At 70.4% G+C, this 111,162-nt stretch carries 113 protein-coding genes, 2 tRNA genes, 1 other RNA gene and 3 pseudogenes (2 of these 119 running past the window's edge); 55 read left to right on the top strand and 64 right to left on the bottom strand.

Annotation, left to right across the window (positions count from 1 at the left end):
• The 7 genes from tmk to G5T42_RS11065 all read right to left on the bottom strand — a co-directional run.
• Positions 1–70, bottom strand: partial view of a dTMP kinase gene (tmk, locus tag G5T42_RS11095; RefSeq protein WP_165128521.1) — the start only. The gene continues 635 nt to the left of window position 1, outside the view; the window shows 70 of its 705 coding nt (coding positions 1–70); it begins with the start codon at positions 68–70; its stop codon lies off the left edge, out of view.
• Positions 67–2,790 carry a type I DNA topoisomerase gene (gene topA, locus G5T42_RS11090; RefSeq protein ID WP_165128519.1) on the bottom strand — a complete coding sequence of 908 codons (2,724 nt, stop codon included), beginning with the start codon at positions 2,788–2,790 and terminating at the stop codon, positions 67–69. Before topA ends, tmk begins: the two co-directional genes overlap by 4 nt.
• A gap of 133 nt (positions 2,791–2,923) precedes the next feature.
• Complete coding sequence (locus G5T42_RS11085; protein ID WP_165128517.1) at positions 2,924–3,241, bottom strand: Rv3654c family TadE-like protein; 318 nt, start codon at positions 3,239–3,241, stop codon at positions 2,924–2,926.
• Positions 3,241–3,579 (bottom strand): TadE family type IV pilus minor pilin, encoded by a 339-nt coding sequence (locus tag G5T42_RS11080; RefSeq protein ID WP_165128515.1) that lies wholly within the window; start codon positions 3,577–3,579, stop codon positions 3,241–3,243. The genes G5T42_RS11085 and G5T42_RS11080 overlap by 1 nt, the downstream gene beginning before the upstream one ends.
• Positions 3,576–3,770, bottom strand: a complete 195-nt coding sequence (locus tag G5T42_RS11075) for a DUF4244 domain-containing protein (RefSeq protein ID WP_165128513.1) — start codon at positions 3,768–3,770, stop codon at positions 3,576–3,578. Before G5T42_RS11075 ends, G5T42_RS11080 begins: the two co-directional genes overlap by 4 nt.
• Positions 3,771–3,841: 71 nt before the next feature.
• A complete protein-coding gene (locus tag G5T42_RS11070) occupies positions 3,842–4,732 on the bottom strand; it encodes a type II secretion system F family protein (protein WP_165128511.1) in 891 nt (296 codons plus the stop codon).
• Complete coding sequence (locus G5T42_RS11065; RefSeq protein WP_165128509.1) at positions 4,729–5,871, bottom strand: TadA family conjugal transfer-associated ATPase; 1,143 nt, start codon at positions 5,869–5,871, stop codon at positions 4,729–4,731. The genes G5T42_RS11070 and G5T42_RS11065 overlap by 4 nt, the downstream gene beginning before the upstream one ends.
• A gap of 420 nt (positions 5,872–6,291) precedes the next feature.
• Between G5T42_RS11065 and acs the strand changes: the two genes are divergently transcribed.
• Positions 6,292–8,262, top strand: a complete 1,971-nt coding sequence (acs, locus tag G5T42_RS11060) for an acetate--CoA ligase (RefSeq protein ID WP_165128507.1) — start codon at positions 6,292–6,294, stop codon at positions 8,260–8,262.
• Between the two features lie 82 nt (positions 8,263–8,344).
• Here acs and G5T42_RS11055 read toward each other — a convergent pair whose 3' ends face one another.
• The gene (locus G5T42_RS11055; protein WP_165130202.1) at positions 8,345–8,812 is read right to left on the bottom strand and encodes a RidA family protein; all 468 of its coding nucleotides are present in this window, start codon (positions 8,810–8,812) and stop codon (positions 8,345–8,347) included.
• 5 nt (positions 8,813–8,817) lie between these two features.
• A complete protein-coding gene (locus G5T42_RS11050) occupies positions 8,818–9,030 on the bottom strand; it encodes a hypothetical protein (RefSeq protein ID WP_165128505.1) in 213 nt (70 codons plus the stop codon).
• A gap of 122 nt (positions 9,031–9,152) precedes the next feature.
• On the opposite strand from G5T42_RS11050, the gene G5T42_RS11045 reads away from it, so the two are divergent.
• The 4 genes and pseudogenes from G5T42_RS11045 to G5T42_RS11030 all read left to right on the top strand — a co-directional run bounded on the left by G5T42_RS11045 (position 9,153) and on the right by G5T42_RS11030 (position 13,652).
• Positions 9,153–11,741: a transglycosylase domain-containing protein gene (locus tag G5T42_RS11045; RefSeq protein WP_165128503.1), complete on the top strand. Its 2,589-nt coding sequence runs from the start codon at positions 9,153–9,155 to the stop codon at positions 11,739–11,741.
• Positions 11,738–12,680, top strand: a pseudogene (locus G5T42_RS11040) (metallophosphoesterase). Before G5T42_RS11045 ends, G5T42_RS11040 begins: the two are co-directional and overlap by 4 nt.
• Positions 12,681–12,737: 57 nt before the next feature.
• Positions 12,738–12,811: transfer RNA gene (locus G5T42_RS11035), tRNA-Pro, on the top strand.
• Between the two features lie 61 nt (positions 12,812–12,872).
• Positions 12,873–13,652 (top strand): HAD-IIB family hydrolase, encoded by a 780-nt coding sequence (locus G5T42_RS11030; protein ID WP_165128501.1) that lies wholly within the window; start codon positions 12,873–12,875, stop codon positions 13,650–13,652.
• A 119-nt stretch (positions 13,653–13,771) separates the two neighbouring features.
• Here the strand turns inward: G5T42_RS11030 and G5T42_RS11025 are convergent, their stop codons facing one another.
• Together G5T42_RS11025 and G5T42_RS11020 are read right to left on the bottom strand one after the other, a co-directional pair.
• On the bottom strand, positions 13,772–15,052 hold the full coding sequence (locus tag G5T42_RS11025) for an alpha-hydroxy acid oxidase (protein ID WP_165128499.1): 1,281 nt from the start codon (positions 15,050–15,052) through the stop codon (positions 13,772–13,774).
• A gap of 14 nt (positions 15,053–15,066) precedes the next feature.
• Positions 15,067–15,767: pseudogene (locus tag G5T42_RS11020) on the bottom strand (FCD domain-containing protein).
• Positions 15,768–15,898: 131 nt separating this feature from the next.
• On the opposite strand from G5T42_RS11020, the gene G5T42_RS11015 reads away from it, so the two are divergent.
• Positions 15,899–16,741, top strand: coding sequence for a DUF1295 domain-containing protein (locus G5T42_RS11015; protein ID WP_165128497.1), 843 nt, complete (start codon positions 15,899–15,901; stop codon positions 16,739–16,741).
• A gap of 6 nt (positions 16,742–16,747) precedes the next feature.
• On the opposite strand, the gene G5T42_RS11010 is transcribed toward G5T42_RS11015, so the two are convergent.
• From G5T42_RS11010 to G5T42_RS10990, 5 genes are all read right to left on the bottom strand, one after another.
• Entirely contained in the window at positions 16,748–17,395 is a 648-nt protein-coding gene (locus G5T42_RS11010) for a thymidine kinase (protein ID WP_165128495.1), read from the bottom strand.
• Positions 17,396–17,465: 70 nt separating this feature from the next.
• Entirely contained in the window at positions 17,466–19,454 is a 1,989-nt protein-coding gene (locus G5T42_RS11005; protein WP_165128493.1) for a DUF2207 domain-containing protein, read from the bottom strand.
• Between the two features lie 69 nt (positions 19,455–19,523).
• The gene (gene mqo / locus G5T42_RS11000; RefSeq protein WP_241246068.1) at positions 19,524–20,954 is read right to left on the bottom strand and encodes a malate dehydrogenase (quinone); all 1,431 of its coding nucleotides are present in this window, start codon (positions 20,952–20,954) and stop codon (positions 19,524–19,526) included.
• A 136-nt stretch (positions 20,955–21,090) separates the two neighbouring features.
• The gene (locus G5T42_RS10995; RefSeq protein ID WP_165128489.1) at positions 21,091–22,167 is read right to left on the bottom strand and encodes an aspartate-semialdehyde dehydrogenase; all 1,077 of its coding nucleotides are present in this window, start codon (positions 22,165–22,167) and stop codon (positions 21,091–21,093) included.
• A gap of 106 nt (positions 22,168–22,273) precedes the next feature.
• Positions 22,274–23,044 carry an NRDE family protein gene (locus tag G5T42_RS10990; protein ID WP_165128487.1) on the bottom strand — a complete coding sequence of 257 codons (771 nt, stop codon included), beginning with the start codon at positions 23,042–23,044 and terminating at the stop codon, positions 22,274–22,276.
• A 93-nt stretch (positions 23,045–23,137) separates the two neighbouring features.
• Here G5T42_RS10990 and coaBC point away from each other — a divergent pair, with 93 nt between their 5' ends.
• Entirely contained in the window at positions 23,138–24,349 is a 1,212-nt protein-coding gene (coaBC, locus tag G5T42_RS10985; protein WP_165128485.1) for a bifunctional phosphopantothenoylcysteine decarboxylase/phosphopantothenate--cysteine ligase CoaBC, read from the top strand.
• Here coaBC and G5T42_RS10980 read toward each other — a convergent pair.
• From G5T42_RS10980 to pta, 8 genes are all read right to left on the bottom strand, one after another.
• Positions 24,346–25,632 (bottom strand): aspartate kinase, encoded by a 1,287-nt coding sequence (locus G5T42_RS10980; RefSeq protein WP_165128483.1) that lies wholly within the window; start codon positions 25,630–25,632, stop codon positions 24,346–24,348. The genes coaBC and G5T42_RS10980 overlap by 4 nt on opposite strands.
• Positions 25,633–25,822: 190 nt before the next feature.
• Positions 25,823–26,776 carry a DMT family transporter gene (locus G5T42_RS10975; protein ID WP_241245784.1) on the bottom strand — a complete coding sequence of 318 codons (954 nt, stop codon included), beginning with the start codon at positions 26,774–26,776 and terminating at the stop codon, positions 25,823–25,825.
• Positions 26,773–27,366 (bottom strand): recombination mediator RecR, encoded by a 594-nt coding sequence (recR, locus tag G5T42_RS10970; protein ID WP_165128481.1) that lies wholly within the window; start codon positions 27,364–27,366, stop codon positions 26,773–26,775. Before recR ends, G5T42_RS10975 begins: the two co-directional genes overlap by 4 nt.
• Positions 27,367–27,369: 3 nt before the next feature.
• Positions 27,370–29,625: a DNA polymerase III subunit gamma and tau gene (locus G5T42_RS10965; RefSeq protein WP_165128479.1), complete on the bottom strand. Its 2,256-nt coding sequence runs from the start codon at positions 29,623–29,625 to the stop codon at positions 27,370–27,372.
• 82 nt (positions 29,626–29,707) lie between these two features.
• Positions 29,708–32,260 carry a glycoside hydrolase family 65 protein gene (locus G5T42_RS10960; RefSeq protein ID WP_165128477.1) on the bottom strand — a complete coding sequence of 851 codons (2,553 nt, stop codon included), beginning with the start codon at positions 32,258–32,260 and terminating at the stop codon, positions 29,708–29,710.
• Positions 32,257–32,988, bottom strand: coding sequence for a beta-phosphoglucomutase family hydrolase (locus G5T42_RS10955; protein WP_206535627.1), 732 nt, complete (start codon positions 32,986–32,988; stop codon positions 32,257–32,259). The genes G5T42_RS10960 and G5T42_RS10955 overlap by 4 nt, the downstream gene beginning before the upstream one ends.
• Positions 32,989–33,145: 157 nt before the next feature.
• Positions 33,146–34,372: an acetate kinase gene (locus G5T42_RS10950; protein ID WP_165128475.1), complete on the bottom strand. Its 1,227-nt coding sequence runs from the start codon at positions 34,370–34,372 to the stop codon at positions 33,146–33,148.
• A 143-nt stretch (positions 34,373–34,515) separates the two neighbouring features.
• Positions 34,516–36,663 carry a phosphate acetyltransferase gene (gene pta, locus G5T42_RS10945; protein ID WP_165128473.1) on the bottom strand — a complete coding sequence of 716 codons (2,148 nt, stop codon included), beginning with the start codon at positions 36,661–36,663 and terminating at the stop codon, positions 34,516–34,518.
• Between the two features lie 105 nt (positions 36,664–36,768).
• Here pta and G5T42_RS10940 point away from each other — a divergent pair, with 105 nt between their 5' ends.
• Complete coding sequence (locus G5T42_RS10940; protein ID WP_165128471.1) at positions 36,769–37,431, top strand: NUDIX domain-containing protein; 663 nt, start codon at positions 36,769–36,771, stop codon at positions 37,429–37,431.
• Positions 37,428–37,892: a VanZ family protein gene (locus G5T42_RS10935; protein WP_165128469.1), complete on the top strand. Its 465-nt coding sequence runs from the start codon at positions 37,428–37,430 to the stop codon at positions 37,890–37,892. Before G5T42_RS10940 ends, G5T42_RS10935 begins: the two co-directional genes overlap by 4 nt.
• Here G5T42_RS10935 and ffs read toward each other — a convergent pair.
• Positions 37,887–37,983: signal recognition particle sRNA small type (ffs, locus tag G5T42_RS10930), an RNA gene on the bottom strand. The genes G5T42_RS10935 and ffs overlap by 6 nt on opposite strands.
• 191 nt (positions 37,984–38,174) lie before the next feature.
• Between ffs and G5T42_RS10925 the strand changes: the two genes are divergently transcribed.
• The 5 genes and pseudogenes from G5T42_RS10925 to G5T42_RS10910 all read left to right on the top strand — a co-directional run bounded on the left by G5T42_RS10925 (position 38,175) and on the right by G5T42_RS10910 (position 42,904).
• Entirely contained in the window at positions 38,175–39,143 is a 969-nt protein-coding gene (locus G5T42_RS10925; protein WP_165130199.1) for an AAA family ATPase, read from the top strand.
• A gap of 8 nt (positions 39,144–39,151) precedes the next feature.
• Positions 39,152–40,399, top strand: coding sequence for a DUF58 domain-containing protein (locus G5T42_RS10920; RefSeq protein WP_165128467.1), 1,248 nt, complete (start codon positions 39,152–39,154; stop codon positions 40,397–40,399).
• Positions 40,386–41,156 (top strand): annotated as a pseudogene (locus G5T42_RS17915) (transglutaminaseTgpA domain-containing protein); the annotation flags it as partial. The gene G5T42_RS10920 and the pseudogene G5T42_RS17915, both read left to right, overlap by 14 nt.
• Positions 41,157–41,223: 67 nt before the next feature.
• On the top strand, positions 41,224–42,747 hold the full coding sequence (locus tag G5T42_RS10915; RefSeq protein ID WP_165128465.1) for a DUF3488 and transglutaminase-like domain-containing protein: 1,524 nt from the start codon (positions 41,224–41,226) through the stop codon (positions 42,745–42,747).
• 72 nt (positions 42,748–42,819) lie between these two features.
• Positions 42,820–42,904, top strand: a tRNA-Ser gene (locus tag G5T42_RS10910).
• 95 nt (positions 42,905–42,999) lie between these two features.
• Here the strand turns inward: G5T42_RS10910 and G5T42_RS10905 are convergent.
• Positions 43,000–43,875, bottom strand: coding sequence for a histidine kinase (locus tag G5T42_RS10905; RefSeq protein ID WP_165128463.1), 876 nt, complete (start codon positions 43,873–43,875; stop codon positions 43,000–43,002).
• Positions 43,876–44,154: 279 nt separating this feature from the next.
• Positions 44,155–44,925, bottom strand: coding sequence for a response regulator transcription factor (locus G5T42_RS10900; RefSeq protein WP_241245783.1), 771 nt, complete (start codon positions 44,923–44,925; stop codon positions 44,155–44,157).
• 135 nt (positions 44,926–45,060) lie between these two features.
• Between G5T42_RS10900 and G5T42_RS10895 the strand changes: the two genes are divergently transcribed.
• Together G5T42_RS10895 and G5T42_RS10890 are read left to right on the top strand one after the other, a co-directional pair.
• Positions 45,061–45,900: an alpha/beta hydrolase gene (locus tag G5T42_RS10895; protein ID WP_165128461.1), complete on the top strand. Its 840-nt coding sequence runs from the start codon at positions 45,061–45,063 to the stop codon at positions 45,898–45,900.
• 23 nt (positions 45,901–45,923) lie between these two features.
• On the top strand, positions 45,924–46,850 hold the full coding sequence (locus G5T42_RS10890) for an alpha/beta hydrolase (protein WP_165128459.1): 927 nt from the start codon (positions 45,924–45,926) through the stop codon (positions 46,848–46,850).
• Positions 46,851–46,915: 65 nt separating this feature from the next.
• Here G5T42_RS10890 and G5T42_RS10885 read toward each other — a convergent pair whose 3' ends face one another.
• The 4 genes from G5T42_RS10885 to G5T42_RS10870 all read right to left on the bottom strand — a co-directional run bounded on the left by G5T42_RS10885 (position 46,916) and on the right by G5T42_RS10870 (position 50,610).
• Positions 46,916–47,281, bottom strand: a complete 366-nt coding sequence (locus tag G5T42_RS10885) for a cupin domain-containing protein (protein WP_165128457.1) — start codon at positions 47,279–47,281, stop codon at positions 46,916–46,918.
• Positions 47,282–47,436: 155 nt separating this feature from the next.
• On the bottom strand, positions 47,437–48,672 hold the full coding sequence (locus G5T42_RS10880) for an amidohydrolase (protein WP_165128455.1): 1,236 nt from the start codon (positions 48,670–48,672) through the stop codon (positions 47,437–47,439).
• Positions 48,673–48,775: 103 nt separating this feature from the next.
• Positions 48,776–49,507 carry an alpha/beta hydrolase gene (locus tag G5T42_RS10875; RefSeq protein ID WP_165128453.1) on the bottom strand — a complete coding sequence of 244 codons (732 nt, stop codon included), beginning with the start codon at positions 49,505–49,507 and terminating at the stop codon, positions 48,776–48,778.
• 119 nt (positions 49,508–49,626) lie between these two features.
• A complete protein-coding gene (locus G5T42_RS10870; protein ID WP_165128451.1) occupies positions 49,627–50,610 on the bottom strand; it encodes a WYL domain-containing protein in 984 nt (327 codons plus the stop codon).
• 55 nt (positions 50,611–50,665) lie between these two features.
• On the opposite strand from G5T42_RS10870, the gene G5T42_RS10865 reads away from it, so the two are divergent.
• The 4 genes from G5T42_RS10865 (at position 50,666) to G5T42_RS10850 (ending at position 54,559) form a co-directional block, all read left to right on the top strand.
• A complete protein-coding gene (locus tag G5T42_RS10865) occupies positions 50,666–51,805 on the top strand; it encodes an epoxide hydrolase family protein (RefSeq protein ID WP_165128449.1) in 1,140 nt (379 codons plus the stop codon).
• Positions 51,806–51,829: 24 nt separating this feature from the next.
• Entirely contained in the window at positions 51,830–52,777 is a 948-nt protein-coding gene (locus G5T42_RS10860; RefSeq protein ID WP_241245782.1) for an RNA polymerase subunit sigma-70, read from the top strand.
• A 67-nt stretch (positions 52,778–52,844) separates the two neighbouring features.
• Entirely contained in the window at positions 52,845–53,411 is a 567-nt protein-coding gene (locus tag G5T42_RS10855; RefSeq protein ID WP_165128447.1) for a dihydrofolate reductase family protein, read from the top strand.
• Between the two features lie 179 nt (positions 53,412–53,590).
• Positions 53,591–54,559: an LLM class F420-dependent oxidoreductase gene (locus tag G5T42_RS10850; RefSeq protein ID WP_165128445.1), complete on the top strand. Its 969-nt coding sequence runs from the start codon at positions 53,591–53,593 to the stop codon at positions 54,557–54,559.
• 12 nt (positions 54,560–54,571) lie between these two features.
• Here the strand turns inward: G5T42_RS10850 and G5T42_RS10845 are convergent, their stop codons facing one another.
• Positions 54,572–55,291: a CoA pyrophosphatase gene (locus G5T42_RS10845; RefSeq protein ID WP_165128443.1), complete on the bottom strand. Its 720-nt coding sequence runs from the start codon at positions 55,289–55,291 to the stop codon at positions 54,572–54,574.
• Between the two features lie 162 nt (positions 55,292–55,453).
• Here G5T42_RS10845 and G5T42_RS10840 point away from each other — a divergent pair, with 162 nt between their 5' ends.
• From G5T42_RS10840 to G5T42_RS10830, 3 genes are all read left to right on the top strand, one after another.
• The gene (locus tag G5T42_RS10840; protein ID WP_165128441.1) at positions 55,454–56,032 is read left to right on the top strand and encodes a DNA starvation/stationary phase protection protein; all 579 of its coding nucleotides are present in this window, start codon (positions 55,454–55,456) and stop codon (positions 56,030–56,032) included.
• A gap of 383 nt (positions 56,033–56,415) precedes the next feature.
• Complete coding sequence (locus G5T42_RS10835; RefSeq protein ID WP_241246066.1) at positions 56,416–57,321, top strand: lytic transglycosylase domain-containing protein; 906 nt, start codon at positions 56,416–56,418, stop codon at positions 57,319–57,321.
• Positions 57,322–57,533: 212 nt separating this feature from the next.
• Positions 57,534–58,709, top strand: a complete 1,176-nt coding sequence (locus tag G5T42_RS10830) for an aminotransferase class I/II-fold pyridoxal phosphate-dependent enzyme (protein WP_165128437.1) — start codon at positions 57,534–57,536, stop codon at positions 58,707–58,709.
• Here G5T42_RS10830 and G5T42_RS10825 read toward each other — a convergent pair whose 3' ends face one another.
• Positions 58,710–59,132, bottom strand: a complete 423-nt coding sequence (locus G5T42_RS10825; protein ID WP_165128435.1) for a hypothetical protein — start codon at positions 59,130–59,132, stop codon at positions 58,710–58,712. It abuts the gene before it with no gap.
• A gap of 186 nt (positions 59,133–59,318) precedes the next feature.
• Between G5T42_RS10825 and G5T42_RS10820 the strand changes: the two genes are divergently transcribed.
• The 4 genes from G5T42_RS10820 to msrA all read left to right on the top strand — a co-directional run bounded on the left by G5T42_RS10820 (position 59,319) and on the right by msrA (position 62,749).
• Complete coding sequence (locus G5T42_RS10820; RefSeq protein ID WP_165128434.1) at positions 59,319–61,172, top strand: serine/threonine-protein kinase; 1,854 nt, start codon at positions 59,319–59,321, stop codon at positions 61,170–61,172.
• A 63-nt stretch (positions 61,173–61,235) separates the two neighbouring features.
• Positions 61,236–61,595, top strand: a complete 360-nt coding sequence (locus G5T42_RS10815) for a cupin domain-containing protein (RefSeq protein WP_165128433.1) — start codon at positions 61,236–61,238, stop codon at positions 61,593–61,595.
• 105 nt (positions 61,596–61,700) lie between these two features.
• Positions 61,701–62,192 (top strand): peptide-methionine (R)-S-oxide reductase MsrB, encoded by a 492-nt coding sequence (gene msrB / locus G5T42_RS10810; protein WP_165128432.1) that lies wholly within the window; start codon positions 61,701–61,703, stop codon positions 62,190–62,192.
• A complete protein-coding gene (msrA, locus tag G5T42_RS10805) occupies positions 62,189–62,749 on the top strand; it encodes a peptide-methionine (S)-S-oxide reductase MsrA (protein WP_165128431.1) in 561 nt (186 codons plus the stop codon). Before msrB ends, msrA begins: the two co-directional genes overlap by 4 nt.
• Before the next feature lie 75 nt (positions 62,750–62,824).
• On the opposite strand, the gene G5T42_RS10800 is transcribed toward msrA, so the two are convergent.
• Positions 62,825–63,325, bottom strand: coding sequence for a DUF427 domain-containing protein (locus tag G5T42_RS10800; protein WP_165128430.1), 501 nt, complete (start codon positions 63,323–63,325; stop codon positions 62,825–62,827).
• A 113-nt stretch (positions 63,326–63,438) separates the two neighbouring features.
• On the opposite strand from G5T42_RS10800, the gene G5T42_RS10795 reads away from it, so the two are divergent.
• A complete protein-coding gene (locus G5T42_RS10795; protein WP_165128429.1) occupies positions 63,439–64,041 on the top strand; it encodes an NAD(P)H-dependent oxidoreductase in 603 nt (200 codons plus the stop codon).
• Between the two features lie 43 nt (positions 64,042–64,084).
• Here the strand turns inward: G5T42_RS10795 and G5T42_RS10790 are convergent, their stop codons facing one another.
• The gene (locus tag G5T42_RS10790; RefSeq protein WP_165128428.1) at positions 64,085–65,509 is read right to left on the bottom strand and encodes an NAD(P)/FAD-dependent oxidoreductase; all 1,425 of its coding nucleotides are present in this window, start codon (positions 65,507–65,509) and stop codon (positions 64,085–64,087) included.
• A 163-nt stretch (positions 65,510–65,672) separates the two neighbouring features.
• Here G5T42_RS10790 and G5T42_RS10785 point away from each other — a divergent pair, with 163 nt between their 5' ends.
• From G5T42_RS10785 to G5T42_RS10765, 5 genes are all read left to right on the top strand, one after another.
• Positions 65,673–66,497 carry an ATP-binding cassette domain-containing protein gene (locus G5T42_RS10785; RefSeq protein ID WP_165128427.1) on the top strand — a complete coding sequence of 275 codons (825 nt, stop codon included), beginning with the start codon at positions 65,673–65,675 and terminating at the stop codon, positions 66,495–66,497.
• The gene (locus G5T42_RS10780) at positions 66,494–67,168 is read left to right on the top strand and encodes an ABC transporter permease (RefSeq protein ID WP_165128426.1); all 675 of its coding nucleotides are present in this window, start codon (positions 66,494–66,496) and stop codon (positions 67,166–67,168) included. The genes G5T42_RS10785 and G5T42_RS10780 overlap by 4 nt, the downstream gene beginning before the upstream one ends.
• Positions 67,165–67,896 (top strand): ABC transporter permease, encoded by a 732-nt coding sequence (locus G5T42_RS10775; protein ID WP_165128425.1) that lies wholly within the window; start codon positions 67,165–67,167, stop codon positions 67,894–67,896. Before G5T42_RS10780 ends, G5T42_RS10775 begins: the two co-directional genes overlap by 4 nt.
• 24 nt (positions 67,897–67,920) lie before the next feature.
• A complete protein-coding gene (locus tag G5T42_RS10770) occupies positions 67,921–68,835 on the top strand; it encodes an ABC transporter substrate-binding protein (RefSeq protein ID WP_165128424.1) in 915 nt (304 codons plus the stop codon).
• Between the two features lie 292 nt (positions 68,836–69,127).
• Positions 69,128–69,619, top strand: coding sequence for an FBP domain-containing protein (locus tag G5T42_RS10765; RefSeq protein WP_165128423.1), 492 nt, complete (start codon positions 69,128–69,130; stop codon positions 69,617–69,619).
• Positions 69,620–69,897: 278 nt separating this feature from the next.
• On the opposite strand, the gene G5T42_RS10760 is transcribed toward G5T42_RS10765, so the two are convergent.
• Together G5T42_RS10760 and G5T42_RS10755 are read right to left on the bottom strand one after the other, a co-directional pair.
• Entirely contained in the window at positions 69,898–70,227 is a 330-nt protein-coding gene (locus G5T42_RS10760) for a hypothetical protein (RefSeq protein WP_165128422.1), read from the bottom strand.
• Positions 70,227–70,697: a M15 family metallopeptidase gene (locus tag G5T42_RS10755; RefSeq protein ID WP_241245781.1), complete on the bottom strand. Its 471-nt coding sequence runs from the start codon at positions 70,695–70,697 to the stop codon at positions 70,227–70,229. The genes G5T42_RS10760 and G5T42_RS10755 overlap by 1 nt, the downstream gene beginning before the upstream one ends.
• Positions 70,698–70,897: 200 nt before the next feature.
• On the opposite strand from G5T42_RS10755, the gene G5T42_RS10750 reads away from it, so the two are divergent.
• On the top strand, positions 70,898–71,590 hold the full coding sequence (locus tag G5T42_RS10750; protein ID WP_165128421.1) for a response regulator transcription factor: 693 nt from the start codon (positions 70,898–70,900) through the stop codon (positions 71,588–71,590).
• A complete protein-coding gene (locus G5T42_RS10745; protein ID WP_165128420.1) occupies positions 71,562–72,725 on the top strand; it encodes a HAMP domain-containing sensor histidine kinase in 1,164 nt (387 codons plus the stop codon). The genes G5T42_RS10750 and G5T42_RS10745 overlap by 29 nt, the downstream gene beginning before the upstream one ends.
• On the opposite strand, the gene G5T42_RS10740 is transcribed toward G5T42_RS10745, so the two are convergent.
• Positions 72,706–73,185: a VanZ family protein gene (locus G5T42_RS10740; protein WP_165128419.1), complete on the bottom strand. Its 480-nt coding sequence runs from the start codon at positions 73,183–73,185 to the stop codon at positions 72,706–72,708. The genes G5T42_RS10745 and G5T42_RS10740 overlap by 20 nt on opposite strands.
• 98 nt (positions 73,186–73,283) lie before the next feature.
• Between G5T42_RS10740 and G5T42_RS17725 the strand changes: the two genes are divergently transcribed.
• On the top strand, positions 73,284–73,859 hold the full coding sequence (locus G5T42_RS17725; protein WP_241245780.1) for a DUF2510 domain-containing protein: 576 nt from the start codon (positions 73,284–73,286) through the stop codon (positions 73,857–73,859).
• Positions 73,860–73,884: 25 nt separating this feature from the next.
• Here G5T42_RS17725 and G5T42_RS10730 read toward each other — a convergent pair whose 3' ends face one another.
• Complete coding sequence (locus tag G5T42_RS10730; RefSeq protein ID WP_165128418.1) at positions 73,885–75,087, bottom strand: FAD-dependent oxidoreductase; 1,203 nt, start codon at positions 75,085–75,087, stop codon at positions 73,885–73,887.
• A gap of 129 nt (positions 75,088–75,216) precedes the next feature.
• Entirely contained in the window at positions 75,217–75,867 is a 651-nt protein-coding gene (locus G5T42_RS10725) for a DUF1345 domain-containing protein (RefSeq protein ID WP_165128416.1), read from the bottom strand.
• A 225-nt stretch (positions 75,868–76,092) separates the two neighbouring features.
• Here G5T42_RS10725 and G5T42_RS10720 point away from each other — a divergent pair, with 225 nt between their 5' ends.
• On the top strand, positions 76,093–76,425 hold the full coding sequence (locus tag G5T42_RS10720; RefSeq protein ID WP_165128414.1) for a DUF2834 domain-containing protein: 333 nt from the start codon (positions 76,093–76,095) through the stop codon (positions 76,423–76,425).
• Between the two features lie 9 nt (positions 76,426–76,434).
• Here G5T42_RS10720 and G5T42_RS10715 read toward each other — a convergent pair whose 3' ends face one another.
• From G5T42_RS10715 to G5T42_RS10695, 5 genes are all read right to left on the bottom strand, one after another.
• On the bottom strand, positions 76,435–77,151 hold the full coding sequence (locus G5T42_RS10715; RefSeq protein ID WP_165128412.1) for an SDR family NAD(P)-dependent oxidoreductase: 717 nt from the start codon (positions 77,149–77,151) through the stop codon (positions 76,435–76,437).
• A 123-nt stretch (positions 77,152–77,274) separates the two neighbouring features.
• Positions 77,275–78,966, bottom strand: coding sequence for an AarF/UbiB family protein (locus G5T42_RS10710; RefSeq protein WP_165128410.1), 1,692 nt, complete (start codon positions 78,964–78,966; stop codon positions 77,275–77,277).
• Between the two features lie 36 nt (positions 78,967–79,002).
• Positions 79,003–79,590: a PadR family transcriptional regulator gene (locus G5T42_RS10705; protein ID WP_165128408.1), complete on the bottom strand. Its 588-nt coding sequence runs from the start codon at positions 79,588–79,590 to the stop codon at positions 79,003–79,005.
• 194 nt (positions 79,591–79,784) lie between these two features.
• Entirely contained in the window at positions 79,785–80,351 is a 567-nt protein-coding gene (locus tag G5T42_RS10700; protein ID WP_165128406.1) for a dihydrofolate reductase family protein, read from the bottom strand.
• Positions 80,348–80,962 (bottom strand): dihydrofolate reductase family protein, encoded by a 615-nt coding sequence (locus tag G5T42_RS10695; protein WP_165128404.1) that lies wholly within the window; start codon positions 80,960–80,962, stop codon positions 80,348–80,350. Before G5T42_RS10695 ends, G5T42_RS10700 begins: the two co-directional genes overlap by 4 nt.
• An 80-nt stretch (positions 80,963–81,042) precedes the next feature.
• Here G5T42_RS10695 and G5T42_RS10690 point away from each other — a divergent pair, with 80 nt between their 5' ends.
• Positions 81,043–81,597, top strand: a complete 555-nt coding sequence (locus G5T42_RS10690; protein ID WP_165128402.1) for a helix-turn-helix domain-containing protein — start codon at positions 81,043–81,045, stop codon at positions 81,595–81,597.
• Positions 81,598–81,624: 27 nt separating this feature from the next.
• Here the strand turns inward: G5T42_RS10690 and G5T42_RS10685 are convergent, their stop codons facing one another.
• From G5T42_RS10685 to G5T42_RS17720, 3 genes are all read right to left on the bottom strand, one after another.
• Positions 81,625–82,137: an ACT domain-containing protein gene (locus tag G5T42_RS10685; protein ID WP_165128400.1), complete on the bottom strand. Its 513-nt coding sequence runs from the start codon at positions 82,135–82,137 to the stop codon at positions 81,625–81,627.
• Complete coding sequence (locus tag G5T42_RS10680; RefSeq protein WP_165128398.1) at positions 82,134–82,607, bottom strand: SRPBCC family protein; 474 nt, start codon at positions 82,605–82,607, stop codon at positions 82,134–82,136. Before G5T42_RS10680 ends, G5T42_RS10685 begins: the two co-directional genes overlap by 4 nt.
• A gap of 141 nt (positions 82,608–82,748) precedes the next feature.
• On the bottom strand, positions 82,749–82,934 hold the full coding sequence (locus tag G5T42_RS17720; RefSeq protein ID WP_241246093.1) for a hypothetical protein: 186 nt from the start codon (positions 82,932–82,934) through the stop codon (positions 82,749–82,751).
• A 45-nt stretch (positions 82,935–82,979) separates the two neighbouring features.
• Between G5T42_RS17720 and G5T42_RS10675 the strand changes: the two genes are divergently transcribed.
• Positions 82,980–84,308 (top strand): DUF222 domain-containing protein, encoded by a 1,329-nt coding sequence (locus tag G5T42_RS10675; protein ID WP_347103780.1) that lies wholly within the window; start codon positions 82,980–82,982, stop codon positions 84,306–84,308.
• 147 nt (positions 84,309–84,455) lie between these two features.
• Here the strand turns inward: G5T42_RS10675 and G5T42_RS10670 are convergent, their stop codons facing one another.
• Positions 84,456–86,483: an SGNH hydrolase domain-containing protein gene (locus G5T42_RS10670; RefSeq protein WP_165128394.1), complete on the bottom strand. Its 2,028-nt coding sequence runs from the start codon at positions 86,481–86,483 to the stop codon at positions 84,456–84,458.
• A gap of 155 nt (positions 86,484–86,638) precedes the next feature.
• Here G5T42_RS10670 and G5T42_RS10665 point away from each other — a divergent pair, with 155 nt between their 5' ends.
• The 5 genes from G5T42_RS10665 (at position 86,639) to G5T42_RS10640 (ending at position 91,423) form a co-directional block, all read left to right on the top strand.
• Complete coding sequence (locus G5T42_RS10665) at positions 86,639–88,216, top strand: MFS transporter (protein WP_241245779.1); 1,578 nt, start codon at positions 86,639–86,641, stop codon at positions 88,214–88,216.
• A gap of 101 nt (positions 88,217–88,317) precedes the next feature.
• A complete protein-coding gene (gene yidC / locus G5T42_RS10655) occupies positions 88,318–89,073 on the top strand; it encodes a membrane protein insertase YidC (RefSeq protein ID WP_165130195.1) in 756 nt (251 codons plus the stop codon).
• Between the two features lie 102 nt (positions 89,074–89,175).
• Positions 89,176–89,979, top strand: coding sequence for a glycosyltransferase family 2 protein (locus tag G5T42_RS10650; RefSeq protein WP_165128390.1), 804 nt, complete (start codon positions 89,176–89,178; stop codon positions 89,977–89,979).
• On the top strand, positions 89,976–90,812 hold the full coding sequence (locus tag G5T42_RS10645) for an endonuclease/exonuclease/phosphatase family protein (RefSeq protein WP_165128388.1): 837 nt from the start codon (positions 89,976–89,978) through the stop codon (positions 90,810–90,812). The genes G5T42_RS10650 and G5T42_RS10645 overlap by 4 nt, the downstream gene beginning before the upstream one ends.
• Positions 90,809–91,423: a hypothetical protein gene (locus G5T42_RS10640; RefSeq protein WP_165128386.1), complete on the top strand. Its 615-nt coding sequence runs from the start codon at positions 90,809–90,811 to the stop codon at positions 91,421–91,423. The genes G5T42_RS10645 and G5T42_RS10640 overlap by 4 nt, the downstream gene beginning before the upstream one ends.
• On the opposite strand, the gene G5T42_RS10635 is transcribed toward G5T42_RS10640, so the two are convergent.
• Together G5T42_RS10635 and G5T42_RS10630 are read right to left on the bottom strand one after the other, a co-directional pair.
• Positions 91,412–92,791: an amidase family protein gene (locus G5T42_RS10635; protein ID WP_241245778.1), complete on the bottom strand. Its 1,380-nt coding sequence runs from the start codon at positions 92,789–92,791 to the stop codon at positions 91,412–91,414. The genes G5T42_RS10640 and G5T42_RS10635 overlap by 12 nt on opposite strands.
• Positions 92,792–92,816: 25 nt before the next feature.
• The gene (locus G5T42_RS10630; protein ID WP_165128384.1) at positions 92,817–93,314 is read right to left on the bottom strand and encodes a metallophosphoesterase family protein; all 498 of its coding nucleotides are present in this window, start codon (positions 93,312–93,314) and stop codon (positions 92,817–92,819) included.
• 279 nt (positions 93,315–93,593) lie between these two features.
• Between G5T42_RS10630 and G5T42_RS10625 the strand changes: the two genes are divergently transcribed.
• Positions 93,594–94,946 (top strand): SirB2 family protein, encoded by a 1,353-nt coding sequence (locus G5T42_RS10625; RefSeq protein WP_165128382.1) that lies wholly within the window; start codon positions 93,594–93,596, stop codon positions 94,944–94,946.
• Between the two features lie 119 nt (positions 94,947–95,065).
• Here the strand turns inward: G5T42_RS10625 and G5T42_RS10620 are convergent, their stop codons facing one another.
• From G5T42_RS10620 to G5T42_RS10600, 5 genes are all read right to left on the bottom strand, one after another.
• Complete coding sequence (locus G5T42_RS10620) at positions 95,066–96,019, bottom strand: aldo/keto reductase (protein ID WP_165128380.1); 954 nt, start codon at positions 96,017–96,019, stop codon at positions 95,066–95,068.
• 89 nt (positions 96,020–96,108) lie between these two features.
• Positions 96,109–97,209: a crosslink repair DNA glycosylase YcaQ family protein gene (locus G5T42_RS10615; protein ID WP_165128378.1), complete on the bottom strand. Its 1,101-nt coding sequence runs from the start codon at positions 97,207–97,209 to the stop codon at positions 96,109–96,111.
• The gene (gene gnd, locus G5T42_RS10610) at positions 97,206–98,300 is read right to left on the bottom strand and encodes a phosphogluconate dehydrogenase (NAD(+)-dependent, decarboxylating) (RefSeq protein ID WP_165128376.1); all 1,095 of its coding nucleotides are present in this window, start codon (positions 98,298–98,300) and stop codon (positions 97,206–97,208) included. The genes G5T42_RS10615 and gnd overlap by 4 nt, the downstream gene beginning before the upstream one ends.
• A 171-nt stretch (positions 98,301–98,471) precedes the next feature.
• Positions 98,472–99,236, bottom strand: coding sequence for a hypothetical protein (locus tag G5T42_RS10605; protein WP_165128374.1), 765 nt, complete (start codon positions 99,234–99,236; stop codon positions 98,472–98,474).
• 1 nt (position 99,237) lies between these two features.
• Entirely contained in the window at positions 99,238–99,588 is a 351-nt protein-coding gene (locus G5T42_RS10600) for a VOC family protein (RefSeq protein ID WP_241245777.1), read from the bottom strand.
• A 160-nt stretch (positions 99,589–99,748) separates the two neighbouring features.
• Here G5T42_RS10600 and G5T42_RS10595 point away from each other — a divergent pair, with 160 nt between their 5' ends.
• Entirely contained in the window at positions 99,749–99,961 is a 213-nt protein-coding gene (locus G5T42_RS10595) for a DUF2945 domain-containing protein (protein WP_165128372.1), read from the top strand.
• A 20-nt stretch (positions 99,962–99,981) separates the two neighbouring features.
• Here G5T42_RS10595 and G5T42_RS10590 read toward each other — a convergent pair whose 3' ends face one another.
• On the bottom strand, positions 99,982–100,494 hold the full coding sequence (locus G5T42_RS10590; protein ID WP_165128370.1) for a bifunctional nuclease family protein: 513 nt from the start codon (positions 100,492–100,494) through the stop codon (positions 99,982–99,984).
• A 136-nt stretch (positions 100,495–100,630) separates the two neighbouring features.
• Between G5T42_RS10590 and G5T42_RS10585 the strand changes: the two genes are divergently transcribed.
• The gene (locus tag G5T42_RS10585; protein ID WP_165128368.1) at positions 100,631–101,659 is read left to right on the top strand and encodes an LLM class flavin-dependent oxidoreductase; all 1,029 of its coding nucleotides are present in this window, start codon (positions 100,631–100,633) and stop codon (positions 101,657–101,659) included.
• Positions 101,660–101,687: 28 nt separating this feature from the next.
• On the opposite strand, the gene G5T42_RS10580 is transcribed toward G5T42_RS10585, so the two are convergent.
• A complete protein-coding gene (locus tag G5T42_RS10580) occupies positions 101,688–102,050 on the bottom strand; it encodes a DUF3054 domain-containing protein (RefSeq protein WP_165130192.1) in 363 nt (120 codons plus the stop codon).
• 169 nt (positions 102,051–102,219) lie between these two features.
• On the bottom strand, positions 102,220–102,978 hold the full coding sequence (locus G5T42_RS10575; protein WP_165128366.1) for an MBL fold metallo-hydrolase: 759 nt from the start codon (positions 102,976–102,978) through the stop codon (positions 102,220–102,222).
• Between the two features lie 139 nt (positions 102,979–103,117).
• On the opposite strand from G5T42_RS10575, the gene G5T42_RS10570 reads away from it, so the two are divergent.
• Entirely contained in the window at positions 103,118–103,507 is a 390-nt protein-coding gene (locus G5T42_RS10570) for an HNH endonuclease signature motif containing protein (RefSeq protein WP_165128364.1), read from the top strand.
• Here the strand turns inward: G5T42_RS10570 and G5T42_RS10565 are convergent.
• Together G5T42_RS10565 and G5T42_RS10560 are read right to left on the bottom strand one after the other, a co-directional pair.
• Positions 103,456–104,352, bottom strand: a complete 897-nt coding sequence (locus G5T42_RS10565) for an SDR family oxidoreductase (protein WP_165128362.1) — start codon at positions 104,350–104,352, stop codon at positions 103,456–103,458. The two genes, G5T42_RS10570 and G5T42_RS10565, sit on opposite strands and share 52 nt — an antisense overlap.
• Before the next feature lie 38 nt (positions 104,353–104,390).
• Positions 104,391–105,269, bottom strand: a complete 879-nt coding sequence (locus G5T42_RS10560; protein ID WP_165128360.1) for an SMP-30/gluconolactonase/LRE family protein — start codon at positions 105,267–105,269, stop codon at positions 104,391–104,393.
• A 175-nt stretch (positions 105,270–105,444) separates the two neighbouring features.
• Between G5T42_RS10560 and G5T42_RS10555 the strand changes: the two genes are divergently transcribed.
• The 5 genes from G5T42_RS10555 to G5T42_RS17715 are packed head-to-tail and all read left to right on the top strand — an operon-like array spanning position 105,445 to position 107,126.
• Positions 105,445–105,858, top strand: coding sequence for a CBS domain-containing protein (locus G5T42_RS10555; protein WP_165128358.1), 414 nt, complete (start codon positions 105,445–105,447; stop codon positions 105,856–105,858).
• Positions 105,855–106,187 carry a hypothetical protein gene (locus tag G5T42_RS10550; RefSeq protein WP_165128356.1) on the top strand — a complete coding sequence of 111 codons (333 nt, stop codon included), beginning with the start codon at positions 105,855–105,857 and terminating at the stop codon, positions 106,185–106,187. The genes G5T42_RS10555 and G5T42_RS10550 overlap by 4 nt, the downstream gene beginning before the upstream one ends.
• 20 nt (positions 106,188–106,207) lie before the next feature.
• Positions 106,208–106,402 carry a DUF2795 domain-containing protein gene (locus G5T42_RS10545; protein ID WP_165128354.1) on the top strand — a complete coding sequence of 65 codons (195 nt, stop codon included), beginning with the start codon at positions 106,208–106,210 and terminating at the stop codon, positions 106,400–106,402.
• A complete protein-coding gene (locus G5T42_RS10540) occupies positions 106,399–106,710 on the top strand; it encodes a DUF2188 domain-containing protein (RefSeq protein ID WP_165128352.1) in 312 nt (103 codons plus the stop codon). Before G5T42_RS10545 ends, G5T42_RS10540 begins: the two co-directional genes overlap by 4 nt.
• Before the next feature lie 44 nt (positions 106,711–106,754).
• Positions 106,755–107,126 (top strand): sugar ABC transporter ATPase, encoded by a 372-nt coding sequence (locus G5T42_RS17715; protein ID WP_241245776.1) that lies wholly within the window; start codon positions 106,755–106,757, stop codon positions 107,124–107,126.
• Between the two features lie 166 nt (positions 107,127–107,292).
• On the opposite strand, the gene G5T42_RS17910 is transcribed toward G5T42_RS17715, so the two are convergent.
• Positions 107,293–107,418, bottom strand: a complete 126-nt coding sequence (locus tag G5T42_RS17910) for a hypothetical protein (protein WP_277601750.1) — start codon at positions 107,416–107,418, stop codon at positions 107,293–107,295.
• Between the two features lie 226 nt (positions 107,419–107,644).
• Here G5T42_RS17910 and G5T42_RS10530 point away from each other — a divergent pair, with 226 nt between their 5' ends.
• Positions 107,645–108,037, top strand: a complete 393-nt coding sequence (locus G5T42_RS10530; RefSeq protein WP_241245775.1) for a hypothetical protein — start codon at positions 107,645–107,647, stop codon at positions 108,035–108,037.
• A 115-nt stretch (positions 108,038–108,152) separates the two neighbouring features.
• Here G5T42_RS10530 and fdhD read toward each other — a convergent pair whose 3' ends face one another.
• Positions 108,153–109,019, bottom strand: coding sequence for a formate dehydrogenase accessory sulfurtransferase FdhD (gene fdhD, locus G5T42_RS10525; protein WP_165128350.1), 867 nt, complete (start codon positions 109,017–109,019; stop codon positions 108,153–108,155).
• A 165-nt stretch (positions 109,020–109,184) separates the two neighbouring features.
• Complete coding sequence (moaA, locus tag G5T42_RS10520) at positions 109,185–110,243, bottom strand: GTP 3',8-cyclase MoaA (RefSeq protein WP_241246064.1); 1,059 nt, start codon at positions 110,241–110,243, stop codon at positions 109,185–109,187.
• 191 nt (positions 110,244–110,434) lie between these two features.
• Here moaA and G5T42_RS10515 point away from each other — a divergent pair, with 191 nt between their 5' ends.
• A protein-coding gene (locus tag G5T42_RS10515) for a cytochrome ubiquinol oxidase subunit I (protein ID WP_165128346.1) crosses the window boundary here: on the top strand, positions 110,435–111,162 show its 5' portion. 718 nt of this gene lie beyond the right edge of the window; the window shows 728 of its 1,446 coding nt (coding positions 1–728); it begins with the start codon at positions 110,435–110,437; its stop codon lies beyond the right edge, outside the window.

The raw sequence follows: 111,162 nt of genomic DNA, 5'->3' as shown, positions 1-111,162 counted from the left end.
CGAACGTGATGAAGAGGCCGCCCGGCGGCCGCGCGTCGCGTGGAGCCGCCGGAACCGTCGCGTCGGTCACTTCTTGGCCGGCGCCTTGCGCGTCGTCGTGGTCTTGCGCGCCGTCGTGCGCTTGGGTGCCGGGCCCTTGGCGCGCTTGTCGGCGAGCAGCTGGACCGCCCGCGCGAAGTCGACGTCGTCGACGGTCTCGCCCCGCGGGATCGTGGCGTTCGTCTCGCCGTCGGTGACGTAGGGCCCGAAGCGGCCGTCCTTCACCTTGATCGGCTTGCCGCTCGTCGGGTCGGCCTCGAACTCCTTCAGGGCGCTGGATGCGCCGCGCGCGCCGTACTTCGGCTGCGCGTACACGGCGAGCGCCTCTTCGAGGGTGATGTCGAAGATCTGCTGCTCGCTCTGGAGGGTGCGCGAGTCCGTCCCCTTCTTGAGGTACGGACCGTAACGACCGTTCTGCGCCGTGATGACGTCGCCCGACTCCGGGTCGGTCCCCACCACGCGCGGCAGCGACAGAAGCTGCAGCGCCGAGTCGAGGTCGATCGTGTCGACGGACATCGACTTGAAGAGCGAGGCGGTGCGCGGCTTGGGCGCCGGCTCCTTCTTCGCGCCGCGCTTCTTCGGCGCCTCGGCCTCGACGACTTCGCCGGTCGCCGCATCAACCGAATCGGGATCGACCGGATCGGTCTCCTGGACGTAGGGGCCGTACCGGCCGTCCTTCACGACGACGAGCTTGCCGTTCTCGGGATTCTCACCCAGCACGCGGTCGCCGGCGACGGGCGCGTCGATGAGCTCCTGCGCCTTCTCGGCGGTCAGCTCGTCGGGCGCGAGCTCCGGCGGGATGTTGACCCGACGCGGCTCCGCCTCGGGGTTCGCGGAGTCGACGACCTCGAGGTACGGGCCGTACTTGCCGAAGCGGAGGGTCGCGGCATCCGTGATCCGCGTCGCATTGAGCTCGCGGGCGTCGATCTCGCCGAGGTTCTCGACGATGTTCCGAAGACCCACCTGCGCGTCCGAGCCGAAATAGAAGTCGTGCAGCCACGCCCCGCGCTTCTGCTCGCCGCGGGCGATGGCGTCGAGGTCGTCCTCGAGGCCCGCCGTGAAGTCGTAGTCGACGAGATCGGCGAAGTGCTGCTCGAGCAGCCGCACCACGCTGAATGCGAGCCAGCTCGGCACGAGCGCCTGCCCGCGCTTGCTGACGTAGCCGCGGTCGAGGATGACGTCGATGATGCTCGCGAACGTCGAGGGACGGCCGATGCCCTTCTCCTCGAGCGCCTTCACGAGGCTCGCCTCGGTGTACCGGGGCTTGGGGCTCGTCGCGTGCCCCTTGGGCTCGACGTCCGTGAGGCGCAGGACATCGCCGACCGCCATGACGGGAAGCGACTGGTCATCGGCCTTGTCGGCATCGCCGCGCTTCTCGTCGTGTCCTTCTTCATAGGCCTCGAGGAAGCCCTTGAAGGTGTACACGGTTCCGGATGCCGAGAACTCCGCGCGCTGACCGGCGGCGTCGACCGCCAGGGTGACGGTCGTCGTCTCGTACTTGGCGTCCGACATCTGGCTCGCGACGGTCCGCTTCCAGATGAGGTCGTACATGCGCTGCTCGTCGCGGTCGAGCTCCGACGACACCGAGGACGGCGTGCGGAAGTCCTCGCCCGAGGGACGGATCGCCTCGTGCGCCTCCTGGGCGTTCTTGCTGTTGTTGCGATAGACCCGCGGGTTGAGCGGGACCGCCTTCTCGCCGTACAGCGTCACTGCTTGCGCCCGGGCAGCCTCGACCGCCTGCTTCGAGAGAGCGGTCGAGTCGGTGCGCATATAGGTGATGTACCCCTTCTCGTAGAGACGCTGCGCGACGCTCATGGCGTGCTTGGCGCTCATCGAGAGCTTGCGACCCGCCTCCTGCTGGAGGGTCGAGGTCGTGAAGGGGGCCCGGGGACTGCGGGTGCCCGGCTTGGACTCGAGATTCGTGACGGATGCCTGGGCCGCCGCGGTGACCGCGTCGGACAGCGCCCGTGCCGCCGCCTCGTCGAGGACGAGCACGGCCTTCTTCAGGACGCCGAGGTCGTCGAAGTCCGTTCCCCGCGCGAGCGGAGCGCCGTCGACGCGGACGAGGCGGGTCGTGAAGGACGCGGATGCCTCCTGCCGCTTGGTGGCGAGAGCCTCGACGTCCCAATAGGACGCCGACTTGAACGCCATGCGCTCCCGCTCCCGGTCGACGACCATGCGCGTCGCGGCGGACTGCACGCGGCCGGCGCTCAGCGTCGATCCTTCGCGGCCGCTTCCCACCTTGCGCCACAGCACGGGCGAGACATCCCAGCCGTACAGGCGGTCGAGCACCCGGCGGGTCTCCTGTGCGTCGACGAGCGCGAGGTCGAGCTCGCGCGTGTTCTCGGCGGCCGCCTTGATGGCGTCCTTCGTGATCTCGTGGAACACCATGCGCTTCACGGGGACCTTGGGCTTCAGCACCTCGAGGAGGTGCCACGCGATGGCCTCGCCCTCGCGATCCTCATCGGTCGCGAGCAGGACTTCGTCGGCTCCCTTGAGTGCGCGCTTGAGCTCGGCGACGGTCTTGGTCTTGCGATCGTTCACGACGTAATAGGGGTCGAAGTCGTTCTCGACGTCGATCGAGTACTTGCCGTACGCCTGCTTCTTGTCGTCCGGGATCTCTTTCTTGCTCGCGAGATCGCGGATGTGCCCGACCGAGCTGAGCACCTCGTAGCCGTCGCCGAGATACCCCTGGATCGACTTCATCTTCGTGGGGGACTCGACGATCACGAGCTTCTTGCCATCTGCCAACGTGAGGCGTCCTTTCTTCGAAGCACACCATACACACCGCTCCCACGGATGGACGCTGTGAGGATGCCCAGCCGGAACGAAGCGAGGGGGTGCCGGTATTCCCGGTGCTCCCGGTGATCGGGGGTCGCGAGGGTCAGGGCGGGGGCCCGGCGCGTGCCGACGCGGCCACCTCCAGACCCGCGAAGCGAACCGCCACCGTGACGGTCGCGATGAGGCCGTCGAGGTCGCATTCGACGACCTCGGCGCCCGCGAGGGACGCCACCTCTCCGGCCCGTTCGCACGGGACGCCCGAAGCCGCTCCGGAGGCCGTATCGGCCGCGGCGAGAGCCGCCGCGTCTGCGGTCCCCGCGAGGCGCTGCCCCTCCACCGCCGCCGCTCCGACGGCGCACAGGCCGACGGATGCGGCTGCGGCCGCGGCGACGACGGCGACGCTCAGGATGCTGCCCGGCATCAGAGGCCGCCCGCGAGCGCGCACGACGTCGCCGACAGCTCTACGAGCGCGATGCCGGCCGGCGCCGACGCTGTGACGCAGACGAAGTCGCCTGAACCGTGCACGGCTGCCGACGCCCCCGGCACAGCCCGGGCGACCACCGCGCCCGCGGCCGCGTCCGGCTCGCCGCGAGCGACGATCCGAGCGGCGTCGGCCGCGGCATCCTGAAGACGCACGTGCCGCGCAGCCGCGGCAAGGGCACCCGCGCAGAACACCAGGACGAGCACGACAGCGGGCAGCGCCACGGCGAACTCGGCGACGACCGATCCGCGGTCGTCACCGAGCCGCCTCCGGATCATGCGACGGTGAGGGCGCGGTGAACGAGGTCGGTCAGGATGCCGCGAACCTCGTCGGACCGCATGATGACGACCAGGAGGCCCGCGAAGGCGACGGCCGCCATCGTGGCGATGGCGTACTCCGCGGTCGCGGCTCCGGTGTCGTCGGTGAAGAGATGGGCCGAACGGCGGCGGGTGAGTCGGGGAATCGACATCTGGGTCTCCTTGGCTGGGGTGGATGGGGTGGATGGGCACGGCGGTGGGTCGCCCGTCGAGGGCGCCGAGATCAGAGCGAGATCGACATCGTGGACATGACGCTGAGGAGCATCGGAGCGACGCCGAGGAGGAGGAACGCGGGAAGCGTGCAGACCCCGAGGGGCAGCAGGAGCCGCGACGAGAGCCGCGCCGCGCGCAGGCGGCCCTCGACCCTCGCCCGGTGACGTGCGAGAGCGGCGGTCGCCTTGAGGAGCTCGACCGCGGGGACACCCGCCCGCTGAGAGAGATGCAGCACATCGTCGACCCCGGCGTCCGGCTCCCCGGCGCCCGTAGAGGCGACGACGACACGCGCTCGTTCGATGGACGCACCGCCCGACAGCGCGATCGCGAGGAGCTCGGCATCCAGACCGGGGATTCCGGGATCGGGCTGCGCCCTGCGGACGAGCACGGCCGTCCAACGGTGCGCGACAACGATCAGGAAGGCGCCGGCAGCGAGACACGCGATCCCCAGAGGGTTCGTCACGAGCGTCGCGAAGGTGTCGAATCCGAGTGCCGCGCCGAGGGCGATCGCGACGAGGGGAAGCCACGCCATGAGCCGCGCCGTTCCCGCCGGCTCGGCGAGCGTGACACGGACGTCATCAGCCGTCTCCTGAGCATCGCGCAGGGCCGACGCGATACCGCGGAGGGTATCGGCGAGCGGAGCGCCGACCGTCGTCGCGATGGTCCACGCCGCGCCGACGCTCGTCCACGCGCCGCCCTGGCGAACGATCGCGTCGGGGAGCTTCTCCCCCGCCTCGAGCGCTGCCCGGACCCGCACCGCGACGGGGTCTCCCGATTCGGCGGTGAGCGCCCAGGCGCGGGCGGGTGCGAGCCCGGCCTGCAGCAGGACGGCGAGCCGCAGCACGGTCGTCGCGACGTCCGCCGCCGTCGCCGCGGTCGCTCTCGCGCGGAGCACCTTCACGTCGCCTCCTCCATCGCGAGGCGGCCGTCGGAACCCAGGACGGGCCGGCCGATCGCGGACAGTCGCCGGATGCCATCGCGGTCACGGGACACGTGGAGCACGATCCCGATCGCGCTCACGACCTGTCGGGCGAGCGCCCGGTCGTCGAGTAAGGCGAGCGCGCCGAGCGCCTCGAGGCGCGCCGGCACCTCGTGCAGACCGTTGGCGTGCAGCGTGCCGGCCCCACCGTCGTGCCCCGTGTTCAGCGCGGCGAGAAGCTCCCGCACCTCGTCGCCCCGACACTCCCCCACGACCAGCCGATCGGGCCGCATGCGGAGCGCCTCGCGCACGAGGCGCGCGAGGCCGATCCCGCCGGCGCCCTCGAGATTCGGCTGACGCGCCTCCAGCCGCACGTGGTGCGGATGGTCGAGTCGCAGCTCTGCCACGTCCTCGATCGTGACGATGCGATCGGAAGGAGCGGCGCGCCCGAGAAGGGCGGCGAGGAGAGTCGTCTTCCCCGCCCCCGCGGCACCCGTGACGAGGAGGTTCTCGCGTTGCGCGACCGCCGCGTCGAGTCGTTCCCGCACGCCGGCGTCGAACATCCCTCGCTCACCGAGGGCATCGAGCGTCGGCGTCTGGAGCCGTGGCACACGGATGGAGATGACCGTTCCCGATGATGAGATCGGCGGCAGGACCGCATGCACGCGAATGCCTCCCTCGAGCCGCACGTCGACGCAGGGCGCGGCATCGTCCAGATGCCGCCCGCCTGCCCCGACGAGCGCGACGGCGAGTTCCCGCACGTCCTCCTCTGACGCCCGCCAGCTCGTGCTGCGCTGGGCTCCGCTCCCGCGATCGACGAAGAGGCCGTCGGCTCCGTTGACGAAGAGGTCGGTGACCTCCGGATCGTCCAGGATGTCCGCGAGCGGGTCGAGGGCGGGAGGGAGGGATGCCGAGCGCAGCGCGGGCGGGAAGTGGCGGGCGCCGGACCCCTCAGCGGATACAGCTCCACCGTCGCCCCGCGCGTCCTGCGCCGGCTGAACCGTGAACCGGTCAGCCCCGCCGCGCGGGTCGATGCCGGCGGCGATCTCCGTCGCCCCGGCACGACTCGGCGCCTGTGGGGCACTGGCTCCGCGCGGGCTGACGACGAACGGCTCGGGCATGCCACGAAGCTAGGCGCGGCGGATACGGGTGTCCGGCCGATCCGGCGCCCGCGTGCACAACCCCCGCCCGGGCCGGCCCTGTGGAGGAAGGCGCGGCCGACGCCGTCGACCTCACCCGAGAATGGGCCCGAAAACAGGGGCGGCATCCCATGGGGGGAATGGGATGCCGCCACGCGCGACACCGCAGTTCGGGGGGTGCGTCGGGTGCCGCAATGCCAGAATCGATGTTCGGCCGTGGATGAGCATACGCAACTCCACGCAACCTTCCAAACAAACCCGAACACGCCTCGGGTGATATATCGATGAGAGTTCTCACATCTTCGACCCACCCACTATCGGAGGTAGTGAGGGTCGTCAGCCGCAAGTAGATTGCTTGCGGCATCCGACCCTCCGTCACCCGCCCGCAAAGGAGCGCGCCGCATGAGCAGCCAGATCGACCACCTCCTCGACGAGACCCGCCGATTCGCGCCGCCCGACGAGTTCGCGGCCGACGCCGTCGCCACGGCGGCACTGTATGAAGAGGCCGCAGCCGATCGCGAGGCGTTCTGGGCCGACCAGGCACGCGGCATCCTCCACTGGCACAAGCCGTTCACGGAAGCGCTCGACTGGTCCAACCCGCCGTTCGCGAAGTGGTTCGCGGACGGCGAGCTGAACGTCGCGTACAACTGCCTGGACAGGCATGTCGAGGCCGGGAACGGCGACCGCGTCGCGCTGCTGTGGGAGGGCGAGCCCGGCGACGAGCGCCGCGTGACGTACGCGGAGCTCACCGACGAGGTCAAGCGCCTCGCGAACGTGCTGGAAGACCTGGGCGTCGGTGAGGGCGACCGCGTCGCGATCTACATGCCGATGATCCCCGAGGCGATCGCGGCGATGCTGGCGGTCGTCCGCATCGGAGCCATCCACTCCGTCGTTTTCGGCGGGTTCTCGGCCGACAGCCTGCGCTCGCGCATCGACGACGCCGGCGCACGAGTCGTCATCACCGCGGACGGCGGCTACCGCAAGGGGAAGGTCTCACCGCTGAAGCCGGCCGTCGACCTCGCTCTCGCCGACCGCAACGGCTCCGGAGTCCAGGAGACCGTCGAGAAGGTCCTCGTCGTCCGGCGCGGCGGCAACGACGTCGAGTGGACCGAGGGCCGTGACATCTGGTGGCACGACGTCGTTCCCCAGGCCTCGGACGAGCACGAGGCGAAGGCCTTCCCGGCCGAGAACCCGCTCTTCATCCTCTACACCTCCGGCACCACGGGGAAGCCGAAGGGCATCCTGCACACGTCGGGCGGCTATCTGACCCAGTCCGCGTTCACCAACAGGGTCGTTCACGACATCCATCCGGAGAAGGATGTGTACTGGTGCACCGCCGACATCGGGTGGATCACCGGCCACACCTACGTGACGTACGGCCCGCTCGCCAACGGGGCGACGCAGGTGCTCTACGAGGGCACCCCCGACACTCCGCATCCCGGCCGGTGGTGGGAGATCGTGCAGAAGTACGGCGTCACCGTCCTCTATACCGCGCCCACGGCCATCCGCTCCTTCATGAAGATCGGTCGCGCGATCCCGAAGCAGTTCGACCTGTCGTCGCTTCGTCTGCTCGGCTCGGTCGGCGAACCCATCAACCCCGAGGCGTGGATCTGGTACCGCAAGATCATCGGAGGAAAGACGGCGCCAATCGTCGACACGTGGTGGCAGACCGAGACGGGCGCCATCATGATCTCGGCCCTCCCGGGCGTCACCGAGACCAAGCCGGGCAGCGCGCAGGTTCCTCTCCCCGGCATCTCGGTCGATGTCGTCGATGAGGAGGGCCAGCACGTCGGGAACGGCAACGGCGGCCTGCTCGTCGTGACGGAGCCGTGGCCGAGCATGCTGCGCGGCATCTGGGGCGACCCCGAGCGCTTCAAGGAGACGTACTGGGACAAGTTCGCGAAGCAGGGCTTCTACTTCGCGGGCGACGGGGCACGCCTCGACGCCGACGGCGACGTCTGGCTGCTCGGGCGCGTGGACGACGTCATGAACGTGTCGGGTCACCGCCTGTCGACGACCGAGATCGAGTCGTCGCTCGTCGGCAACGAGGCCGTCGCCGAGGCGGCCGTTGTCGGAGCCTCCGACGAGACGACGGGCCAGGCCGTCGTCGCCTTCGTGATCATCAAGGAGAGCTACCTCAAGGAGCACTCGGCCGAGGGGCTCGCGCAGGGCCTCCGGGCATGGGTGGGCGAGCAGATCGGCCCCATCGCGCGTCCCCGCGACGTCTACATCGTGGGCGAGCTGCCCAAGACGCGCTCGGGCAAGATCATGCGCCGGCTGCTGCGCGACGTGGCCGAGGGACGCGAGGTCGGCGACACGACGACCCTCGCCGACACCGCGGTGATGTCGGTCATCAGCGCGCAGGTGAAGTGATCCGGGCGAGGACCGCCTGAGACGACGGATGCCCCGGCCGCAGCGGCCGGGGCATCCGTCTGTCCGTCGTAGGAGACGCGGATCACTCGAAGCTGAAGACGACCTCGACCTCGACCGGGCTGTCGAGCGGGAGTACGGGGACGCCGACGGCCGATCGCGCGTGGCGTCCGGCGTCACCGAAGATCTCGCCGAGCACCTCGCTCGCGCCGTTGATGACGCCCGGCTGACCGGTGAACTCGGGGACGGATGCCACGAACCCGACGACCTTGACGACGCCCGTGAGGCGGTCCACTCCCCCGACGGCCGCCGCGGCAGCGGCCACGGCGTTGAGCGCCGACTGGCGCGCGTAGCCCTTGGCGTCCCCGGCCGGAACGAGTCCGTGGCCGTCACCGACCTTTCCCGTCGCGGGAAGCGAGCCCGAGACCATCGGCAGCTGTCCGGCGGTGTAGACGAGGTCGCCGTGGGCCTTGGCGGGCACATACGCAGCGACCGGCGGAACGACCTCGGGGAGGTCGATGCCCAGCTCGGCCAGGCGGGACGAGACGCGCACCCCGCTCACGCCTCGAACTGCTTCGCGGCGACCGCGGCTGCGTCGAGTCCCGCGTTGGCACCGCCGCCGCCGACGGGACGCTTGAAGTAGGCGACCAGACCGCCCTCCGGACCCTGCACGACCTGCACGAGCTCCCAGCCCTGCTTTCCCCAGTTGTTGAGGATCGCTGCGGTGTTGTGGATGAGGAGGGGTGTGGTGAGGTACTCCCACGTGGTCATCTGCGGCTCCTGCCGGGGTCGAGGTGCGTGAACGAGGAAAGCCCTGATGACGCATGGATCGGATGCCTGAGCGCGGCGCTCCGTCAAGGGATCTGCCAGGTAATTCCCCTACGATCAACCCTATGCCTGTAAAGAATCGGACGGCTAGCGGTGTGCTCGGCGGTCTCGCCGGCCTCGTCGGCCTGAGCGCTGTCGCGGGGATCCTCGTCACCGCCACGGTCACTCCCGCCATCGCCCTGTCCGGGGCTGCGGCATCCAGCGCGATCACGATGTTCGACAATCTGCCGAGCGTCCTCGAGATCGAGAAGCTGATGCTGCCGACGACGATCTACTACAAGGATCCGGCCGGCGCCGACGTCGAGCTGACGAAGTTCTACGACCAGAACCGCTCCCCCGTGGCGTTCGACCAGATCGCGCCCGTCATGTACGACGCGATCCTGTCCAGCGAGGACAAGAACTTCTACAAGCACGGCGGGGTCGACCTCGTCGGCACTGTCAGCGCCGTGCTCGACAACGTCCGTGGCCGCGACACGCGCGGTGGATCCTCGATCAGCCAGCAGTACGTCAAGAACATCCTCGTCCAGCGCTGCGAGAGCAACGCCACGACCGACGAGGAACTGAAGAACTGCTACGTCGAGGCGACCACCGCCGTCGGCGACAAGGGCCTGCAGCGCAAGCTCCAGGAGATGCGCTACGCCATCGCCCTCGAGCAGAAATACTCGAAGAACGAGATTCTTCTCGGCTACCTCAACATCGCCGGCTTCGGCGGCACGAACTACGGAGTGGATGCCGCGGCCCGGTATTACTTCAACGTCGCCGCGAAGGATCTCACCCTGGGGCAGTCCGCCGCTCTCGCCGGCATGGTGCAGAACCCCAACGCGTACCGGATCGACAAGCCCAACGGCTCGACGACCGACAAGGACGGGAACCCGATCAACAGCGCGGCCGACGGGTATGCGCTCACGAAGGACCGCCAGCTCTACGTGCTGGACCGGTTGCTGGCCGACGGGAAGATCACCCAGGAGGCGCACGACGCCGCCGTCGCGGAGCCGATCACTCCCGTCATCACTCCCCCCAAGACTGGCTGCGCGGCGGCCGGCGAGGTGGCGTACTTCTGCCAGTACGTGAAGAACATCATCAAGACCGACCCTGCTTTCGGCGCGACGCCGGAGGAGCGGCAGAAGGCCCTCCAGCGCGGCGGACTGAAGATCTACACGACGCTGGACATGCGCGTTCAGCAGCCGGCGCAGGACATCATGACGAAGTCCGCTCCCCCTGCCATCGCCAACATGGAGTTCGGATCCGCCGCCGTCAGCGTCGAGGCGACAACCGGTCGCGTCCTGGCGATGGTCCAGAACAAGAACTTCAGCGAGGACCAGGCGCTCACCCAGGCTGATCACGCGTACACATCCCTCGTGTACGCGGCCGATCAGAAGTACGGCAGCTCGAGCGGGTTCGCCGCGGGCTCCACCTTCAAGCTCTTCACCCTCGTCGACTGGCTCGAGAAGGGCCACTCGCTCAACGAGGTGCTGAACGGCCGGGCGCGCGCCTTCAAGAAGGTCGCGAACTCGTGTGGCTCGCCGTGGGTGAACACGAAGAACGAGATCGTCAACAACTTCGGCAAGGCGCCGGGATTCGTGGGCACGCCCATGCAGTTCACTGCGGCGTCCCTGAACACGGGCTTCTTCGCCATGGCCGAGAAGCTCGACCTGTGCGACATCAAGAACGTCGCCACGAAGATGGGCGTGACTCAGGGCAACGGCGAAGAAGTCAAGATGGACAACCTCTTCTCCGTCATCGGCTCCAACGCCGTCTCCCCGCTCGCCATGGCGGGCGCCTTCGGCACAGTCGCCAACAACGGCATCTACTGCCAGCCGAAGGCGATCGACCGCGTCACCGACGCGGACGGCAACGACCTGCCGATCCCCGCCACCACGTGCACGCAGGTTCTCGATCCGAGCATCGCAGCCACCGCCGCCTACGCTCTTCAGGGCGTCATGAACGGCTCCGGCACGGGCGCCGCCTCCAACCCGCGCGACGGCACACCTGTTCTCGGCAAGACGGGAACGAACGAGGACGACCAGACGTGGATGGTGGAGTCGTCCACCAAGGTCGCCACCGCGGTGTGGGTCGGCAACACGACGGGCTTCGCCTCACTCAGCAAGCAGCGCTTCAACGGCACGCAGCTGAGCCAGATCCGGCACAAGATCGCCCCGGTCATCCAACGGGCGGCGAACTCCGTCTACGGCGGCGACCGCTTCCCGCAGCCCGACCAGAACCTGACCAAGTCGATCCTCACCGACCTTCCCAACGTCGTCGGCCTCTCGATCGACGAGGCCACGGCCAAGCTCAAGGACGCCGGCTTCGAAGTCGCGGTGGGCGACGCGATCGACTCCTCGCAGGCCGAGGGCACCGTTGCGGCGCAGAACCCGGGGGCCGGAAAGGTCGCGGGCGGAACGACCGTCACGATCAACCCGAGCAACGGCGCGGGCGTGACGGTTCCCGGCGACGTCGCGGGCAAGTCCGTCAGCGAGGCGATCAGCTACCTGAGGTCGCTCGGATTCGGCAACGTCCAGCCGGGCGCGTGTACCGAGGAGGCGGGCGTCAAGGGCAACGGCACGGCGACCGGCACCAACCCGCCGGGCGGGTCGGTGGTCAACCGCAACGCCCAGATCAACGTCGACTACAAGAGCGAGCACTGCAGCCGGTGACGACCACCGGTGGAGCACGCACCGCCCTCACCGCGCTCGGCGCGGTGGGGGCGCTCGCCGTCGGCGCGGCGGCGTGGGGCGTCGGCATCGAGCGCTATCTCTTCACGCTGCGCCGGCACGAGGTGAGCATCCTTCCCCCGGGTTCCTCGCCGATCAAGGTCCTGCACCTCTCGGACGCCCACATGGCGCCGTGGCAGCGGCGCAAGCAGCGGTGGATCGCCGGCCTCGCAGACCTGGAGCCCGACCTCATCGTCAACACGGGTGACAACCTCGGTCACGAGGAGGGCTTGCGCGGCCTGCGACGTGCGTTCGGGCCGTTGCGCGGCATCCCGGGCGTGTATGTCCACGGATCGAACGACCACACCGCTCCTGCGCCGCGCAATCCGCTCAAGTACTTCACCGGCCCGTCGAAGCACAAGGTGACTTCGGAGCCGCTGGACACCCAGGCGCTCGACGCGTTCCTGACCGAGGACCTCGGCTGGTCGGAGCTGAACAACGCCGCCACCTCGCTCGACGTCGCCGGGCTGCGCGTCGACGCTTTCGGGGTCAGCGACGCGCATCGGCACTGGGACCGGCTCGACGGGCTCCCGGACCAGATCGAGGAGGTGCGCGGAGCGAACGACGGCGACGCCGACTTCACGATCGGCGTGACCCACGCTCCCTACCGCCGCGTGCTCGACGCATTCACCGCGCTGGGCGCGGACATGATCTTCGGCGGGCACACGCACGGCGGCCAGGTGCGGATCCCGGGCGTCGGCGCGCTCGTCGCCAACTGCGACATCCCGCTGCGCCAGTCGCGCGGACTCAGCGAGTGGTCACGTGGCGGACGCACGATCCCCCCTCAACGTGAGCGCGGGACTCGGGCACTCGATCTACGCCCCCGTGCGGTTCGCGTGCTTCCCCGAGGCATCCCTCATCACCCTCCTGCCACAGGCCTGATGGGCTCTTCCCGGTTCGGAGCATGCTGCCGGATCAGGTAGGCTAGGGGGGTTGCCACGGGGTGTGGCGCAGCTTGGTAGCGCGCTTCGTTCGGGACGAAGAGGCCGCAGGTTCAAATCCTGTCACCCCGACAGCAGAGAGGCTCCACCATCATCGGTGGAGCCTTTCGCGTATCAAGAGACAGGAGCACGGATGCCGCACCCCCGCCTCGTCGCGTTCGACCTCGACGACACACTCGCCCCATCGAAGAGCCCCATCGACCCGCGCATCGGCGACCTGCTCGTCGCGCTGGCGGAGCGAGTGGAGGTCGCCATCATCTCCGGCGGCCAGCTCGCCCAGTTCACCTCCCAGGTCGTCGACAGGCTTCCGGATGTGCCCGCCGACGCGCTCGCGCACTTCCACCTGCTCCCGACGTGCGGCACGCAGTACTACCGTCTGACGCCGGACGGCATCCAGACGGTGTACGCGCACTCCCTCACCGATGACGAGAAGTCCCGCGCCCTCGCCGCGGTCGAGGAGGAGGCCCGACGACTCGGCTATTGGGAGTCCGAGACCTGGGGCGACATCCTTGAGGACAGGGGCTCCCAGATCACATTCTCGGCCCTCGGCCAGCGTGCGCCCCTCGATGCGAAGAAGGCGTGGGATCCGACGGGGAAGAAGAAGAACACCCTGCGTGCCGCGATCGCCGCGCGCATCCCGGACCTCGAGGTGCGCTCGGGCGGCTCGACGAGCGTCGACATCACCCACCGCGGCATCGACAAGGCGTACGGCATGCGCCAGCTCGCCGAGCAGACCGGCATCCCGCTCGACGACATGCTCTTCGTCGGCGACCGCCTCGACCCGGACGGCAACGACTACCCCGTTCTCGCCATGGGCGTCGAGTGCCACGCCGTCGAGGGCTGGGAGGAGACGGCCGACTTCCTCGACACGCTCATCCCGACCCTGCCAGAGCGCGCGCCCGAAGCGGCCTGACGCGCGGCCCACTGCGGCCGAGCCCACTCATCCGCGCTCGAGCCGACCTACTCGGACGGTGTCGATAGGTGGGTCGGTGCACGGATGTGTGGGTTCGGCGCCAGCGCACGGGTGCGAGGTCAGACCCGGACGCGCGGCGCGCCTCCCGCCGTCGCCTCGGCGGGCGCGCCCGCGAGAGGCAGGAGCCGGGTCAGCTGCGTCACGTGCTTCGGCTCGAGCTCTTCGAGGGACGCGACGCCGAGGAGCTTCATCGTGCGCTCGATCTCGCTCCGCAGGATCTCGATCGTGCGGTCGACACCCGCGCGCCCACCGGCCATGAGGCCGTAGAGGTACGCGCGGCCGATCAGCGTGAACTTCGCGCCGAGGGCGACGGATGCCACGATGTCGGCGCCGTTCATGATGCCGGTGTCGACCATGATCGTCGCGTCCTTGCCGACCTCGCGCACGACGTTCGGCAGGAGGTGGAACGGGATCGGCGCGCGGTCGAGCTGACGCCCGCCGTGGTTGGAGAGGACGATGCCGTCGACGCCGAGATCGATCAGCCGTTTGGAGTCCTCGACGTTCTGCACGCCCTTGATGACGATCTTGCCCGGCCACAGGTCGCGGATGACGGCGAGGTCCTCGTAGCTGATCGTCGGGTCCATCGCGGCATCCAGAAGCTCCCCGACCGTGCCGCCGGTCGTCGAGAGCGAGGCGAACTCGAGCTTGGGGGTCGTGAGGAAGTCGATCCACCACCAGGGCCGCGGGATCGCGTTGATGATCGTGCCGAGGGTGAGCTGCGGCGGAATGGAGAAGCCGTTCCGCTTGTCGCGCAGGCGGGCGCCCGCGACCGGCGTGTCGACGGTGAACATGATCGTGTCGAAGCCCGCCGCCGCAGCGCGCCGGGCCAGGCCGTACGAGATCTCGCGATCGCGCATGACGTACAGCTGGAACCAGTTGCGCCCGTTCGGGTTCGCCGCCTTGACGTCTTCGATCGACGTCGTGCCGAGCGTCGAAAGGGTGAACGGGATGCCGGCGGCCCCCGCCGCCGATGCTCCGGCGATCTCACCCTCTGTCTGCATGAGGCGCGTGAAGCCGGTCGGCGCGATGCCGAAGGGCAGGGCCGAAGGGCCACCCAGCACGGTCGTCGACATGTCGACGCTCTCGGCGGGCTGCAGGATGCTCGGGTGGAACTCCACATCCTCGAACGCCTGCCGCGCCCGTGAGAGCGAGAGCTCGCCCTCGGCAGCGCCGTCGGTGTAGTCGAAGGCGGCCTTGGGCGTCCGGCGCTTGGCGATGAGGCGGAGGTCGGCGATCGTGAGGGCGCTCGACAGGCGCCGCCGCTTGCCGTTGAGGTCGGGGACCTTGAACTTCATGAGCTCGAAGAGCTCCGACGGGACGGGCAGCTGTCGCTGGACCATGGGAATTCCTCTCGTCAGCCGCGGGTCAGGCCCGCAGCCGCGTAATAGCCGGTGATGTGGTCGTGGACGAGCGAGCGCGCGAGGTCGGACTCCCCCGCGTCGATCGCTTGGACGATGGCGCGATGCTCGTCGCGCAGGCCGTCGGCCGCGGCATCCCAGTCCTGGATGCGCGTGGCGCCTGCCTGCACGTAGGACTCGATCGCCGTGCGGAGTCCTGCCATCGAGGCGGAGACGACGGCATTGCCGGATGCCTCGGCGAGGCCGAGATGGAACTGCGCGTCGAGCGCGAGGAACTCCTCGGCGGTGAGCCCGCGGTCGTCCATCGCGGCGAGCGTCGCGCGCACGTCGGACAGGTCGTGCGAGCCGTCGGCGGCGAGTGTCGCGACGACCCACTCCTCGAGCAGCAGGCGCGTCGAGACGACGTCGGCGAGCGGGAAGCCCTGCGCGGCGACCTGCAGCCGCAGGAGAGCGGCCAGCCCGCCGCGGGGCGTCGCGATGATGATGGCGCCCGACGTGGGTCCCGAACCCGTGCCCGTGCGGATGAGACCCATGACCTCGAGCACGCGCAGCGCCTCACGGACGCTCGAGCGACCGACCCCGAGGGTCGTCGCGAGCTCGCGCTCGGGGGAAGCCGATCGCCCGCGGCGAGCCGGCCCTCGAGCAGATCGGTCTCGATCCTCTCGAGCACGACACGCCAGGCACGGGCGGGCGCGATGCCGGCTTCTGCGACCACGAGCACTCCTCGTCGATGTGGTCCGACCACACTACACCCGCGTGGTCAGACCACGCAAAGGAGGGGGCCGAGGCTCCCCGCTCACTCGCCGAGGCCGCCGTAATCTGTTGACCATGGATCCCCTCACCCTCGTCCTGATCGTCGCCGCGGTGACGTGCGCGTTCTGCTGGATCGCATCGCTCGTCACGAAGGACACCTCGTGGGTCGACCGCATCTGGTCGATCGTGCCCGTCGTCTACGTCTGGATCTTCGCGAGCGCGGCCCTCATCGAGGGCGAGAACGCGGGGCGGCTCGTCGTCATGGCGCTGCTCGTGACCGCGTGGGGTGCGCGGCTCACGTTCAACTTCGCCCGCAAGGGCGGCTACACCGGGATGGAGGACTACCGCTGGGCCATCCTCCGCGGCCGCATGAAGCGCTGGCAGTTCCAGCTCTTCAATGTGCTGTTCATCGTGCTGTACCAGAACGCCCTGCTCGTGCTGATCTCCCTGCCGGCCTACATCGCCTGGCAGAACCCGGCGCCGTTGACGGGATGGGATGCCGCGTTCGCGGCCCTCTTCGTCGCGTTCCTCGTCGGCGAGACCATCGCAGACCAGCAGCAGTGGAACTTCCACCGCGCCAAGCAGGCCGCCGGAGGGCAGCTGCACCCCGGCTTCGTCACGACGGGGCTCTTCCGCTTCAGCCGCCACCCGAACTTCTTCTTCGAGCAGGCGCAGTGGTGGGCGTTCTACGCCATCGGCGCGACGGCAGCCGTGGCATCCGGCCTCGGATTCTGGGGCGGCGCGATCAACGGGACGATCGTCGGCCCGGCTCTCCTGACGGTGCTGTTCATCGGCTCGACGATCTTCACGGAGTCGATCTCGGCCTCGAAGTATCCCGAGTACGCCGACTACCGGCGCACGACCTCGATGCTCGTGCCGCTGCCGCCCCGCCGCAGGAGCGCTGCAGCGACGGCGTAGCGCGCATCAGCCGAGCCGGCCGCCGGACTCCCGCAGGTAGTCGTCGGCGCACAGCGCCTCGTACGTCACGCGCTCGGTCGACAGCTCGTCGATCGCGACCTGGTCGCCCTCGAAGACGAACCGCCCGCCGACCAGCCGCGCGTTGAAGAGCGCCTTGCGTCCGCACCGGCAGATCGTCTTGAGCTCTTCCAGGCTGTGCGCCAGCTCCATGAGTCGCAGCGACCCCGGGAAGGCACGCGTCTGAAAGTCGGTGCGGATGCCGTAGGCGAGGACCGGAATGCCGTCGAGCACCACGATCCGGAGCAGGTCGTCCACCTGGGCGCGCGTGAGGAACTGCGCCTCGTCGATCAGAAGGCAGCCCACGTCGACGGGATGGTCGTTCGTCTCGGGCACGAGGGTTCCCGCCGCGTCGCGCACGAGGCGCCTCCGGTGCTCGGCGAAGAGTGCGCGGAGGTCGTCGTCGGGGCCGACGAGGAAGTCCACCTTGCGGGTCACCCCGAGGCGGCTGGAGATCTCGTCGGCGCCCTTCGTGTCGATCTCGGGCTTGGCGAGGAGCACGTGCTGGCCCCGCTCCTCGTAGTTGTACGCGGCCTGCAGAAGCGACGTCGACTTGCCGGAGTTCATCGCCCCGTAGCGGAAGTAGAGCTTGGCCACCCAGCGAGTCTAGGGGCGGCCCGCGGTGCGCTCCGGCGCCGGATGGACCACGGATGCCGCGACTGCCGCCTCACCGACCGCCGAAGCCGCCGCCCCCACCGCCGCCGCCGGAGAAGCCCCCTCCGCTGGATCCCCCCGACGACGACCAGCTGCTCGAGAACGACGAGCTGGACGAGCTCGATGAGGTGCCGCTGGAGGCGGGGGTGACGGCCAGACGGCCGATCGAGGACGATGCGTCGCGCAGGGACTGCGACGAGAGCGAGTCGAAGAGGGCGAGGCGGGAGGTCGTGTCGACCACCGCGGGCGTCGAAGCGCGGATGACGTCCATCCACTGGCGCTCCATGCCGAACAGCACGGCGTACGGCAGGAGCCGCTCGTACAGGTTCACCACGTCGGCCCCGAGTCGGTTCGGCGCGTCGAGATAGGAGCGCCGGCCGGATGAGACGAGGTCTGCGGACCGCGGCGACTGCGCCGCACGCAGCCGGTCCTCCTCCGCGAGCTGCAGATACTGGCGAATGCCTTCCAGATAGGTCCTGTGCTTTCCGCCCGCGAGCGTCAGCGTCGTCTTCGGCAGTCCGATGAAGGGGAGCACGACGAATGCGCCGATGGCGCTCACGATCGACAGCGTGTAGATCCAGCCGCCCAGCGCCCCGAGGTCCGAGAGGACCGACGGCACCGCGTCGACGAAGAACAGCAGGGCGATCGCGACGACGAGGCCGCCGAACTGGACGAAACCCCGGACGGCGCCGATCCAGCCGGGCGTCTTGCTGCGGTAGCCGCGGTCGACGGTCGCGTCGTCGATGCGCCGGACGTAGGTGACGGCGCGCACGGGCGGATCGCTCGCGAACTGGCCGAGATCGACGCGGTCGCCGGGCTCGGCATCCTTCCCGAACAGCGTCGTCACGATGCGTCGATCGTCGTGCTCGAGCCCCGACTCATCGCGCAGGACGACGCTGAAGTCATCGGGGTCGGCGCGGTCGCCCTTCGCCGTGATCTCGACCTTGTCCCGCACCGCGAGGTCGACGACGTGCGCAGCGAGTGCGCGCGCCGGCACGCCGAGAACTCCGGCCGAGAGGGTCGGCGACTCGTCGACGGGGGGCGTGTACTGCACGATGACCGGATCGCGGTCGGGATTGCGCCGCAGCACGGCCTTCATGACAAGGAGGAAGGCGAGACCCCCGAAGCCCGCCAGGAGCCCGAGGCCAGGAAGGATCCACTCCCACCACGGATACGGCGGCGGGGGCGGCGGGGTCGGCGCGGCGAAGGTGCGCTGCGCGAAGCCGATCGCGACCGTGACGCCCTGCTCGGGGCGCAGGCCGCCCTCCTTCGTCGTGAAGACGACAGCGGATGCCTCGGCATCCCTCCCGCTCTTCGAGAGCGCCCACGCGGCCACGTCGTCGGGCCAGGCCGCGTCGGGCTCGGGCCCCGCCAGCTTGCACTGCTGCGTCGAGCCCTCCGGTCCCCGGTAGCAGAAGGTTCGCCCGGCCATGAGGCCGTCGGCCGCGTCGCCGGCGACGTGCACGCGCCCGGTCACGGAGCCGAACGGCTGCGCGTGGTCGGTGCTCAGGACATCCCAGTAGAACTCGTCAGCACCCGTATCGGCATACCGGAGCACGACGTCGTGCATCGTGTACGAGATGACGTAGGTCTGCGCCCCGTGCACGTACGAGTCGTCGCCCGTCAGGACGTAGACGTTCTCGTCGTCCTGCTCCGTCCACCACGGGATCGGCTCGCCACCGGCTCCCGTCACATTCACGACCGCGGTGCCGAGGTCGATGCCCGACTCCGTCAGCGGCAGCCGCCGCACGATGCCCTTGTTCTGGTCGAAGTCGGGGAACCGCGCGACGATCGTCTCGGTCGTGTAGAGCTGGGACTCGCCGTCGACCGATCGCACGAGCCAGTAGTCGCCGTCCAGGGAGTCGTAGCGGAAGTCGTCGACGCCTCCGGACACCGCTGCGTCGACGGATGCCGCGACCGGCGGGACGGCGGCAGGCGCGGCCGCGAGACCGACCACGAGCACCACCGCCGAGGTCGCCCGCACGAGCGTGCCGAACCCCATCGCGCCAGCGTAGCGGCACGGCAGTCGACCCGTCAGGGCCGGGTCTGCGTGGCGCCGGCCGGTGCCGGGTCAGGCGGTGAGTGCGAGGGCCTCGGCGGTCTCGGTCAGGGTCTCTTCAGCGGCCTCCGGGCGAGGGTTGAGCGTCTCGCCGTAGCTCGGGATGAGCTCCTTGAGCGTCGGCTCCCAGTCCGCGATGCGGTCGGGGAAGCACGACTTCAGCAGCCCCAGCATGATCGAGACGGCGGTCGAGGCCCCGGGCGATGCACCGAGCAGTCCCGCGATGGTGCCGTCCTGCGACGTCACGACCTCGGTGCCGAACTGGAGCACGCCGCCCTTCTTGGGATCCTTCTTCATGACCTGGGCCCGCTGCCCGGCCTGCAGCAGCTCCCAGTCCTCGTCCTTGGCGCTCGGCATGAACTCGCGCAGGCTGTCCACCTTCTTGGCATGGTTCTTGAGCAGCTCTCCGACGAGATAGCGGATGAGGCTGGGGTTGTCCCATGCGACCTTCAGCATCGGCGCGATGTTGCCCGGGCGGACCTGCGCCACGATGTCGGTCACCTTGCCGTTCTTCAGGAACTTGGGGCTGAAGGTCGCGAACGGGCCGAACAGCAGCGAAGCCTCACCGTCGACCACGCGCGTGTCGAGGTGCGGAACCGACATCGGGGGCGCCCCGACCGACGCCTGCGAGTACACCTTGGCCTTGTGCTGAGACACGAGGGCCGGGTTGGTCGTCTTGAGCCACTGCCCCCCGATGGGGAAGACGCCGTAGCCCGAGATCTCGGGGATTCCGGAGCGCTGGAGGAGCTTGAGCGCCCAGCCGCCGGCACCGACGAACACGAACCGCGCGTTCGTATACCCCGGCGTGCGGCCGATCGTGTCGCGCCACTTGACCGTCCACGTGCCGTCCGACAGCTTCTTGAGCCTGCGCACCTCGCGGTTGGTCACGACCTGGACGCCACGCTCCTTGAGGCCGTCGAACAGCTGGTGCGTCAGCGCGCCGAAGTCGACGTCGGTGCCCGCGGGCACGCGCGTCGCCGCGAAGGGCTCGCCCTTGCGGCGCTTCTGCATGAGCAGCGGCGCCCACTTGTTGATGACCCGCGAGTCCTCGCTGTACTCGATGCCCTCGAAAAGAGGCTCCTTCTTGAGCACCTCGTAGCGCTTGCGGAGGTAGGCCACGTCCTTCTCGCCACGGACGAACGTCATGTGCGGCGCCGAGTTGATGAAGGTCTTGGGCTCGTCGAGCACGCCCTTCTCCACGAGCGAGGCCCAGAACTGCCGACTCTGCTGGAACTGCTCGTTGATCGAGATCGCCTTCGCGGGGTCGAGCTGGCCGTCGGGACCCTCGGGCATGTAGTTCAGCTCGCACAGCGCGGCATGGCCCGTCCCGGCGTTGTTCCACGCGTTGGAGCTCTCCAGCCCGACGTCGCTCAGTCGTTCGTAGACGACGATCTTCCAGTCGGGCTGCAGTTCGGAGAGGAGGGTACCCAGGGTGGCGCTCATGATGCCGCCACCGATGAGCACGACGTCTACGGTCTCGGTCACCCGTCAATTCTAGGCGCCGCTGACGGTGCCTCCTGCCCGGGGCGATGCCTCTGGGCCGCAAACTCCGCTGTTCTTGACGGAGCGGAAAGCCCGGTCAAGCGCTCACGGCCGCCGTGCGCTCCGCTGCGACGAGCTCCGCGATCTGGACCGCGTTGAGCGCGGCACCCTTGCGGAGGTTGTCGTTGGAGATGAAGAGCGCCAGGCCCTTGCCCTCCGGAGCCGACTGGTCGGCGCGGATGCGGCCCACGTAGCTCGGGTCGCTGCCGGCGGCCTGGAGCGGCGTGGGGACCTCCTCGAGACGCACGCCGGGCGCGCTGCTCAGCAGCTCGCGGGCGCGCTCCGGAGTGATCTCGCGGGCGAACTCGACGTTGATGCTCAGCGAGTGACCCGTGAAGACCGGAACCCGCACGCACGTGCCGGCGACGCGCAGGTCGGGCAGCTCGAGGATCTTGCGGCTCTCGTTGCGGAGCTTCTTCTCCTCGTCGGTCTCGTTCTGGCCGTCGTCGACGAGGTTGCCGGCGAACGGGATGACGTCGAACGCGATCGGCGCGATGTACTTCTCGGGCTGCGGGAAGTCGACCGACGAGCCGTCGTGCACGAGGCGCAGCGTGTCGCCCTGCGCGAGGACGCCCTCGACCTGGCCGAGGAGCTCCTGCGCTCCCGCGAGACCCGACCCGGAGACGGCCTGGTAGGTCGACACGATGAGCCGCTCCAGCCCTGCCGCCTGGTCCAGCACCTTGAGGACGGGCATCGCGGCCATCGTCGTGCAGTTGGGGTTCGCGATGATGCCCTTGTGCGCCTCGGCGATCGCGTGCGGGTTGACCTCGCTCACGACGAGCGGCACTTCGGGGTCCATGCGCCAGGCGCTCGAGTTGTCGATGACGATCGCACCGGCCTCCGCGAAGCGCGGCGCGTGCGCCCGGCTCCCGGTGGCGCCCGCCGAGAAGAGGGCGATGTCGATGCCCGACGGGTCGGCGGTCGCGACATCCTCGACGGTCACCGCGTGCCCGCGGAAGACCACATCGGATCCCGCCGAGCGGGCGGTCGCGAAGGCGCGCAGCTCGCGCACGGGGAAGTCGCGCTGCTCGAGGATCTCGAGCATGACGGCCCCCACCTGTCCCGTGGCGCCCACGACGGCGACGGAGAGTCCGGAATCTGAGATGCGGGTCATGGCGAACGTCCTCGAGGTAGCGCGGGGTGTAGAGGCCGATTCTACCGGCGGGGGCTGCGCGACCAGACCGTGTGACAGGTCGCCGTCCGGTCGTGCACCGTGCGATTCATGCCAGAAGCGGCCGGTTCCAGCGCCCGGGCTCGTCGAAGGCGCCGTAGGACAGCTCGACGCCGTCACTCCCGATCGTCGCGGTGCAGACGAGCAGCGAGAGCGTCGGATAGCCGTGCGGACGGTTGTCGCGGATGATCGCCTCGTCGTCGGTCGGCGCCAGATCCGCGGATGCCTCGAGCAGCTCCAGCCACGGGGCGAACCATCCCCCCGGGCGGGCCGCAGGATCGTCGAGGTCGGCGACGGCGGGGGCCGAGGCATCCGTCGCCGGCGTCGCGTGCGCCTGCGTGAACGGCGCGAGCCAGCGGGCGATGCGCGGCGTCGCGTCGTCGTCGACGTCGTCGTGCGCGATCATGTGCGTGCCCGGGGAGAGCTCCACCCGGCGGGTCTCGCTGCCGTCCCACGTCGTGACGCGGACGCGCGGCCCGTCGACCTCGACGAGGTTGAACCCGTGCGTCGGCGGGTGCTCCCCCGGCGAACGGCCCGCGACCGACTCGAGCACCAGTCCACCGCGGGACTGCGCGGCGCCGTCGGGGATCGTCTCGACGTCGGCGCGGTTGAGGAGCACCGCGAGCCGCCGATGATCGGGGTCGGCGGCGAGCCACGCGCCGTTGGCGCGGACGTCGCGCACCCCGACGACTCCGGGATACGTCTCGGGCCACCACGGTCCGATGGCGTCCCACGGCCGGGCCGGGTCCTCGTCGCGGACGGCGAGCAGACGCAGGGGCTCGTCGGCGGTCTCGGGCACGTGGACGATCACGGTGCACATGGGCGGATGTCGCTTTCTCCGCACGGTCCTCGCTCCGCCGTGCCGGCGACCCGGGCCGGGGCGCGCGTCGGCGCGGCGTGGGAGGATCGGGGAATGTTCATCGTAGTCGGCGTGACGGGTGGCATCGCCGCCTACAAGACGGTGCACCTCGTGCGGCTCCTCGTGACGGGCGGCCACGACGTGCACGTCATCCCCACGGCCGACGCGCTGAAGTTCGTCGGGCTGACGACGTGGGAGGCGATCAGCCGCAACCCCGTCACGACGTCGGTGCACGAGGACGTCTCGGAGGTGCGTCACGTCGCGCTCGGCCGCAGGGCGGAACTCGTGATCGTCGCGCCGGCGACGGCCAACACCCTCGCCGCGATGACCGCGGGGCTCGCGGACGACCTGCTGGGCACGACGCTGCTCGCGACGTCGGCGCCCGTCGTCGTCGCGCCCGCCATGCACACCGAGATGTGGCGCCACCCCGCCACGACGGCTAACGTGGAGACCCTCCGCAGCCGGGGCGTGCACATCGTCGGACCCGCCGACGGACCTCTCACGGGCGGTGACAGCGGGCCCGGACGGATGGCGGAGCCCGAGCAGATCGTCGCGTCGGCGCTCGCGATCGTGTCGGCCGACGGCGACCTGGCCGGACTCAGGGTCGCCGTCTCGACGGGTGGGACGCGCGAGCCCATCGATCCCGTCCGCTACATCGGCAACCGCTCGAGCGGGCGGCAAGGAGCCGAGGTCGCCGTCGCCGCGGCGGAGCGCGGCGCACGCGTTCGGCTCGTGGCGGCCCACGTCGACGAAGGGGCGCTCGCCGAGGCATCCGCTCACCCTCGCATCGAGATCACTCGCGTGGGGACCGCGGAGGAGCTCGGTGCCGCGATGCGCGAGGCGGCGACGGATGCCGAGGCCGTCGTCATGGTCGCGGCCGTCGCCGACTACCGCGTCGCCGAGGTGGCCGACCGCAAGCTCAGCAAAGAGGACGGGCCGCTGCAGACGCTCGCGCTCCTCCAGAACGAGGACATCCTCGCGGGGCTCGTGGCCCACCGCGCCGAGGGGCAGACGATCGTCGGCTTCGCCGCGGAGACGCCCGAGGACGACGCCGATCTGCTCGAGCGGGGGCGGCGCAAGCGCCGTCGCAAAGGCGTGGATCTGCTCGTCGTGAACAAGGTGGGCTGGAACTCGGGCTTCGAGTCGGGCGACAACCGCGTCATCGTCGTCGGGGCCGACGACGAGGTCGTCGCCGAGGCATCCGGATCCAAGCGCGAAGTCGCCGACGCCGTCTGGGACGCCGTCGTGGGGGTGCGGAGCTCCTAGCGGCCGGTGCCGGCGTACACCGTGGCCTCGGTGTCGCCGTCGAGTCCGTACGCGCTGTGCACGACGCGCGCGGCCTCGCCGAGATCGCTGCCGCGCACGACGACCGAGATGCGGATCTCGGAGGTCGAGATCATCTCGATGTTGATGCCCGCGACCGAGAGCGCCTCGAAGAGCGTCGCCGAGACGCCCGAGTGCGTGCGCATGCCCGCACCGACGACCGAGAGCTTCCCGATCTGGTCGTCGTGGACGAGGCTCTCGAAGCCGACCTGGGACTGGTCGCCCGCGAGGGCCTTGAGGGCGGTGGCGGCATCGGTCTTGGGAACCGTGAACGAGATGTCGGTGCGGCCGGTCGCGGCCACCGACACGTTCTGCACGATCATGTCGACGTTGGCGCCGGACCTCGCGACGACCTTGAAGATCTCGGCGGCCTTGCCCGGGACGTCGGGGACCCCGATGACGGTGATCTTCGCCTGGCTCAGGTCGGTGGCGACGCCGGCGACGATGGGCTCTTCCATCTCTTCTCCCTCTTGACCGTCGGGGATGCTCATCCCCTGGCCCAGCACGTAGGTCCCCACGCCCGAGCTGAACGTGGAGCGGGCGTGGATGAGCACGCCGTGACGGCGCGCGTACTCGACGGCGCGGATGTACAGCACCTTCGCCCCGTTCGCCGCGAGCTCGAGCATCTCCTCCGCCGAGACCACTCCCAGCTTGCGCGCTTTCGGCACGACGCGGGGGTCGGCCGTGAAGATGCCCTCGACGTCGCTGTAGATCTCGCAGACGTCGGCGTCGAGCGCCGCGGCCAGGGCGACGGCGGTCGTGTCCGAGCCTCCACGCCCGAGCGTCGTGATGTCGCGGGTATCGCGGTTGAAGCCCTGGAAGCCCGCCACGATGACGATCGCGCCCTCGTCGAGCGCCTCGCGGAGGCGCACCGGAGTGACGTCGACGATGCGCGCCGAGCCGTGGTCGGCGGTCGTGATCATGCCGGCCTGGCTGCCCGTGAAGGATCGCGCCTCGAACCCCATCGAGTGGATGGCCATCGCGAGGAGCGCCATCGAGATCCGCTCGCCGCTCGAGAGCAGCATGTCGAGCTCGCGCGGTGCGGGGATGGGCGAGACCTGGTTCGCGAGGTCGAGCAGCTCGTCAGTCGTGTCGCCCATCGCGCTCACCGCGACGACGACCTCGTGACCGGCACGGCGCGTGTCGACGATGCGCTTCGCGACCCGCTTGATGCTCTCCGCGTCGGCGACGGAGGACCCGCCGTACTTCTGGACGATCAGCGCCACGTTCGAACTCCCCGGAATGCGCCGCCGGTTCTCTTCGAGCGTGCGATGTGTTGCGACCGGCGGAGGGCGGACGGATGCCGCGCCCACCGCACAATCTTACGGACGACCTCATGCCGCCCCGACCATGTGACGGGCCGTCGCGCCCGCCCGAGCCCGCGGGTGTGGACCTGCTCTCCCGGCCCGCGGAGGGTCAGGGAAGATCCGCTTCGCCCAGCGGCGCGGGGCCGGGTCTCGCGCGCCGCGCCACGATCCCGCCCGTCGCGGCGAGCCAGCAGCCCAGGATGACGAGCGGGAAGCCGATGAGAAGGCCGAAGCTCAGCTCCTCGCCGAGCAGGATCGTGCCGAGGATGATCGCGACGACAGGGTTGACGTAGGTGAACAGGGGCGCCCGGGCAGGTCCCACCTCGGCGATGAGCGCGAAGAAGGCCATGAACGCGAGGGCGGTGCACAGCACTCCGAGCGCGACGAGCGAGACCGTGCTGCGGACCGTCGGCACCTCGTGCTGCGTCAGGAGCCCGATCGGCAGGTAGAAGAGCCCGACCGCGAAGAGCGAGAGGGTGATCGTGCCGAGCGACGGCACGTCCTTGAGCTTCGTGGCGACGATGAACGGGGCGATCGCGTAGCAGACCGCGACGAGGAGGACCTCGCCGATCGCGAGGAGGCTGCCGGCGCCCCCGACGGCGAGCCCCGGGCCGGCGACGATGATCCCGACCCCGACGAAGCCGATGAGGAGTCCGCCGGCGCGGACGGGCCGCAGGATGCCCTTGTCGCCGCGGGAGAAGGCGATGATGGCGGCGAAGAGCGGCACCGTCGCGACGAGGAGTCCGGTCAGGCCCGACGGCAGCGTCTGCTCGGCGTGACCCAGGAGGAGGAACGGTCCGGCCATCTCGATCGCCCCGAAGGCCAGCACCCACGGCCAGAGCTTCAGGGCGGGGCGCAGCGCGCGGCGGTGCAGCGCGAGCGGCAGGAGGAGCAGCGCGCCGATCAGCGTGCGCCCCGCGACGACGGCCGCGGGCGAGTAGGAGTCGACCGCCTCTTTGATGAAGAGGTAGGGAACTCCCCACAGCAGGGCCATGACGGCGAAGAGCACCCAGCCCTTGGTGCTGAAACGCGCGGGTGCCGGGGCGAGCGGCGTCGAGCTCACAGCGTGCGCCGCCCCTCGAACGCGCGGCCGAGGGTGACTTCGTCGGCGTACTCGAGGTCTCCTCCCACCGGCAGGCCGGAAGCCAGACGCGTCACGGTGATCTCGAGCGTGTGCAGCAGGCGGCTCAGGTAGGTCGCCGTCGCCTCGCCCTCGAGGTTGGGGTTGGTGGCGAGGATGACCTCCTGCACCGTCCCGTCGGCGAGGCGCTGCATGAGCTGCGCGATGCGGAGGTCATCGGGACCGATCCCGGCGATCGGGCTGATCGCTCCCCCGAGCACGTGATACAGCCCGCGGAACTCGCGCGTGCGCTCGATGGCCGCGACGTCCTTCGCGTCTTCGACGACGCAGATGAGCGTCTGATTCCGCCGGGGGTCGCGGCAGATCGCGCAGCGATCCTGCTCCGAGACGTTGCCGCAGATCTCGCAGAACCTGACCTTGTCGCGCACCTCGGCCAGCAGTTCGGCGAGATGCGAGACGTCGAAGCTCGGGGTCTGCAGGATGTGGAACGTGATGCGCTGCGCGGATTTCGGGCCGATGCCCGGAAGCCGCCCGAACTCATCGATGAGGTCCTGGACGATGCCGTCGTACATGGGCTAGCTGAACCTCGTCGGGGGCTCGTACGGCTCTTCTCGGATGAACGTCGCTCCGAGCACCTGGCGGACGACCGCTTCGCCGTAGCGCTGCGGACCGCCGGGCGCAGGGCGCCCTCCCCGCGGGGGCGTGGCCGTGGCCTGGGGCAGGACGCCGAGCGGCGGAGCGATGGACGGGGGCACGGGCGTGTCGACGGATGCCGCGATCTCGAGGTCGTCCACCTCGTCGACGTCGTCGGGCCGGATCGACGGCTCGACCTCGGTCTGCGGGAGCACCTCTCCCTCGCGGACCGGCGCCAGGGTGGCCGTGCGCAGTCGCGCGGTCTCGGCAGCCGCCTCGTCGGGGTCGTCGTCGATCGGGAACTGCGCGACGCCCGCGGTGGGGGCCGTGGCCGAGTCGGCCGGCGCGGTCATCGTCGGCGATTCGACCGGCGCCGAGGGCGCGGCATCCGGAATCGGCGCGACGGCCCACTCGGTCACCGGCGCGGCGGCGGCACGGGCGGGTGCAGCGGCACGGACCGGCGCCCGCTCGGCGCGCGGCGCGGCAGGAGGCGGGGTCGAGGGCCCCGGTCCCCCGGCGCCACCGCCCTCGGCATCGTGCTTCGCGATGTACTTCACGCGGATGCCGAGGACAGCCAGGATCGCCGAGCGGAGGTCTTCGCTCGGGCCGGCGCCCGCGGAGAGCTGCTTGAACTTCGCGACGTCGCTCTGGCTCTGGAAGGTGAGCGTGAGGACGTCGTCTCTGAGCCCCACGACGGTCGCCGCGGATGCGACGAGCCACGAGGAGCGGCTGATGTCTTCGAGCCGGCCGAGCACCTCGGGCCACGCGTCCTTCATCCGCTGGAGCGTGACGGGGCCGGACGGCACCGACGGCGCGGGCTGGACGGGCGCGGGAAGGGCCGACTCGGGAACCGCGGGAGCCGACGTCGACGGTGCCAGGGGACCCGGCGTCGTCCCCGCCACTCGCTTCGCGAGCTCGGGCTCCGGGGAGTCCGTCGGCGCCGCGGGGGCCGCACCGGATGCCGGCGCCGCGGGGGCCGCACCACCAGCCGGCGTCGCTGCGGCAGCAGCCCGTGAAGGCGCTGATGCGGGCGCCGTCGCGGATGCCGCACCGACCGGAGCCGCACCAGCGGCGACAGCCGGGGCGGCAGCCGAGGCGCTCGCCGCCGCGAGCACGCGGGCCACCATGAGCTCGAGCTGCAGGCGCGGCGAGGTCGCCCCGGTCATGTCGTCCAGGGTGGCGATCACGAGGTCGGCGGTGTGCGAGAGCCGCGCCGAGCCGAAGCCCTCGGCCTGGCGCTCCATCCGCGCGAGCTCTTCGGCCGAGACGCCGCGCAGCACGGCCGCGGCGCCCTGCCCCGTCGCGGCGACGACGATGAGGTCGCGCAGTCGCTCGAGCAGATCGTCGACGAAGCGACGGGGGTCTTGCCCGGTCTGCACGACTCGGTCGATCGCGGCGAAGGCGGCCGAGGCATCCGTCGCCGCGAAGGCGTCGACGACCTCGTCGAGGAGCTCGGCGTGCGTGTAGCCGAGCAGCGCCACGGCTCGTTCGTAGGCCACGACGGAGCCTTCGGAGCCGGCGATGAGCTGGTCGAGGAGCGACAGGGTGTCACGCGGAGACCCTCCGCCCGCACGCACGACGAGCGGCAGGACCCCGGACTCGACCGTCACATGCTCGGTCTCGCACAGCTCCTGCACGTACGCGAGCATCGCAGCGGGCGGCACCAGCCGGAAGGGGTAGTGGTGCGTGCGCGAGCGGATCGTGCCGATGACCTTCTCGGGCTCGGTCGTCGCGAAGATGAACTTGACGTGGTCGGGCGGCTCTTCGACGAGCTTCAGGAGAGCGTTGAAGCCCTGCGGCGTGACCATGTGCGCCTCGTCGAGGATGAAGATCTTGAAGCGGTCGCGAGCCGGGGCGAAGATCGCCCGCTCGCGCAGATCCCGCGCGTCGTCGACGCCGTTGTGCGAGGCTGCGTCGATCTCGACGACGTCGAGCGACCCGCCTCCCCCGCGGCCGAGCTCGATGCAGCTGTCGCACTTGCCGCACGGGACGTCGGTCGGTCCTTCGGCGCAGTTGAGACAGCGCGCGAGGATGCGGGCAGACGTCGTCTTGCCGCAGCCGCGCGGGCCCGAGAAGAGATAGGCGTGGCCGACCCGGTCGCCGCGCAGCGCGGTCATGAGCGGCTCGGTCACCTGCGACTGGCCGATCATCTCGCCGAACGTCTCAGGACGATAGCGGCGATAGAGAGCGGTGGTCACCGGTCCAGCCTACGGCGTGGGTGCGACATCCCGTGGTGCTGTGCGCGCACGGGCGGACGCGGCATCCCGAACCGTCCGGAGGTCACGCGCCGACGGTCTCGCCGGGCTCTGCGGGAGCCTCCAGCGTTCCGAGCACACCGGTGTCGGTGATGATCGGGATCGCCGAGGTGACCGTCGGGATCGAGGCGACCAGGAGCGTGCCGTCCTCGCGGCGGACGTCCTCGAACTGACGGATCGTCGGGCGTCCGGGGATGACCGGACCCTGGTCCGCGAGCGGGATGACGAGCTCTTCGCCCGGCATGGCCGTGAAGGCCGTGCCGCGGACGCTGAAGCTGACCGGATCGCCCTCGCCTGCCGTGACACGCAGCTCGCTGCGGGTGAGCGCGATGTGCAGGCGCGTGCCGTGCCACTCGAGGGAGTAGGCCAGCTCGTCCCACGAGGCGGGGAGGCGCGGGTCGAAGGTGAGCTCCCCGAAGTGGTCGCGCATGCCGCCGAATCCCGAGACGAGCGCCGTCCAGACGCCGCCCGCCGAGGCCACGTGCACGCCGTCCGACGCGTTGTGGTGCAGGTCTCCGAGGTCGACGAACGCGGACTGCTGGAAGTACTCCAGCGCGAGGTCCTGGTAGCCGACCTCGGCCGCGAGGATCGACTGCACGACCGCCGAGAGCGTCGAGTCGCCCGTCGTCAGCGGGTCGTAGTACTCGAAGTCGGCCAGCTTCTCCTCGTCGGTGAAGTGGTTGCCCTGCAGGAAGAGGGCGAGCACGACGTCGGCCTGCTTGAGCACCTGGTAGCGGTAGATCACGAGCGGGTGGAAATGCAGGAGCAGCGGCCGCTTGTCGGGCGGGGTGTGCTCGAGGTCCCAGATCTCGCGCTCGAGGAATACGGCATCCTGCGGGTGGATGCCGAGGGCCGCGCTGTAGGGGATGTGCATCGCCTCGGCGGCCCGGTCCCAGGCATCGGGCTCTTCGGGGTCCAGCGCGAGGCGCTCGACCATCACCCGGTACGCCTCCGGATCGGTGTCGGCCATGAGCCGGACCGTCCGGGCAGCGAACCGCAGGTTGAAGCGGGCCATGACGTTCGTGAAGAGGTTGTCGTTGACGACCGTCGTGTACTCGTCGGGACCGGTCACGCCGTGGATGTGGAATGTCTCGACCTCGACGGGCAGGTCGCCGTTCGTCGTGCGCCAGAACCCGAGGGTCGTCCACAGCCGCGCGGTCTCGACGGCGATGTCGACCCCCTCGCGGAAGAGGAACTCGTTGTCGCCCGTCGCCCGGACGTACTTGGCGAGCGCGAAGCTCACGTCCGCGTTGATGTGGTACTGCGCCGTGCCGGCGGCGTAGTACGCGGATGCCTCTTCCCCGTTGATCGTCCGCCACGGGAAGAGCGCGCCCGCCTCGTTGAGCTGGAACGCGCGCCGGCGCCCGGCCGGAAGCATGAGGTAGCGCATCCGAAGCGCATTGCGGGCCCACTGTGGGGTCGTGTAGGCGAGGAACGGCAGGACGTAGATCTCGGTGTCCCAGAAGTAGTGGCCGCTGTATCCGGAGCCCGTGAGGCCCTTGGCGGGGATGCCCTGCCCGTCGGCGCGCGCCGCCGCCTGCGCGAGCTGGAAGAGGCACCACCGCGTCGCCTGCTGCAGGGAGTCGTGCCCGGCGATCCGCACGTCGGACCGCTCCCAGAACGCGTCGAGCCAGGCGCGCTGCTGCCGGAAGTGCTCGTCGACGCCCACCTCGAGCGCACGGTCGAGCGTACGACGGCACCGGTCGACGATCTCGCGCGCCGGCACCCCCCGCGACGTGTGGTAGCTCACGAGCTTCGTGACGCGGATCGGCACGCCGGCCTTGGCGTGCACGCGGAAGACATTCTTGGCGATGTCGGGCTCGACCAGGCGCCGTGCTGAGTACTCGTTCTCGGTCTCGACCAGGTGATCGGCGAGCACCGCGATCGTCATGCCCGAGTTCGTGACCCGGTACGACAGCGCCGAGCGCAGCTCGTCCTGCCAGTACTCCTGCGGCTGGAGCACCCGCTCCTGCAGACGCTCGGTCTTGCGGGGGTCGAACCCGGCTCTGGCCGGGTGGGCCGGCGCACCGCCGTAGACGTCCTCGCCGTCCTGCCGGTTGATGATCTGGCTGCTGATCGTGACCGGGGCGTCGGCGTTCAGGACGGTGACGTCGACGCGCATGATCGCGAGGTGCTTCTCCTCGAATGAGACCATTCGCTCGAAGTCGATCCGCACCTCTTTGCCCGAGGGCGTGGACCACACGACGTGGCGGCGCACGACGCCGTCGCGCATGTCGAGGACGCGCTCGTACTCGCGCACATCGGCGATGTCGAACGACAGCGGCTCGTCGTCGACGTAGACGCGCATGACCTTCGAGTCGGGCGCGTTGATGATCGCCTGCCCGACCTCGGCGAAGCCGTACGCCTGCTCGGCGTGCCGGATCGGGAACGTCTCGTGGAAACCGTTGATGAACGTGCCGTGCTCGTGCGCGTGGCGCCCCTCGGGGATGTTCCCGCGGAAGCCGAGATAGCCGTTGCCGACGGCGAAGAGCGTCTCGGTCACCCCCGTGTCCCCCGCGTTGAAGCTCCTCTCGACGAGCTTCCAGGGGTCGACGGGGAAGCGGTCGCGGTCGATCATGGAACCAGTTCCTCCAGGTCTGAGACGACGACGTGGGCGCCGGCACGGCGCAGGTCGTCTGCGCCGACGCCGCGGTCCACGCCGACGACGAGGCCGAAGCCTCCGGCGACGGCGGACTGCACGCCGCTCAGCGCGTCCTCGACGGCGACGCTGCGGGACGGGTCGACCTGCAGCATCCGCGCGGCCTCGACGAAGACGTCGGGCGCCGGCTTCGAGGCGAGGTGGTCGCGCTCGGCGATGACCCCGTCCATCACGACGGGGAAGCGGTCGCGCAGGCCCGCCACCTGCAGGACCTCTTCGGCGTTCTTCGAGCTCGACACGACGGCGACCGGCGTACCGGCCTCGGCGAGCGCGTCGAGGAGGGCCAGCGAGCCCGGATAGGGCGCGATGCCGTCGCTGCGCAGCACGCGCGCGAACACCTCGTTCTTGCGATTGCCGATGCCGCAGATCGTGTCGGTGGCGGGCGGGTCGGACGGATCGCCCCAGTGCACCTCGACATCGCGGCTGCGCAGGATGCTCGCGACGCCGTCGTACCGCTTCTTGCCGTCGAGGTATTCGAAGTAGTCGCGGTCGTCGTACGGCGGCTGGATGCCCCACGCCGAGAAGAGCTCTTCGAACATCGTCCGCCACGCGTGCATGTGGACCTCGGCGGTCGGCGTCAGCACGCCGTCGAGGTCGAAGAGCACTGCGTCGAACGTGGTCAGATCGGGCAGGGCGTCAGCGGGCACAGAACCTCCAGGCGAGGGTCGCGGGTCGAAGATGAGGCGGCTCTTCGTCGCGCCGTCATGCAAGCGTAGTCGGCGCTTCCCCGCTGATGGAGCGTGCGGGTGTCACGGATGTGTGACGGATCCGTGACGGATGCCGAGGCATCCGTCACCGCGGCCCTCACCGTGCGACGGACAGCGTCTGACGCGCGATCTCGAGCTCTTCGTCCGTCGGGACGACGAGGACCGTCACCGACGAGGCATCGGTCGAGATGACCCGGATGCCGCGGCCCCGGGCCGCATTGCGCTCGGGGTCGATCTCGATGCCGGCGAAGCCGAGCGTCGCGAGGGCGCCGGCCCGCACGGCGGGGGCGTTCTCGCCCACCCCCGCGGTGAAGGAGATGACGTCGGCGCCGCCGAGGACGGCCAGGTACGCTCCCGCGTACGAGCGCAGCCGATGCAGGTAGACCTCGAACGCGAGGGTGGCCGCGGCATCCCCTCGCTCGACACCCGCGGTGATGTCGCGCATGTCGCTGACGCCCGCGAGGCCCAGGAGCCCGCTGCGCTTGTTGAGGAGCGCGTCGAGGTCGTCGAACGACATGTCGGCGCGGCGGGCCAGGTGGAACAGCACCGCGGGGTCGATGTCGCCCGAGCGGGTGCCCATGACGAGGCCCTGCAGAGGCGTGAGGCCCATGGAGGTGTCGACGGACCGGCCGCCGTCGATCGCGGTGACGGATGCCCCGTTGCCGAGGTGGAAGACGATCTGCCGCAGGTCGGCGAGCGGCCGGCCGAGGAAGGCCGCGGCGGCCTCCGAGACGAACTTGTGCGAGGTGCCGTGGAAGCCGTACCGGCGGATGCGGTGCGTCTCCGCGAGGTCGCGGTCGATCGCATACGTGTAGGCCGCGGGCGGAAGCGTCTGATGGAACGCCGTGTCGAAGATCGCGACGTGCGGCAGCTCGGGGAACGCCGCCCGCGCGGCCTTGATGCCCTGCAGCGCACCCGGGTTGTGGAGCGGCGCGAGCACGGAGAGCTCGTCGATGTTGATCTCGACGAGCGGTGTGATGAGCGTCGGCTCGAAGAACCGCGCGCCGCCGTGCACGACCCGGTGGCCGACCGCGACGGGTGCGCGATCGTCGAGCGACGGGCCGTGCTGGGCGAACGCGTCCAGCATGACCCGGAACCCGGCCGTGTGGTCGGGGATCGGCAGCTCCCGGCGGTAGGTGGCGTCGGCCGCGGTGACGGATGCCCCTCCCTCCGCGGCCGCGAAGAACACGGTGTGCGCGGACTCCCCCACCGCCTGGCCGATGCGCTCGACCAGCCCCGACGCGAGGACGGCCTCGGCATTCATGTCGATCAGCTGGTACTTGAACGACGACGAGCCGCTGTTGACGACCAGGACGACGCTCACGCGGGATGCCTCGACCTTCGGTCGTTGAGCGAGCGGAGCGAGACGAAACGCGCGAGCCCGCGCGAATCCTCTGCTGCTCGACCGCCCGGCGCGTTTCGTCTCGTCGCTTCGCTCCTCGCTCAACGACCGGAGCTTTACGACACTCACGCCGCGCCTCCCTCCCCCTGGGCCTGGATCGCGGTGATCGCGATCGTGTTCACGATGTCGTCGACGAGTGCGCCGCGCGACAGGTCGTTGACGGGCTTGTTGAGGCCCTGCAAGACGGGGCCGATGGCGACGGCTCCGGCCGATCGCTGCACCGCCTTGTAGGTGTTGTTGCCCGTGTTGAGGTCGGGGAACACGAAGACGGTCGCCCGGCCCGCGACATCCGACCCCGGCATCTTGGCCTTCGCGACCGCCGCATCCGCGGCCGCGTCGTACTGGATGGGTCCCTCGACGAGGAGCTCGGGGGCGCGCTCGCGCACGAGCGCCGTCGCCGTCCGCACCTTCTCGACCTCGGCTCCCGACCCCGACTCGCCCGTCGAGTAGGAGAGCATCGCGACGCGGGGGTCGATGCCGAACTGCGTCGCGGTCGCCGCCGACGACACGGCGATGTCGGCCAGCTGCTCGGCGGTCGGATCCGGGATGACGGCGCAGTCGCCGTACACGAGCACGCGGTCGGCGAGCGCCATAAGGAAGACGCTCGACACGACCGAGACGCCGGGCTTGGTCTTGATGATCTCGAACGCCGGCCGGATGGTGTGCGCCGTCGTGTGAGCGGCACCCGAAACCATGCCGTCGGCGAGGCCGAGATGGACCATGAGCGTGCCGAAGTACGAGACGTCCGTCACGGTGTCGGACGCCTGCGCGTACGTCACGCCCTTGTGGGCCCGCAGCCGCTCATACTCGCGGGCGAACTTGTCGACGTGGACGGCGTCGAAGGGCGAGAGGACCTGAGCGGCCCGGATGTCGATGCCGAGCTCGAGCGCACGGCTTCGCACCTCGATCTCCTCGCCGAGGATCGTGAGATCGGCGATGCCGCGGGCGAGCACGGTCGCCGCGGCGCGCAGGATGCGGTCGTCGTCGCCCTCGGGAAGGACGATGTGCTTGCGCTTCGCGCGAGCGCGCTCCATGAGGCCGTACTCGAACATGAGGGGCGTCACGACCGTGGAGCGGGCGAGGCCCAGCGAACGCACGAGCGCCTCGGTGTCGACGTGCTGATCGAACATCCCGAGCGCCGTGTCGTACCGTCGCTGCGAGTCGGCCGCGAGGCGCCCGCGCGTCGACATGACGCGCACCGCCGTCTCGTACGTCCCGAGGTCGGTCGCGAGGATCGGGAGGGTCACGCCAAGGCCGTCGATGAGCCGGTCGATGTCGTCGGGGAGCGGGAACGGCCCGTTCAGGACGATGCCGGCGAGCGAGGGGAAGGTCCCCGACCGGTGGGCGAGGAGCGCCGCGAGGAGCACCTCGGTGCGGTCGGCCGGGATGATCACGAGCGCGCTCTCGAAGAGGCGCGGCAGAACGTTGACCATCGACATGCCGGCGACGACGACTCCCAGCACCTCGCGCGTCAGCAGCTCGGTGTCGCCCTTCACGAGGGTCGCGTCGAGCGCCCGCATGACACCGCGCACCGACGGCGCGACGAGGAAGCGGTCCTCGGGGAGCGCCCAGACCGAGACCGTGCGGTCCGGCGCCGCGCGCTCGACCGCCGGTGAGGCATCGACGACCGACTGGACGGCCTGCACGATCTCGACCAGCCGGTCGGGGTCGGCGCGGTTCGCCACGACGGCGAGGAGCCCGGCGCGCCCGTGCGAGAGCTCGGCGAGGGCGAGCGAGGCGATCTGGCCCATCTCGTCGGGCGTCCGCGCCGGCGCGGTGCCCAGCTGCTCCCCCTGGCCCGCGCGACCGCCGAGAACGAGGAGCACCGGGGCGCCGAGGTTCGCCGCGATCCGGGCGTTGTAGCCGAGCTCGGCGGGGCTTCCGACGTCGGTGTAGTCGCTGCCGACGATGACCACGGCGTCGCACTGGGCCTCGACGGCCTTGTAGCGCTCGACGATCGTCGAGAGCGCGGCATCCGGATCCCTGCGCACGTCGTCGTAGCTCACGCCGACGCACAGCTCGTAGGGCAGGTCGACGCCGTCGTGGTCGAGCAGCATCTCGAGCACGTAGTCGCGTTCGGCCGTGGAGCGCGCGATGGGCCGGAAGACGCCGACCCGCGGCGTCGCGTGACTGAGCGCATCGAGCACCCCGAGCGCGATCGTGGACTTGCCCGAGTGACCCTCCGCCGACGTGATGAAGATGCTCTGCGCCACCCGATCAGCCTATGGGCGGGCCGGATGCCGCGGCCATGGGATATCTCGCCGGCGAGGGGTCCTGCCGCCACCGCCCGGAAACGGTCGCCCGGTAGGCTCCCGCCCATGTCCCCGACGCCCGGAATCGACGTTCCCGACCACCGCGGCCGCACGCGCCTCGACCAGACCGGCCGCGGCCTCGATCGCAACCCCGATGTGCGGGTGACCGACGTCGAGGTGCTCGCCTCCGCCTGGCACGTCCTGCGCAGGACGACCCTGGAGTACCGGGATGCCTCGGGCTCGTGGTCGACGCAGCAGCGCGAGACCTACGACCGGGGAAACGGCGCGACGGTCCTCCTCTACGACCGGGAGGAGCGCAAGGTGATGCTCACCCGGCAGTTCCGCTACCCGGTCTACGTCAACGACCACCCCGACGGGATGCTCGTCGAGACGGCGGCCGGCCTCCTCGACGACGACGACCCCGAGACGGCGATCCGCCGCGAGGCCCAGGAGGAGACCGGCGTCGAGATCGGCGAGGTCGAGCACGTCTACGACGTCTACATGAGCCCGGGCTCGGTGACCGAGCGGCTGCACTTCTTCGCCGCGCCCTACGAGGCATCCACCCCTCGAGGCGACCGCGGCGGGCTCGAGGAGGAGGGCGAGGACATCGAACTCGTCGAGCTCGACATCGACGAGGCGCTCGCGTGGATCCGCGACGGCCGGATCCAGGACGCCAAGACGATCATGCTCCTGCACTGGGCCGTCCTCGAGGGTCCGTTCGCCCGGTGACCGGCGGTCGCCATCGGCTCCGGCACCCGGTCCTCCTCGCCGTGCTCGCGGCGTACGCGGCCTTCGTCTGCTTCGTGACGCTGAGCCCTCGCACTCCCGGCGGCGGCATGCTCCAGCGCCTCGTGAACGACGTGCTCGGCGCTCTCCACCGACGGGGCGTCGCGCTGTGGGCCGACTACCTCACCGTGGAGTTCGTCGGAAACGTGCTGATGTTCGTGCCCCTCGGCATCCTGAGCGCACTCGTCCTCGACGCCCGGCACCGGTGGCTGCTGCTCGTGGCGGGATCCGCCTTCTCGGGCGTGCTGGAGCTCACGCAGCTGCTCCTGCTGCCGGGTCGCTACGCCGACTGGCGCGACCTCGTATCGAACACGATCGGATTCCTGCTCGGCGCGGGGGCCGCGCTCGCGGTGCGCTCCCTTGCGCGGCGGCGTCGGCATCCCGGGCCTGCCGGAGAAAAGTAAGACTCTCCGCGAACCCGGCAGAGCCTGGTTACCCTTGCTACGTTTCCGTCCTGGGGGAGTTGGCCTGGATGCCGCCTCGCGGAGAGCTGTGAACAGTCTACCCGTCCCGCGTCGTGTCAATGTCAGGGCCTTCCCAGGCCCCGCCCACGCACACCGTGATTAGGATCGTGCCTAGGGGCGACGACGCCCTTCGAGCGGCGTGGGACCGGGGAGGTCGCAGTGGCGGATACGACGGTGACGGAGACGGATGCCTCGGCCCACGGGTCGACGGATTCGGCGCCCATGGACGCCGCCGCCTTCAGCCGCACGACCGACCGCATTCTCGCGTCCGTGGGCACCGTCATCGACGGCAAGCCCGAAGCCGTCCGGTTCGCTCTGGTGTGCCTCCTCGCCGAGGGCCATCTGCTCATCGAGGACGTGCCGGGGGTCGGCAAGACGATGCTCGCGCGGGCGCTCGCGGCATCCGTCGACGCCACGGTACGGCGCATCCAGTTCACGCCCGACCTGCTCCCCGGCGACGTCACGGGAGTGAGCGTCTTCAACCCGGTCGAGCGGGAGTTCGAGTTCAAGCCCGGAGCGATCTTCGCCAACATCGTCATCGCCGACGAGATCAACCGCTCCTCCCCCAAGACGCAGTCCGCGCTCCTGGAGGCGATGGAGGAGCGTCAGGTCACGGTCGACGGCCGGTCCCACATGCTGCCCGAGCCGTTCCTTGTGGTCGCCACGCAGAACCCGCTCGAGATGGAGGGCACCTACGCCCTGCCCGAGGCGCAGCGCGACCGGTTCATGTTCCGCATCTCGATGGGCTACCCCGACGCGAGGTCCGAGGCGCTCATGCTCCGCCAGCGCGACACGGTCAATCCGCTCGCGGCGCTGCGCTCGGTCGTCTCGGCCGACCAGGTCGCCGACCTCATCGCGTGGGCACGCGGCGTCCATGTAGCGCCCACTATCGAGGACTACGCGGTCGCCCTCTCGCAGGCGACCCGCAGCCACTCCGACCTCCGACTCGGCGCGAGCCCCCGCGCGACGCTGCAGCTTGTGCGGGCGGCGAAGGTCTGGGCGGCGCTGGACGGCCGCGGGTTCGTGATCCCCGACGACATCACCGCGCTCCTCATCCCCGTCTTCGCCCACCGGCTCATCCCGACGAGGTCTGCCGGCGGGTCGCGCGCCCGGTCGGGCGCGGACGCTATCACGGCGATCCTCGAGCGCATCGCGCAGAGCGTGCGCGTCCCCATCGCGGCAAGGCAGTAGGCGGGGCGATGAGACGGCTCTGGCCGTTCACGGCGCGAGGCACGGGTGCGCTTCTCCTTGCGATCGCCTGCTTCATCGTCGCGAACGAGGTCGGGGTGGTCGAACTGCTGTACTTCGGGGTGCTGCTGCTCGGCATCCTCGTCGCGTGCCTCGTCTCCCTTCACCTCGTCCGTCGCACCGACCGCATCACCCGGTCGCTCTCGCCGGACGTCGGCACCGTCGGCCGGCCGTCCACCGTCGTCGCGCGGGTCGGCGTGCGCTCTCCCTTCCCGACGGCGCCGGGCACGTGGGACGACACCCTTCCGAAGGGCGTCACCGGCCTCGCCCGCGGGACGTTCCCGGCCGTGAGCTCGGGCCTGGCGGGCGTCGACAAGGTGGTCGAGCTCGAGTACACGATCACCGGCGTGCGCCGGGGCATCCATCCGATCGGTCCGCTCACAGTGACCTCGACCGATCCGTTCGGCCTCACCCGCCGGCGCACCGTGTTCACCGAGCGGACGAACGTCACGATGGCGCCCGCCATCATCGAGCTCTCGGCCTTGACGAACCTGCTCGGCGACGCCGGCGGCACGCTGCACACGCAGAACAACCAGCTCGGGCAGGGCGCCGACAACCTCGTCGCCCGCCCGTACGTCCCCGGCGACTCGATGCGCCGCATCCACTGGCGCGCCTCTGCGCACCGCGGCGACCTCATGGTGCGGCAGGAGGAGCAGGAGTCGACACCCGACGCCGTCGTCGTCCTCGACCGCGGCGTGCTGCGCTTCACCGCGGACGCGATGGCTGCGACGGGCGCCGATCCCGGGTTCGAGTCGGCGGTCTCGGTCGCGATCTCGGTCATCACGCGGCTCGTCCACGACGGCTACGCCGTCGACGTCATCGACTCCGACGGCACAGCGCTCACGGAGCGCATCGACGGCGGCGACATGACCGCGGTCGAAGACGTCCGCACGTTCTTCGCGACCCTGACCGCCCGCAAGGACGACCACCTCCCCCGCCTGTCGAAGATCTTCCACGGCGTCATGACGGGTCCCGTCGTGCTCGTGGTCGGTCGGTTCGACGGACAGGATGCCGACGCCGTCGCTCCCGTCGTGCACCACAGCTCGCTTCCCATCCTCTTCGCCGTCGCCCCGTCGCGCGAAGGGCTGGAGCGCGCCGTCGACTTCGGCTGGCACGTCGCGACGATCGATCCGGACTCCGACGTCGCCGGCGCGTGGGCGGGAGTCGTCGAGCGGGGGGTGAGCCGTGCCCTCCGCTGAGGCGCGCGCCGCCTCGCGGGCCTCGACGAAGCGTCCGGACCGCGTCGTGCGGCGGCCCGAGGATCCCCGCCGGGCAGACGACCGCGACCTGCGCAGGCCGGCGGACCTGCCCCTCACCCTCGGCGTCTTCGTCGCGATCCTCGCGGCGCTCATGCCGGTCCTCGGGGTCGTGAAGCCGTGGCCTTGGCTCGGTGTCGCCGTGCTGCTCGTGAGCCTCATCCTCGCCGCGGGCTACGTGGCACGGCGCTATCGGCTGCCCGCCGTCGCGGTGAGCCTCATCGAGGTGTCGATCTGGGCGCTCGCCCTGACCTTCCTCTACTTCCGCGACACGGCGCTCCTGTGGCTCATCCCCACCCCGGCCACGTTCCGAGAGCTTCCCGAGTCTCTCGCCGTCGCGTCGAACGACATCGCTCTCGGCGCGGCGCCGTTGCAGGCCGGGCCGGAACTCTCGTTCCTCATCGTCGGAGCGACGGCGCTGCTGGCGATCATCGTCGATCACGTCGTGCTGACGGCGCGGATGCCTCTTCTGGCCGGAGTGGGACTCATCGCCGTGTCGCTCATCCCCTCGATCGCCGTCCCTCGGGGCATCGAGGTCTGGTCGTTCGTGCTGCTCGCGGCATCCATCCTCTTCCTGATGCGCGCCGACACGCGCTCGCGCGAGCCGCGGGCCGAGCGCGAGGCATCCCGGACCGCCGGCGTGCCGGCGACCGCCCTCGGAATCGGCGCGATCGCCGTCGTGGTCGCGATCGTGGCGGCTCCTCTGCTCCCCCCAGCCGGCCGTGCAGCCCGGAGCCGGCGGCATCGGCGCGGGGCCGGGCATCGACGTGACGCTGCAGCTCGGCGACGACCTGCGGCGGCCGCGCGAGACGGTGTCGCTTCTCGTGCACAGCGACATGTCCTCTGCGCCCTACCTGCGGGCGGCGACGCTGTCGGAGTTCAACGGCTCGATCTGGGAACCCGACCGGTCCCGATCGCTGCCGCTCGGAAGCGAGTTCGCGCTCAATGAGGTCTCGGTCGCCCCGGATGTGCGGGTCGCCGAATACACGACGACGGTCGAGGTGAAGGACCTCGTCTCGCCGTGGCTGCCCGTGACGTTCCCCGCCGTGTCCGTGAAGGGCCTCCAGGGCGATTGGGAGGCGGTCCCCTACAACCGCACCGTCGTCTCGCGCACGACGTCGACGGCGGGTCAGGTCTACGACATCGTGTCGCACCAGCCCAAGCCGACGCTCGAGCAGATGCGCGCCGCGAACTCCGGCGGGCCGCAGATCCGCGACGAGACCACCGCGCTGCCCGAGGACCTGCCGACGATCATCCGCGATACGGCCCAGCAGGTGACGGCGAACGCCGAGAACGACTACGACGCCCTCGCCGATCTGCAGCGGTGGTTCCGCAGCGGCGAGTTCCGCTACTCGCTCGACGCCCCCGTCGAAGAGGGGTTCGACGGCAGCGGCGCCGAGGCGGTCGCGAAGTTCCTCGAGGTCAAGGCGGGCTACTGCGTGCACTTCGCCTCGGCCTTCGCCCTCATGGCGCGGACGCTCGGGATGCCGTCGCGCATCGTGGTGGGATACCTGCCCGGCAACGCCACCGACGACTCGGTCGACGGCGAGACGATCTACGAGGTCGCGAGCAGCCAGCTGCACTCGTGGCCGGAGGTGTATTTCGACGGCATCGGCTGGGTGCCCTTCGAGCCGACGACGGGACTCGGCGTGCCGACGACCTTCGCGCCGGCCGCGACGCTTCCGGGAACGGCGGACAACCCGCAGAACTCGCAGTCCGAGCCGTCCGCCTCGGCGACGCCGAACCTTCCCGAATCCGAACGGAACAACGGCGACACGGGCTCGTCGGATGCCGGTGCGAGCTCGACCGCCGTCAACCCGCTGCCGTCGCTCGGCATCGTCCTCGTCATACTGATGCTGCTCGCGATCCCCTCGCTCGTGCGGGCTGCGCAGACGCGTTCCCTCCTGCGGTCGGCTGAACAGGGCGACGCGGTCGCCGCGTGGCTGATCGTGATGGATGCCGCGATCGACCTGGGAATCCCGGTGCCGGCGAGCGAGTCGCCGCGCTCGCTCGGCAGGCGGCTGATCGACGAGCACGGAGCTCCCCTCGCCGAGACGACCCAGCTCGTCCGCGCGATCGAGCGCGCGAGCTACGCGCAGGGCGGCAAGCACCGGCTGTGGGAGACGACTCCCATGTCGGATGCCGCGGCCGCCGTGCGCACGGCCCTCTTCGCTTCGGCGACCCAAGGCCGGCGGGTCGTCGCGATCGTGGCGCCGAAGTCGCTCGTCATCCGTCCCGGCTCGGTCTACGCGGGGACCGGGGCGCGCGGCCGCGTCACGTCGGGGATCTGAGCGGGCCGGCGGCCCCGCATTCGGTCACGCCCCCGCCAGCAGGTAGGATGTCCTTCGGCCCTCCGGGGCCATGGAGGATTCGCCTAGTGGCCTATGGCGCACGCTTGGAAAGCGTGTTGGGTGAAAGCCCTCAGGGGTTCGAATCCCCTATCCTCCGCGTTCTGGAAGGCGCCGCCCCGTGTGGGGCGGCGCCTTTCGCGTCGGTGAGCCGAGCGGGCTCAACGGGCGGCAATGTGTACCGGCGATGGTGCCTCAGTCGGCGGGATGCGGTGCGGAGGCCCCGGTGAACCCGGGCGACGGGAGAGGAAGCCGGGCGGTCAGTGTCGTGCCCATGCCTACGGGACTGATGATCGACAGCGCCCCACCGCCGGCGTCGACGCGATCGAGAAGGCCGGTGAGCCCCGTCCCACGCCCCGGATCCGCACCCCCGATGCCGTCGTCCGTTATGACGATGACGAGTTCCTCTCCCTCGTCGGCGATGCTCGCCTCCACTCGCGCCATGGTCGCGTTCGCGTGCTTGACGGTGTTGGTCAGGGCCTCGGCGACGAGGAAGTAGCCGGTCGTCTCGAGCGTCGGGGGCAAGCGGGGTATCGACAGCCGCAGCTCGACGGGGAGCGGGACATCCGACACGAAGGATTCGATGCCTCCGACGAGTCCCGCTCGGCTCAGTGCGGCGGGGAGGATGCCTCGAACGAGATCACGCAGTTCGCGGTTGGCGTCCACGGCACTCTCGATCGCCTCGTCCAGCAGATCCAGCACCGGCTCGCCCGCGCGTGCGGTCTCCCTCGCGAGCTTCAGGCTCAGGATGGCGTGCACGAGCCGCTGCTGCGCCCCGTCGTGGAGGTCGCGTTGAAGGCGCCGGCGCGCGTCGTCGCCGGCGGCGACGATGCGCGCTCTCGACCGGGTGAGGCTCTCGCGGTTCCTCGCGTTGGCGATCGCGATCGCGGTCAGATCGGCGAAGGGCTTGAGCCTGCTCGACAGGTCGTCGCCCGGCGCTGAGATCCGGTCCACGGCGAGCACGCCCCACGGCCGATCTTCCACCGTGATCGACGCCTCCTCGCGGTACCGGGCGGCCGAACGTATTCGTGCGATCGCTCCAGGGGAGCGGCCGGCATCAGCCGCGGGCACTCGGGGGGGCGACGGCGACGGCGATGACACCGGTCCCGGCGCCCACCTCATAGCCGACCAACGTGGCGCGAGACGCGTCGAAGACCCGGAGAGCGCTGTCCACCACGGACTGGAAGAGATGGGGAAGCGGCACACCACGCGCGGCCAATTCGGCGATGTCCCGCAGAGACGCATGTTCATGGACGACGTCGTCCAGGCGCTGTCGATCGGTGATCGCAGCGACGGGGCCGGGTGAGGATGCCCGCGCCGGGGCGCCCTGGTGGGCCGTCGATTCCGTACTCATGCCCGTTGCGCGGTGAGGTAGCGCAGCACGGCCTGGACACGCCGATGCTCGGTGCCCTCGGTCGTGATCGACAGCTTGCGGAACACCGCGGTGACATGCTTCTCCACCGCCGCGGAGCTGATGTGCAGCCTGTCCGCGATGCCCTTGTTCGAGAGTCCCTCTGCCATCGCCGCGAGCACGGCGCGCTCGCGAGGAGTGAGCGGGCCGAGGGCATCCGGGATCGGATGAGGCCGGAGCATGCGCGCGACCACGTCCGGATCCAGCGCGCTGCCCCCGCGCGCGACACGGACGACGGCCGACACGAAGTCGTGGACGTCGCCGACACGCTCCTTCAGCAGGTAGCCGACCCCGCCCGGGCGATCGCCGATCAGCTCCAAGGCGAAGTGCGGCTCGCAGAACTGCGTGAGGAGGACGACGCCCATCTCGGGCAAGCGTCGACGGAGCTCCACCGCCACACGGAATCCGTCGTCGTCGCGATGCGGCGGCATCCGGACGTCGATCACCGCGACATCCGGGCGGTAGACCAGAGTCTCGGCCAGCAGCTCCACGGCATTGGCGGTCTGGGAGACGACCGTGAGACCGCCCTCCGACAGGACCCGGACGACTCCCTGACGGAAGAGGAAATCGTCCTCTCCCACCGAAACGCGCAACGCTTCCACCACGCCGGCCGCCTCACTCTCAGGTCGGGATCCCCAGGTGGTGAGCATTCTCCTCGCTAAGTCGCGAAACCGCGCATCATCGTCGACGATCAGGACAGTCACGGTCATGGGCACATCGTGCTCCGCGATCAGCGCTCGGACCGTGGGGTTCTCCGGAGATCTTCTCGGGATCGCCATCCTGCGCGGAGGGCTCGGGCGAGCGCACGCTGGCAAAGCAACCGTCCGAAGTCCCAGGGAGACACGATGAGCACCATCACCGTCGGGGAGGAGAACTCCTCGTCCATCGAGCTGTACTACGAGGATCAGGGCACCGGCAGACCCGTCGTGCTCCTGGCCGGCTGGCCCTTCGACGCTCGCTCGTGGGAGCCGCAGCTGCACCCGCTCCTCGACGCCGGCTACCGCGTCGTCACCGTCGATCGCCGCGGTTTCGGCAGATCGAGCGCCCCGATCGGCGGATACGACTTCGACACGCTGAGTGCCGATGTGGACGTGCTCATGCGGACTCTCGACCTGCAGGACGCCACGCTGGTCGGCTTTTCCCTGGGAACCGGCGAAGTGGCCCGGTACATCGGCCGCTTCGGCACCGGCCGGCTGCGCAGCGCCGTCCTCATCGAGAGCCTGACTCCGACCTTCGCGCGCAACGCCGACAACCCGAACGGCGTCGACGAGGCGGGAGTGGAGGGCGTCCAGAAGGCGATCCTCGACGACCGGTTCGCCTGGCTGACCGCCATGATGGGCAACTTCCTCAATCTCGACGACTACCAGGGCACGCTCGTCAGCGAGGACACCGTCCGCGCGATGTGGTCGACGGGCGCCGATGCCTCCCCCTATGCCACCTGGGCATGTCCGCGGACCTGGCTCGAGGACTTCACCGCAGATCTCGAGCGCTTCGACGTTCCGGGACTGATCATCCACGGGACCGCGGACCGCATCCTGTCGATCGACGGCCAGGGCCGCAGGGCGCACGAAGCGCTGCCGAAGGCGCGCTACGTGGAGATCGAGGGCGGGCCGCACATCAACCCCGTCACGCACACGGCGGAAGTGAACCGCGAGCTGCTGCAGTTCCTCGCCGAGCAGTCCTGACCGCGCCGGCAGCGCGCGCGATCATGTTCGAGAACTTCGCGTCCCGTCTGGTCGACGTCGCTCGGGGAGCGATCTTCGCCCGGATCGGCGGCAGCGGCAGGCCCATCCTGCTGCTCCACGGGTATCCGCAGACCCACGTCATGTGGCACGGGGTGGTCGACAGGCTCACCGGGGATCACACCGTGGTGGTCGTGGATCTGCCGGGCTACGGGCTGTCGTTCCGGCCACGGACGGTCCCGGACCACAGCGAACACGCGAAGCGGGCCCTCGGAGACGATCTCGTCGAACTCATGGCGGCTCTCGGCTTCGAGACCTTCGCCGTCGCCGGCCACGACCGCGGCGGTCGAGTCGCCTACCGGATGGCTCTCGACCACCCCGGGGTCGTGTCTGCGGCCGGGGCCTTCGACGTGGTGCCCACCGGCGAGGTGTGGTCCCGTGCCGACGCGCAGATGGCCCTCACCTACTGGCATTGGGCGTTCCTGGCACAGCCGGCTCCGCTCCCCGAGGATCTGATCGACGCCAACCCGTCCGCCTTCTTCGAGAGCCATGTCCGCGCGCTCGGGCTTGGACGCGCACCCGATCGCTACCCCGAAGAGCTGATGACGCTGTACCGAGGCATCCTGGATGATCCCACCGTGGTGCACGCGATCTGCGAGGACTACCGGGCAGGCGCCGGGATCGACCGCGAGCACGACGACCACGACCGCAGCGCGGGCCGTCGCATCGGCTGCCCGCTCCTCGTGCTCTGGAGTGCGTCGGGCGCTCTGCCTCGGTTCTATGGGGATGTGGCGGCCGTCTGGGAGCCGTGGGCGGTCGATCTGCGAGGCCGCGCACTCGACGCCGGCCACTTCCTGGTCGAGGATCAGCCGGAACAGGTCGCCGACGAGCTGCTCGGACTCCTTCGCCGTGCGTCCGGGCCGCCCGGTGCTCGCGAGCCGTTGCCCCGCTGACCTCGGAGCCGCGGGGCTGAGGGCTCTGCGGCAACCCGGCGGGGAGCCGGCGCGGGGTGTGGGCCTCAGCGCCCGAGCGTCGCGATCGGCTGACCTGACTCGACGATGTAGGTCGAGAGCATGTGCCCGGTTCCGGGTCCCAGGTCCGTCGCGTTGTGCGGCACCCCGGGTGGGATGAGGAACCCGTCGCCCGCGTTCAGGGTCTGCGTCGGACCGTCCTCACGCTCCATCCGCACGGTGCCGGCGACGATGTAGCCCACCTCCTCACCGGGATGGTGGTGCCATCCGGACGACACGCCCTCGGGGATCTCGGTGAGGACCTGGACGATGTCCCGGCCGGGGATCGATGAGGCCGCGTGCTGGATCTCCGTGCGCTTGAGCCGTCCGCGAAGTTCATCGGCATCCGATGCGTCAGAGTCGTCGATGCTCATGTCTCGTCTCCCTCGGCTTCAGTGGAGCGCGTCCTCGTCGCAGCGCACCGCTGGCGTGTTCCCGAGTCTGAGCGCCCACGGCTCGTGCCGCGCGCCGGACAGCCCGAGAAGATCTCGGGGAAACCCCACCACACCATTGCGGACGTGCGCCTCGCTCAGCCCTTCCAGGACGTGCGTCCGAACCGCTCCCAGCGCTCGACGACCCGTGCAGAGCCGTCGGCGGCAGGCTCGACCACCGGGCGGCCGTTGATGAAGACCTGCTCGACCTCGGACTCGATCACGAGCGGATCGCCCGACCAGACGACGATGTCGGCATCCCGGCCCTCTTCCAGGGCACCCACTCGAGCGTCGAGTCGGAGGATGGATGCCGGGTTCACCGTCAGCGCCTCGAGCGCCGTCTGCGGGGGCAGCCCCTCGCGCACGGCGAGGATCGCCTGGAGGCGCAGCTGGTCGATCGGAACGACGGGATGGTCGGTCGTGATGGCGACCGTGACCCCCGCCGCGGCGATCAGAGCCAGGTTGCCGATGGCACGGTCGCGCAGCTCGACCTTCGAGCGAGAGGTGAGAAGCGGGCCGAAGATCACCGGGATGCCCTTCTCGGCGAGCACATCGGCGATCTTGTGGCCCTCGGTGCCGTGGTTGACCACGAGCGTGTACCCGAACTCCTCCGCGATGCGAATCGCGGTCGCGATGTCGTCGTGACGATGGCAGTGCTGGTCCCAGACCAGGTCGCCGTCGAGCACGGCCGCGAGCGTCTCATCCGTGAGGTTGCGGTCGAACGGCTCGCTCTTCGTGATCGCCGCCGCCCGCTTCTCCGCGTAGTTGCGGGCGCTCACGAACGCCTCTCGCAGGACCGAGGCGACGCCGAGTCGCGTCGAGGGCGTCTGCTTCTTGTCTCCGTACACGCGCTTGGGGTTCTCCCCCAGCGCCGACTTGACCGAGACATCGAGGGCCAGGACCTGCTCGTCGACGGTGCGCCCGCCCCATGTCTTGATCGCGACCGTCCGGCCGCCGATGGGGTTGCCCGAGCCGGGCTTGATGACCGCCGTCGTGACGCCGCCGCGCAGCGCGTCGCGGAACCCGACCTCCTCGATGTCGATGCCGTCGAGGGCACGGAAGCGAGCGCCGTTCGGATCGGTCATCTCATTCGTGTCGTTTCCCGACCAGCCTTCGCCGTCCTCGTGGACGCCCAGGTGCCCGTGGGCCTCGACGAATCCGGGCAGCACCCAGCTGCCCGACGCGTCGATGACTCGCGCATCCTGGGGGACGGAGGTGTCGGGCCCGCCGACGGCCGAGATCACGCCATCGGCGACGACGACCGTCCCGTTCTCGATCGGCTCCCCGCTGACGGGAACGACGTAGCCACCGGTGATCGCCAGGAAATCAGTCATCCCTCCACCCTAGGTCGGGCTTCCGATGGGACGACCGGTCTGCGAGCATCCGCTTCCGCGGTGGGGCCCGCTCGTGGCGGGCGGGCCCCACTCGACCCGCGGTCTAGCCGACCGAGGCGGCCGCTGCCCGGATCGCGTCGATGGTGACGTCGGGGTGCGAGACCATCGACACGTGCGAGGCATCCACCTCGGTCACCGTGGCGCCCGCGCGCTCGGCCATCCGGCGCTGGAGAGCGATCGGGATGACGCGGTCCTCCGTCCCCAGCACGGCCCAGCTCGGAATCGTCTTCCAGGCGGGCGTGCCCGACGGCGTGACGTTCGCCACGAAGGACGCCGGCCGCTGCGTCGCGACGATGAGCCATCGGTCCGCCTCCGGAAGGTCCTGCGCGAAGGCGTTGTGGACCGTGTCGGGCTTGAGGAAGGCCTCGGCTGCACCTTCGGGCGCACCGGGGTAGCCCGCGACATCCAGCACCGTCGTGGGGTCGGGGACATCGAGCGTCGCCCCCGTCCCGGCGAGCAGGCCCACGACCGTCTCTCCCTCGTCCGGGATGAACGCGTCGATGTACACGAGAGCGCGGACGTCGCCTCCGCCGAGGCCGGCGTTCGTGATGACGGCTCCCCCGTACGAATGCCCGACGAGGACGACGGGTCCGGACGTGCGCTGCGCGAGGAAGGACGCGATGTACGCGGCATCCCCGTCGAGACTGCGCAGTTCGTTCGGCGGGGCGAGGACCGTGTATCCCTCGGCCTGGAGCGGCGTGATGACCGCGTTCCAGCTGGAGGCGTCGGCCCAGGCTCCATGGACGAGGACGATGGTGGGCTTGCTGTCCGGCATTCTGACTTCCGATCGCTCAAGCCGCGGCGAGGCGGCTGCTGATAGTGGATCGCGCCCCGAGTGCTGTGCCAGACGCATTCGTCAGAGTAGGAGCGCTCCCACAGCGGCGTCCAGCGTTGTTACCGCGAATTCACATTCGGCCAGGCCCCGCTCGCACGCGTGTACCGACCCGCCAGCACCTTCAGATGCTCGCGGAGCTCGGGCGGCGACTCGACGGTGAAATCCATGCCGAGCATGCCGATGTACGCCGCGATCGTCTCGAGGCTGTCGGCGCCGGTGACGAGCACGGACTCGGTGTCCGAGACCGATTCCACCGCGCCGACCGCAGGATTGATCCGCTCGACGACCGCCGCGGCCGGGGCATCCACACGCAGCCGGGCGTGCACGTTCCAGCCGCTCGCGGCGATCCGGCGCATCGCGAATGCCGTGTAGTCGCCACCCGGTACGAGGCGGGGAGCGAAGGGCCGACGGGTCGGCAGCCGGGGCCGCACCCGATCGGCGCGGAAGACGTCCCACTCGCCCGCCTCCGGGTCGCGCGCCACGAGGTACCAGCGCCGATGCCAGGCGAGGAGCCGGTAGGGCTCGACGAGCCGGGGCTCGCCGTCGTAGTCGAAGCGCAGCCACTCGGCGGCCCGGATCGCGGTGGCCAGGGCGCGGAGCACCTCGGGATCGATCTCGGGGTCCGGCGCATCCGTCCCGGTGTTCTCGGGTCCGTGGTCGACCACGGTCGCGATCGCCTCGACCGTCGGCCGGAGCCGGGCGGGCAGCACCTGCTCGAGCTTGGAGAGTGCGCGACGACCTGCTTCTTCGATTCCGGGAACGGATGCCGCGGCCCGCAGCCCGATGGCGACAGCCACCGCCTCTTCATCGTCGAGCAGCAGCGGCGGCAGGCGTCCTCCCGCACCGAGCCGGTAGCCGCCGATCGAGCCGCGGACGCCCTCGACGGGGTAGTCCAGCTCGCGAAGACGTTCGACGTCGTTGCGGATCGTTCGCGTGCTGACCCCGAGGCGCTGGGCGAGCTCGGGGCCCGACCATGCGGGGCGGGTCTGGAGCAGCCCGAGCAGGGCGAGGAGGCGAGCGGCGCTGGCCGCGGCATCCGTCATCGAATGTCTCGCATCAGGAACGAATCCTTCCTGTATCGACCGTACCGTCGACGACATGAACACCACCACCGCACAGTCCGAGATCCGTCCCTTCCGCGTCGAGGTCGCACAGACCGATATCGACGACCTCTCCGCGCGCCTCGGGCGCACACGGCTCCCCCAGCCGGCACCGGCGGACGACTGGGCCACCGGGACGCCCAACCACTACCTGCGGAACGCCGTCGAGCGCTGGAAGCAGCTCGACTGGCGCGCCATCGAGGCGCGGATCAACGCGGTGCCCCACTTCATGACCGAGGTCGACGGACAGCCGATCCACTTCATCCACGTCGTCTCGCCGCACGGGGGCGCCACGCCTCTCCTCCTCGCGCACACCTATCCGGGTTCGTCCGTCGACTACCTCGACGTCATCGACCGTCTCATCGACCCGGTCGCTTACGGCGGGCGGGCCGAGGACGCCTTCGACCTCGTGATCCCGGATGCCCCGGGCTTCGGGTTCTCGAACCCCGTGCGCGAGACGGGGTGGACGACCGCGCGCGTCGCCCGCGCGTACGACGCGCTCATGCGCCGGCTCGGGTACGAGCGCTACGGCGTGCACGGCTCGGACAACGGGGCGATGGTCGCGCGAGAGCTCGGCATCCTGGACCCGGAGGGGTTCCTCGGCCTGCACGTCCTGCAGCTCTTCTCTTTCCCGTCGGGTGACCCCGCCGAGTTCGAGCGCCTCGAGCCGGCCGACTACGCCGGACTCGAGCACATGCGGTGGTTCCAGAAGGTGGGCGGGTACAACACGATGAACGCGTCACGCCCGCAGACCGTCGCCGCCGGGCTGAGCGACTCCCCCGTCGGCCTCCTCGCCTACAGCGAGCTGTTCGAATCGTTCGGCAACGGGACGTCGCTCGTGCCGCTCGACGCCGTCCTGACCGCGGTGAGCGTCGCCTGGTTCACCAACTCCGCTGCCGGGATGAGCCGCGCCTACTGGGAGAACGCGCAGTTCGGGAGCGAGCCGACCGTGAACCACGCACCGACAGGCGTCGCCGTCTTCGCCGACGACTTCCAGACCATCCGCGTCTTCGCCGAGCGGGACAACGACAACATCGTGCACTGGAGCCGCTTCCCGCAGGGCGGCCACTTCGCCGCGCTGGAGGTGCCCGACGTGCTGGCCGACGAGATCCGCGCGTTCTTCGCGGAGCTGCGGTGACCGCTCGCGCATAGGATCAGCGGCGTGACGGGGATCGACGAGACCGGTGAGGCGGAACTCGTCGATCTTCGTCGTCGGCTTCTGGCCTTCTGCTACCAGATGCTCGGGTCGCCGTTCGAGGCGGAGGATGCCGTGCAGGACACGATGGAGCGGATCTGGCGGTCCCGCGACTCGTTCGATCCCGCACTCGCCTCTCTCGCGACGTGGGCGTTCCGCGTCGCCCGGAACATCTGCTTCGACCGCCTCCGCGAACGCCCCCGCCGGCCGCTTCCGAGAGACCTGAGGGCGCCGGGGCTCGAGGCGGGCGCCCCGCTCGTGCCGTCGCTGGACGTCCCGTGGCTCATGCCGGCCCCGTCGGGGTGGGCGCTCGGCTCCGACCCCGGGCAGGACGCCGAGCGCCGTGACGACGTGCGACTCGCGGTGACGGCGATGCTCCAGTCGCTCTCGCCGCTGCAGCGCGGCGCATTCGTCCTGCGCGATGTCATCGGCCTGTCCGCGGTGGAGACGGCGGAGGCGCTGGACACCTCGGTGGCATCGGCGAACTCCGCGCTGCAGCGAGCGCGAGCCGCGGTCGCCGCGAAGGCGCAGCGACCTCAGGCACTCGCGCCCGCGGCGGTGGAGGGCTACGCCCGGGCGATCGAACGCGCGGACGTCGACGCCCTCGCCGCGCTGGTGGCCGACGACGTGATCTTCGAGATGCCGCCCGTGCCCGACTGGTCACGTGGCCGGGAGCCGTATGCCGCGTTCATGGCGCACCTCTTCGAGTGGCGCGGGACCGAATGGTGGACGGCCCCGATCTCGGCCAACGGGCAGCCGGGTTTCCTCCTCTATCGCGTGAAGCCCGGCGGCCGGGAACCGCACACGGTGCAGCTGTTCGAGGCGGACGGATCGGGGGCCATCGCACACGTCCTCGTCTATCAGGACCCGAGGCTCTTCGCCCTGTTCGAGACGGAGTTCGTGCCGGAGCGATGAGTTCGCGGCATCCCGTTCGTATGTCCTGGTGAGGCCGCTCCCGGCCTCGCTTCAGAAGGAGGACAGGATGGGACGACTCGTCGTCGTGCAGTTCATCACACTGGACGGTGTGGTCGAAGACCCGGACGGCAGCGATGGCACGACGTTCGGCGGCTGGGCCATGAGGTTCGGGCCGCAGGGCGTCGCGGGAGACAAGTTCCGATTGGGCGACATGCTCCAGACCGGAGTGCTGCTCTTCGGTCGGCGCACGTGGGACCACTTCCGCACGCTGTGGCCCACTCGGACCGACGACTTCTCGCGAGCGATGAACGACGCCGACAAGGCGGTCGTCACCTCGCGCGACATCGACCCCGCCCTGTGGTCGCACTCGAGAGCCGTGACGGGACCGTTGAGCGACTGGGTGCGAGCGGCCGTCCAGAGGCGGGACGTCGTCGCGATCGGCAGCGGCTCCGTCATCGAGGCGCTCCGTCACGACGACCTGATCGACGAATATCGTCTGCTGACGTTCCCCACGGCGACGGGCGATGGACGTCGCCTGTTCTCCGTGCCCACCGAGCTCGAGCTGGTCTCGTCGGAGCAGGTGGGGCCGGCCAGCCTCACGGTGCACGCGACCCGCGGACGCACCGGAGGGTAGTGAGCGACCGGCAGGCGAAGCCGGAGTCCGCACGAACCCCCCGGCCGTGCGGACTCCGGGGGTGAGAGCCTACACGCGCCGGGCGGTCTCGAACACACCCTGCAGACGACCGGGGTGGTCGCCGTATCGTGCCCCTGACCGCGCCCGCCACGGACGGCTGGCGCCTCGAAGGAGGAACGATGCCGCGATTCGGATACACCCTCATGGGAGAGCAGAGCGGACCCCGCGAACTCATCCGCTACGCACAGGCGGCGGAGGACGCGGGCTTCGACTTCGAGGTGTCGAGCGACCACTACTCGCCCTGGCTCATGAGCCAGGGCCATTCGCCCTACGCGTGGACGGTGCTCGGCGCCGTGGCCCACGCGACCTCGCGCGTCGAGCTCATGACCTACGTCACGTGCCCGACCACGCGGTACCACCCGGCGGTCGTCGCCCAGAAGGCCGCGACCCTCCAGATCCTCAGCGAGGGCCGGTTCGTGCTCGGCGTCGGGTCGGGCGAGAGCCTCAACGAGCACGTCGTGGGCGAGGGCTGGCCGAGCGTCGACACCCGACAGTCCAAGCTCGTCGAGGCGATCGAGATCATCCGCGAGCTGCACAGCGGCGACCTCGTGACCTACGACGGCGAATACTTCCGCGTGGACTCCGCGCGCATCTGGGATGCGCCCGACTCGCCCGTCGAGATCGGGGTCGCCGTCTCGGGCGACGAGTCGATCGCCGCGTTCGCCCCGCTCGCCGATCACATGATCGCCGTCGAGCCCGATGCCGAGCTCGTTGAGAAGTGGTCGGCAGAGCATGAAGGCGAGTCGCGCAAGATCGGGCAGATCCCGATCTGCTGGGATCCGGATCGGGATGCCGCGGTGAAGCGCGCGCACGACCAGTTCCGGTGGTTCGCCGGCGGGTGGGCGGTCAACAGCGAGCTTCCGACGCCGGCAGGGTTCGCTGCGGCCAGTCAGTTCGTCCGGCCCGAGGACGTCGCCGATCAGATCGCGTGCGGGCCGGATCTCGACGAGCTCGCCGAGAGCGTGCGCCCCTTCGTCGACGCGGGCTTCACCGATATCGCGCTCGTGCAGATCGGCGACGAGCAGCAGGACCGCTTCCTCGCCGAAGCGGCCGAGCCGCTCCTCGAGCGCATCCGGGCGCTCGGCTGACGGGCGCCCGGCTCAGTCCGGCAGGACGAGCGGCAGCTCGTGCCGTTCGTCCCAGGGCTCGGTCCACCCCAGCCGGTCGAACAGGCCGTCGAGCAGCATCCCCGTGAATCCCCAGACGAGATGCTCGCGGCCCTCCTGCTCGACCAGGAAGCCCGGACCGCGCCACTCCTGCCCGTCGCGCCGGATCACGGTCACCCCGCGGTTGGCCGGCGAGAGCAGATCGGCGACGGGCGCACGGAAGACCGAGGCCGACTCGGCCTCGTCGACGACGCGGACGGGCGACGGATGCCTCCACCACCCGAGCACGGGCGTCACGAGGTGCTGCGAATAGACGAGCGGCACGTCCTCGAGTGTGCCGAGCACGTCGACGCCGGCCGGGTCGAGCCCCGTCTCCTCCTGCGCCTCGCGGAGTGCCGCCCCCACCGGACCGTCGTCCCCCGGGTCGATCCGGCCGCCCGGGAAGGCCACCTGACCGGGATGCGACCGCAGCGTGGTCGCGCGGGCGAGGAGCAGCAGGTCGAGATCGCGCGACACGGCGCGAGCCTGCGCATCGTGATCGCTCGGCAGTCCGTCGAGCACGCCGAAGAGGATCAGCACGGCGGCGGGGCGGGCATCGGCCGTCTGCGGCAGGCTCGCGACCCAGCGCGAGCCGCGCTCGTCTCCGGCTGCGGCAGCGTCGGCGAGGGCGCTGAGCTCGGCCCGGGCGCTCGGCGAGGAGGGTTCGGGACGCACCCGCTCAGGCTACGCCGGATGTGGGACACGACGGCGGGCTCGGCATCCGCTCCCCCGTCTCGCGTACCACGCTCACCGTCGGGCCACAATCCCGGGGCACGGGACGGCGACTCGTCCTAGCGTCGAAGGAACCCCACGGACATCAGGCAGAAAGGCGAACAGATGGGTGAGACCGCGACAAAGAAGAGCTCGACCTCGTCGTCCGGCGGCGCCGCGGCGAAGAACCGCCGCCGCCCCGCGAAGAGCGGAGCGATGCTGACGAACGAGCAGAACGCCGAGAGCGGCTTCCGGGCCTCGGAAGCCCTGAGCGACAACCTCCAGCGTGTGCTCGTCGATCTCATCGAGCTCGCGAGCCAGGGCAAGCAGGCGCACTGGAACGTCGTCGGCAAGAACTTCCGCGACACGCATCGCCAGCTGGACGAGATCATCGAGGCCGCCCGCACGTTCAGCGACACCGTCGCCGAGCGCATGCGAGCCCTGCACGCCCTTCCCGACGGCCGCAGCGACACGGTCGCCGAGACCACGACGCTCCCCGAGTTCCCTCAGGGCGAGATCGACACGGCCGAGGTGATCGACCTCGTCACCGAGCGTCTCGAAGCAGCCATCGGCACGTGCCGCGAGGTGCACGACGACGTCGACGAGGAAGACCCCACGTCGGCCGACATCCTGCACGCGATCCTCGAGGCGCTGGAGCAGTTCGCCTGGATGGTGAGCGCCGAGAACCGCACGCCCGCGCGCTGACGGAGCGCCCTCAGACGACGGATGCCTCGGCCCCGCGCAGCGTGCAGATGCAGCTCGCGGGGGCCGGGGCATCCGTGCTTTCGCGGGCGCCGGAGACGGGTGCATCCGCCGCCCGGAGGCGCCCTCGAAACAGGGTCCGAGGACGGTCTGTGCAGGTAACGCTCAGATAACGCTCAGAAAACGCGTGCAGGATCAGGGTTTTGTGTCCGCAAGAGCGGCCGCGATGCGTCGAAACGCCGGCGCGGACTCCCGACACGAAACCCGAATTCATGCGCTCGAAGACGTCCTCTGCCCCTGCCCGCCGTACTCGCCGACTGACCGAACGCCGGGCTCGCCGGCGCCCCGCGATCGTCGCAACCGGGATCGCGGCCGGCGTGATCACGATGGTCGGATTCGCGGGCGCCGTTCCCGTGTCCTATGCCGAGGCATCCGGATCCGCGGTCGCCTTCGTGCCCGCTTCTTACACGGAGCAGGCGCCGACCGCCGCGAAGACGACCGTCTCGGGCGCCGATGAGGCGACAAGCACCGCGCAGGAGGCCGTGACCGCCGCCGCTGCTGCCGTCACCGCAGCGCAGGCGATCACCTCCGACATCGCGGCGTCGGGTCTCAACGTCGGCGTCGCAGACACCACGGTCGAGACCGCCGATCTGGAGCAGGCGGCCGACCGGCTCGAGACGGGGATCGACCACCTCCCCGATGCGCTGCTCCCCGACGTCACCGACAACGTGACCGATCTGGTCACGGCGACGAACAACGAGGTCGCGAGCCTTCGCGGCAGCCTCGACGCCGCTATCGCGGCCGAGGCCCAGCGCCAGGCCGAGGAGAAGGCGCGCCAGGAGGCGGAGGCCAAGGCCAAGGCCGAAGCCGAGGCGAAGGCCGCGGCGGCCGCCGCGGCACCGAAGAGCACCTCGTCGGGCTCGTCGTCGCGCTCCGGGTCGTACCCCACCGCCCCGATCCCCTCTGGCAACGGCAACGGCGACAACAGCCCGGCCGGCGCGCAGGCCTTCGCGCACTCGCAGTTCGCGAGCCGCGGCTGGGGCGACGACCAGTTCGGCTGCCTCGTGGCGCTCTGGAACAAGGAGTCGGGCTGGAACTACCAGGCCTACAACCGCGGCAGCGGCGCCTACGGCATCCCGCAGGCGCTCCCGGGCAGCAAGATGGGCTCGGCCGGGGCCGACTGGCAGACCAACGCCGCGACTCAGGTGCTGTGGGGTCTCGGGTACGTCCAGGGCCGCTACGGCACTCCGTGCGGCGCGTGGAGCCACTCCCAGTCGACCGGCTGGTACTGAGCCTTCTCGCGAGATCTCGTCTTCTCGCCAGACCTCGAAGGGGGACGGATGCTTCGGCATCCGTCCCCCTTCCGCTCGCGCCGTGCGATCGCCGGGCCGGCGGACCACCCCCGGTTCGCGGACGCCACCACCGATGCCATTGACGGCCGCCCTCGCCGCTGGGATCCTGACCGCATCGCTTGCCATCGTGTTTGGGGACGAGGGTGATTGCCATGGTGATGTCCACGCGCGCGACCGAGGCCAAAGCGTCGGTCGACATCGTGACGAACTTCCTCGCGCGCGTGCAGGCGCTGACGGACGATCCGGATGCCTTGGACTTCACTTTCGGGAATCCGCACGAGTTCCCGCTGCCGGGGCTCTCGGCGGCGATCCGCACGCAGATCGAGCCCCGGTCGGTGGACTGGTTCGCGTACAAGACGAGCGAGCGGGAGGCCCAGGAGGCGGTCGCGGCGGGGCTGCGCGCGGAGCTGGGCCTCGCCTTCGAGCCGGAGGACATCGCGATGACGCAGGGCGCGTTCGGCGCGATCTCGCTCGCTTTCGCGCTTCTCGCGGACGCAGGCGACGAGGTCGTCATCCCCGTCCCGGGGTGGTTCTGCTACGAGCCGATGCTTCACGCCGCGAATCTCGTCCCGGTCCGTGCACCGCTCGCCGACGGGAGCTTCGAACTGGATGTCGAGGCCATCGCCCGGGTTCTCACGCCGCGAACGCGCATGGTCGTGGTCAACTCGCCCGCCAATCCGACGGGCCGGGTGTACCCGAAGGCCGCGTGGGATGCTCTGGCCGACGTGCTCGAAGGGGCATCGCAGGCGAACGGCCGCCGGATCTGGCTGCTGTCGGACGAACCGTATCGACGGATCCGCTTCGACGGGATCGAGTTCGCGAGTCCGGCGGGCTCTTACGCGTCCACGGTGATCGACTACAGCTATGCGAAGGTCATGCTCGCGCCGGGACAGCGCCTCGGATACCTCGCGCTCTCGCCGATGCTGCCGGCAGCCGAGCGCGCCGAGCTGCAGGCGGCCCTCATGCCGATCGGGCTCGCGATCGGCTGGGGCTTCCCGGACGCGATCATGCAGTACGCCGTACCCGCCCTCGAGACGGTCTCGCTCGACCTGGCCGAGCTGACACGCAAGCGCGATCGGCTCTACGGCGCCCTCAGCGGCGCGGGCTTCGAGGTCACCCGCCCGGAGGGGACCTTCTATCTCTGGGGGCGCGCACCCGGAGGCGACGGACACGCCTTCTGCGACGCGCTCGCCCAGCGAGGGGTGCACCTCATGCCGGGAAAGCTCTTCGACCAGCCGCACCACTTCCGCATCTCGCTCACGGCGACGATGGACATGATCGAGCGGGCTCTCCCTCACATCCTCGAGGTCGCAGCGGATCTGCGGTGATCAGTCGCCGCTCGTGACCTGACGCCACAGGTCGTGGAGACGTTCGTTCGGCTCCCGCCCGACGCGATTGCCCGAGCGGAACTGGAAGCGCCACGCCACTTCCGGCACGACGACCTCCAGCACGTCGCGCGGAAGCCGGTCGTCCTCCACGACCATCGAGTCGAAGGAGACCTCCACGAACATCGCCGTGCGCCGCGGATCCGTGAAATGGACGTCTTCGTACGGCCGTGTCAGCACGACGCCGTGGCCGATGATGCCGTGGGAACCGCCCTGCCTCAGCAGCCAGGCATCCGTCCCCGGCTCCGCCTCGCGGCGAGCGCCGACCGACCATTGCATAACGAAGGGAGTCCCGCCCGCGACGCTGCGCACGACGGCCGCGTATCCGCCGGGCCACTCGTCCCACAGCCCGGGATTCCAGCCCAAGATGAGCCCCTCGCCGGGTCCGGGGGGGAGCGGATGCTGCAGCCATCCCCCGATTCTCGCCCGGCGCGGGCGCCGGAGGGCGCTCGAACGGCTCCCTTCCACACGCGCGCACGCGTTGCAACCCCCTCATGCCGGTCCGCGGGGCACGGGAGCATCGTGAGAACGTGAAGGAGCGGTACCCCCCGAATGAGCACTCCACCCGCCCTCGTCGCTGACCGCTACCGGCTGGTCAGGCTCCTAGGCGCGGGCGGAATGGGAGTCGTCTGGGAGGCGTGGGACGAGCGACTCCACCGCACCGTGGCGCTGAAGATGCTGCGCACCCAGCCGGAGCTGACCGACCAGGAGCGTCAGACGGCGACGGACCGCGCGCTGCGGGAGGCGCGGATCACGGCGGGTCTCCACCATCCGCATGCCGTCACGGTCTTCGACGTCGTGGAGCATGAGGGCCAGCCCTGCATCGTGATGCAGCTCATCGAATCGACCCCGCTGTCGGTCCTGCTGCGCGAGCACGGCACCTTCACCCCCGCCGAGACGGCGCGGATCGGCGCGCAGGTGGCCTCCGCCCTCGCCGCGGCGCACAAGCTGAGGATCGTGCATCGCGACGTCAAGCCCGGCAACATCCTCATCGGCGCCGACGGCTCGGCGATGATCAGCGACTTCGGCATATCGCATGCTCTCGGCGACACCACGATCACGGCGACCGGCCTGATCCACGGCACGCCCGCGTACCTCGCCCCCGAAGCCGCGCGAGGGCTGCCGATGAGCTTCGCCTCCGATGTCTTCTCGCTCGGATCCACCCTGTACGCGATGACCGAGGGAGAACCGCCGTTCGGCTCGGAGAACAACGCGATCGCCCTCCTGCACAAGGTCGCTCGTGGCGGCTACCCGGCGCCGAAGCATGCCGGCCCGCTGACCCCGCTCCTGCGGCAGATGCTCGCGACCCAGCCGAAGCGACGGCCCAGCATGACCGCCGTCGTCGAGTCGCTGAACGGCATGCAGCAGGGTGCGGTCGAGATCCCCGCCGTCGTCCTTGCGTCGACCGCCCCGCTTCCCGAGGACTGGACGACGGAGCGCATCGAGGATGCCTCGCTGGAGCGGATCGAGGATTCCGCGCCGGAGCCCCTCGAGGATGCCTCGGCGCAGCCCATCGAGGATGCCTCGACGGACGTCCCACCGGAGGATGCGACCTCGCCCGCCGCCGAGGAGCAGACGCCGGCCGATCCCCGAGTCGGCGGCCCGGCCACGCCCGCCACGATCGTCTTCACGCCGCGCACCGCCCCCACCGCGGTGGCGCCGGAGCCGACCGCCGAGACGCTGCGCGTCGATCAGCCGACGCGGTACGAGGCCCCCACCGCCGCGACGGAGCCGCTCGGGAGGGCCGCCGCGGTCGCCCCCGAGGTCCGTGCAGCGGACCTTCCGCCGGCTGCCGCGACCCCCGAACCGGCTCCGACGACCCGTCGACGCCGACGGCGACTCGGCGTGGGGCTCGGCATCCTGATCCTTCTCATCGCCCTCGGCGTCGGGGCATGGGTCCTGACGGATCCGCTGCGTCAGAACGGCGTCGGCGACGCCGAGCCGACGCGGTCCGCGGCCGCGACGCCGTCCTCGGCGACGTCGGCGACCGAGACGCCCGAGCCGGAGTCGCCCGCGCCCGCACCGAGCGCGTCCACCGTCGAGGCCACGCCCACGCAGCCCGCCGCGCCCCCGCCGCAGACGCCGGAGGAGCGCGTGGTCGACTCGATCACCGGGTACTACGCGCTCATGCCGGCACAGCGCGATACGGCCTGGCCGCTCATGACGGCCGACTACCAGGAGAACCACGCCGGCGGCCGGGGCGGCTACGAGGCGTTCTGGTCCGGTGTGACGGCCGTGTCCGTCGCCGATGTCACCGCATCCGGACCGGCGCAAGGGCAGGCGACCGTCACCTATACGTTCAGCGACGGGCGCGTCGTGCAGGAGGTGACGGCCTACACACTCGTCGACGAGGGCGGTGTGCTGAAGATCGCCGAGACGGATGTGCTCAGCAGCGTCGAGCTGTGACAGCGGCGGCACCGGGTCGGGCGTACCCTGACCCCACACCCATCCGACGGGGACGGGAGACCCATGTACGACGAGGACAATCTGGCCGCGCTGGTCGCCGAGCTGCTCGACGTCGCACGCTCGGCCACGAGCGGGCGCGCGGCCCGGACGATCGCGGGCGACCACGAGCATGCCCTGCGCCAGACGGTGATCGCGCTGCGAGGAGGGGAGCAGCTGGGCGAGCACGAGAGCCCGGGCGAGGCGACGCTCCAGGTCCTCAGCGGCCGGGTGCGCCTGGTCGCCGACGACGAGGCCTGGGACGGGGCATCCGGCGATCACATCGCCATTCCGCCCCGGCGCCATCGGCTCGACGCCCTCGAGGACGCCGCCGTGCTCCTGACCGTGGTCAAGCGACCCGTCGGGGACTACCCCGGGAGCGAGTAGCCGAGAACTCACGGCCCGCTCCCAGCTTCGCGGGACCAAAACCGCCGGGGCATCCGTTCTCTTCAGTGACGCCGCAGCCAGCGACGTCGCACGAAGGAGGAGACCGTGGGGAACCACGACTACCGCAGAACCCCGGAGGCGCTGAGTCGCCTCACCGACACCCAGTACCGCGTGACGCAGGAGGACGGCACCGAGCCGCCGTTCCGCAACGAGTACTGGAACAACCATGACGACGGCATCTACGTGGATGTCGTGTCCGGCCAGCCGCTGTTCTCGTCGAACGACAAGTACGACAGTGGCACCGGATGGCCGAGCTTCACGCGGCCGATCGAGAGGGACGCCGTCTCGACGAAGACGGACTGGAAGATGATCGTCCCGCGCACCGAGGTGCGCTCGTCGGGCGCCGACAGCCACCTGGGCCACGTCTTCCACGACGGCCCACGGGATGCCGGAGGCCTGAGATACTGCATGAACTCGGCCTCGCTGCGGTTCATCCCCGTCGCCGAGCTCGATGAGCAGGGCTACGGCGAGTACCGCACGCTCTTCGACACACCCACTTCGACAGGCCCTGCAACCGAAACGGAGAACGCATCATGACCAGCGGACCCAGCGACCCCGGCACCGTCACCCAGAACCCCGGCACCGAGACGGCGGTCCTCGCCGGCGGCTGCTTCTGGGGCATGGAGGACCTCATCCGCCGCCAGCCCGGCGTGCTCTCGACCCGCGTCGGCTACACCGGCGGCCGGAACGACCACGCGACGTACCGCAACCACCCCGGCCACGCTGAGGCCGTCGAGATCGTGTTCGACCCGAGCGCGACGTCGTACCGCGACATCCTGGCGTTCTTCTTCCAGATCCACGACCCGTCGACCCTGAACCGCCAGGGAAACGACATCGGCTCGAGCTACCGCTCGGCGATCTTCCCGCTCTCGCCCGAGCAGGAGCGGGTCGCCCGCGACACGATCGCCGACGTCGACGCGTCCGGTCTCTGGCCGGGCAAGGCCGTCACCACGATCGAGCCCGCCGGGCCGTTCTGGGAGGCCGAGCCCGAGCACCAGGACTACCTGATCAAGTACCCCAACGGCTACACCTGCCACTTCCCGCGCGCGGGATGGGTGCTGCCCAAGCGGAGCGAGGCCGGCGCCACGGCGTAACGGACTCATGACGACGGATGCCGCGGCCCCGACGGGTCGCGGCATCCGTCGTCCTGGGACCGGTCGCTCCGAGGGTCACCAGCCGAACGAGCCCGGCCCGCCCTTGAAGGGACCCGCGATCGCCGAGGTGATCCATCCGCCGTAGAAGCCGCCGGGCTGCGGCACGACGACCTCGCCGTCCACCGTCACCTCGTCCATGGGACCGGCGTACAGAGCGACACGGTCGGCGAGCGCTTCGAACCCCGGCTGAGGCGACGGGTAGTTCCACGCGGCCCGGGATGCCGTCGCGCCACCCCCGCCGATCACGTCGAAGTACCGCGCACTGCCCTTGAACTCGCAGTACGACCCTCCCGCGGCGGGCACGATCGATCCCGGCGCGAACGCCGAGAGCGGCAGGTAGTAGACCGGGGGATGACTCGTCTCGAGCACGCGCACGACGTCCGTCGTGTCGACGATGTCGGCGCCGCCCAGCCGGACGACGACGCGTCGGTCGACGCGTTCGACACGGGGAGGCCGCGGGTAGTCCCAGACCGATTCCTGTCCGGGGGCCACGGGGTCGGGAGTCGGGTGACGCATGGCTCCAGCGTAGATCCGCCCGGAGCGGCGAGGGTCGGGAGCGGTCTGTCAACCCCCGGGGCTCGACGCACGGCCGCCGTACTCTGCGAGCACACCCCGACGAAAGGCATCCCATGGTCACGGCGCTCGCACTCAACTGCACCCTCAAGCCCTCCCCCGCGGCGTCCAGCTCGCAGCTTCTCGCGCAGCAGGTCCTCGACGCCCTGGCCGAGCACGACGTGACCGGCGAGCAGCTGCGCGTCGTGGACTACGACGTCAAGCCCGGCGTCGAGCACGACATGGGCGACGGCGACGAGTGGCCCCGCATCCGCGAGCGCATCCTGGCGGCCGACATTCTCGTCCTCGCCACTCCGACATGGATGGGCCACATGTCGAGCGTCGCCCAGCGGGTCCTGGAACGACTCGACGCGGATCTGTCCGAGACGGATGATGAGGGCCGGCCGATCCTGGCGACCAAAGTCGCGGTGACCGTCGTCGTCGGGAACGAGGACGGCGCTCACGCGATCATCGCGGACCTCTTCCAGGGACTCAACGACGTCGGGTTCAGCATCCCCTCTCAGGGCGGCGTCTACTGGAACGGCGAGGCGATGCAGACGACCGACTACAAGGATCTGCCCTCGACGCCCGAGAAGGTGGCCACCACGACGGCGACGCTCGCCCGGAACGCGGCGCATCTCGCGACGCTCCTCACGGAGCGCGCGTACCCGGCGTCCTGATCCTCAGACCCGGTGCGCTGTGCTCAGCGCCCGGGCGCTGCTCTCAGCGTCCGAATTCCTCGAGCCAGCGCAGCCACACCTCACTGAGAGTCGGGTAGGACGGCACGGCGTGCCAGAGCCGATCGATCGGGACCTCTCCGACGATCGCGATCGTCGCCGAGTGCAGCAGCTCGGCGACGTCCGCCCCCACGAAGGTCGCGCCGACGAGGACGCCCCGCTCGACATCGACGACGGCGCGGGCGGTGCCGCGGTAGTGGTCGGCATAGGTGCTCGCGCCCGACACCCAGGACATGTCGTAGTCGAGCACCCGCACTTCGATGCCCGCTCGTCCCGCCGATGCCTCCGTGTGGCCGACGGACGCCACCTCCGGGTCGGTGAACACGACCTGCGGGATTGTGGCGTGATCCGCCGTGGCGACGTGCTTTCCCCACGGACGGTCGTCGACGTCCCGCCCGAGTGCCCGCGCGGCGATGACGTCACCGGCGGCGCGGGCCTGGTACTTGCCCTGGTGGGTGAGCAGCGCCCGATGATTGACGTCGCCGACCGCGTAGAGCCAGTCGTGTCCGCGCACCCGCATGGTGTCGTCGACGTCCAGCCAGGCGCCGGCTTCCAGTCCCACCGACTCCAGACCGAGTTCGCCCGTCCGAGGGGTTCGGCCGGTCGCGACGAGGACCTCCGATGCGCGCACCTCCGAGCCGTCGGTGAGCTCGAGGACGACGTCGCCGTCGCCTTCATCCTCACGCCGGACGGAGACGACTTCGACCCCGGTGCGCACGTCGGCACCGGCTTCGCGGAGGGCCGTCGTCACCGCCTCGCCGGCGAAGGGCTCGAGAGACCCGAGCAGGCCGGAACGGGCGATCAGCGTGACGGCCGACCCCAGAGACGTGAAGAGTGTCGCCATCTCGCTGCCCACGACTCCCCCGCCGAGGATGGCGAGCGACGGGGGGACGTTCTGGACACCGGTCGCATCGCGGCTCGTCCACGGCGAGGCCTCGGCGAGGCCGGGGATGTCGGGGAGGAGCGCAGCCGATCCTGTGCACACGGCGACCGCGTGCCGGGCGACGACCGTCGTCTCGGCTCCGTCGCAGGCCGTCACGACCACGCGCCGCTCTCCGCTGAGGCGGCCGTGGCCGCGGATCAGGTCGATCTCCGCGCCCTGCAGCCACTTCACCTGCGAGGAGTCGTTCCACTCGTGCACGATCGCATCACGGCGGGCCAGCACGGCGGCGACGTCGACACCGCCGGTGATCGCCTCCCGCGCTCCTCCGACATCGCGGGCTGCCCTCAGGGCCGAGCCGGCACGGAGGAGCGTCTTGGACGGCATGCAGGCCCAGTACGAGCACTCACCGCCGACCAGCTCGCTCTCCACGGCGATGACCGAGAGCCCACCCTGTCTGGCCCGGTCGGCGAGGTTCTCTCCCACGGGACCCGCACCGATCACGACGACGTCGTATTCCAGTTCGCTCATCGAAGCCACGCTAACGACACACCGACGCCGCAAGGGCCATTTCGGCAATCCGGTCCCGGCGCCGCCCCGAAGTACACACCGAACCTCGCGTGTCAATGATTCGTCTCATAAGGGCCCGCGCGCTCCCAGGCGTGGTTTGCTGGAACCCCGTCGAAAGGACTGTATGGCGATCGAGTTCCGATCCGTCACGAAGCGGTTCGACGAAGGCACCGTGGCCGTCGACGATTTCACGCTCACGATCCCCGCCCACAAGACGACAGTCCTGGTGGGCTCCTCGGGGTGCGGGAAGACGACGCTCCTTCGCATGATCAACCGGCTGGTCGAACCGACGAGCGGCGACATCAGGATCGACGGCGAGTCGATCATGACCCGCAGCCCCGTGGCTCTGCGGCGCGGGATCGGCTACGTCCTGCAGAACGCGGGCCTGCTCCCGCACTTCTCGGTCATCGACAACGTCGCCACGGTTCCCGTGCTGACCGGCGTCCCTCGCAAGGCCGCGCGCGAACGGGCCGCAGAGCTGCTCGACGTCGTCGGCCTCGACCGCTCGCTCGCCGATCGGTACCCGAGCCAGCTGTCCGGAGGACAGCAGCAGCGGGTCGGCGTCGCCCGCGCTCTCGCGATGGATCCCAACATCCTGCTCATGGACGAGCCCTTCGGCGCGGTCGACCCCATCGTGCGCAAGGAGCTGCAGACCGAGATCCGTCGCCTGCAGAGCGAGCTGCGCAAGACGATCGTCTTCGTGACGCACGACATCGACGAGGCCTTCCTCCTCGGCGACCAGGTCGTGATCCTCGAGAAGGGCGCGCACATCGCTCAGGTGGGCACTCCCAGCGAGATCCTCGAGAACCCGGCGAGCGAGTTCGTCGCGAGCTTCGTCGGGGCCGACCGCGGCGCCCGCGAGCTGCGGCTGAAAGAGACAGCGCGCGGACCGGTGCTCGTGGACGCATCCGGTCGCACCCAGGGGGTGCTGGTGGAGGAACCGCGGTGAACTGGGTCGTCGACAACCTCGATCTCATCGCCGCGCTGACCGTGGATCACCTGCGTCAGAGCATCATCGCGATCGTCGTCGGGTTCGTGCTCGCGGTGCCGCTCGGCTGGCTCGCGTTCCGGTTCACGAAGCTGCGCGGACCGGTGCTCACCGGTGTCGGGCTGCTGTACACGATCCCCTCGTTCGCCCTCTTCGCCGTGCTCGCGGCCGTGCTCGGCGTCCCGTTCCTCTCCGAGACGAACCTCATCATCGCCCTCACGATCTATGCCGTGGCTCTCATGACACGCTCCGTCGCGGACGGTCTCGCGTCCGTCGACCCCGTCACGCGCAGCGCTGCGGACGCCGTCGGCTTCGGCCCGTGGCGGCGCTTCTGGACGGTCGACCTCCCGCTGTCGGGCCCGGTCGTCCTCGCGGGGCTGCGCGTCACAGCCGTCTCGACGATCTCGCTCGCGACCGTCGGCATCCTCATCGGCGTCCAGAACCTCGGATACCTGTTCACCAACGGCTCGCAGCGACGGATCATCGCCGAGGTGCTCGCGGGCGTCATCGCGGTCGTTCTCATCGCACTCGCGGTCGACGCGCTGCTCGTGCTCCTCGGACGCGTGCTCCTCCCCTGGGCCCGGCGGACCGTCGTCCCCCGGCCCTCGAGGCGACGGGCGGTGGCCGTGTGAATCTCTTCGCCCAGGCCTTCGCCTGGATCTTCTCGCCGGCGAGGCTGACCGGCTCGCTTCCGCTGCCCACGGCGATCGCCCAGCATCTCGCCTTCACGTTCTTCTCCGTGCTCATCGCCGCCGTCATCGCGGTGCCGATCGGATGGTTCATCGGACACACGGGCCGCGGCCGCGGGGCGGCGGTCTTCGTCACCGGCGCAGCCCGCGCCCTGCCCTCGTTCGGGCTCGTCGTGCTGCTCGTGCTGATCTTCGGCGTCACGCTCAAGACCGAGGCGGCCGTCGTCGCCTTCGTGCTCCTCGCGATCCCGTCCATCCTGGCGGGGGCTTACAGCGGCTTCGAGGCCATCGATCGCTCCGTCATCGACGCCGGCCGCGCAATGGGCATGACGGAGTGGCAGATCCTCTGGAAGATCGAGGTGCCCCTCGGGCTCTCGCTCCTCATCGGCGGACTCCGCTCCGCGACCCTGCAGGTGGTGGCCACGGTGACGATCGCCGCCTATGTCGGGCTCGGCGGCCTGGGGTTCTTCATCCTGCAGGGGATCCCGCTCAAGCGCTTCGACCAGATCCTCGGTGCGTCGATCCTCGTGGTCGCGCTGGCCCTCGTCCTCGACGGCCTGCTCGCGGTGTTCGCCCGCGTCGCGGTGCCCCGCACCTCCACCGTCCCCGGGCGCGTCGCCTCGCCGTCGCCCTCGCCGCTGCGGACAGCCGTCCCAGACCCGTCCACCTGACCCTCACCCCACACGGAGACACACATGCTCACAGCACGCACACGACTCTCGCTCGCGATCGGCGCCACGGCCATCGCAGCCCTGGCCCTCGCGGGATGCGCCTCGAGCGACCCGCTCTCGAGCGGCGACGACAGCACCGGCGCCGCGACCGACGACAGCACCATTGTCATCGGCTCGCAGGCGTACTACTCGAACGAGATCATCGCCGAGATCTACGCACAGGCCCTGGAAGGCGCCGGCTTCGAGGTCGAGCGCCAGTTCAACATCGGCCAGCGCGACGCCTACATGCCGTCGCTCGAAGACGGCTCGATCGACCTGTTCCCCGAGTACACCGGCAACCTCCTGCAGTATTACGACCCCGAGACGACCGCGACGACGACGGATGACGTCTACGCGGCGCTCAAGGATGCCCTGCCGGACGGGCTCACGGTCCTCGACCAGTCGCCCGCGACCGACCAGGACTCGTACAACGTGACGGCCGAGTTCGCGAAGGCGAACAACGTCTCGTCGATCGGCGACCTCGCCGGAATCTCCGGACTCGTGCTGGGCGGCGCGCCCGAGCTGGAGGAGCGCCCGTACGGCCCGAAGGGTCTCAAGGACATCTACGGCGTCGACGTGCAGTTCTCGGCGACGGCCGACACGACGGTCGACGAGCTCGTCGCCGGGAACATCCAGGTCGCCAACGTGTACAGCGCCGACCCGCTCATCAAGACGAAGGACCTCGTGACCCTCGACGACCCGAAGGGTCTCTTCCTGGCGTCGCACGTCGTGCCGCTCGTCAATGCCGATGTCGCCGACCAGATCGCCGACGTCATCAACGCCGTGAGCGCGGCCCTCACCCCCGAGGGGCTCGTCGCCCTCAACGTGGAGTCGACCAGCGACCAGCGGTCGGCCGACGACATCGCGAAGGACTGGCTCGCGCAGAACGATCTCAGCTGAGCGCTCGTCCGAGCACGGAGGGATGCCGCGGCCCACGGGTCGCGGCATCCCTCTGTCGTTCGTCACGCAGGTCGCGTCGCATCGGTCGCCCCGACCGCCGCGGGCGGGTAAACTCGCACCTCGTGTCTGATCGTGTACGGCCCGCGGGCGTGAGGAGGTCGTCGACGCGCCCAGCGTCGGCGGCGCGGAGAGCCTGAGGCTCGACCCCGCATCCCTCGTTCGAGCGCTCCCGCGCTCCGAGTTCCCTCACACGATCCGTCGCCGTTCCGGCGACCGCACAGAAAGCACGCTCATGCGTCCCCTCACCGACGCCCAGATCCGGGCATCGTTCGTCAACGCCTCGCGCAGCGAACGCAAGAACCTCACCCTTCCCGCCGCCTTCGACGCCCTCGACTGGGATCGTCTCGACTTCCTGGGCTGGCGAGACCCCAAGCTCCCGCAGGTCGGCTATGTCGTCGTCGAACTCGACGGCGAGCTCGTCGGCCTGCACCTTCGCCAGGCCGAGACGCGCGCCCGCTCACGGCCGCAGTGCTCGTGGTGCTCCGACATCCACCTCCCCAACGAGGTCGTCCTCTACACGGCGAAGCGGGTCGGCGAAGCCGGTCGCCGCGGCGACACGATCGGCACCCTGATCTGCGAGGACTTCGAGTGCCCGCGGAACGTCCGCAAGCTGCCTCCGTCGGCGTACCTCGGTTTCGACCGTGAGGCCGCACGCGACCGGCGCATCGAGATGCTCCGCGACAACGTCGCCGGCTTCGTCCGGGACGTGCTCGGACAGATCTGAACGACGACGGATGCCGCGGGCCCGCGGAATCGCGGCATCCGTCGTCTCTTCATGCGGCGCATACCGCCGGGACGTCGTGCGCACCGTGATCCGGGCGGCGGCACCGGAGTCCTCGCCGGGTACTCGTCGGCACGGCAGACGTCAAGGCCTTGGCGGGCCGGTGCGTGCGACGGAGGCTGGGGGCAACGAGCGCTGGCCGGCAGATGGCCGGCCGGAACCGAGTTGGAGCATCCGATGAGCGAAACACTTCCCGGCGTCCCCCTCCCCGGCGATCCCGGTCAGACGCCGGGCGGGCCCGTGCCCGGAGAAGTGCCCGGGGCGCCGACCGCACCGTCCGGCCCGGACACGCCGGCGGTTCCGGGCCAGCCGGTGTCACCGCCGACGGATCCGACGCCGTCCGAGCCGAATGTGCCGAACCCCGCGGAGCCGCTCGCGCCGAACCCTGCGGAGCCGACCGTGCCGTCGCCGGACGAGCCGCTCGCACCCAGCCCGGACGAGACTCCCGCCCCGTCACCGGACGAGCCGACGTCATCCGGCCCGTCGGAGTCCCGCCCGATGTGAGCCATCCGCGCGGCGGGCCGCCGGCTCGACCCGGCGATGAGACTCATCAGCCCGCCGCGTTCTCGACGAGCGCCGGGCAGACCCCGCCCGGATCCGTGGCGAGTTCGAAGTGCCAACGCTCGTTCGCGTAGATCTGACAGAGGCCCCAGTCCGAGCCGTGGTCGATGAGCCACGACTGCGCGTCGAGCGGCCCGACGTCCACGGCATCTCCCGTGACGTGGTGCGAGCGGTCCGGCGGCGCCACCCACTGCAGGGCGACCTCTTCGCTGCCGTACTTCTCGACGGCGTCCTCGAGCAGCCACTGCTGGTACTGCCTGGTGCGCCAGCCGCTCGTGACCTCGAAAGACACGCCGTCGGCGGCCGCGGCATCCGCGGCTTCCCTCATCGCGGAGAGGAGGGCGGGATCGAGGTTCGCGATCGCCGCGTCCGGGGAGTCCAACGAGACAGGCTGCTCGAGGTAGCCGTCGTCGGCGCGAGGTGCGTACGGCGCGGCGAGCGCACCCGCTTGGAGGAACACGATCCCCCACAAGGCGACCGCGATGGCTATTGCGGCGAGCGCCCCGATCGCGACGAAAGTCCCCCGCGTGGGCGAGGAGTCGGCGGAACGGCGGGCGCGGGCAGAACGGTCATGCCATCCATCCCACGCGCGCGCCCGTTGCGGGAGCGTAAGCGAGCGGGCATATGTCTGCGATATGCCGTGCGCCCTAGGCTGACCCCATGCGCGTGCTGATCGTCGAGGACGAGCTCTACCTCGCCGAGGCCATCCGCGACGGTCTGCGTCTCGAGGCCATCGCCGCCGACATCGCCGGCGACGGGGACACCGCCCTCGAGCTGCTGTCGATCAATCAGTACGACGTCGTCGTCCTCGATCGCGACATCCCCGGGCCGAACGGCGACGAGGTCGCACGACAGACCGTCACCGCTCCTGCGAGTCCGCGCATCCTCATGCTGACCGCCGCCGATCGCCTGGACGACAAGGCGACCGGGTTCGAGAGCGGCGCGGACGACTACCTCACCAAGCCCTTCGCACTGCGCGAGCTCGTGCTCCGGCTGCGAGCGCTCGGCCGCCGCCCGGCGGACGGCATCCCCCCGGTCGTCGAGTACGCCGGCATCCGACTCGACCCGTTCCGTCGCGAGGTGTACCGCGACGGACACTACGTGTCGCTCACCCGCAAGCAGTTCGCCGTGCTCGAGGTGCTGCTCTCGGCGCGGGGCGGCGTCATCAGCGCGGAAGAGCTGCTCGAGAGGGCGTGGGACGAGAACGCCGATCCGTTCACGAACGCCGTGCGGATCACGATCTCGACGCTGCGGAAGCGACTCGGCGAGCCCTGGGTGATCGAGACGGTTCCGGGCGTCGGCTATCGCATGACGGAGGCGACGGATGCCGCGGCCCACGCTGCCGACGACTGACACCGTGCGGCCGGAGGGCCTGTCGGTCCGGATCAAGCTGACCCTGAGCTACGCCGGACTCGTGCTCGTCGCCGGCATCGCGATGTTCGCCGTGGGCTTCCTGCTGCTCCGCTTCGTGCCCAACGGAAGCCTGGTCGTCGACGGCGGCGGGTGGGCGCCCAACCGCTCGAATCTGCTCGAGGTGTTCGTCCGGTACGCGCTGTGGGCGACCGCCGCCCTGGGCGTCCTGGGCCTCGTGGGCGGATGGCTGCTCGCCGGCATCGTGCTGCGACCGCTCGACCGCATCACCGAGGTGGCGCGCCAGGTGCGCGACGGGTCGCTCGACCAGCGGATCGCCCTGCCCGGCCCCCGCGACGAGCTGACGGAGCTGGCCGACACCTTCGATGCCATGCTCGCCCGCGTGCAGCAGACGATCGATGAGGAGCGTCGCTTCGCCGCCAACGCCTCGCACGAGCTGCGCACACCGCACGCGATCATCCGCACGATGGTCGAGGTCGCCCAGCGCGACCCCGAACGCGACATCGACGGTCTGCTCGAGCGCATCGCCGAGACGAACGACCGCGCGATCGCGATCACCGAGTCGCTTCTGGCGCTCGCCCGCCTGGGCCACGGCGGCGCGATCGATCGGGCTCGGGTCGACCTCGCCGCGCTCGTGACCGAGGTCGTCGACGAGGAGTCGGCCGTCGCTGCGCCCGCTCCGGCCGGGCCGGATGAGCTCGCCGCGGGTGCGGGGTCGGCGTCTGCCCGCGGCATCCATCTGCACGTCTCCACCGCTCCCGCCGTCGTCTCGGGGGACCGCACACTGCTGGAACGGCTGGTGGCGAACCTGGTGCGCAACGCCGTGGTGCACAACGTCGCCGGGGGAAGCGTCTGGGTCACGACCGAGACGCGCCCCGGCAGCGCGGAACTCCGGGTGGAGAACACCGGCATCCCGTTGGACGCCGGTGTCGTGGCCACGCTCACGGAGCCGTTCGTGCGCGGCGCTGGCCGCGTGCGCCGGTCGGAGGGCATCAGCGGGTCGGGCCTCGGCCTGGCCATCGTCTCGGCGATCGTCGAAGCCCACGGAGGGTCGCTCGACCTCGCGGCGCGCGAGGGCGGCGGGCTCGTCGCGCGCGTCACGCTCCCGAGCGTCTGACCGCCCGAGCGATCCCTCGCGCGAGCGCCGCGCCGAGAAGGAGGATCCCTACCGCGACCGCCCCCGCGGCGGCTCCTGTGGTGTTCCACACGACGTCATCGGGGTCGGGGACCCGGCCGGGGATGGTGGCCTGCGCATACTCGACCGCGGCGGAGAGAGCGAAGCCCGCCACGATCGCCAGAGGCCATGACCGCCGCCCGAGGAGCAGGGCGAGCGTCGCCCCCAGGGGAATGAAGAGCAGGGTGTTCAGCACCCGGTCAGGGTCGGCGTAGGGCAGTGCGTCCAGGAGCGGCGCAGCCGCGGCATCCGTCACCCGCTCGAAGAGCGCGCGAGCGGGAGCGACGACGCTCCTCGGCGCAAGCGTGAGGGCCGAGACGACGCCGAGCGCTGAGAGGGCGGCAACGGCGGTCCACAGGCGGGACGCCGGGGTGAGCGGGGCGGAAGTGGCGGAAGCGGTCATGCGGGCCTCTCGTTCGGGTCACCACCACTCCAGCCGCGGGGATGTTGCGCGGACGTATGCTCGCCCGATCCGCGGCGCGCGCCGGTAGCCTCGGGACCATGGGCACCGCGGCCGAACCCGGTTGGTACGACGACGGCACCGGCAAGCTGCGCTGGTGGGACGGCGCGCGCTGGACGCAGGACTACGCGGACTTCGACGCGTTCGGCGTCCAGATCCGGGAGGATGCCGTCCCGCCCGCGTCGACACCCGTCGGAGCGGGCTGGTACGACGACGGCCGGGGCCGCCAGCGGTGGTGGGACGGCCGCCGGTGGACGACGCAGACGCGATTCAGCGGCAATGAGGACGTCTTCGGCGGGGTCGTCGTCGACGGGCGCTGGATCCACCTCGGCGATCTCAGCCAGCCGATCGGGGGTCTCTCGGCCGTCATCCTCACGGTCGCGGACCTCGCCAAGCGACCGTCGGTCTCGGAGGCCGTCCGCCGCCGCGCCCTCTTCACGCCGCAGGGGGCTATGACGCCCCGCCACTTCGCGAGGCTGGACCGCCGGGCGGTGTTCCTCGCGATCGAGGGCGGCGGTCAGCTGTGGCTCACGCCGGTCACCGCGCAGGACGAGTCACGCGCGCGGCAGTTCGCGGCGTGGGTCAACACGTCGTCGGACCACTACCGGTACGGCTGAGCGACCGGCCGTTTGACGCGAGCGGTTACACGAGGCCCTTCAGGATCAGGTTCCAGTAGACCCACGGCAGGACGTGCCGGTCGGCGATCCAGGCCAGCCGGTTCTCGCGGTACATGCTCTTCCAGAACGGGATGGTGGGCATGAGCTGTCCTTCGGGGCCGAACTCCGCCCACACGACGGTCGAGCGCGACACGGTGAACGGACAGACGCCGTACCCGTCGTACGCCCACCGCGGCTCCTCCCCTTTGCGCACCGCCGCGAGGTTCTTCGCGAGCACGTACGTCTGCTTGCGCAGCGCGCCGCCGCACTTCGAATTCGTCGTTGCCGCGGCATCCCCCAGCGTCCAGACGTTGCCGTAGCGGGGGTGTCGGAGGGTGCGGGTGTCGACCTCGACGAAGCCGCCGTCGTCGCCCGGAGCGGCCAGCGGCGACTCGGCGAGCCAGTCCGGCGCCGACTGCGGGGGCACGGCGTTCAGGACGTCGAAGCGGATGCGCTCAGCCCCCTCGGGGCCGCCGATCACGACCTCCGAGGCCTCGGCATCCACCTCGAGCAGTTCGCTGTCGGTGCGCAGCTCGATGCCGTAGATCGCGATGTTGCGTTCGAGCTCCCGGTCGAAGGCCGGGATGCCGAAGACGGAGTGCGTCGGGACGACCATGATCACGCGGATGTCGTTCAGCACGCCCGTCGCCTGCCAGTAGTCGCAGGCCTGATACATCGGCTTCTGGGACGCGCCCGCGCAGGAGGCCGGCCCGGGGGGCTCGGTGAACACGACGGTGCCGCTCTTGAGGTCGCGGAGGAGCAGCGAGGCCTTCGCCGCCAGGTCGTGCTCGTAGTGCGAAGCGACCTTCGGGGTGGTGATGGCGTGCTCGAGACCCGGGACCCTGTTCCAGTCGTGCTGGATGCCGGGGCAGAGGATGACGTGGTCGTAGGTGAGCCTGCGGCCGTCGTCGAGGAGGACGGCGTTCTCGGCGGGGTCGATCGAGTCCACCCGGCCCTGGATCCACTCGACGCCCTTCGGCATCACATCGCGCTGCGGTCGCACGGTGACGCTGGCGCGCGCCGTGCCGCCCGCGACGTGCGAGAAGAGCGGCTGGTAGAGGTGATGCTCCCGCGGTTCGACGAGGGCGATGTCTTCGACGCCGAGCCGCTGCAGTCGCGCGGCCACGGAGATTCCGCCGTTTCCTCCGCCGATCACCAGGATCTCGTGGTGTGTGCTGTTCTCGGGCATCGCGAACCGTCCTAAGCCACTGGGTCTGCTCACGCTATGCCGCCGGCGTCGGTCGGCGTGAGGGGTTGCGGGCGCGCGGGCGGGCAGGTAGGGCACGCAGGCACGACTCCCCGCTGCACGGCGTCTGGGTCAGGCGTCGAGGATCGTGCTGAATGCCAGGACGATGATGAGCGCGTTGAGGAAGAAGCTGAAGGTCGTGTGCCAGACGACGGTCCAGCGCATCCGACTGGTCTGGACGACCACGTCCGAGACGGAGAACGTGGTCGCATTCGTGAACGAGAAGTAGACGAAGTCGACCAGCCGCGGCGCGACCGCGCCGGGGAACACGAGCGGAGGCGGCGACGGCGCCCGACGATACCGGCGGTCGTAGATCCGCGCATAGCCCCAGTGGAACAGTGCCCACGACAGCAGCATCGCCCACACCGCGACCGGCTCCACCCAGACCGCCCAGTCCGGGTCATTGCGCAGGAGGAGGATCTCGGTCGCCGCGACGATCCCCACGAGGCTCGCGGCGAAGGTCGCGATGGTCGAGACGAGGCCGACCACGGGATGCCTGTCGACCTGCTGCAGCCACGGCGTGGTGCGCTCCGGCCCGCGACGCACGCTGACGCCCACGGCGATGACGGCGGCGATCCAGTACAGCGTGCCGATGAGGCACCACAGCGCAAGCACCTCGATCGTCGTGCCGTCGTCCTCGGTGAAGACGAGCGTCGCACCGAGCACGATGAGCGCGAGCTGTACGAGCAGGTCGACGCTGCGCGCAATGACGCCTACGACCACGAACGACCCCCTCCCCCGTTCCTACCCGCTCTGCCCATCCCCGCGATGAACACCGCCCGGCCCCAGCTGCGCGAGACCGGCCGCCGCGACGACGGCGAGTCCCGACATGCCGCCACACTACGGCGGCGGGAAGGAAGAAGGACGGATGCTGGAGTCCGAGCTTGCCGAGGCATCCGTCGTCACTACGTCCTGACGCCTCGGAGGCGCACCCACGAGGAGGCAGAGATGAAGCCGCGCTGGACCCCGCTCGCGATCGCCTACCTCGTGCTCGCACTCGTCGGGCTCGTCGGTACCTTCGTCCTCAACGCGTGGACCGTGCTCGAGGCACGCGACTACTTCGGCGACATCTTCGGCAGCGGTCCCGCCGTGTCGTCGATCGGCGTCGACCTGCTCGTCGTGGCGGTCGCCGGTGTCGTCTTCATCGTCGTGGAGGCTCGGCGGCTTGCGATGAAGCGAGCGTGGCTTTACATCGTGCTCTCGCTCGTCACCGCCTTCGCCTTCACGTTCCCGCTGTTCCTCGCGATGCGCGAGCGGCAGCTGGCCGGGCGAGGCGCCTGAACGCTCCGCTCACCAATCGAGGGGGCGGCCGTCGCGCGAGAACGAGCCGGCGGGGACGAACCCCTCGCCGAGGACGGGGCGGAGGATGCTGAGAGCACCGGAGCGCGGGTCTCTCGCCCCCATCTCCGCCATGCCGGGTGCCGTCGCGGTCAGTCCGGGATCGACGACGTAGACCGCGACATCCTTCTCCCCCAGTTCCAGGGCCGCCTTGCGGCCGAGGGCGTGGACGGCGGCCTTGGAAGCGGCGTAGCTCACAGCGCCCGGGTTCGTCGCGATGCCGAAGTCCGGGTCGCCGTGCGAGCCGCCTCCGCTGCCGACGATGATGAGCGAGCCCTGGGACCGGATGAGGGCGTGCGAGAACGCTTGGACGGTGCGCCAGGTGCCGATCACATTGACCTCGAGGATGTCGCGCACCCCGTCGAGATCCGCCGTCAGGGTGGTCTCGTCCCACGGCGCGAATTGGGCGGCGTTCGCGACGACCAGGTCGATCCCGTCCTCCGGCAGCGTGTCCGCGACGGCGACGAGCGAGGCGGGGTCGCGGAGATCCGCGTACCGCACGTCGACCGAGGGATGTCCGGCGAGCGCCGCACGGGCGGCGCGGACGTCCCGGGCGAGCGCGATCACCGACCAGCCACGCTCGCTGAGCACTTTGACGGCCGCGAGTCCGACGCCTCTCCCACCACCGGTCACGATCGCCGACCGCGAGTTCGGGGACGCCTCGGTCATCCTGTCCTCCTCTGCACTTCCGCGTGGCTCGAAGACTTGCTAGCCAAACTAGCGACTTGTGAAGAGGGGTGGGTCGGTTCGGGATGATTCGTTGGCGATCGGCGCGATGACCGCTCCGACGGTCTAGCGCGGGCCCCGCCCGCTCGCCCAGCCGGCCAGCACCGCATGCAGCGCCGCCGGCAACGACGCCACGAGGAGGATCGTCGACCAGACGGCGTCTTCCGGCCGCACGATGAGCCCGCCCAGGAACAGCGCCGCGAAGATCACGGCCGAGATGATCCGGCGTCCCGTCCGCTCCAGCGACCTCATCCGCTGCTCGACCCGCGGCGTCTCGACGACAACGCGCCCTTCCTCGATGCGCGTCACGGCGTCGTCGAGGCGTCGCGGCAGCCGAGCCGCGATGCCCGCGACGTCGACCACCTCCTTGCCGATCGCCTGCGCGAAGTTGCCGCGTTCGTCGCGCAGCAGCTGGGCGGCGTAGGGCTCGACGGCATCCCAGATGTTGAAGGCGGGGTCGAGCGAGCTGCACATGCCCGAGGTGAGGGAGATCGCCCGCACGATGAGGAGGAAGTTCTCCGGCAGCTGGAACGGCAGCGACCGCACGACATCGCCGAACTCGACGGCGAAATCGCGGAACTCGCGGGGATCGACGTCCTGCAGCTCGGCGAATCCCATGCCGCCGAAGCGGGCGAAGAGCGCCGTCATCGCCCGCTCGAGCTCGCTCGTGTCGGCCGAGGGCAGCAGCACGCCGACATCGCGGATGCTGTCGACCATCTGGCGCCCGTTGCGCGCGGCGACCGCGATGATGAGTCGCTGCAGACCTTTTCGCAGCCTATCGGGGACGTCGCCCATCATCCCGAAGTCGATGAAGGTGAGCTTCCACTGCCGCTCGCCCGGCGGGGCGGCGATCGGGGTCACGAAGATGTTCCCGGGGTGGGGATCGGCGTGGAAGTAGCCGTCGCGGAAGAGCTGGTCGAACATGACCGTCGCGAACTCGTGGGCGACGGCCGTCGGGTCGATGCCGGCCGCTCGCAGGGCGTCGACGTCGTTGATCTTGATCGCCGTGACATCCGAGAGGGTCAGGACCCGGCGGGTCGTCCGCTCCCATGCGACCTCGGGCACGGCCACGCGAGGATCGCCGACGAAGTTGGCCCCGAAGCGCTCCGCATTCTCGGCCTCGTGCAGGTAGTCGATCTCTTCCAGGCTGGTCGCGCCGAATTCCTCCATGAGCGCCGGCAGATCAACCCGATCGGCCACGAGCCGCACACGGCTGAGCCACCCCGCGACCTTCCGCAGCGCGGCCAGGTCCACGTCTACGATCTCGTCGATGCCAGGACGCTGGATCTTGACGACGACGTCGGCGAATCCGGTGTAGACCGCGTCCTCAGGCCGCAGCTGCGCCCGGTGGGCCTGACCGAGGGATGCCGCAGCCACCGGCGCGGGGTCGACCCACGCGTAGGCACGCTCGAGCGGCATCCCCAGCTCGGCCTCGGCGAGTCGGCGGATCGCCGCGAACTCGACGGGCGGCACTTCGTCCTGAAGGCCCTCGAGCTCCTTGGTGATCTCCGGCGGCAGCACATCGAGGCGCGACGAGAGGAACTGTCCAACCTTGATCATGAGGCCGCCGAGCGAGACCGCGAGAGCGTGGAACTTGCGGGCGAGCCTCGTCAGCCGGGCCGCGCGCCCGCGCGCCGAGAATCGGGCGAACCCGATCCGGGGCAGGAAGAGCTCGTACCACCAGGCCTGCACCATGTACCTGGCGGCGAAGCGCAGGATGCGGCGATAGCGGGCGCGCGACTCACCGACGTCGGCCATCGAATCTCCTTGACGCCGACGTGCGGACGGCGAGGGTCAGTCTTGAGCGAGGATGGAGTAGAGCTTACGGCGCGCGTCTTCGAGCACGTCGACCGCCTGCTTCACCTGCTCCGCGCTGCCCGACCGGCCGACCTGGGCGGCCGCCTGTGCGAGCTCCATCCCGGCCTTTCCGAGCGCCGTCTTCGAGCCGCCGCCGCCCTTCATGCCCTGCGACTCCCACGGCGCGCGCCCGCCGGCCTCTTCGGCCTCGGCCCGACCGGCCTCGGTCAGCGAGTACGTCTTGCGGCCGCCCGACTCCTCGGCCTTGATGAGACCCTCGTCGGCGAGGAGCTGGAGGGTCGGATAGACCGATCCTGCGCTGGGCTTCCACGCGCCGTTGCTGCGCTCCTCGATCTGCTGGATGATCTGGTAGCCGTGCATCGGCTGCTCGGCGAGGAGCGCCAGCACAGCAGCACGCACGTCGCCCTTGTTCATCCGCGTGCCCGACGTCGCCGCGCCGACCTTCTTCTCGAACTCCTCCTTGAGCTGGTCGAGCATGTCGAAGATGCCCATGCCCGACTTGCCTCCCGAGCTCCGGGGGTCGAACCCGCCGAAGCCGCCGCTTCCTGTCCATGAACCGCTCATGATCGCCCTCCTCGGATAGCGAGCGCCGGTGCGCTCAACGACACATACCGATATATCGTCAGTATGCACGGCCGTCGGGATCTTGTGGCGGTGAGAACGCTGAGAATCAACGGATAGCGGGGATCGACCGTTCGGATCGCGATCGCCGACGATGGATCGGCGATGCGGTCAACGACACAGGCGAGACGGTGTCTTCACGCGCGGATCGGCCGGGCGCGCACGTTGACCTCGTGCCGCGGCTCATCCGTCATCGTGAAGGCGAGCGCGATCGGCGGAGCGCCCGGGTTGTCGTAGAGACGGATGCCGTCGCCGAGGAGCACCGGCGCGATATGCAGGTCGATCTCATCGAGGAGCCCGCGATCGAGCAGCTGCCGGCCGATCGAAGCGGAGAGGATCTCGACGTTCTTGCCGCCCGCGGCATCCTTCGCGATCCGCAGAGCCTCTTCGACGTCGCAGCTGAGGATCGTCGTGCCCTCGCTCGCGGGAGCGTCCTCCGGGTGGTGGGTGAGGACGAAGACCGGGCCGCTCCACGCGCCGCCGTAGATCGTCGACGCATCGGGGAACGCATCGAACCCGTCGCGGCCGCCGAGCACCGCACCGGTCGTCGCGACGTACTCGTCGATGATGTGAGGCCTTCCGGTCGTGAGCCCGGCCATCCAGTCCATGGAGTGACCGGGGCCGGCGACGAAGCCGTCGAGCGACATCGTGAAGTGCCACAGCACCTTGCCCTCCGCTGCCTGCGCGGTCGGCTCGGCGATCATGCCCGCTCCCCCTCGGGATGCCGCACGCGGTAGCGGACATGTGTCACGAGCGAGGCGCCGCGGCTGCTGATCAGCTCCAGATCGACCGGGCCGACGCCCTCGAAGAGGCGCAGTCCCTCTCCGACGATCGTCGGCGAGATCTGCAGCATGAGCTCGTCGATGAGGCCGGCTGCGAGGTACTGGTTGATCGTGCTGACGCCGCCTGCGATGTGGATCGTGCGGTCGCCCGCGGCATCCCGAGCCTTCGCCAGCGCCGATTCGATGCCGTCGGTGACGAAGTGGAAGGTCGTGCCGCCCTCCATCTCGATGGGTTCGTGCGGGTAGTGCGTGAGCACGTAGACCGGGGCGTGGTACGGCGGGTCGTCGCCCCACCAGCCGCGCCAGTCGCGGTCCCACTCCCCGCGGACCGGGCCGTACATGTTCCGCCCCATGACGTAGGCACCCGCCGAGACGATGTCGTCGATCTCGGCTCGGTTCTCGTCGGGCGTCTCGAACATCCATCGGTGCAGCAGCTCACTGGGCGCGTCGCCGAAGGGGCGCTCCTCGGTCTGGTTGTGACCCGAGCCGATGCCGTCGAGCGAGATCGACATCGTCGCGATGACTCGTTGCATGTTCCGTCCTCCACACTGATTGCGATCTGCAACTGGTTTTTTCCCACGCTACGCCGAACCGGTTGTAGAATGCAACCAGAATGATGGAATCGCAGCGGTCCGGATGCCCGATCAACCTCTCCCTCGAGGTGATCGGCGACAAGTGGTCGCTGCTCGTCATCCGCGACATGATGTTCGGCAACCGCCGCCACTTCCGCGAGCTGCTGCTCGGATCCGAAGAGGGGATCGCGTCGAACATCCTCGCCGACCGCCTGCAGCGGCTCGTCGACCAGGGCCTCATCTCGCGGGCGCCCCACCCGACGCACAAGCAGAAGGTGGTCTACAGCCTGACCGAGCCGGCGATCCAGCTCGTGCCCGTGCTCGTCGCGCTCGGCTCGTGGGGCCGGCGGCACCTGCCCGTCTCGCGGGAGCTCGCGATCCGCGCGGAGCTGCTGGAGCGCGGCGGCCCGGAGATGTGGGACGCCTTCATGGACGAGCTGCGGGAGCAGCACCTGGGCATCCGGCGCCGTGACGGTGCGCGGTCGGTCCTCGCGGAGCTGCGGGAGGCGTATCTGGCCGAGGTCGCCGCGGCGGCGGCTGTTGCGGCGGAGTCGGCGGCGGTTGAGCCGGCGTCTGAGCGGGCGGCTCGGCGCTGACGCGGCCGGGTCGGCGTATGCGGGCCGTCAGTCGCGACGCGTGACGTCGACCTGCAGCTCGTGGGCCAGCCTCTCGAGTTCTTCGACCAGGGCGTCGACGTCGACGGATGCCGGAACCACGGCCGAGATCGTCGCTTCGAAGAGGCGGCCGCCGGCCATGGCGGCGTCGCGGGTCTCGCTCGTCATCCGCTCGATGCTCACCCCGCGGTCGCTGAGCGTGGACGAGAGCTCGCGGACGATGCCCGGGCGGTCGTTTCCGAGCACCCCGAAGGTGAACAGGCGGTCGGGCGAGGCATCCGTCGCCTCTTCGTGACCGGGCACGGCGACCGTCACCAGGCCTTCGAGCTGCGAGAGCGCGTCACGCAGCGCGTCGGCGCGATGAGCGGCGACCGAGACCTCGATGATGCCCGCGAAGGCTCCCGCGAGTTCGGCGAGCTGGCTGTTCTCCCAGTTGCCGCCGTGGGAGTCGATGACCTCCGCGACGGCCGCGACGAGTCCGGCGCGGTCATCTCCGACGACGGTGAGCACGAGGGTTGTCATGGGGTCAGCGTATTCCCGGGCGGGGCATCCGCGAGCAGGTGCGGCAGTGCTGCGAAGGTCCTTGCGTGGGCGATCTCGGCGTGGCGGGTCATGTAGCGGACGAGCGGTGCGGGCGCGGTCACGAGAGTCGTCTCAGTGACGAGGCTTCCGCCGCCCGACGATGTCGCAGTCGTGCGCGTTTCGAGCGTGCATCCAGGCGCTGCCTGGACATGACCGATCATCGTCGTCGCAGAGATGCGGATCATGCGCGCACCGAACCGGATCCGGTAATGGAAGGGCCCGATCGTCGGGCGCTCCACGATCCGCCAGTCGATCCAGTCCCCTTCACCATCGGATCCGCGGGCGACCGGCACGGCGCTCTCGAGATAGGGGTGGATGCCGCGGTGCGCGTCGAGCCGCGCGAGATAGTCGATCGCCTGCTCCGGCGGCGCCGAGACGGCCGTCTCCAGGCGGAAGGTACGGGATGCCACGGCACCATCTTGTGCCCCGTTCCTCCCCACACGGTGCACCTCCGCATTCTCCACAACCTCGTCGAACTTCTGTTCGAATGTCCGTCGTTCGCGAGAGAATCGGGCATGGCGATCATCAGCGAGATGAAGCGGCTCATCGAGTCACTCGACTCGCACGCGGCCCTCGACGTGGAGCCGTCTTCCCTGGCCGACGCGATGCGGCGGCTCGACGATGAGTGCCTCCTGCGAGTGATGACGGATGCCTCGTCCCTCGCCAACGAGATCGAGAAGCTGCGGGTCGTGGCGGCGGGAGTTGCGGCGCAGAGATCGGAGCGGGAACTCGGTCATGCGGGGCTCGCTGCCACGAGGGGCCATCGGACGCCGGCCGCGCTCGTGCAGGCGATCGCGGGAGGAACGAAGGCCGAAGCAGACCGACACGTGCGGCTGGGCACGGCGCTGCTCGAAGGGTCCGCCGATCCGCTCCGACCGGATGAGGCGAGCCCCATGGGTGTGCGGAGGGTTTGGCACGAGGCTCTTCGAAGCGCACACCTCGCCGGCGGTCTGACCGCGAGCCAGTACGACGCGATCTACCGCGGTCTGGGCGAGCCTCCCCCTGACCCGTGCGATGGTCCCGGCGCGATGGCCGAGGCGTGGAGTCTGGCAGCGGAGCAGCTGATGCGCGAGGCCGACGCAATGCCCGCCGAGGAGCTTCAGCGACGCGCGCGGCAGGTACGGGATGCCCTGGATCCGGCCGGTGCGGTGGAGCGCTTCGCGCGGCGGTATGAACGTCGCGCGTTCCGAATGTGGACGGACGCCGATGGGGCGCGGCACGCGAGCATCGCCTTCGACGACGAGATGGCGGCGTGGGTGCAGGGCGCGATAGATGCGGCGCTTCGCCCGCGGCGGGGCGGGCCGCGCTTCGTTGATCCGGATGCCGTGGCCGATGCTGACGAACTCGTTCGAGACCTCCGGACCAACGATCAACTGACGTACGACCTGATGATGGATGTCTGGCGCGCGGGAGCCCTTGCCGAGGCGTCGCAGGTGTTCGGGGCCCGGCAACCCGGGGTGCGGATCCTCGTCGTGGAGGACCTCCTCGGTGCGCGCGACCCGCTCGGACGACTCCTGGCGACCGGTCACGCCGAGGATCGCGGCGATGCGCTTCCCGGGCCGGTGATCGACCGCTCGCTGTGCTCCATCGGTTCGGTCCGCGTCACGGTCGACTCCTTCGGCAATCCTCTCGACGTCGGGCGCGAGCAGCGGCTGTACACCCCGCGGCAGCGCACTGCGCTCGCGGTGCGTGACGGGGGTTGCATGTTTCCCGGATGCACCGTGCCGGCCTCCTACTGCGAGGCCCACCACTGCGATCACTGGTGGGAACACCTGGGGCGGACTGACATCGACCGGGGCATCCTGCTCTGCCGCTTCCACCACATGCTCCTGCACAACCGGGGATGGCGGATCGCCCGCGACGGCCTCAGGCCCTTCGTGCTGCACCCACCCCCCGGCGAGGGATCTCCAGTCGAGTTGAGGTCGAAGTCTCCACTGAAGTGGGCGTGGGATCCGCCGCCTCCGCCGGACCGGCCCTCCTGGCGCACCCCGCCCGAGGCAGTGCATCCGAGCGATTCCGGTCGAGTCGGCCCTGGGACGTCAGACTCACCCGAAACCGGGGTGACGGAGACCGGCTCCGCGCACCGGCGCATTGCCGCTCTTCGGCACTGAGCCCGATGCGCTTGTCCCGCGTCTCGAACTGCTCGCCGATGGCTGCGCCTCGGCGTGCGGTCGTGGGGCCTGAAATGCGGCGCGCCGGCGCCGGGCGGTGATCCTCCCTCGCGAACCGTCGGGAGCGAGCTCGTGCGGCGGAATGGATCACTCGGGCGGCGGCGCGGCGTTCAGGAGCGGACGGAGCTTCTCCCCCATCACACCGCCCAGCAGCGCGCTGAAGGCCGCCGTCATGTGGTGCGAGTCGCGATAGACCAGAGCGTCGCCGATGATCGGCGGACACCAGTCGGCGGTGCACAGGTAGTCGTTGAAGTCGAGCAGCGGCACCCCACGCGCTGCAGCGGCCTTCGCGGCAGCCTCGCGAGACGCGTCCTGAAGGGCGACCGACCGCGGCTGACCGCACACCTCGGCGTCGGACAGGTGAGCCGACAGGCACGGCGCCGGATCCTCGCGGATGTCGGGAGTGTCTGCGATCACCGCCTTCGGCACCGTGATCGCATCGAGAGTCGCCCCGTAGGCCGCCTCCCACGTGGCGACATCGTCTTTCACCCCGGGTGCCAGATCCGGGTCGCTGTAGCCGGCGAGCAGCACGATCACCGGATCCGACGCGTTCACGGCCTCGATCACCGCCTTACGCCACTCGGCGCACTGGGGATATGGAGTGCCCCGCCGTGTCGATTCGATCGTCGCGTACGGGCACGAGCTCTTCGTATGCACCTCGACGGCATAGCCGGCCGAGAGCGCGAACGCGTCGAGCGCCGGGAACCAATGCGCCGCGTGCGAGTCGCCGAAGAGGACGATCCGCGGCGCTGCGGGGTCGCCGTACAGGCAGTCCCCGGCATCCGTCGCAGCGATGCCGCGCACGCAGTCGTCGGCATAGACCTGCGGAAGACTCTCATCGGCTTCGCGAAGCGACGGACGCAGGTTCTCGGGCACGAAGTCGGTGCCCTGGGGAGGGTCCTGGATGGCGGGAGCCGACGCCTCCTCGGCGACGTTGAGCGAGCGGGTGTCCGCCACGGCGTACGCGCCGGTCGCGACGAGAAGGCACGCGACGGAGCCGATCGCCGCGCCGATGAGGGTGCGGCGCGTGCGCGCCCGAGTCAGCCATGGGGCACGCCGCATCGGATCCTCGACGAACCGGAACATCGCCCACGCGACGGGGACGCACGCGAGAGCGATGAGGAGCGTCGCCCACAGCGGCAGTCCACCGCGGACGACGGACTCCGGGATGACGAGGGCCGGCCAGTGCACGAGATACAGCGAGTACGAGATCGTCCCGACGAGCACCATGCCCCGGACCGACAGCATCCGTCCCGGCCCGAGGCGATGCGGAGTGGCACCCGCCGCGATCACGAGCGCCGTCCCCAGCACGGGGAGCGCTGCCCACGCACCGGGAAAGAGCGTCTTCGACGAGAACAGCGCCACCGATGCCCCGATGGCCGCGATGCCGAGCCAGCCGAGCACCGGCGCGACCGCCGGCGAAGCGACCCGCTCACGCCGCAGCAGCAGGAATGCGACGAGCCCGCCGACTCCGAGCTCCCACGCGCGCGTCGGCAGCCAGAAGAACGCGATCGGCTGCGATTGGAACGTGAACCACACGCACGAGACGAAGGATGCCGCCACCACGGCGACCAGCACCCAGAACAGGGCGCGCTTCGATCGCACGACGGCCCAGGCGAGCCCCAGCAGCGCGGGCCACACGAGATAGAACTGCTCCTCGACCCCGAGCGACCAGTAGTGCTGGAAGAGCGACGGGTTCGTCGACTGCGCGAGGTAGTCGGTCTGATCCATCGCGAAGAGGTAGTTCGGCACGTACAGCGCCGTCGCCACGGCGCCGCGCCACACCTTCTCGATGAGCAAGGGCGGGTACCAGATGAGCGCCGCGACGACCGACAGCAGCAGGACGAGGAAGGACGCGGGAAGGATGCGGCGAGCCCTGCGTGCGTAGAACGAGCCGAACCGGATGCGGCCCTCGCGGGTGAGGCTTCCGAGAAGGTGGGTCGTGATGAGGAAGCCCGAGATCACGAAGAAGATGTCGACCCCGACATACCCGCCGGGAAGGAAGGGCAGCCCGGCGTGGTACAGCACGACCGCGCCTACGGCGATCGCTCGCAGGCCTTGGATGTCAGGGCGGAAACCGGAGGAATCCGCGCCCGTGGGGGTGCGCTCTGCCACGATTCCGGCAGTGTAGAGCGGCCGGATGAACCCCACGGGGGACTTGACAGTCGACGGCGCATTCCCCCGGCGAAGTCTTGACGAGCCACCCGACCGAAGGCCTAGGGTCGAACACGGCGGCCGCGACCGGCCCCGCCCACCGAACGGACCCTGCGATGACTCGTCCTCGACGCACGATGTCACCGAGCTCGGGCTTCTGGGTCGTCGCCGCAGCGTTCACCACGGTGACGGCCTATGCGACGGTCCCCACGCCGCTCTACCCGCTCTACCAGCAGCAGGACGACTTCCCGGTTCCCGTCATCACGCTCATCTTCGCCGCGTTCGCCGTCGGCGTCGTCTTCAGCCTGTTCTTCATCGGCCACGTCAGCGACTGGGCGGGGCGTCGGCGGATGACGATCATCGCGATCGCGATCTCGGCCGTCGCGGCCGTGATCTTCCTCGTGTGGAACGACGTCCCCGGGCTCATCGTGGCCCGCTTCGTCGACGGGGTGAGCGTCGGCACAGTGACGGCTGCCGCGACAGCCCATCTCGCAGAGCTGCGCGCGAGGGCGCGACCGAACGAGACGGCGGTGATCGCGGCATCCGTCGCGGGAGCCGCCAACCTCGGCGGGCTCGCGCTCGGACCGCTCATCGGCGGGCTGTTCGCGGAGTTCCTCCCCGACCCGCTCGAGCTTCCGCATGCGCTCTTCCTCGCACTCTTCATCGCGTGGCTGTTCGTGCTCGTGGCGGTGCCCGAGACGATCGACGCCACCGGAGGGCGGCCCGTCTACCGACCTCAGCGACTCTCCTTCCCGCCGGCCGGCCGCGCCGCCTTCGCCGCCGCGGGGGTCGGGGCCGCGGCATCCTTCGCTCTGTTCGCGCTGTTCACCTCGCTCGCGCCGACGTACCTCCACGAGACGTTCCACGTCACCGACCACCTCGCCGACGGAGCCGCCGTCTTCGCCGTCTTCGGCGCGGCGGCTGTCGCCCAGATCGCGCTGGTGCGCGTCGCTCAGCGCGTCCAGCTCGGGATCGCGATCGCGTGCTTCGCGATCGGGCTCATCGCGATCGCGGCCGGCGCGGTGGTGCCCCTCCTCGCCCTGTTCATCGTCGGGGGATCGTGGGCGGCGCCGCTGCGGGCATCATGTTCCGCTCGGCCATCGCGACCGCAGCATCGCTCGCGCACCCCGAGAGCCGCGGCGAGACCCTCGCGCTCGTCTTCCTCATCGCGTACACGGGGCTCGTCGTTCCGGTCCTCCTCGTCGGCGGCGCCCTCGCCTTCGTCGACGAGACGACCGTCCTCCTCGTGTTCACGGCGCTCGTCCTCGTCGCGACGATCGGCGCCGGTATCGTCATGCGCCGGCACGCATCCGCGGGCTGAGCCGCGCGGCAGCCTTCCTCGCCAACGCGGTGTTACCGTGATGGCTCAAGGACCGGGTTGCAGCGAAGGGAGACGACGGATGCCTCACCTCTCCGCGCTGCACCTCCTGCTGTCGTTCTTCGGCGTGGCGGGCGGGGTCGACCTTTCCGCCGTCGACAGCGTGACCGGCGCTCTCGCGCTCGCCGTCGCGCTCATGTCCGCGACCCTCGTCCTCCTCTCGGTCGTCGCCGTCGCCCACGCGGCGCCAGGCGGCGCCTCGCCTCCGCACCCGCGACGCGCGATCGACGCGTCCGTCCTGCTCGCGCAGAGCGATCCCGACGCCCCGGGCCACCCGCGCCCGAGGGCCCCGCAGTCCGCGGCCTCGGCCGCGTAACCGTCGTCGCCGCAATCACCACCCGCCTCGCGGGCGGTGTGCCGCGGCATCCGTTCGTGGCCAGAAGCCTCCTCTTCTCAGCCACCAGAACGGACATCACCGTGGACCTCTTCGCCTTCCCACCCATCGCCGCCCTCCTCGACCTCGCGTACGCGGGCCTCATGGGACTCGCGGCCTCTCTGACCCCGCTCGCCGGAGCGTCCGCCGCCTCGGCGGCGGTCGTGCTCGTGACGCTTCTCGTACGCGCCCTCCTCATCCCCGCCGGCATCTCGCAGGCGAAAGCCGAGCAGATCCGCTGGCGCCTCGCACCGAAGCTGCGCGACCTGCAGAAGCGCTGGGGCAAGAACCCCGAGCGTCTCCAGCGCGAGACGATGCAGCTGTACCGCGACGAGCAGACGTCCCCCTTCGCGGGCCTCCTTCCCGTGCTCGCACAGGCCCCCGTCGTCGGCGTGCTGTATGCGCTGTTCCTCCACACGGTCATCGCGGGGCATCCCAACGCGCTCCTCGACGAGACGCTCTTGGGCGTGCCGCTCGGCACGAGCCTGGCCGGCGTCATCGGCGAGGGGACGCTCGATCTGCCGACGGCGCTCGTGTGCGGCGCGGTCGTCCTCGCGATCGCGTGCGTGGGCGAGCTCACGAGAAGGCTGCTCCGGATGCCGCAGCCCGCGCGTGAGGTCGATTCCCCCGTGCCACCGATCCCGGCCGGCCTCCTCGGCATCCTGCAGTTCGCCACCGCCGTCGTCGCGGTCTTCGTCCCGCTCGCCGCGGGTCTGTATCTCGCGGTGACGGTCACCTGGACGCTGGTCCAGCGGCTCATCCTGCGCCGCCGGTACCCGCTGGAAGGCGCGGAGCGCTGACGAAAACAGGCCGGAATACCCGCCTGCCAGGACGGTGTCAACCACGCGCCGGGGGCACACGCCCCCGGTTAGCGTGGCCTCTCAGAGCGATGAGGAGACGCCGTGGCCGCGCCATCCGTCGACGACCGCCCGACCGTCTCGGTCGTGATCCCGGTCAAGGACGACGACACCGAACTCGCGCGCTGCCTTGCGGCGCTCGCCGCCCAGACGCGTCGCGCCGACGAGATCGTCGTCGTCGACAACGGATCGACGGATGCCTCGGCATCCGTCGCCCGCGCAGCCGGCGTCCGCTTGGAACGGTGCGACCGCCCCGGCATCCCGGCGGCGAGCGCGCGCGGCTACGACGCCGCCGAGGGCGACCTCATCCTTCGGCTCGACGCGGACTGCGTGCCCGACGAGCGATGGATCGAGGCGGTCGTGCGCACCTTCGATCGCCGGCCCGAGGCGGGCGCGGCGACGGGCGGCGCCCGGTTCATCGACGGCCCGCGCGCCCTCCGCGGACCCCTCGCCGTCGTCTACCTCGGCTCGTACGGCGCCGTCGCGGGCCTCGCGCTCGGCCACCGGGCGCTCTTCGGGTCGAACCTCGCGATGCGGCGGGAGGTGTGGCGCGGAATCCGTCATCGCGTCCATCGCGCTGACGCGAGCGTGCACGACGACTTCGACCTGTCCTTCCACGTCGGGGAGCGCTGGCGCATCGCTCGCGTGCCGGGCGCGCTGATGGGCGTCTCGATGCGGCCCTTCGGCGACCCCCGCGCCTTCGCGCACCGGGTCGCCGCGGGGTTCCGCACCGTGACGATCCACTGGCCGCACGACTTCCCACCCGTTCGGTGGCTGCGCGTCGTCTTGCGTCGCGCCGGCGTCGGCCTCCACGTCCCTGCCGCGTCGCGGGTCGGAGCGGCCCGATGAGCGATGCGCTCATAGGCCACGTCGAGCCGCCGGATCTGCACGTCATGACCTACAACATCCGTCGACGCCACAATCGGCCGGGCCTGCGGGCCTCCGACCGGTGGACGCGGCGGCGCCCGCTCGTGCAGTCGCTCGTGCGCACCGAGCGGCCGACGCTCCTCGGCGTGCAGGAGGCGCGTCCCGACCAGGCCCTCGCCCTGCGGGCGGCCCTCGCACCGCGATATCGCTTCCTCGGTCACGGCCGGAGCATCGGCGGACGCGGCGAGGGCAACCCCCTCTTCTACGACGACGAGCGGCTCGAACTGGAGGAGTGGGCGCAGGAGGCGCTTTCCGACCGCGCCGACGAGACGGGCTCGCGCTCGTGGGGCAACCTCGTCCCCCGGGCGCTGGTGACCGCGACCTTCCGCGACCGCGCGACGGGTCGGAGGCTCTTCGTCATCAACACGCACTTCGACCATCTCTCCGGGCGCGCGCGCCGGCAGAGCGCGCGGGCCGTGGTGCACCGCGTCGCCGCACAGCCCCATCCCGCGATCGTCATGGGCGACCTCAACGCCGGCGAGCGGTCGCCCGCGGTTGCCGAGCTGCTCCGCGACGGAACGCTGACGGATGCCTGGGCCGAGGCATCCGTCCGCCTCACCGCGGAATGGGGCACCTTCTCGAACTATCGCCCGCCTCGCGTGGGACGGCCTCGAATCGACTGGATCCTCGTCTCGACGGGCGTCGAGGTCCTGCGCGCCGGCATCAACACGGCGCGCGTCGACGGGGCGTGGCCGTCCGACCACCTGCCGGTCCAGGCGCTCGTGCGACTCGGCGAGAGGGCGGCCGGGGCGTGAGCGACCGACCCGTCGCCGTCGAGCGGTTCCTGCGCCGGCCGCAGAGCGCCGCCCAGTGGGGTGCCGATGCGGTTCGCGCGTTCGGGATCGCCGGCGTGCTGATCGCGGCGATCTGGCTGACGCCGATGGATGCCGGCATCCTCGCTCTCGCTCTGCCGGTGCTGCTCGTGCCGCGGTTCGTCGGGGTGCGCGCGTGGTTCGACATCGTCTTCTGCGCGATCGTGCTGCTCGCCGCCTGGAGCAACGTGCTCGACCTCTACTCGAGGATCGCGACCTGGGACCTCGTCATGCACTGCGTGTGCACGGGGGTCATCGCCGTCATGACCTACCTCGCGTTCGCGAGACTCCGGATCGTGCTGGAACCCCTTGGCCGGCTGCGCAGAGCGCCGCTCATGCTCGGACCCATGATCGCCCTCGCCGTCAGCGCGGTATGGGAGATGATCGAGTGGATCGGCTGGGCCTTCGTCAGCTCCGACATCTACGTCGGCTATCAGGACACCATCGGCGACATGGCCGCGGGCGGTGTCGGCGGGATCGCCGCGGGAGTCCTGCTCGCCTGGGTGCCGCTTCTCCGCGACGACGCTCGGAGCGGCAGTCCCTCAGAGGCCTGACTCGATCGCCGCGGCCGCCGCGAGTGCGAGCTCGTCGGCGTGGAGCGGGCCGATGACCTGCACGCCCACCGGCAGTGCGTCGCGATCGACACCGGCGGGAACGGTCACGGCAGGCAGACCGAGGAAGTTGACGGCGACGACGAGCCGGAGGTCGCGCCACGCCGCGTCCGCGGCATCCTGACCGCCGAGGTCGAAGTCGGGCTCGGGGGTGCGGCGCGTCGCAACGGGCCCGAGAATCAGCGGCACCTCGGCCTGCAGCCGTCGCCATGCCGCCGCGATCACGGCGCGACGCGCCCACGCCGCGGCGTAGTCGGAGGCGGTCTCGAACGGGCGGGCCGCCGCTGTGCTGTCGCGCAGGAAGGATGTCGCGGACCGACCGAGCGGCTCGGGCAGCGTCGCCGGGTCGAGGGTGAGGAGCATGTCGGTGCATGCCAGACGCCGCCAGAGAACCGCGGCCTCCTCGACCATGGGCGGCTCGAGATCGAGGACCTCCCACCCTGCCCTCGACAGGGCGACGGCGGCGCGGTCGACGGCGGCGCGGATGTCGTCGTCGACGCCCCAGCCGAGCGGATCGCGGACCACTGCCACCCGGCGGGGTGCGGCGTCCGTGTCCGGGGCCGCGATCCCGAGCGAGACGGGATCGGCGGGGTCGATCCCCGTCAGCACGTCCAGGGCGACGGCGAGGTCGTCGACCGAGCGCGCGAGGGGCCCGTTCACCGAGAACTGCTGCAGCGTCAGCGCCACCGGGACGTCCCGCACGGCGGCACGCGGCACGCGGCCGAACGAGGGCCGCAGGCCGGCGATGCCGACCGCCGAGGCCGGCAGGCGGATGGATCCGCCGAAGTCGTTGCCCAGCCCGATCGCCGACATCCCGGTCGCGACCGCGACGGCGTCTCCGCCGCTCGATCCGAAGACCGAGCGCGTCTCGTCGATCGGGTGGAGCGTCCGGCCGAAGAGGTCGTTGTCGGTGTCCCACCGCATGCCGAAATCGGACATGTTCCCGCGCCCGATCGGGATCGCGCCCGCCTCGCGCATGCGCCGGACGACCGTGGCATCCGCCGCCGGCACCGCATCGGCAAGCCCCCGCCAGCCCTGCGTCGTCGCCGACCACGTCAGGTCGATGCTCTCCTTCACCGAGAACGGCACACCGGCGAGGGGGCCGGGATCACCGCCCGCCGCAAGAAGGCGATCCGTCTCGCCCGCGGCCGCGCGGGCCCGCTCCGCGAAGACGACGGTGAGGGCGTTGAGCCGCGGATTCTCGGCCTCGACCGCGGCGAGGTGCGCATCGACGACCTGCCGCGCCGAGATCTCACCGCCCCGGACCTTCGCGGCAAGGGCGCGCACCGGCATCCCGATCACGTCGTCCACTCCCCCACTCTCGCAGGCGTACGACTCACGTGAGCGCCAGGAGGTCCACCTCGACCCGCCCGCCCTCCTCGACGATCGCCGTCATCATGGTGTGCCGCGGCTGGCGCCTGCGATCGGTCGGCGACCCCGGATTGAGCAACCGCAGGCCGCCGGGGGTCACGGTGTCCCACGGGATGTGGCTGTGCCCGAAGACGAGCACCTCGGCGTCCGCGAACGCCTGGTCCATTCGACGCTCGCGTGCCTTGGCGTCGCCGGTCTCATGGACGACGGCGAAGCGGATTCCCTCGATCGTCCGGTGGGCGACCTCGGGCAGCCTCTCCCGCAGGTCGGGTCCGTCGTTGTTGCCGTAGACGCCGAGCACGTCGCCGTGGGTCTCCAGCTCTTCGAGGACGGATGCCGCGACCCAATCGCCCGCGTGGACGATGAGGTCCGACGCATCGGCCTCGCGGAGGACGGCGTCCGGGAGGCGCCGAGCTCGTCCGGGGATGTGGGTGTCGGAGATGAGGAGGAGCCGCGTCGTCACCCACCCAGCATTCCCGACGCGCAGGAAGCCGGAAAGTGGGCGCGGACGGAGGGCCGCGATCGTGCCACATGTGTGACGACGGCGTACAGGGATTTCACAGGATGTCGCACTCGTCCGCTAGCGTGGAGGCGACCGGTGGGGTGCCGGTGGATCGGCAGCGCAGACGCTTCGCGCTACAGGCCCTTCTCAGCGCGAGGGCGACGTCGCGCCGATTCGTCGCGCCCTGCCGTTGCGCGCGCTCGCTCGCGCGTGTTTCATCCCCGTGAGACAAGGAATCACATGTCCGACCCCACAGCGCCCGAGAACCGCGACGCAGCCGGCGACGCTCCCCTCTCAGACCCCACAGTCCCCGAGAACCGCGACGCCTTCGCCGACGCTCCCCTGTCCGACCCGACGGCGCCCGCGGCTCCGGCGACCCCCGCCGGCTCCCCCGCCGGCCCCGCCGACCCGGCCGCTCCCTCCGAGCCCGCCGCTTCGGCCGGGTCCGCCGCCCCCGCATACTCCGCTCCGGTCGCGCCCGGCGGTCCTCAGCACGACGCGTACGCGGCGCCCGGCTACCCCGGAGCGCCTCAGCCGCCGTTCCCTGCCGGTCAGCCGTACGGCGCAGCCGGTCAGCCGTACGGTACAGCGGGTCAACCGTACGACGCGGCCGGTCAGGCCTACCCCGCCCCCGGGCAGCCCTATGGCGCTCCCGCTGCGACGGCCGTGAAGACGCCGGATACGCGACCCAAGGTTCTCGCCATCATCGGCCTTGCGGCCGCGGGCCTCGGCCTGATCCTCGCCTTCATCCCGTTCGTGACGTGGTTCTCGGGGATCTTCCTTCTTGCGGGCTTCGTCCTCGGCCTCATCGCGCTCATCAGCAAGAAGCAGGGCGGCAAGGGCTTCGCGATCGGCGCGCTCGCGGTGGCCGTCGTCGGCTGGATCGTGTCGATCGTCGTCTCGATCGCATCGTTCGGCATCATCGCGCAGGCTGCGATCGACGAGGGCCGCGCATCGCAGGTCTCGGGTGGACAGGCGGTCGAGGAGGAGGCGGACGAGCCGGCGGCCGAAGGGGCTGCCGGTGACGCCGAGGAACTCGTCGCCACTGAGACCGCGTTCGGCCGCGACGAGGTGACCGGATCGTGGTGGTACGTCGTCATCCTCGACAACCCCAACGCCGACTACGTGTACGACTTCGCTGCCATCGACGTCGAGGCGGTCGACGCCTCGGGAACGATCCTCGACACCTCGAACAACTACGTGACGCTGCTGTCGGGACAGTCCGCGATCACCGGCACGTTCTTCGACGTGGGTCAGGGTGAGGTCGCGAAGCTCGACGTGCGCGTGCCCGACGCCGGCGACGCCGTCTCGTCACCCGCCGACGAGACCGGGACCTTCGCGATCGAGGGCGTCGCCGCGACGTCCGACGAGTACAGCACCAGCGTCTCGGGAACCATCGCGGGGACGTTCCAGGACGAGCAGGAGCTCGTCCAGGTCATCGTCGTGGCTCGCGCGGCGGACGGCAGCATCATCGGCGGCCAGCAGACCTACGTCGAGCGCCTGCCCGCCGACGGCACGAAGGTTCAGTTCGAGGCGACGTTCTTCGACCCGCTTCCGGCCGACGCGACGTTCGAGGCCTACGCCTCGCTCTGACGCCTGGTTGCAGCGCGCATCCACGAACAGGGGAGCGGATGCCTCGAGACGAGGCATCCGCTCTCTTTCCTTGCGGCCCGCCTACGCGAGGTGCGCGGCGAGGTCGATGCGCATACGGTTCAGACCTTGGCCGGGGTCCACTCCGAGACCCGCGTGAGCTGCGAGATCTCATCCGCCGTGAGTTCCACGCGGCCGCCGTCCAGGAGGTCCTTGACCTGCTCGACACGCGACGCGCTCGCGATCGGCGCTGCGACCGTGGGCTGCGCGCGGAGCCACGCGAGCGCGGTCGCGGCGATCGACACGTCATGCGCGCGCCCGATCCCCTCGAGGGTCTCGATGATCTCGAGTCCCTGGTCTGTCGCGTACTGCGACGCGGCGGCGGCACGCGGCGAGGCGTGGGACGAGGCATCCGTCGACCGGTACTTGCCGGTCAGGAAGCCCTTCGCGAGTGCGAAGTAGGGCACGAGGCTCAAATCGAACTCCTCGGCGACCGGCACGATGCTCTCTTCGACGTCGTTCCGGTGCACGAGGTTGTAGTGCGGCTGAATCGCGACGGGGAGAGCGACGCCCTGATCCTTCGCGAGGCCGATCCACTCGCGGATGCGGTCGGCGCTGTAGTTCGAGACGGCGACGTTGCGCACGAGGCTGTCCTCGACGAGGGCGCCGAACGCGCCGACGGTCTCGGCGAGCGGCACCGACTCGTCGTCGAAGTGCGCGTAGTACAGGTCGATCGCGTCGACGCCGAGGCGCTGGAGGGATGCCTCGGCCGCCGCGCGCACGTTCGCCGCGGAGAGGCCCTTGAACTCGGGGTGCTGACTGACCTTCGTCGCGACGACGACGCCCTCGGGCCGCCTGGAGGCGAGCCACTCGCCGATGATCCTCTCGCTGTCGCCACCGGTGTTGCCCGGCACCCACGAGCTGTAAGAGTCGGCGGTGTCGATGAAGTCGCCGCCGCCGGCCACGAACTCGTCGAGGATCGCGAAAGAGGTATCGCGGTCGGCGGTCCAGCCGAAGACGTTGCCGCCGAGTGACAGGGGGAAGATGTCGAGGTCGCTTGTTCCGATGCGCGTCATAAAGGGCATAAAGCGACCCGCGGACGACCTATTCCACGAAGTCGCCGGATATCCGGGTGCCACCTTCTGGGAACGGGCGCCGCACCCGTTCAGCGGGGCTCGGCGACCGTCACTCCCAGCCACTCGGCGAGGTCGCCGATCTCGGCGCGCACCATCTCCATCTCCTCGGGTTCGAACGGCAGGAACTCGTGGATCGCATGGACCTTCAGCACCTCCTGCTCGCGGTCGACCTCGGCATCCAGCATCCCGACGAAGCGGTCGCCCATGAGGATCGGGTGCGCGAAGTAGCCGTACACACGCTCGCTCTTGGGCTTGAACTGCTCGAGCACGTACTTGAACTCGAAGACCTCCTCGAGGCGCGGCCGATCGAACAGCAGGGAGTCGTACGGGTTGAGCAACGCGACCCTTCCCCCGTCGTCCTCATCGTCGAGCGCCGCCACGGCCTCCGGATCGACGCGGAACCGCCACTTGCTCCCCTCGACGGTCGCGGGCTCGCCCGCCATGCCGACCGGGGTCCACGGACTCTTCTGCTTGGCGATCCCGCCGGCCTGGAGTCGCCGCTCGGCGAGCAGTCGCGCGGCTTCGTCGGGCTCGTACTCGGGCAGGTCCTGCGGGAACACCCGCTCCGCGACATCCCACACGCGATGCCGACCCTCCCGTCGCACGACGGCGACCTCGCCGCGGCGGGCGAGCATCTCGAGCATCTGGGGCACCTGATTGGCGCCGTACCAGCCGCCTTCGTCCTTGCGCGCGACGGCCGCCGTATCAGGGATCTCGCTCGCGAGCATCGGCCCCTCGGCGCGCAGCCTGGCGAGCACGTCCTTGCGGAACCTCGCGTTGGCCTCGAGCCACTGCCTGCCGCTCTCGCGACGCGGATGCTGGCGCATGACCGGCAGCAGCAGCGGCAGAAGGCTCGTCGGGCGGAAGGTCCCGTCGAACTCGAAGAGCAGCCGGTCGATCTCGACGGCCTTCCGCAGCTGGCCGGGCTCGTACGACCAGCCGATCCGCGACCACAGCATGGTGTGCTCGCAGGGCGCGATCGTCGCGGTCGGGTCGATCTTGACGTAGCCGAGCTGCTCGGCGACCTCGGCGACGTCGCCCGGCCGGTTCGCGTCGAGCAGCTGGGCTCGCACGATGATCCGTCGCGCCTGATCGCGCGTCAGGGTGTGGGCGACGGATGCCGCGGTCATGCCTCGTGCGAAGGGTTCTCTTGCGACTGTCCGCCCGAAGACGACTCGGACTTGCGCCCGCCTGCTTCGAGAACGTCGCCGGCCGGGAGCTCCTGGTGGCCGCCGAACTGCAGGCGCATCGCCGAGAGCACCTGGTTGGCGAAGTGGTCCTCGCCGCGGGACGCGAAGCGCTCGAAGAGGGATGCCGCGAGCACCGGCGCCGGGACACCGGTGTCGACGGCGGCCTTCACGGTCCACCGACCCTCGCCGGAGTCCGAGACGCGTCCGGCGAGTCCGTCGAGCGTCGGGTTGTCCGCGAGCGCCGCCGCCGTGAGGTCGAGCAGCCACGACGAGATCACCGAGCCCCGTCGCCAGAGCTCCGCGACCTTGGCCGTATCGATCGTGAACTGGTAGAACTCCGGCTCCTCGAGCGGCGCGATCTCGGCCGAGTGCTCGGCCTCGCGCACCCCCGCGTCGGCGTGCTCGAGGATGTTGAGCCCCTCGGCGAGCGCCGCCATGACTCCGTACTCGATGCCGTTGTGCACCATCTTGACGAAGTGACCCGATCCCGAGGGGCCGCAGTGCAGGTAGCCGAGCTCTTCGGGAGAGTAGTCGCCCTCACGCCCCGGGGTCCGTCCGACGGTTCCGCTTCCCGGGGCGATGGTCTTGAGCACCGGCTCGATCTGACGGAACGCCTCATCGGGGCCGCCCACCATGAGGCAGTAGCCGCGGTCGAGGCCGAAGACACCGCCGCTCGTCCCGACGTCGACGTAGTGGATGCCGGAGTCCTTGAGCTTGGCGGCCCGGCGGACGTCGTCCCGGTAGTTTGAGTTGCCGCCGTCGATGATGATGTCGCCGGCTTCGAGCACTTCGGCGACCTGGTCGACGACCTGACCGGTGAGCCCCGCGGGGATCATGAGCCAGACCGCCCGAGGCGCCTCGAGCTTGGCCGCGAAGTCGGCGAGGCTGTCCGCGCCGATCGCACCCTCGCTCGCGAGCCCCGTGACGGCGTCGGTGTTGACGTCGAAGACGACGCATTCGTGTCCGTCGCGCATGAGGCGGCGCACGATGTTCGCCCCCATCCGGCCGAGGCCGACCATTCCCAGTTGCATCCCTGCTCCTCCTCGTCGGACCGCGGGCATCGCCCACCGTCGCAGTCTAGGCACCCGCCCTTCCCGTGCGGAGGACGGTTGATTTCTGCGTCGGCATCCCCTTCACTCCGCGGGATCCGACTGCGGGGTGGGGCGGCCTGCCCGGACGGACCGGCGGACAACCATACCGGCTCAGAACATCCAGGGCTCGATGCCGCCCATCCCCTCGCTCTGCCGCGGCGGATCCGGAATGGCCGGCGGTGCCACACGGCCCCGGCGCAGCCGACGGATGAAGGCGTGCCGGGCCCACCCCTCGAATCCCGTCCGTCCGCCGCGCAGGCGAACCAGCTCTGCGGCGCGGGGACCCGTCGGGATGTCGCGGGGCAGCGCGTTCGCCGCGACGATCCAGTCCGGCATCCCGAGCAGGCGCAGCACGTGCCGCAGGCGCTCGGATTCGTACACGCTGTCGGGATCGAGCTCCTCGCCGAGCAGCTCCGCAAGGTCGTCCGCGGCATCCTCCCGTCCCGCGAGCCCGGCGAACGCGAAGGCCGACGCGACCCCGACGGGCTCCGCGATGACGTCGTCGTCGGCGCCGGGCTCCTGAGACGGGTCGCTCGCGTACCGGCCGATCTCGGCGCCGTCGCGCCACGCGACGATCGCGAGCTGCCGATCGCGTCGCACGCGCACCGCGAAGACCGCCGCCTCCGTCGCCTGGGCGATCGCGCCGCCGACTTCGATGATGCCGCGACGCTCCGCCGCGACCACCCCCGCGCCCGGATCGCCGAGGACGACCAGCCACTCCCCCTGGCTCGGCCCGATCCATCCCGAGAAGCGCACGCGGCGCAGCACCTCTTCGACGCGAGTGCGCTCGGCGGCTCCTGGCCGGACCAGCACGGCCCCGTAGGAGTAGCCGTCGGGTCCACCGACCTCGCCGGTCGATCCGATCGGGTACGTCACCTCAGCCGGCGTCCTCGATGAGGTGCAGCTGCGTGCCGTCGAGGTCGATGAGGTAGCCGGCGCGCTGACCCCACTCCTGCAGGGCGATCGGGATGAGCCGCGGGATGCCGGTCACGACCTCGGGCACTCCGCTGGCCCGGACGGCGGCGAAGAGCTCGTCGAGGTCGGCGACACGGATGCTCGCCATGAACCAGCTCGCATACGGGTCGTGCTCCGGCGCGAGGAAGAACTCGAGCACGACCGTTCCCCGGCCCAGGATCAGCCAGCCGCCGTCGTCGTAGACGACCTCGAATCCGAAGCCGCCGTAGAACTCCTTCGTCGCTTCGAACGACCGCGAAGGAAGGTTGGGCACCGCACGATCCACCACGTCCCGAACTTACGACGCACCGTGGAATCACGGAAGAGCCCGCGGGCCGGGCCGTCAACCCCGTTCCGCCTGGCGTCGCACGCGGCGAGGATCCGAGGACGGATGCCGCATCCCGGCGGCCCGCACAACGAACGAAGGGACCGCCGTGGCGAACGACCTCTCGAAAGGCGACCGGGTCAGCTGGAACACCTCGCAGGGACGCACCCAGGGCAAGGTCGTCGAGAAGCGGACGAGCGACTTCCAGTTCGACGGCCAGAAGTTCACGGCGTCGTCGGACGAACCGTCCTACATCGTCGAGTCCGAGAAGAGCGGCGAGCGCGCCGCGCACAAAGGTTCGGCACTGCGCAAGCTCTCGTGACTCAGAAGCTCTCCTGAGGGCTAGCGGAAGTCCTCGGGGTCGACGTCGTCGATGAACTTCTTGAACTCGTCGAGGCGCTCGCTCAGGTCGGCATCGGCTTCGAACCCCTCCCCCGCCTCGGTGACGGTGTCGGCCATCCCGGCCTCCTCCATCACCGCATCGGCGACCCAGATGGGGGCGCCCACACGGGAGGCGAGGGCCACGGCATCCGACGGCCGCGAGTCGACGATGCGCTCTCCGGCCGCCGTCGCGAGGGTGATCTCGGCGTAGAACGTGCCGTCGTCGATGCGCGAGACCTCCACCCGGGTGACCTCGGCGCCGACCGCGTCGAGAAGGCCCCGCATGAGATCGTGCGCCAGCGGGCGGGGCACCTCCGCGCCCTCGATCGCGATGAGGATCGACGTCGCCTCCTGCTGCCCGATCCAGATGGGCAGGATCTGCCCCTCGCCCGGCAGCTCGTCGATGGGCTTCAGCAGGATGACATGCTGCTGCGTCGCATCGAGAGCGACGCCGGCGACCCGCACCTGGACCATGTCGCTCTCCCTCCGTGGCGGAAGCCTCATGCCATCGTAGGCACGGCCGCGCGCGAGCGGGGCACGCCGACGGCTCACGGATGCGCCTAGTCCTATTCACCGGAATGGATGCCGCGGGCGTACGGTTGCAGACATCGTGAAGCGCTTCGGAACACTCTCGTTCGGACACTACGGACCGCTCGGCGGAGGTCATCAGCTCTCCGCCGGCGACTCGATGCTGCAGGCGATCGACCTCGCGCAGGGCATGGACGAGCTGGGCGTCAACGGCGCCTACTTCCGCGTCCACCATTTCGCACGGCAGCAGTCCTCGCCCATGCCGCTCCTCGCGGCGATCGCGGCGCGGACCGAGCACATCGAGGTCGGGACCGGCGTCATCGACATGCGCTACGAGAACCCGCTCTACCTCGCTGAGGAGGCGGCATCCGTCGACCTCATCAGCGGCGGACGCCTCGCGCTCGGCGTGAGCCGCGGGTCACCCGAGACCGTCGTCCGCGGGTACGAGGCGTTCGGCTACACGGGATCGGAGGACCCGCGCGGAGCCGACATCGCCCGCGACCACTTCGCCCGCTTCCTCCGCGCGATCGAGGGCGAGGGACTCGCCGAGCGCGACGCGCGGAGTCCCTTCGGCGGAGGGACCGGCCTGCAGCGCATCGAGCCGCACTCACCTGGCCTGCGCTCACGCGTGTGGTGGGGCGCCGGCAACCGCGACTCCGCCGAGTGGGCGGGGCGCACCGGCGTCAACCTCATGTCGTCCACCCTCCTCACGGAGGACCGGGGGCTGCCCTTCGACCTCCTGCAGGCCGAGCAGATCGACGCGTTCCGCGCGGCCTGGCGGGACGCCGGGCACGCCGGCGAGCCGCGCGTGTCGGTAAGCCGCTCCATCTTCCCCCTCACCACCGCCGAGGACGAGCTGTACTTCGGCGGCCGCCAGGACGGCGAGGGCGTGGGCTACATCGACGGCATGCGGTCGACCTTCGGCAAGACCTACGCCGCCGCTCCCGACGTGCTGATCGAGCAGCTCAAGCAGGACGCGGCGATCGCGAGCGCCGACACGCTGATGCTCACGATCCCGAGCCAGCTCGGCGTGGAGTTCAACCTGCGCATCGTCGAGTCGTTCGCGAAGCACGTCGCCCCGGCGCTGGGCTGGGAGAGCACGAGGGACTGACGACGGATGCCTCGGCATCCGTCGCCCGCTACTTCTGCGCGGCGCGCTCCCGGCGCCTCGTGACCACGAGCACGAGCGCGCGCCAGCCGACGAGGAACGCGAACAGCACGATCGCCGCCACGATGACGAACGGGATCGCGATGCCCTGACCGGCGAGGGTGCGCAGGAGCATCCCGACGACGAGCGTCGCGCCCCATACGCCGAGTCCCGTGCGGATGGGCGGCAGCGGGGCTCGCCACGCGCCCTGAACGAGCCACCCGACCACCACGCCGACCAGGAACGGCCAGGCGGTCTCGAAGAGGCCGGCGAGGGCGTCCTCGCCGTGGCTCGCGCGCCCGATGGCCGCGAAGACGATGACGAGCGCGACGTCGATGGCCAACGCGCCGGCCACCCATCCGGCGGCGGGTCGCGGCGGCGCAGGTCTGGTCGGCTCGAACGTCACGGCACCAGCCTACGGACGTCGTGGCGAGCCTCCGGACGTCGGCCCGAACCGTCGGACGTCGGCGCAGACTTACTGACGTCCGGGCGAACCTACGGACGTCGGCGCGAATCTACGGACGTCAGGCCACCTTCTGCCGCAGAGCGTCCTTCACGGCTCGGCGGACGTCGCCCTCGTACGGCCGGCCGTGGCCGGGAAGCACGAGCGTGGCCTCGGTGGCGCCGAGGTTCTGGAGGCTCACGAGGGCGGTCGAGGCATCCGCCGTGGCGGCCCGCGCGACCACCCGCGGGCCCGTGCGTCCGGTGTAGGGATCGAGCGTCACGAGCGCATCTCCCGAGAACAGGATGCCGCGGTCGACGAGATGGAATCCGCAGTGGCCGTTGGTGTGGCCGGGAGACCACACCGGCACGAGACCGCCGGGCACCTCGAGAGGCTGCGTCGGGACGACGTCGACGACGGGGGTGATCCCCTTGACGCCGAACGCTCCCGCAGCCGCCATCGCCGCGAGGATCGGGATGCCTCCCGGGTGGCGGAAGGGGTAGAGCCAGCGCGGTGACTCGTGGGCGTAGCGGTACGGATGCTGGGCGAGCAGCGCATCGGCGGGATGGATGTGCGACTCGACGCCGTGCTCGTCGGCCAGCCGGCGGCTCAGGCCGACGTGGTCGAAATGACCGTGGGTGAGGATCACGGCGTCGATGTCGGACGCCCGCGCCCGCACCTCGCCCAGCGCCCTCTCCAGCAGCGGCCATGTGCCCGGCACGCCGGCGTCGATGAGGGTCATGCCGTCTCCGGCCACCACCAGATAGCAGTTCACCCCGGCCTTGTGCAGGCGGTAGACGCCCTCCGCGACCCCCGTGACGCCGTCCCGCTCCCGTGCCATGCCCCCACTCTGTCCCGGGGGACGGATGCCGCGACTGGGGGTTGCCCCTCGGCGCACGCGGATGCTAATCGGCCGGGCGCCTCGACGATCGCCGTGGTGTCGTCGCCCCGGGAGCACCGTGCGCGGCTAGCGTGACGGCATGGCCGCCCCTCGCACCCGCCGCGCCCGCGCGCAACGCCGCCGCGCGAAGCGCGTCGCCGCGGCGGACAACGATCTCACGACCGCGGAGTGGACGGCCATTCGCGACGCGTGGGCCGGTTGCGCCTATTGCGGCGTCGCGGCGGTACCGCTGCAGCGCGACTGCGTGCTGCCGATCTCGCGCGGGGGCCGGTACACCCTCGAGAACGTCGTGCCGGCGTGCCGCTCGTGCAACGCCAGCAAGTGCAACGACGAGGTCACCTCGTGGATGCGGCGCCGCCGCCTCGACGAGCCGCGTTTCCTGCTGCGGCAGGTCGAGGTCGTGCGGACGCTGCGGGCTCAGGGTGTGGGCGAGCCTCCGGTGACGGCGAGCGTCTCGCCGGCGACGTAGCTCGACTCCGCCGAAGCGAGGAACACGTAGGCGGGCGCCAGCTCGGCCGGCTGTCCTGCGCGGCCGATCGGCGTCTGCTGGCCGAAGGACTCGATCTTCTCCTGCGGCTGACCCTCGGTGACCTGCAGCACGGTCCAGATCGGTCCGGGCGCCACGGCGTTCACGCGAATGCCCTTCGGTGCGAGCTGCTGCGCGAGGGCTTTCGTGAAGGCGTTGATCGTGGCCTTCGTCGAGGCGTAGTCGACCAGGATCTCGGACGGCTGGTAGGCCTGGATCGAGGTCGTGTTGATGATCGTCGAGCCCGGCTGCAGGTGCGGCAGCGCCGCCTTCGTCACCCAGAACATGCCGTAGACGTTGGTCTTGAAGGTGTCGTCGAACTGCTCGTCCGTGATGTCGGTGAGGCTCTCCTGGAAGACCTGCTTGCCGCCGTTGTTGACCACGATGTCGAGGCCCCCGAGCCCGTCGACCGCCTGCTGCACGAGGTCGCGGCAGTACGCGGCATCCCGGAGGTCACCCGGAACGGTGAGCACCGTCACACCCGCCTCCTTCACGATGCCCGCGACGTGCTGGGCGTCCTCCTCCTCCTCGGGCAGGTACGACATCGCGACATCGGCCCCCTCCCGCGCGAAGGCGATCGCCGTGGCGGCGCCGATGCCCGAGTCGGCACCCGTGATGAGCGCCTTCCGCCCCTGCAGCCGGCCGCTTCCGCGGTAGGTGTCCTCGCCGAGGTCCGGCTTGGGGTGGAGCTTCGCCTCGAGACCCGGCTCGGGCTGCTTCTGCTTCTCGGGGTCGAAATCCGCGTAGAGCTCTGCGGGATTGGTGAAGGTGTACTGGTCGCGGGACATAGGACTCTCCTGTTCTGTCGTGGGACTCATGGATGCTGTCAGCCGCCGCCGAACGTGCGGACGGGCCGTCCTCGGCCCATCCCGTCGACGCGGAAGATCGAGCCGCTGCGAGGGCTCTCGGCGAGCTTCTCCTCGTCGACCCCGTCACGCGCGGACGCCACGAAGAGGATGTCGAGGTCGGGACCGCCGAAGCCGACCGAGGTCACGGCGGGTGCCGGAAGCGGAACGGTGTCGAGCGCCTCGCCGTCGAGACTCCACCGCTGCACGATGCCGGCGCCGTAGATCGCGCCCCAGAACGACCCGTCGGCGTCGAGCGTCAGTCCGTCGACGAGATGGCCGCCGAAGAACGGCTCGAGCGGTCCGCTCGCCCCGAAGCGCCCATAGGGCGCGAGGTAGACCGTCTCGTCGGAGGTGTCGGCGATGAACCACGATTCGCCGCCCGGCGACCAGTCCATGCCGTTCGCGCAGTTGAACCCGCCGGCGAGCACGCGCACGCGTCCGTCGGCCTCGAAGCCGTAGACGCGAGCATCCGAGGCATCCGTCGTCTCATCGATCGACCCGACCACGAAGCGGCCGAACGGATCGACCTTGCCGTCGTTGAAGCGGATGCCCTCGTGCGCGTGCCGGATGGTGGCGAGCGTGCGCACGATCGCGCCGTCGGCGTCGAGGAGCACGACCGAGTCGCGAAGCGCCGCGACGTATCCGCCGCCCGCGGCGGGCTGGACGACGCTCAGCGGAGCGGGGAGTTCGACGACGCGGTCGTCCGTGCCGTCGGGGGATCCGTCCAGTCGCGCTCGGTGGAGCGTGCCACGCCGGATGTCGACCCACACGAGCTCGTCGGTGCGCGCGTCCCACCAGATGCCCTCTGACAGGAGCGCCCCTTCTCCACTGCGGAACACGGTGGGTTCGGCGTCCATGCCCCCACGCTAGGAGGCCGCCGCCCGGACCCGACGGGGGGTTGCATCGGGCTCCAGGCTTCGATACGGAGGTCGACCCGTCGACCGCTACGCCCGGGAGCAGGGCTGTGTCAAGGGTCCTCCGCGGCGAGGCATACGTCCCTACCTTCGAAGCAGACGAGCGGAAGGGACGCACATGGCTCTGGCGCGCGACATCATGACTCCCAGCCCCCAATGCGTGGGCGAGGATCAGACGCTCTCGGAGGCGGCGCGACTGCTCGCGAGCCTCGACATCGGCGTGCTGCCGATCTGCGGCGACGACCAGAAGCTCATCGGCATGCTGACCGATCGCGACATCGTGGTGAAGGCGCTCGCCGAGGGTCTGGACCCCACGACGACCACGGCCGGGTCGCTCGCCGCCGGCAAGCCCGTCTACGTGCAGGCCGCCGACGACGTGCAGCAGGCGATGGATCTCATGAAGGAGCACCAGGTGCGCCGCATCCCCGTCATCGAGGACCACCGGCTCGTCGGCATCATCAGCCAGGCCGACATCGCCCTGACCGCCCCCGCCAAGCAGACGGGCCGCACCGTGGAGCAGATCTCCGAATGACCCCCGTCACTCCCCTTCACGCCGGTCCCACCCGCGTGCGCGAGCAGCCCGCCCTCGACACCGAGAAGCGCCGGCAATGGCTCGTGCCCGCCGGCATCCTCGCCGCCGTCGCCATCCTCGTCTTCGCGCTCACCGCGAGCCTCAACCCGCCCATCGGGCTCACCGGCATCATCCTGGTGTGCGCGTTCTACGGGGCGATGCTCGTGTGCGCGATGACGGTGGACAGCGTGAAGACCCGCAACCTCGCCTTCGCCTGGCTCATGGGAGCCATGTCGATCTCGACCACCCTGCTGATGCTGTTCGTCGTCATGACCGAGCAGCTGAGCTGACCACGATCGGAAGGGCAGAAATGGCAGACCAGCCGAACCCCATCGAGCTTCAGAAGCACCTCGCGGGCGTCGACTACCCCGCGAGCCGCGCGACTCTCGTCGAGGCGGCCCGTCGGAACGGCGCGCCCGACGACATCGTGTCGGCGCTCGAGAACTCCGGCAAGGACGACTTCGAGACGCCGGCCGAGGTGTCCGAGGCGGTCTTCAGCCGATGACCGACGCCGATACGAGCGGTCGCGCCGTCGAGACGTTCTCGAACCGCGGGCAGTGGGTGACGCGGGTCGCCGACGAGCCCGAGATGTCGCAGAGCTTCTCGAGCCGCGACGAGGCGGTCGAAGCGGGCGAACGACTCGCCGCGCGCCTCGGCACGACGCATCGAGTTGTCGAGAGCGAGCCCGAGGGCACGATCACCGACCAGGAGACGACGGATGCCGCGGCCCCGCGCGCCTCGCGAGGCGGCGAACGCGAGCTGCCCGACACGACGGATGACGACGGTGTGCCCGTCGAGAACCCGTCCGGGTGACCGCCCGCCCCACGACCGCCCGACCGACGACAGGAGGCAGTGACATGTCCACACCGGACTTCGAGGCCACGACCCGCGACGACTCGCTGGGTATCGACGAGCAGGATCCACTCGCCAACCAGACCGAGGACGCCGGCACGCTCGCCGACGGCGCCGAGGGGACCAACAGCTCCGCCGTCTCGGACAGCTCGATCGCAGACTATGACGACGGCACCGCCGACACGGACGGCGCCGACGCGGAGGATCCGGACATCCTCGCCGTCGACACCGACGAGTACTCCGACGAGCCCCACATGGGCAGCGTTCCCCGCGTCCTCGGCGAGGACGAGTACATGCCCGACACCCAGGGCGAAGACCCCATCTACGCCGAGCTCGGCGACGAGGGCCAGGGCGATCTCGCCCCGGAGGATCTATGACGAGCAGCCCCTAGGAGACCTCGACCTGTCCGCCGCCGCGGCGACCTCATCGGAAACGCGCGGGACGACGCACACGCACCTTCAGAGGCGTTCGGCGGACGGGTCGCCGTACCGGAGCCGATGACACCGCACGGGGTGTCGTCGGCTCCTGTGCGTCTGCCGCCGTTCAGTCGGCCGATCGGAAGATCACGCCGACGCGACGGTCCTCGGACTCCCACGAATCGGCGTCGCCGCACAGCGCCGCCTCCAGCCGGGACGGGTAATCCCGCCCGCACGTCGTGCACTCGAACATGCCGTCCCCCTTCACGCACCGCGAGGCCGCTTCCCCACATCACGCGATCCTGCCTTCGACGGTAGCGACGTCGCCGCGGGCGACGATTGCGCGCCGGGCACAACATCCACCCGCGTTGCCGCGAGAGGGTCCACAACCGCACGGACCCCGAGGAGCTTCGCACGCTCACCCGTGCCGGGCGAAACGGTGCCCATCTCCGGTGCTCGGGATCGCTAGAGTCGTCCGCATGGCCACCAAGAGCAACCGCCGACCCGCCACGACGAGCAACCGCCGACCCACGACGATGGCGCAGGACGACGACCTCGGGAGCAAGTCGGTCCTCTGGGGCTACCTGTCCGGCATCATCGTCGCCGCGTTCATCGCGATCCCGCTCTCGGCGGCGTTCGCCTTCGCAACGCACCCGAACACGCAGCAGCTGTTTTCGGGTCGCCTCTCGGACGCGACGCGCGGGGGCTACATCGCCTTCTGGTGGCTCGCGACCCTTCTGCTCGTCGCGCTGCCCTTCCTGGTCGGGTTCTCGGTCGCGAAGCTCTCCGGGCGCACGCTGGCCATCGTCGGCGGGATCATCGGCGTCTTCGTCGTCGCGATCCTCATCGTCGGCCAGACCTTCGTCTTCTGACGCGGGCTCTTCGACGCATCCGCTCTCTGACGCGCGTTCTCTGACGCGCGTTCTCGGACGCCCATTTCCCTGACGCGCCGGCACCCTGGGCCGCCGTCGCGGCTCGGGATCCCGCTCAGACCGTCACGTGCGCCGGCACGCGGATGCGGTCGGCCCGCGAGTAGACGTTCATCGACCTGCCCCGCAGGAATCCGACGAGCGTGAGACCGGATGCCTCGGCCAGCTCCACCGCCAGCGAGGACGGCGCCGACACCGCGGCGAGCATGGGGATGCCCGCCATCACGGCCTTCTGCACCAGCTCGAAGCTCGCTCGCCCCGATACCTGCAGCACCGTGCTGCGCAGCGGAAGTCGATCGTTGAGGACCGCCCAGCCCACGACCTTGTCGACGGCGTTGTGACGCCCCACGTCTTCCCGCAGCACGAGGAGCTCGCCGGTCTCGGCGTCGAACAGTGCGGCGGCGTGAAGTCCGCCGGTCTTGTCGAAAACGGCCTGCTGGGCCCGCAGCAGGTCGGGGAAGCCGACGAGGGCCTCGGCATCCACCACCGTCCCATCCGCCGCGACATCGTAGGCGGACACGGTCTCGACCGCCTCGATCGAGGCTTTGCCGCACAGGCCGCATGAGCTCGTCGTGTAGAAGTTGCGGGCGAGATCGGCTGAGGGCAGCGCGACCCCGGGTGCGAGGGAGACGTCGAGCACGTTGTAGGTGTTCTCGGTCGTGCCGGCGAGCGGGCCGCCGGTGCCGGGGCCCCCGCAGTGGATCGCCGAGCGGAAGTGCTCACCGGCCGAGATGACGCCCTCCGAGACGAGGAAGCCCGCCGCGAGCTCGACGTCATGCCCCGGCGTCCGCATCGTGACGACGAGAGGCGTCCCCGCGATGCGGATCTCGAGCGGCTCCTCGACGGCGAGCGTGTCGGGGCGGCGCGTCTCGCCCACGCCGAGCGTGATCTTGACGACCGGGCGCCGTGCCGTGATCCGTCCCATGACTTCAGGGTATGCCCGGCCCGTCGGGCGCGGACCGGTCGCTCTCGCCTGCCGGGACCGTTTCGTCTGCGGCGATCCACCCCTCCGGCCGATCGCCGGCTCTCCCCGGTCGTTGAGCGAGCGAAGCGAGACGAAACGCGCGGGACCCGGCGAGGAACGCCGGTGTCAGCCGCCGATGGCGTTCATCCCACGGGCCGGCTGGAGGAACCCGGGGTCGTTGATGGCGTGACCGGGGAGCTTCCCGTGGACGCAGGAGCGCAGCATCCGATCGATCCCGCCGTCGACCGCCTCGCCGCCGGCGCGCAGGATGGGCAGCAGGTCGTACTCGGTCGTCGAGAAGAGGCAGTTGCGCAGCTGCCCGTCGGCGGTGAGGCGCAGGCGGTCGCAGTCGCCGCAGAACGGCGCGGTGACAGACGCGATGACCCCCACCGTCCGGGGACCGCCGTCGAGCATCCACCGCTCGGCGGGTGCTCCCCCGCGCCCCGGCACCGGCGTGAGGTGCCACCGCTCCGAGAGCTTCGCGAGGATCTCGTCCCGCGTCACCATGCGCGACCGCTCCCACGTGTGCCCGGCATCGAGAGGCATCTGCTCGATGAACCGGAGCTCGGCGTCGTGCGCGACGGCGAATTCCACGAGGTCGACGAGCTCGTCGTCGTTGACGTCCCGCATCGCGACCGCATTCAGCTTCAGGGGGCGAAGACCGGATGCCGCGGCCGCCGCGATCCCGGCGAGCACATCGTCGAGGCGGTCACGGCGCGTCAGATCGCGGAACCGGTCGCGCCGCAGCGTGTCCAATGAGATGTTGAGTCGCCGAAGCCCAGCCGCTGTGAGACCGGGGAGGAATTCGGGCAGGCGGATGCCGTTCGTGGTCATTGCGAGCTCGACAGGCCGGCCGTCGGGACCCCGGATCTCGCCGAGCCGCGCCACGACCTCCACGATGTCGGGGCGCAGGAGCGGCTCGCCGCCCGTGAGCCGGAAGGTCGTGACGCCGTCGGCCGCCGCGACCGTGGCGACCCGCACGATCTCGTCCAGGGTGAGGATGCTCGACTTGGCGAGCCACTCGTTCCCCTGCTCGGGCATGCAGTACGTGCAGCGCAGCGAGCAGCGGTCGGTGAGGGAGATCCGCAGGTCGCGATGCACGCGCCCGTAGCGGTCGACGAGCGGATCGCCGGGCTCGCGGAGGGCGACGGCATCGGCATCCGCGACGCCGCGGGCTCGCGGCATCCCGATAGTCACCGGAATCGTCGTCATCGGGCGCACCTCCCGTCCCTTGCTCCAGGTTAGTCGCGCGGCTCGGGGCCGTATGGTCAGACCACATGTCTCGCCGTCGAACTAAACGCGACGTTCTGCCCCACGAGGCCCCCTCTTCCTGTGTACCGTGGGCCGCAAGTCCCCCGTGACCTGGAGGAAATCGCATGGACTGGCTCGATCCGCTGCTGCTCGCCCGCTGGCAGTTCGGCCTCACGACGCTGTACCACTTCCTGTTCGTGCCGCTCACGCTGGGCATGGCGCTGACCGTCTCGATCTTCCAGACGGCCTGGTTCCGGACGGCGAACGTGAAGTGGCTCCACTTGACCCGCTTCTTCGGCAGGATCTTCCTCATCAACTTCGCGATGGGCGTCGTGACGGGCATCGTGCAGGAGTTCCAGTTCGGCATGAACTGGTCGTCGTACTCCCGCTTCGTCGGCGACGTCTTCGGCGCTCCGCTCGCCTTCGAGGGGCTCATGGCCTTCTTCTTCGAGGCGACCTTCATCGGCCTGTGGATCTTCGGGTGGGACAAGCTCCCGAAGGGCCTGCATCTCGCGAGCATCTGGATCGCGACGATCGGCGCCTGGTTCTCGGCGTACTTCATCCTCGCCGCGAACGCCTTCATGCAGAACCCGGTCGGATACCAGATGGCGCAGGACGGCAGCCGCGCCGAGATGACCGACTTCTTCGCCGTGCTGACGAACCCCGTCGCCCTCGCGGCGCTGCCCCACACGCTGTTCGCCGCCTTCATGATGACGGCGGGCGTCATCATCTCGATCTCGGCCTGGCAGCTCGCCCGCGGTCGGAACGTCGAGATGATGCGGTCGTCCCTCAAGTACGGACTGTGGGGCATGATCGTCGCGTTCGCGGGTGTCGCGCTGTCGGGCGATCAGCT

It is taken from the genome of Microbacterium sp. 4R-513, assembly GCF_011046485.1.
GTDB lineage: Bacteria > Actinomycetota > Actinomycetes > Actinomycetales > Microbacteriaceae > Microbacterium.
The sequence above is the reverse complement of the archived record's forward strand: the minus strand, read 5'-3'. Positions and strand labels throughout refer to the sequence as shown.

Bases quoted from the DNA above. Each gene is read 5' to 3' on its own strand.
- G5T42_RS10895 (WP_165128461.1), top strand. From the start codon at position 45,061: ATGAGCACCATCACCGTCGGGGAGGAGAACTCCTCGTCCATCGAGCTG.
- G5T42_RS10530 (WP_241245775.1), top strand. From the start codon at position 107,645: ATGGCCACCAAGAGCAACCGCCGACCCGCCACGACGAGCAACCGCCGA.
- G5T42_RS10875 (WP_165128453.1), bottom strand. From the start codon at position 49,507: ATGCCGGACAGCAAGCCCACCATCGTCCTCGTCCATGGAGCCTGGGCC.
- G5T42_RS10815 (WP_165128433.1), top strand. From the start codon at position 61,236: ATGTACGACGAGGACAATCTGGCCGCGCTGGTCGCCGAGCTGCTCGAC.
- mqo (WP_241246068.1), bottom strand. From the start codon at position 20,954: ATGAGCGCCACCCTGGGTACCCTCCTCTCCGAACTGCAGCCCGACTGG.
- G5T42_RS10835 (WP_241246066.1), top strand. From the start codon at position 56,416: ATGGTCGGATTCGCGGGCGCCGTTCCCGTGTCCTATGCCGAGGCATCC.
- G5T42_RS10940 (WP_165128471.1), top strand. From the start codon at position 36,769: ATGTCCCCGACGCCCGGAATCGACGTTCCCGACCACCGCGGCCGCACG.
- G5T42_RS10715 (WP_165128412.1), bottom strand. From the start codon at position 77,151: ATGACCGAGGCGTCCCCGAACTCGCGGTCGGCGATCGTGACCGGTGGT.
- G5T42_RS10880 (WP_165128455.1), bottom strand. From the start codon at position 48,672: ATGACTGATTTCCTGGCGATCACCGGTGGCTACGTCGTTCCCGTCAGC.
- msrA (WP_165128431.1), top strand. From the start codon at position 62,189: ATGACCAGCGGACCCAGCGACCCCGGCACCGTCACCCAGAACCCCGGC.
- G5T42_RS10550 (WP_165128356.1), top strand. From the start codon at position 105,855: ATGACCCCCGTCACTCCCCTTCACGCCGGTCCCACCCGCGTGCGCGAG.
- G5T42_RS11025 (WP_165128499.1), bottom strand. From the start codon at position 15,052: ATGGTCCAGCGACAGCTGCCCGTCCCGTCGGAGCTCTTCGAGCTCATG.
- G5T42_RS10900 (WP_241245783.1), bottom strand. From the start codon at position 44,925: ATGACCGTGACTGTCCTGATCGTCGACGATGATGCGCGGTTTCGCGAC.
- G5T42_RS11065 (WP_165128509.1), bottom strand. From the start codon at position 5,871: ATGCCCGAGCCGTTCGTCGTCAGCCCGCGCGGAGCCAGTGCCCCACAG.
- G5T42_RS10720 (WP_165128414.1), top strand. From the start codon at position 76,093: ATGAAGCCGCGCTGGACCCCGCTCGCGATCGCCTACCTCGTGCTCGCA.
- gnd (WP_165128376.1), bottom strand. From the start codon at position 98,300: ATGCAACTGGGAATGGTCGGCCTCGGCCGGATGGGGGCGAACATCGTG.
- G5T42_RS11050 (WP_165128505.1), bottom strand. From the start codon at position 9,030: ATGACCACGTGGGAGTACCTCACCACACCCCTCCTCATCCACAACACC.
- G5T42_RS10850 (WP_165128445.1), top strand. From the start codon at position 53,591: ATGCCGCGATTCGGATACACCCTCATGGGAGAGCAGAGCGGACCCCGC.
- G5T42_RS10795 (WP_165128429.1), top strand. From the start codon at position 63,439: ATGGTCACGGCGCTCGCACTCAACTGCACCCTCAAGCCCTCCCCCGCG.
- G5T42_RS10740 (WP_165128419.1), bottom strand. From the start codon at position 73,185: ATGACCGCTTCCGCCACTTCCGCCCCGCTCACCCCGGCGTCCCGCCTG.
- G5T42_RS10665 (WP_241245779.1), top strand. From the start codon at position 86,639: ATGACTCGTCCTCGACGCACGATGTCACCGAGCTCGGGCTTCTGGGTC.
- G5T42_RS10700 (WP_165128406.1), bottom strand. From the start codon at position 80,351: ATGATCGCCGAGCCGACCGCGCAGGCAGCGGAGGGCAAGGTGCTGTGG.
- G5T42_RS10760 (WP_165128422.1), bottom strand. From the start codon at position 70,227: ATGAGTCTCATCGCCGGGTCGAGCCGGCGGCCCGCCGCGCGGATGGCT.
- G5T42_RS10990 (WP_165128487.1), bottom strand. From the start codon at position 23,044: ATGTGCACCGTGATCGTCCACGTGCCCGAGACCGCCGACGAGCCCCTG.
- G5T42_RS10995 (WP_165128489.1), bottom strand. From the start codon at position 22,167: ATGACCCGCATCTCAGATTCCGGACTCTCCGTCGCCGTCGTGGGCGCC.
- G5T42_RS10765 (WP_165128423.1), top strand. From the start codon at position 69,128: ATGCGTCCCCTCACCGACGCCCAGATCCGGGCATCGTTCGTCAACGCC.
- moaA (WP_241246064.1), bottom strand. From the start codon at position 110,243: ATGCCGCGAGCCCGCGGCGTCGCGGATGCCGATGCCGTCGCCCTCCGC.
- G5T42_RS11005 (WP_165128493.1), bottom strand. From the start codon at position 19,454: ATGGGGTTCGGCACGCTCGTGCGGGCGACCTCGGCGGTGGTGCTCGTG.
- G5T42_RS10745 (WP_165128420.1), top strand. From the start codon at position 71,562: ATGCCGCGGCCCACGCTGCCGACGACTGACACCGTGCGGCCGGAGGGC.
- G5T42_RS10790 (WP_165128428.1), bottom strand. From the start codon at position 65,509: ATGAGCGAACTGGAATACGACGTCGTCGTGATCGGTGCGGGTCCCGTG.
- G5T42_RS10560 (WP_165128360.1), bottom strand. From the start codon at position 105,269: ATGGACGCCGAACCCACCGTGTTCCGCAGTGGAGAAGGGGCGCTCCTG.
- G5T42_RS10820 (WP_165128434.1), top strand. From the start codon at position 59,319: ATGAGCACTCCACCCGCCCTCGTCGCTGACCGCTACCGGCTGGTCAGG.
- G5T42_RS11085 (WP_165128517.1), bottom strand. From the start codon at position 3,241: ATGCCGGGCAGCATCCTGAGCGTCGCCGTCGTCGCCGCGGCCGCAGCC.
- G5T42_RS10730 (WP_165128418.1), bottom strand. From the start codon at position 75,087: ATGCCCGAGAACAGCACACACCACGAGATCCTGGTGATCGGCGGAGGA.
- G5T42_RS10685 (WP_165128400.1), bottom strand. From the start codon at position 82,137: ATGACAACCCTCGTGCTCACCGTCGTCGGAGATGACCGCGCCGGACTC.
- G5T42_RS10885 (WP_165128457.1), bottom strand. From the start codon at position 47,281: ATGAGCATCGACGACTCTGACGCATCGGATGCCGATGAACTTCGCGGA.
- G5T42_RS10705 (WP_165128408.1), bottom strand. From the start codon at position 79,590: ATGAGCGGTTCATGGACAGGAAGCGGCGGCTTCGGCGGGTTCGACCCC.
- G5T42_RS10890 (WP_165128459.1), top strand. From the start codon at position 45,924: ATGTTCGAGAACTTCGCGTCCCGTCTGGTCGACGTCGCTCGGGGAGCG.
- G5T42_RS10625 (WP_165128382.1), top strand. From the start codon at position 93,594: ATGTCCGACCCCACAGCGCCCGAGAACCGCGACGCAGCCGGCGACGCT.
- G5T42_RS10800 (WP_165128430.1), bottom strand. From the start codon at position 63,325: ATGCGTCACCCGACTCCCGACCCCGTGGCCCCCGGACAGGAATCGGTC.
- G5T42_RS10865 (WP_165128449.1), top strand. From the start codon at position 50,666: ATGAACACCACCACCGCACAGTCCGAGATCCGTCCCTTCCGCGTCGAG.
- G5T42_RS17725 (WP_241245780.1), top strand. From the start codon at position 73,284: ATGGGCACCGCGGCCGAACCCGGTTGGTACGACGACGGCACCGGCAAG.
- G5T42_RS17910 (WP_277601750.1), bottom strand. From the start codon at position 107,418: ATGTTCGAGTGCACGACGTGCGGGCGGGATTACCCGTCCCGGCTGGAG.
- recR (WP_165128481.1), bottom strand. From the start codon at position 27,366: ATGTACGACGGCATCGTCCAGGACCTCATCGATGAGTTCGGGCGGCTT.
- G5T42_RS10545 (WP_165128354.1), top strand. From the start codon at position 106,208: ATGGCAGACCAGCCGAACCCCATCGAGCTTCAGAAGCACCTCGCGGGC.
- G5T42_RS10925 (WP_165130199.1), top strand. From the start codon at position 38,175: ATGGACGCCGCCGCCTTCAGCCGCACGACCGACCGCATTCTCGCGTCC.
- G5T42_RS10555 (WP_165128358.1), top strand. From the start codon at position 105,445: ATGGCTCTGGCGCGCGACATCATGACTCCCAGCCCCCAATGCGTGGGC.
- G5T42_RS10840 (WP_165128441.1), top strand. From the start codon at position 55,454: ATGGGTGAGACCGCGACAAAGAAGAGCTCGACCTCGTCGTCCGGCGGC.
- G5T42_RS10870 (WP_165128451.1), bottom strand. From the start codon at position 50,610: ATGACGGATGCCGCGGCCAGCGCCGCTCGCCTCCTCGCCCTGCTCGGG.
- G5T42_RS10540 (WP_165128352.1), top strand. From the start codon at position 106,399: ATGACCGACGCCGATACGAGCGGTCGCGCCGTCGAGACGTTCTCGAAC.
- G5T42_RS11080 (WP_165128515.1), bottom strand. From the start codon at position 3,579: ATGATCCGGAGGCGGCTCGGTGACGACCGCGGATCGGTCGTCGCCGAG.
- acs (WP_165128507.1), top strand. From the start codon at position 6,292: ATGAGCAGCCAGATCGACCACCTCCTCGACGAGACCCGCCGATTCGCG.
- G5T42_RS17720 (WP_241246093.1), bottom strand. From the start codon at position 82,934: ATGACCGAGTTCCCGCTCCGATCTCTGCGCCGCAACTCCCGCCGCCAC.
- G5T42_RS10620 (WP_165128380.1), bottom strand. From the start codon at position 96,019: ATGACGCGCATCGGAACAAGCGACCTCGACATCTTCCCCCTGTCACTC.
- G5T42_RS11045 (WP_165128503.1), top strand. From the start codon at position 9,153: ATGCCTGTAAAGAATCGGACGGCTAGCGGTGTGCTCGGCGGTCTCGCC.
- G5T42_RS10855 (WP_165128447.1), top strand. From the start codon at position 52,845: ATGGGACGACTCGTCGTCGTGCAGTTCATCACACTGGACGGTGTGGTC.
- G5T42_RS10570 (WP_165128364.1), top strand. From the start codon at position 103,118: ATGGCCGCCCCTCGCACCCGCCGCGCCCGCGCGCAACGCCGCCGCGCG.
- G5T42_RS10830 (WP_165128437.1), top strand. From the start codon at position 57,534: ATGGTGATGTCCACGCGCGCGACCGAGGCCAAAGCGTCGGTCGACATC.
- G5T42_RS10690 (WP_165128402.1), top strand. From the start codon at position 81,043: ATGATGGAATCGCAGCGGTCCGGATGCCCGATCAACCTCTCCCTCGAG.
- G5T42_RS11075 (WP_165128513.1), bottom strand. From the start codon at position 3,770: ATGTCGATTCCCCGACTCACCCGCCGCCGTTCGGCCCATCTCTTCACC.
- G5T42_RS10770 (WP_165128424.1), top strand. From the start codon at position 67,921: ATGCTCACAGCACGCACACGACTCTCGCTCGCGATCGGCGCCACGGCC.
- G5T42_RS17715 (WP_241245776.1), top strand. From the start codon at position 106,755: ATGTCCACACCGGACTTCGAGGCCACGACCCGCGACGACTCGCTGGGT.
- G5T42_RS10750 (WP_165128421.1), top strand. From the start codon at position 70,898: ATGCGCGTGCTGATCGTCGAGGACGAGCTCTACCTCGCCGAGGCCATC.
- G5T42_RS10785 (WP_165128427.1), top strand. From the start codon at position 65,673: ATGGCGATCGAGTTCCGATCCGTCACGAAGCGGTTCGACGAAGGCACC.
- G5T42_RS10565 (WP_165128362.1), bottom strand. From the start codon at position 104,352: ATGTCCCGCGACCAGTACACCTTCACCAATCCCGCAGAGCTCTACGCG.
- G5T42_RS11030 (WP_165128501.1), top strand. From the start codon at position 12,873: ATGCCGCACCCCCGCCTCGTCGCGTTCGACCTCGACGACACACTCGCC.
- G5T42_RS10960 (WP_165128477.1), bottom strand. From the start codon at position 32,260: ATGATCGACCGCGACCGCTTCCCCGTCGACCCCTGGAAGCTCGTCGAG.
- fdhD (WP_165128350.1), bottom strand. From the start codon at position 109,019: ATGGGACGGATCACGGCACGGCGCCCGGTCGTCAAGATCACGCTCGGC.
- G5T42_RS10920 (WP_165128467.1), top strand. From the start codon at position 39,152: ATGAGACGGCTCTGGCCGTTCACGGCGCGAGGCACGGGTGCGCTTCTC.
- G5T42_RS10575 (WP_165128366.1), bottom strand. From the start codon at position 102,978: ATGGCACGGGAGCGGGACGGCGTCACGGGGGTCGCGGAGGGCGTCTAC.
- G5T42_RS10615 (WP_165128378.1), bottom strand. From the start codon at position 97,209: ATGACCGCGGCATCCGTCGCCCACACCCTGACGCGCGATCAGGCGCGA.
- G5T42_RS10695 (WP_165128404.1), bottom strand. From the start codon at position 80,962: ATGCAACGAGTCATCGCGACGATGTCGATCTCGCTCGACGGCATCGGC.
- coaBC (WP_165128485.1), top strand. From the start codon at position 23,138: ATGTTCATCGTAGTCGGCGTGACGGGTGGCATCGCCGCCTACAAGACG.
- G5T42_RS10645 (WP_165128388.1), top strand. From the start codon at position 89,976: ATGAGCGATGCGCTCATAGGCCACGTCGAGCCGCCGGATCTGCACGTC.
- G5T42_RS10590 (WP_165128370.1), bottom strand. From the start codon at position 100,494: ATGGTCCAGGTGCGGGTCGCCGGCGTCGCTCTCGATGCGACGCAGCAG.
- G5T42_RS10710 (WP_165128410.1), bottom strand. From the start codon at position 78,966: ATGGCCGACGTCGGTGAGTCGCGCGCCCGCTATCGCCGCATCCTGCGC.
- G5T42_RS11015 (WP_165128497.1), top strand. From the start codon at position 15,899: ATGGATCCCCTCACCCTCGTCCTGATCGTCGCCGCGGTGACGTGCGCG.